The sequence below is a fragment of the Chloroflexus sp. genome, assembly GCF_056331925.1.
Genome location: NZ_JBWGQH010000004.1, coordinates 39099 through 142356, shown reverse-complemented (window position 1 = coordinate 142356; position 103258 = coordinate 39099). Strand labels below are relative to the sequence as shown.

The window sequence follows — 103258 nt, the reverse complement described above, 5'->3', positions numbered from 1 at the left end:
ACAATCGCTACGTCCTCGGCGCTCTTGGCGCCTTTGCGTTGAGTTCCCGCCAGGGCACACTGCCGGTGTGTTCTCACAATTGCTACGTCCTCGGCGCTCTTGGCGCCTTTGCGTTGAGTTCTCGCCAGGGCACACTGCCGGTGTGTTCTCACAATACTACACTCCCCCAACGTCACCCTATAACCTTCACAAACTCAATCCACGCCGGTTGCTTGACGAAGCCCAACGTCTCGTTAATGCTCAACATTGCCCGATTGGTAGTAGCGTTGTAAGTACGTACTTCGCGGTAGCCGGCAGCCTTCGCAAACGCCAGTGCATGCACCTTCAACGCCAGTGCCAGTCCACGTCGCCGGTAACGCCGGCGGGTAGCGGTAATGCCTGTCATCAACACGTCAGGTTCGGCATACTTCCAGAGCTGGCTCGTCGCTACAATCTCATCACCATCGAGTGCCAGAAAGTACCCCTCTGGGTAGAGATGCGGATTACCCAATACCGACTGTTCCCACGTCGCAAAATCAACCGGTGTGAACGGTTCAGGTTGAGGCACATCAGTGCGCATCTCTGTCATTGCTTCATAGAGCCGCTGCCGAGCATCGGGCAAGCGGTGAAGCCACTCGCGCAAAGTACAGATAGTGAAGCCTTGTTCTCTGACTCGCGCCAATGCATCAACATACGGGGTTGGGTCAAACGTGCGCAAATCGAGCCGCGATTCCCACGTCCGCATCTCTTCACGAAAACCCCGATCGGCGAGAAATCGCACACTGCGAGTTTGATCTTCGCGGCAGTTCGCCCGTACTTCCGACGGCTGATACTGCACCGTAAGGTCGCGCATCAGTTTATCATAACAATAGCTACCAATTCCTTGCCCCTGCCATACCGGCAACACTGCCACATTGACGAAAAATTTGCGCGGGTGGTACATCCACGCGGGTTGAAAATACTCAGCCGCCGCTACAATCGTACCATCCACTTCGGCCAACCACCGTCTCTGAACGCAATGAGCAGGACGAGTTGTATCCCAATGCCGTATCTCGTCGACCGTTTCGTGATTATCGGGGAACACTGCGTTGGCGATCGCCACGAGTGCAGCATAATCGGAGTCATCGTGCTCAAACGGTCGCACCCGTACTATTTCAACAAACTTACTCATGATCGTCGCTCCTCTGGGAACAGATCTCGCTCAGTTGATCATATCTTCTCGCCACCTCTTTGCCATCAGACTAGAGATGCAATTGCCAGTTTCTGGCGAAGATGGCTATGAACGTAGAGAGACCCTAGAGGATAGTCAATGTCTCATTCACCATTGTGGTCTGGTCAGTGCGCTAATCCTACAAACACTATCATTATGTAAGGCTATGGTATGATAACGGTGAGACAATTTTCCGTAAACGTCACCCGTTACGGAACCAACGAAGAGAGACAATGGCTTATCGCATTAGGGCAAAGAGTGGCGTTCGTAGGTGAGCGACCTACGCCAACCCGTTCACTTTGCCCCACCATCTGCGAAGGAACCAACGCATGCCCATCCGTGCCCTCATCTTCGATTTCGACGGCCTGATGGTCGATACCGAAACCCCAGCTCTGCACAGTTGGCAAGAGATCTATGCCGAGTACGGCGTCACACTTAGCGTCTATGACTGGGCAACTACCCTTGGCGCCAATGCCGGCTTCGATGCCCACGCCCATCTGGTTGCTTTGGTGCAGGAACGTGATCCTTTTCTAGCCGAACAACTTATTGCCGAGCGTGACCTTATTTTAGCCCGTCGGCAAGCCCGTAAAGACGCTCTCAGCGCCGATCAACCACTCCTACCCGGTGTAGCCGGACTATTAGCCGAAGCACATACCGCCGGTCTGCCGTGCGCCGTTGCCAGTAGCAGTAGTCGGCGTTGGGTCGAAGGCTGGCTCCGCCGCCTCGACGTATACCACGCCTTTACCGCAATCGTAACGGCTGATGATGTCGCAGCGACCAAACCGGCACCCGATCTTTTCTTGACGGCAGCAACCCGGCTCGGCGTGCCACCCAGTGCCTGTCTCGTACTAGAAGATTCGCCCAACGGTATCCTTGCCGCCCGCGCAGCCGGCTGCCCCGTCGTAGCTGTACCCGGCGCAGTATCGCGGCAGATTCCCCTCCCGCCAGCCGACCTTATCCTACCCAGCCTTGCCCAGACCAGTCTTGCCGCGTTGTTAACAATATTTGGGTAAAGGTGACAACAAAAAGGGCAGGCGTTAAGCCTGCTCCTCTCGATTAGGCGATGTATCGTCAGAACTTACGGTAACGGCCCCGGCTGTGGCGGCCAACCACGAGCAATATAATCCCCCATGGTAATAAGGAAGAGGATCAATAGCCAGACAAACGCACCTGCTGCATAAATCTGTGTGATCCGGCTACTCACTTTCACATGCATAAAATAGATCACGATCAAGACCGTCTTGGCAATAGCAATCGACATCGCAATCGTGACGGCCAACCAACCCGGCATCGTGATCAGATTCTTCTCAACCCACCACGCTACGACAGTCAACACCATGAGCACCATCAGCGCTACAAAGACGCGATAGTAAGTACCGCGCGAAATATGGGCATGTCCAGCGCCGTGGTAATGCGTGTGCGAATGTGCATGATGCTCGGCCATCCCGACCTCCTAAACCAGATAGAAAAGTGGGAAGAGAAAAACCCAAATAATATCGATCAGGTGCCAATACAAACCACCGATCTCAACCGGTGTGTAGTAGGTTGGCGAGAACTTGTTACGCAAAGCCATAGCTGTAATGGTACCCATCACACCCAAGCCAATGAACATATGGATCGCGTGTAAGCCGGTTGCGCAGAAGTACAACAAGAAGAAAAGTTGGTGACCGGACTGCATCAGACCGGTTGCAGTCGCGCCATGGCCGCCACTCGACGCACCATGCTCGGCAGGAAACATGAACCCGCGACCCGGCACCAAACATTCATGGCTCTCGTGTAAGTCACTACCGGTAATCCAACTGATCGGATCTTTCGCGCCGGCGCAGTGAGCAAACTTCTCACTGTACTCATACCCCTTGATTACAAGGAAGGTTACGCCGAGCAACATCGTCAACACCAGCATTGTCAACAGTCGCCGCTTATTACCTTCCTCGGCAGCATTGACAGCCAGTGCCACCGTCAACGAACTGACTAGGAGAACGACCGTATTGACGGCAGCTAACGGAGTATTGAGCAGCGCTGCCGCCTCTTCCCATGCTTCAGGGAAAGCCCAACGGTAGACGATGTAGGCCATGAAGATACCACCGAAGAGCATTATTTCGGTGACGAGAAAGGCCCACATGCCTAACGTAGCAGCCTCTTTCTGCTGCTCCGGCGTCTCGAACTGATGTTGCAGTTCGGGGCCGTGGCTGTGTGTGTGTACATGCGCCTCTTCGTGTGTGATCGTTGCCAACGCTCTCTCCTCTGCGTCCAATTGCCAACGTAGCGAAATCGGTAACGGTGCGTTCACACCGTATGCACCATATTTGCTTACCAAACGCACAAACCGTTATGTACGAGCACGCTATACGGGGTGCAGCGCGCTAAGCCATTCTGCTCAGCAGTCCGCCTGCACTACAGCGGCGAACCAGGGCGCCACGACGCCGCATCACGCTCGGCAGCATCTGGTGGATACGAATAGGCTTCTTCGGTAACGATTGGCGTCTTATCGAAATTGAATGTAGGCGGTGGCGACGATGTCTTCCACTCCAAGCCGGTTGCTCCCCACGGATTATCCCCGGCAATCCGTCCCTTCCGCAACGATATGCCGAGATAAATCAGCGGTATGATAAAGCCAATCGCCAGAATACTCGCCCCTGCCGTACTCATCACGTGCAGGATCTGGAACTCCGGTGGGTACACGTGGTAGCGACGCGGCATCCCCAGATAACCGAGGATAAACTGCGGGAAGAAGGTCATGTTGAAGCCAACGAAGATGATCAACGCGGCAATACTACCCCACGTTTCATTATACATGCGACCGGTCATCTTCGGCCACCAGAAGTGGATACCACCCAAGTAGGCCATAATCGTCCCACCCACCATCACGTAGTGGAAGTGGGCCACCACGAAGTAGGTATCGGTCACGTGGAGATCAACCGCCGTTACACCGAGGAAAATTCCGGTTAGGCCACCGATCACGAATAAACCGATAAACCCGAGCGCGTAGAGCATCGGCGTTCGGTAGCTAATCGAACCCTTATAGAGGGTTGCTGTCCAGTTAAAGACCTTAATCGCTGACGGGATCGCCACCAGCATCGTGATGAAAGAGAAGATCAGTCCAGCGTACACCGACTGGCTGCTCACAAACATGTGGTGACCCCAGACAAGGAAGCCAAGGATCGCGATGGCAATGCTCGAGAAGGCAATGAATTCGTAACCGAAAATGCGCTTACGCGAGAAAGTGCTAATCAGCTCGCTGATAACACCCATCGCCGGCAAGATCATAATGTAGACCGCCGGGTGCGAATAGAACCAGAACAGGTGCTGGAAGAGTAATGGATCGCCACCGAGCGCCGGGTCAAAAACACCAACTCCCCACACCCGTTCGACCACAACCAGCAACAGTGCAATACCCAACACTGGCGTAGCCAGAATCTGAATGATACTGGTTGCGTAGTTGGCCCAAATAAAGAGCGGTAGACGGAACCACGTCAGACCGGGCGCGCGCATCTTATGGATGGTAACAATGAAATTCAAACCGGTCAGGATGGACGAAAAGCCCATAATGAACGCACCGGTGATCGTCATCACCACGTTGGAGTTAGAGTAGGTCGAGCTAAATGGCGTATAGAACGTCCAGCCGGTATCAACACCGCCAAAGACGGCCGCAATCAGGGCAAAGATGCCACCGATCATGTACAAGTACCAACTGAGTAAGTTGAGGCGCGGGAAGGCCAGATCGCGAGCGCCAATCATCAACGGCACCAAGAAGTTACCCAGCACTGCCGGAATCGACGGGATGAGGAAGAAGAAGACCATAATCACGCCGTGCAGCGTAAAGGCGCGATTATAGACATCCGACGACATCAGATCACCTTGCGGCGTAATCAACTCCACCCGCACTAATGTCGCCGCCAACCCGCCAAGGAGGAAAAAGAAGTTGATCGACAACAGGTACAGGATGGCGATCCGCTTGTGGTCAACCGTCAACAACCACGACTTCAACCAATCGGTGAAAGTCCGTGAGGTATCGCGGATGTAGCTGGTCTGTGGAAGTGAAACAGTGCTCATACTCAATTCCCCGTATTGGCGAGTGACTTAATATACTCGATCAGTTGGTTAAGCTGATCTTCACTAATCTGCCCTTGGTACGACGGCATCACAGCAGCATAGCCGGCAACGATCTTCGCATTCGGGTTGAGGATCGACTCACGCAAGTAGTTCTCATCAGCCACAACTGTCGAACCATCGGCCAATTTCTCGGTCGCGCCGTAGAGACCTTGCAAGCTCGGTCCCACACCACCACCGGCCATCACATGACATCCGGCGCAGCCAAGACTGGTGAAGAGTTGACCACCCGCCGCTGCCATCGGATTGCCAGGTGTTACCGCAACCACCGGTTGACCGGTATCAATCGTACCATCAGGCAGTACCACCGGGCCAGGTGTTGCCAGCCAACGCTCGTAATCGGCCAGTGGTAAAGCTACCACCCGTCCGATCATGAGCGAGTGCTCTGTGCCACAATACTCGGCGCAGAACAGATGGTATTCACCGGGCTTGGTCGCCTCAAACCACATAACTGTGTAGCGTCCGGGCAGAACATCTTGTTTCACACGGAATGCCGGGATGTAGAAGCTGTGAATGACATCTTGTGAGGTCATAATCAGCTTCACCGGCTGACCAACCGGAACGTGCAACTCATTGTTCTCACGCTTACCGTTCGGATGCTGTACATGCCACATCCACTGCTTGCCAATCACGTAGACATCGAGGGTGCGGTCTGGTAAGGTACGCATCTGCACGTATAAAAACGCACCCCAAAAGAAAACCAGCATCACCAGCGCCAGTGGGATCAAGGTCCAGGTCAATTCCAGTTTCAGATTCGAGTGGACCGGATTACTGCGATCGACTTTCTGACTGCGATGATAGCGAACAATCAGGTAGAGAATGACAAACGGCAGCACACCGGCAAACAGTAGACTCAGGGCCACCAGAAAGAAGTAGAGCTGGTCAACCTGTGTTGCAAAGGTTGACGCCTGATCGGGAAATAACGGAAAATCGCGCATACTTCGTCCTATCTGGGGGCGCAGCGGCCCCGACGCTACTACTGCTAGGCTGGCACCGACTCACGCGGCGGCGGTAGATTACCACCGGGAGTCGAGCGACTCAACGTTACGATCAGGATAATGATTCCAATCACAGTGAGCACACCGACAATACGGAGTATCGTCATGATCGCCGGTGTATATTTACCGGTGATCGGATTGTACTGATAACAGAGCAACAAGAACTGATCAAGTGGCGTACCAACCTTACCGGATGAAGCTTCTACTATGCCTAATCGCACATCAGATACGTTAAACTCAATCCCAAAAAAGTAGCGAGACGTCTTTCCTTCCGGTGTCAGTACGACAAACCCGGCCGCATGCGCATACTGGTCAATCGTCTCGTCGTAAACGTACTTAAAACCAATCGCATCGGCTACACGCCGGATCTGCTCTTCGCTCCCGGTCAGAAAATGCCAACCATCTTCCGCCCCGGCCCGTCCATAACGCTGCAAGGTTAGCGTCTTGACCCCGCTGGCCATCATTGGTGTCTCAAGCGGGTCGATACTAATATTGACCACCTGAAAATCTCGCCCGGCTGTTAACGATACCTGTTGCAACGCCGATAACACGCCTTCGCGTACAAACGAGCAGAGCATCGGGCATTCATAGTAGCTCATGACGAGGACAACCGGCAGCCCAGAGCGGAAAAACTGACCGAGCCGCACTTCATACCCTTGCTCGTCAATAAAGATGGCGTCAAGAGGTACTTGCTCACCCATACGTTGCTCAAACGCTACCCCATCAGCCGGATTTGATTTGCTTCCTTGCGCCAGTACAGTGACGGGTGCTAGGAACAACATACTCAGCCATCCGAGCAGCGCTAGCGAGATCCAGCGTCTCATAACACCAACTCACAATCTAGCCTAAAAGCGGGTTACTTTCCGGCACCGAGACCGTGCTCGAGCAAGAGTTCCATTGCCCGCTCGATAGGAATATGTGCCCGACCAGCTCGCTCATTCACCCAACCGTAACTTTCAAGCCGTTCCTTCGCTTCGGTGATAATCCGGTCACCATCAACTCGTGGATTCTGCTCGAGCCGGGGCGCCGGTGGTAACTGCAACTGCGTCACTTCGTCGTTCCTCAGGGTATTACTCGCATCGGTAATCGAGCCGGACGTCAGAGCCAGCACTAGACCCATCAGAACAAAGGCGAGCAGCAACGTACCAAACACGATGCCAAGACCCCAAATGACCGGTGTCGAGCGCGCATCGCTCACTTCATGATTGAGCGCCAGACTCTCGGCTGACGGGCCTTCACTATGGGCATGAGCGTGACTCATAATCACCTCTCTTCTAGCGGTGGCAGACAAAACAGTTAGTCAAACGGCCATCGGTTGGGATCTGGTATTCGATCACCAGTTGTTGCCGCTGAGCCAACGACAACGAATTCACGTCCCACTCCATATTGAAAACTTCTTCGCGAGGGCGAATAAAGTTTTCGGGAGCGCGGTGACAACCGAGACACCAGCCCATGTAGAGAGGCTGTGCTTTAGCCGCCAACTGCTGCTGATCGATCCGACCGTGGCACGAACTACAACCGATACCTTTGGCGATATGCACCGAATGGTTGAAATAGACGAAGTCGGGCAGATCGTAGATGCGGTTCCACACGACCGGCTCACCAGTCTGATAACTGGTACGCACGACTTCAAGCAACGGGCTAGTCGTCCACACTTGTGAGTGGCACGACATACACGTCTCGGTAGCCGGGAAACCGGCGTGAGCTGCCTTCTCAACCGTCGCATGACAATAGCGACAGTCGATCTTCAACTCACTGACGTGATGCTTGTGGCTAAACGGAACCGGCTGGGCTTTCGCAACACCAACATCAGTATACCATGGTGAGAGGTAAAAACCGACCATGGCGGCAATAACACCGATCACCAGCATCACAAGGCCAAAGAGGCTGGCCAGAAAGATTGCATTTGCATTACGCGGAAAGATTTGGGCAGACATACGTCGCGTCTCTCGCTCTCTAGCCTAGCGGCCGGCTTTGACTTGCTGTAGCTCAGCCTCACTTAACAAGGCGACATCGGCATTCTGGCTCAATTGCAACGCCCGCACATACGCGGCAATCGCCCAGCGATCCTCAGGTGGGATGCGCGCCGCATAGCTGTACATTTTGCCGATACCGTTCGTGATCACGTCAAAGAAATAACCGATCTGTACATTACGCAACCGGTCGTTATGAAAACTCGGTACGGTGATCGGACCGCGGTAGGCGATGACTCCTTGACCATCACCGACTAACCCATGGCACGGGGCACAGAAGGCGTTGTAACGCGATTGACCATGGGCAAGCAACGCAGCATCGAGTTTTAGTTCGGGTGGCAACTGATCGGCCAACTGACCATCGATCCGCCCGGTCATGAGCGGTGAATCCGGGTTGTAGCTGTTGAGTGGTACGGTATTGGCCGGTGGTGGCTGCATAGCACGGCCATCAGGAAAAAAGCTACTTACCGCGTTCGGCTTATACTTAGGCTGATCGTACATATCAACGTGACAGGCGACCAGCAACAGGCAGAGCGGCAGCCACGCCAGCCGCACCACGCGGGTCACGATCGATTTGCGAACAGATTGCACCATACGCTTCTCGTTTCTAGCACTAGCCGGTCATCTGCCGACCGGCCTGCTGCTACCCTGCACTGTGACCACCATCGAGTGATTCTTCGGGGTTACGCACCCGCGCCAGATAGCTTGTGCGCGGCTTGAGATTCAATTCGTCGAATACGGTGTAGTTGTGCGGCTGCTGCTTGAGCTGTGCTACCCGACTATTGGGATCGTTGATGTTGCCGAATATGATAGCCTCGGTCGGGCAAACCTGCTGACAAGCGGTTACGACTTCACCATCACGGATGGGGCGGTTGCCCTCAACCTTCGCCTTGATCCGAGCTGCACTGATCCGCTGTACACAGTAGCTGCACTTCTCCATCACACCACGGTTGCGTACCGTCACTTGTGGGTTGCGCATAAGCTTGAGACTCTCGGTGGTCAGGTCGCTGTACTGCAAGAAGTTGAACCGGCGAACCTTGAACGGACAGTTGTTCGAGCAGTACTTCGTACCGACACAGCGGTTGTACACCATATTGTTAATGCCCTCGGCATCGTGGACGGTAGCCGCCACCGGGCAGACCAACTCGCAGGGTGCCTGTTCACAGTGAGCACAGGTCATCGGCATTAAGTACGCTTCTGGGTTGTCGAGATCTTCACCGGCGTAATAGCGATCAATCCGGATCCAGTGCATCTCGCGCCCGCGAGCCACTTCGTTTTTACCGACAATCGGAATGTTGTTTTCAGCCTGGCAGGCAACTACACACGCATTGCAACCGATACACGCCGAGAGGTCGATGACCATCCCCCACTGATTGCCGGTGCTGTAGTCGAAACCGGGGAGCAGTGATTGATATTGCGGCTTCCGTTCCGGTGACCCGTACTTCTCAGCATAGACCTCTTTGGCGATATACTTCGGGTCTTCCTTGAAGCGGGCAAACTCGCCGGCGCGCACCACATCACGCCCTTCGAGTGTCCAGTGATCTTGGGTGCTGACCAGCAGATAACGCTCGTTCACAGCGGTTGCGCTCACACCGGCCACTAGCCACGGATTGGCGCTCTGGCGCAGGCGATAGACATTGAACCCAGCGCCTTCGGCCACTCGCCCGCCATGGGTACGGCCATAGCCCAGCGTCACCGTAATCGTATCGTCGGCGTGACCGGGGACAATCCAGATGGGCATGCGCAACGTCCCCGCCGGCGTCGTGATATCGATCATGCGACCGTTCTCACCGGTAAGGCGTTCGAGTGCCTGATCGCGTGCTCGACCGGGTGCAGCCAAACTGGCCGGGTCAAACGGTAGGTTGAGCAACCGGATGGCTGTGCGCGGACTCACCAATGCCGCGTTGTCCCACGTCAATTTTGTCATTGGACGCGGCAATTCCTGGAGCCAGCCGTTGTTGGCAAAACGCCCATCCCAGATCGCCGGATCGGGTCGGAACAACAATTCCAAGCTAGTCGTAGGTGGTGGTGCCTGTAACTGCACCCCGTCGACCAACGACACATCGACCGGCTCTAAGCGTGTTCCCTCGATCACACCAGTGCTTAATGCACGCTTGAAGAAATCATCAAAAGCAGCATCGTCAAGGCCGGTTTGCTGCTGCCAGTACGTGCGGACACTGTCGTAATCTGTCGTTCCGATGGCGCCGTTCAGGACAGCCAGCAATTCGTGAGCGGTACGTGAGCTATAGAGGGGGCGAATGAGCGGCTGAATAATGCTCACGGTACCATCGTATGCACGGGCATCTGACCACGACTCGAGGGGATGGGACAATGGGATAAACCACGTGGCCTGAGCTGCCGTCTCGTCTTCGTAAGGGTTCAGCACCACACTTTGCTTTGCCTGCTTCATCGCCTCGGCAAAGTTAAGATCAGCCGGTGCCGTAAAGACAGGGTTGCTATCAATAATAACCAACAGCTCAACACGACCGGCCCGTAACTCTTCAGTTAGGGTCACCAAATCCTGCGGATCGGCGGGTTGGGCAACCGGTTCGGTCAACTCAACCGTTGTCCCCACAGCACCGAGCTGCACATTGATCGCATGGGCAATGGCATGCACAACCGGCGGCTGTGCCTCGCCCACCACGACAACTGCCCGTGAGCCGGCACGACGTAGATCGGCAGCGACGGTCGCCACCCACTTCTGCTGAACCTCGTTCAGGCCGGTCGCCGGTGCTACCGCTGTCACCCCTAACTCATTGGCGATAGCAGCAGCCAACTGACCGACCAGACCGGCCCGGATCGCCAAGCGGTGATCGGCAATGGCACCGGTCGGTGAGAAGACCGGTTCGGCGACGTACAACCGACTCATCGTGGTTGTTTCGGCGCGCACTCGGCGGCGTTGCATCAGATCGCGCGCATAGCGTACCCGACCAGGGCCTTCGCTCACGAAATCGGCATCGAGCGCCAAAACAACCTCAGCCTCGGCGAAGTTATAACGTGGCTCATACGGAGCCCCGAACGCCAATGCTGCACCGGCGTAGGTATTGCTGCGACCTACCGGATCGTACTGAATCCAGCGTGCTGCCGGGAAGTTGGTCAATAGTTCGGCTATCTGGGCCCGTAAGGTGGGCGAGGTAATGGTTGGCGTCAACAACCGCAACCCTTGGCCCTGCAATGTCCGTTGCACCTGCAAGGTTTCGTTAATTGCAGTAACAAACGCCTCCCACGTACTCAGCAAACCGAACCGACGTACCGTTTCGGGTCGATCGGGATCGTAAAGTGCCAACAACTCAGCTTGTGCGAAGGCATCAGTCGCACCGAGGCTTGCCGGATGGGCCGGATTCCCCTCGATCTTCGTTGGGCGTCCTTCGTTACTCTTGACCGTAACCCCGAGAGCGAACCCATCAAGCATGACAGCAGTGGCGTAATAGTTCGGAATGCCCGGAATCTGATCGCGCGGTGCGCGGGCAAAGGGAGCCACCTTTTCTTGCGGCTGTTTGAACGCAACGGTACAGCCGGAGAGACCGGCCAGCGCTAGCGACGCTCCCATCAGCTTGAGAAAGGTTCGGCGCGATACCGGATCGGCCAGCTCGCTCGCGCCCTGCGGGAACTCGCGGGCAATCAACTCGCGAAAGGCCGGCGTATCGACCAACTGATCGAGCGAACGCCAGAACTGTTTGCCTCGCGCCTGTTGTAATTGGGCGCGCACGGCCTCGATTTCGGGCGCGGCAGGGTGAAGGTTGATCTCACTCATTGGCGTGGCCAGACTAGATATAGGGCGGATCCAATAACCCGCTCACAAACTTGTGATTTTAGGCACATTTTTCTGCGTCCGATTATACTCGATGACAACCGGGGCAATGCAGCCGATTCCATACTTTTTGCATCTAGGTTTGGTAGCGAGTAGGAATAGCCAACCTTGCTTTCTCCCATAACGGAATAGGTTTACGACTACACGTACACGCTTGTCATCGCGACAAACCGGCTGCCAGGATTGGCACAACCGAATTGATAAGCCGTTCTGGACGGTAGATACACCGGTACGGCAGCAAATATCTCCTCATCGAGCGCGTAGTGGTTTAGCTGCAATCCTAGCGAAACGGTATCGGCGCATTCTTTGTGCCGCTTGGTGCAATTATAGTAGCATACCTTGAGACAGACAAGCAACATGAACAAGCCCTGTGCAGGACCGGTGATGGCTGCACAGGGCTGTTAGAAATGACTTATCGAGATTGTCAGGCAACTACCGATCTTCGATACGACTCATCGAGCAATTCGATAATATAGCGCACTTGGACCTCTTTGCCGCGCCGGCGCAGCTCACCGGCCAACTGCAACGCGCAGCCAGGATTGGCCGTCGCGATAATTTCGGCGCCGGTGGTGAGGGCATTATCAATTTTACGGGCGCCGAGACTCATCGCCATGTCAGGCTGGGTGATGTTATAAATCCCCGCGCTGCCGCAGCACAACGACGACTCGGGCATCTCTTTTAACTTCAGGCCGGGGATGGCGGTCAGCAGTGTGCGAGGTTGCGCGCTAATACGCTGGGCATGCACCAGGTGACACGGTTCTTGATAGGTGACGGTGAGATCGAGACGACCCAGGGCCGCGCGGTTGAAGTCAATCCCGGCAAGAAATTCATGCACATCTTTGACTTTGGCACTGAAGCGTTCAGCGCGCACACGCCACTCCGGATCATCGTGCAACAGATGGCCGTACTCTTTCATCGTACTGCCACAACCGGCGGCATTTACGATGATCGCATCTACCCCCAAACCTTCAAATGCGGCAATATTACGCCGTGCCAACTCACGTCCACCATCAAGATCGCCACCATGTGTATGCAGCGCCCCACAACAGCCTTGGTCTGGCGGGATGATCACCTCACAACCATTCTTGCGCAGGACGCGAATCGTCGCTTCGTGGACGTGCGCAAATGCCGTACTCATAATGCAGCCGGTAAGCAGTGCAACACTGTAGCGCCGTTCACCCTCCGCAGGCAAGATTTGCCCGTTCGGTACGATATAGTGGTCGCTGATCGGTGGTAACATCGCTTCTGTGTCGGCCAACCGCAATAGTTTGAGGATGCCACTCTTGCGGGCCGCCCACTGTACGCCACTCCGCTGGTACAGGCGCATCATCGTTGAGAAGAGACGAAACACTTCCATCCGCTTGAACAACACCCCAAACACAGCACTACGCAACGCGCGCTGCCAGAGTGGTCGCGATGGCAACTTCGGCTCCGGCGCACCCGGTACCGCTGCGGGTCCGGCTTTACCGGCACGGGCCTGCTCGATCTGCGCACGGCTCGCTTCAAGGATCGCACCGTACTGTACCCCTGAAGGACATACCGCCTCACAGGCTCGACAATTGAGACAGAGGCTCATCTGCTCTTGAAAAACCGGGCTGGCAAGGCTAATCCGCCCTTCGTCAACCGCTTTCATCAGGTAAATGCGTCCACGCGGCGACGCCATTTCCAAACCCGTCTCGCGGTAGGTCGGACACGACGAAAGGCACAACCCGCAGTGAACACAGGTGTTAATAATGTCAGAGCTTGGCTTATCTTTGACGCTAAAGCCGATCAGGGGAATAACCGGCTGCGCTGACGCTGGTGATGAGTGAGTCACGGTCACAGGTATTTCTCCTCTAGGTACGATTGGCAAACCAAACGGCAGTTGGATTCAGCGTGTTATGCGGATCAATTGCTACTTTTAGCGCACGGATACGGTTGAGCGTGGTTGGCGATAGAGGCCATACCGGCACCTGCGGCACGAAGTGCGGTGGTGTAACAAGGAGACGGGTATGGGGAATTGTACGGTACAACTCAGCATGATATGCAGCTATCGCCGCCGGCTCGCCGGTCACCCGCAGATAGATGATCCCACTGAGCGCGTGTGCCGTAAGCGCAACCTCTACGTGTTGGTGGCACGCGGCTTGTTCGATTGTCTGGAGGGTAGCAGCGAAACGGGATGGCCAAACGCTAAGCCGCAACAACGCCTGATCGGTCACCACCCCATAGCGGGCAACCGTCTGCTGCCAGAAGCTTGTTTCATCAGCGCCGGCCACCACCGTCCATACCCCATTATGCCGGTGGGCGAGTTCTGTCACCTCTTGCATATGACGCTCAACGGCAGCGGGATGACCCTCAGCACGCACGGCGACCACGATAGCACCCGCATCGGCAAGGTATTCAACAGCCGTAGGCAACAAACGAGTTGCGGCCAGATCATCGATCAGTGTACACGCAGCAACGCTTGTCGGCATCTTCATAATGGCCGTCGCACCGGCAGGCGGTTGTGGAAAGACCTTCAAGGCCACTGCCGTCATCAGACCGAGGGTGCCATAGCTGCCGGTATAGAGCTTAACCAGATCGTAGCCGGTCACATTCTTGACTACCTGGGCACCGAGGCGCACCGGCTCACCATCTGGTTCGAGTACATCGAGTGCTAACACCCAATCGCGAAGCGCGCCATAGCCCAGTCGGCGCGGACCATCGGCAGCGGTGGCAACTAAGCTACCGATGCTCCGGTGTAGATCGGCCACATCGAGAGGCAACATCTGATTATGCGGCGCGAGCAAGGCTTGCAACTCGGCCAACGTCGTACCGGCAGCCACCTTAATAGTGAGATCATCCGGTTCGTACACGAGAGGGCCGTGCCACTCCTTCGTTGAGATCGTCACAGCCTGGGGCGAACGCGCCGTGGTTCCACCGGTTGGGATTACCGACAAGCCGGCGTGATAGCAAGCCTTCATCAGCACTGCGGCAGCGGCCGGCGTTTCCGGTGCAACGAATGCCCCGGGTTCAGGTGCAGCAGCGCCGTGTGCCGGATCACACCGTTGCAACCGCTCGGCACGCGCGGCGGCCAACGCTGCTGGTGTGGTATCGGCGGGAAAGATCTTGGCCGGGTTGAAACAGCCGGTTGGATTGAACACCTGATGAATTGTCGCGTGCAATTGCAACTCGGCGGGTGAGAAAAAGCGTGGCATGTATTCGCACTTCTCCAGGCCAATACCGTGCTCACCGCTGACTACGCCCCCATTGGCAATACTAAGTTCGAGCACACCGGCAGCAATATCGTGCGCACGCCGACGCTGATCCGGATCACGCGGATCGTAGAGCACGAGCGGGTGGAGATTCCCATCACCGGCGTGAAAAACGTTACACACCTCCATACCATACTCGGCCCGCAACCGCTCGACATGCTCCATCATCAACGGTAGCTTTGTGCGCGGTACCACCGTATCAACGAGATAGTACGCCGGCGCAAGGCGACCAATGGCACCCGCCACCGACTTGCGTGCGGTCCATACCCGCGCCTGCGTCGCCGGATCCCGGGCCGGACGCAAATCAAACGCGCCGTGGTCACGACAAATCGCGATAATCTGATCGAGCTGATCGTCTAATCCATCTTCGACACCATCTACCTCGATAATGAGGGCCGTCGTGCCGGTCGTTTCCGGCAAGCCCAAACTATAGGCACTATTGACGGCGCGGATCGCATTGTGATCCATCACTTCCAGCGACGTCGGCAACGAACCGGCGGCAATCACGGCACTGACTGCCGCAGCCGCAGCCACGACCGATGGAAAGAGGGCCAATACCACGCGCACCGCTTCAGGCAGCGGTGTCAGGCGCACAATAGCAGCCGTCACAATCCCCAACGTTCCTTCACTGCCGGTCATGAGGCCGGTTAGATCGTAACCGGACTGATCGAGCACACCATCACCAGTCCAGTAACGAGAACCAGCGTGATCGACCACTTCGACTGCCAACACGTAATTACTCGTCACCCCGTACTTCAGACAGTGCGGACCACCGGCATTCGTTGCGATATTACCACCGATGGTACTGGCCCGTTGCGAAGAGGGATCGGGGGCAAATTGGTAGCCAAGTGGCGCGAGATAGGCATTGAGATCGGCATTGACAACGCCGGGCTGAACGACGGCCAATCGCGAACGAGTATCAACGGCAAGGATTTTATCCATGCGCGCCGTACTGATCATCAACCCACCACGCAGCGGCACGGCGCCACCGGCAATCCCGGTACCGGCGCCACGCGCTACGATTGCCAAGCCGGCACGATTAGCCAACCGCACCGCTTCTGCAACCTGTTCGGCAGTGGTCGGTAACACGACAATATCCGGTGGATGGGAAACGATCATACTGCCATCGGAGTCGTAGGTCAGCAACGACTCCGGCGTCGTCAGCACTGCTTCTGCGCCGAGCACGGCGCGTAGCTCTTCAACCAATGCAGTTGGAGCAGCAGTTGTCGTCACTGCGGCGAACTCCTTTTGTACAGACCGGCCCGTTACCGGAAAGAACTAGACCACAAATCGCCCCGGATTCAGCAGATGCGTCGGATCAAACTCTTGTTTAATCCGTTGCATCAATTCGCGATTGGGCACATGCGAACCGAACGCCGGTAATTCAGCGACCAACGACAGCGGTGCAGCCAGCAGTGTCATCTGAGGGGCAGCGTTGAGCAACGCAGTGTACCATTCTCGCAAAGCAGGATGTGGACCACGCACCCGCAGATAGGCTACGCCGTTCAGCGACCGAGCCGTGCTTTGGAAAGGGAGATCGGCGTGTTGCGCCGCAGTGCGTGCTTCCGTCAGGATCGTACTCAGATTGGCGGGGAGGCAGGTAACACGGACAACCAGCTCATCGGCGGCGACGAGTGCCGTTTGCGGCACATCATTAAGCGCAGCCCACAGTTGCTCGTGTTCGGCATCGCGCATTGGCTCAGCGCTCACACCGAATTGGGTGGCAAAGGCCCTCACATCACGCACATGACGCTCGACCGCTGCCGGCAACCCCTCAGTACGCACCGCTAAAGCATACGATGCACCGGTTACCGCTACTCCTTCGACATACTCAACGGCTACCGGTGTCAGTTGGCTTACAGCAATGGCATTGGCTACTTTCCACAACGGCGCCGGAGTTGCAGCTCGACATAGAATACTTGCCGCGGCACGTGGTTGCGGAATTAACTTAAAGTTGGCCGATGCGATAATTGCCAGCGTACCAAAACTCCCCAAATACAGCTTCATCATATCGAAGCCGCTCACATTCTTAACCACCATACCGCCGGCTTTCGACACTCGACCGGTCGCTTCGACAACCTTGATCCCGATCAGTAGATCGCGGGCCGAGCCATAGCCGAGCCGACGCGGGCCATCCATCGCTGTTGCCAACAAACCACCGATGGTTGCTCGATCAGGCAATGGCGCATCGAGCGGCAACATCTGCCGATTCTCGGCCAACGCTGCACTCAACGCACCTAAGGTCAGACCGGCCTCAACCGAAATGGTCAAATCATCCGGCGTATAATCAAGAATGCGGTGCAGACGATGGGTTTCAATCACCACAAATGGACGATTAGGCGGACGCCCCCATGATTGCTGGGTACCACCACCCCATGGCACCATCGCCAATGGTTCCGCAGCGAGGCGGGCTACCGTCTGGGACAACTCATCAATGGAGCCGGGGGCAACTGCCAAGAGCGGCGTTTGACCATAAATCTGGCGATCGGCGGGTTGTTCACAGATATAATCTTCACCGCAGATCGCGGCCAAATCGGTTTGCAACGATGCGAGCTTCATGCGATTAACTCGTTTTCAACGTACTCCAGGCAATACCCGCACGCCGGAGAGCGGCCAATTCACCACAACCACGACCCTTCGGGAAGACCTTACCGGGATTAAACAGATCGTGAGGATCAAAACTCTGGTGAAGACCAGCCATCGCAGCCAAATCCTCGGTTGTAAAGAGCAACGTCATATAATCTTGCTTCTCGACCCCAATCCCATGTTCACCACTTATCACGCCACCGAAATCGATACTCACTTTCATAACACTGGTCGCCGCCTCGAGCGCGCGCTGATTCTGCGAACGATCGCGACGGTCGAAGAGGATAATCGGATGCAGGTTACCATCGCCGGCGTGAAAGACATTAGCAATCGGTAAGCGGAACTCGCGTGAAATCCGGCCCACTTCATCCATCGTTTGCGGTAGCTTTGTACGCGGTACAACAGTATCAACCAGATAATAAGTTGGCGCGAGACGACCCATCGCCCCGAAAGCATTCTTACGTGCGGCCCACACCTGATTTTGTTCAGCCGATGTGCGCGCAGGTCGTACATCTATCGCCCCATTGCGCCAGCAGATGGCGGTAATATCATGCAGCAGCTCATCAAGACCATCTTCAACCCCATCGACCTCGATGAGCAAGGCAGCTCCGGCAGCTTCAGGCAAACCCAACTTATACATATCGTTGACCGCCTTAATCGCCAGTCGATCCATAATCTCCAGTGCAGCAGGCAGCAAGCCACTGGCGATCACCTGTGAGACGGTATTGGAGGCACCGGCAATATCGGGGAAGAGGGCCAACACCACCCGCACCGCTTCCGGCAGACGAGTCAAGCGCAGCCATGCTGCGGTGACAAAGCCGATGGTTCCTTCCGAACCGGTGATCACGCCGGTTAAATCGTAGCCGGGTGTATGGACACTACCATCCCCCGTCCACACAATCGCACCATCGGGTAAGACAACTTGCACGGCGAGCACGTGGCTGGCAGTTATACCATACTTCAGACAGTGCGGACCGCCGGAATTGTTAGCGATATTCCCACCAATTGTGCATGCTTTTTGGGAAGAAGGATCGGGGGCGAACTGATATCCAAACGGCTTGAGATATTGTGACAATTCCCAATTAATAACTCCGGGCTGGCAGAGCACGCGCCCATTGGCCGTATCAACCTGTAAAATCTTATCCATGCGGGCCGTGGAGATGACAATCCCCCCCTGCATCGGCGTCGCCCCACCGGCCAACCCAGTACCGGCGCCACGCGGTACAATCGGCATACCGGCACGGCCAGCCAGCCGGACAATCGCCGCCACTTGCTCGGCGCTGGTCGGGAGAGTGACGACGTGCGGCTCGTGGGTATCCATCACGCACCCGTCGGCATCATACGTCAGCAGGGCATCGGGGTTGGTTACCACACCGCGCGGACCGAGGATGCGCTCAAGCTCTGCAATTAGTTCAGCACGGTTCATTCCGCACTCCTGCGGCTACCAAGCCGCTCTTGAGGTGTTTCGATAGGAAGTTCTTTTAGAAGTGGATAATATACTTGTAGTATACCATAATTTGAAATAGCGAGTTATTGTTGCACGTACCGGTACAATAGCAAGGTTGAGCAAAGCAGTAGCGAGAAAAAGTACCTATGCAATTGCCACCAATCCTCCAACGATCACTCGAGCGAATGGTAGCCGGCCAACCGGCGACAGCACTGGAGCAAACAGCTATCGCACTCTCGACGCGCTACCGTGAGTTAAGCACCGGCCAAGCTCCACCGATCACCACACCGCTCGAAGCGGTTGCGTATGCGGCATGGCGTATGCCGGCTACCTACGCGGCCGTGCGTGCCGTTTTTCGCCGTTTGGCCGAAGCGCAACCGACGTTTGCGCCAACGAAGATGCTGGACGTTGGAGCAGGCAGTGGTGCAGCAATTTGGGCTGCCGCCGAACAGTGGCCGTCACTGCAACGTGTGATTGCGATTGAACGTCAGTTGGCGATGGCGCGAATCGGCGAACAACTGATGGCCGGGGCCGGTTTACCGACGGTGACATGGCAGCGTAGTGATGTGCTCACCATCGAACGGTTACCGGAGAGCGACTTGGTTGTAGCGAGTTATGTGTATGGTGAAATTGAGCCGTCAATGCGCCTGACCTTGCTTAGTCGGCTTTGGAAAGCCACGAAAGGTGCTTTGATCTTTATCGAGCCGGGCACACCGACCGGTCATACGACCATTCTGAGTATTCGGGATGAGTTGATAAAGCGTGATATTCCGATCGTAGCGCCGTGCCCTCATACCGCAGCCTGCCCGTTGGCCGAACAGCACGACTGGTGCCACTTCGCCCAACGCATTGCACGGCCGGCCTTTCAACGTCGTTTGAAAGGTGCAACGGCGCCGTTTGAGGATGAAAAGTTTTCGTACCTGATCGCCGCCCGGCAGGGTACACCATCAACTCGTGGGCGGATCGTCCGTCACCCGCTTATTCATAGTGGGCACATCGAACTGCAAGTCTGTACGGTACAGGGGGTACAACACATTACCGTTACGCGCCGGCACGGTGCAGTCTGGCGACAGGCACGCGCGAGCGAGTGGGGTGATGGATGGGACGTCGATCACGCCTTTACATTGGCAACTAGCAGTGACAAAACGAACGGTTAAGTTAGCGTCTCTATACGCAGAAACGGTAGCAATTATCATTGTGAGTGATATACTAGTAGATACCCGGTGCGATTTGTCGCTTCGGTTACCAATAGGAATAGGACCATGACCGGCAATCGCACCCACCTTCTCCTCTATGCCGTTGATGATTTGCGGCAACCTCTCATTCAACAACTACTCGCTTACCCGCAGATCAACTACTCGTTTGCCAACACACCGAGTGATCTGCTCGTCCAGATTGCTCAGCAACCGCCGCTGCTCATTCTCTGCCGAACGGCCCAGTGCTTCAGTGTACCGACCGGCATACCGCTGATCATCCTCTCCCCAACACATGAATATCACCCTGCGCAGTTTATCCACGAACCGGCCATCGTCGATATTGTTGCCGAAACCGACCTCATGCGGTTGCCGTTCATTGTGCTGCGTGAACTCCGCAAAGAACACGCGATGGTACGTGAAACCTATCGCCTACGCATGCTGGTCGAGCATACTCCGTCTGGCGTGATTGAGGTTGAAATCGGTAGTCGGCAGGTACGCTGGTCGAACCAAGCGATGCATCGTCTCTTCGGCTACTCTGCCGGCGAAATGCAGAACCTGTATATCGAAGATTTGCATCCGAACGATATACATACGATCATCATCGATGCGTTTCAGCGGATGAGCAGCGGAGACGAAACACCACTCCTTCATATTACCTGTCTGCGCCAAGATCGCTCAACATTTTATTGTAATATTGCACCGGGCGGAACTTACGGGAACGGGCAAACGTTTATTTTCATCTTTTTTACCGATGTTACTAGTGAATACGAAAGTCTTCGCACCCTGCAAATCAATGCCCACTGGCTCGAACTCGCCTTGCGAGCGGCTAATCAAGGATTGTACGATCTCGATCTCCGCAGTGGTCGGACAGTTGTGACGGCTGAATATGCGACCATGTTGGGTTACGATCCGGCTACCTTCAGCGAGACCAACCAACAGTGGCGTGAGCGATTGCATCCATATGACGCAGATACCGTATACCAAACCTTCCTCGATTACCTGGCCGGCAAGATTTCAGAGTATCGGGTTGAATACCGCTCGCGGATGCAGAACGGAGGTTGGAGGTGGATCCTATCAGTCGGCTCGATTGTTGAACGTGACGAACATGGGACTCCGACCAGGCTCCTCGGCACGCACACCGATATAAGCGCGTTAAAGCGCCTCGAGTTTCACGAGCGGTTACGGGTTCAACTCTTCACCAGCTTACTGGGAGGTGAAAACTTGCAAACCCTTATGAACATTCTGATACAGGCGTTTGAAGAAGAGCAACCCGATACCTACGGTGCGATTATCCTCTTCGATCCAAAACACCTTGCGATAAGCAGTGTGATCGGAGCCAGCGTGCCACCGCCGCTCCGCGCTTTTCTCGAAACAGACGAATTGTTAGCGTCGACCAACCGCTGGCAGCCACTATTCAACCGCCAACGGATCATTATTCCGATACTCGCCAACCATCCGGCCTGGCATGATGTTGCGAACACTGTGCAGGCGAACGGTATTCAAACGCTGTGGGCCGAACCGATACTCAGTACTGGTGGCCTTGTCATCGGCACCTTCACGGTGTGGTCGAAACGAGCTGCGTCACCGGCGAGTGAAGACCTCATCCTCACCCAGTTTATCAGCCACTTAGCCGGACCGATCATTGAGCAGCACATCATTTCGGAACGGTTACGACTAAGTGAAGAGCGCTACACGTTGGCCGAACGAGCAGTGCAAGATGGGGTATGGGATTGGGATATTAGCAATGGGATCACCTATCTTTCATCACAATGGAAAGCCTTGTTCGGTTTTGACAAGGATGAATTACCAAACACGATCACTACCTTCTTCGAGCGGATTCATCCCGAGGATTGGCCGGCAGTGACGAAAGCGCTTGATCGCCATTTTGCCGGTCTTGAACCGTTTCATATGGAATTCCGCATGCGTCATCGCAACAACCGGTATCGCTGGATACTGGCGCGGGGTGAAGCGTTGCGCGATGCAAACGGCAACGTGACACGTATGATCGGGGCACTGAGCGATGTTACCGAGCGCAAACAACTTGATGAACGCCTGCACGAAACGCAGAAGCTTGAGGCCTTGGTGTTGCTCACCGGTGGGCTTGCTCATGATTTTAATAACCTGCTTGGGATTATTATCGGTAATCTCGATATGGTATTAGCCGATTGGCAATACGATCCCGATATACAGCAGATGATCCAGGCATCGCTCCATGCGGCATTGCGTGGCGCCGAACTAACCAAAAGTTTGCTGGCGGTAGCCCGCCGCCAACCGCTCGCACCAACTACAATTGAACTGCATCAGGTGTTGCGGGAGTTCTTGCCGCTCATCCAAGTCTCGCTCGGCTCAAACGTGAAAGTTGAGTTGCTCGAACAAACCACTCTCCCGGCACGAGCCGACCGCGCCGGGCTTGAGGCCGCGTTGCTGAATCTGGTGATCAACAGTCGTGATGCGATGCCGCAGGGCGGAATACTGACGATCAAGGTTCGTGAGCAGTGGGTTTCTGTGGAAGATGTCATGTTGACGGCGATGTTGGCGCCCGGCTGCTATATCGTGATTGACGTTATCGATACCGGTAACGGAATGTCACCAGAAGTAGCCAAACGTGCCTTTGAACCGTTCTTTACCACTAAAGAACGCGGACGCGGTACGGGTCTTGGCCTGGCGATGGTCTATGGCTTTGCTCGTCAATCGGGAGGGACAGCCCAAATCTATTCTACCTCCAACCTCGGCACGACCGTCCGGCTGTACTTACCGTGTGCCCAACAAACGACACCGGTTGAATCGCCGGTGGTTATACCCACAGCCCGTCGCCAAGCACGTATTTTAGTGGTTGATGACGATCCCGATCTGTTGCGAATGACGGTCAATACCCTGATCCATCTTGGTTATACCGTGTTGCATGCAAACAATGGGCCTGAGGCACTTACGTTATTACAGAGCGAACCGGTCGACCTGTTGCTAACCGATGTCGTTATGCCGGAGATGAGCGGCCAAGAGCTAGCAAAGCTGGCACAACAGGCTTTGCCCACCCTTAAGGTATTGTTGATGAGCGGATTTGCAGCGCTGCAAGGGGTGCATATCGGCGACATACCCCTGATTGAGAAGCCATTTCGTGCCAGCTCGTTAGAGGTAGCGGTACAGCAGGCGTTAGAGGGATGATCGGCGTGGGACGTAACCGGTTGAGCCCCCGGAGAGCCATCTATCGCTTTACCGACACGGTGGTGGGAACGAATTATATAACGCAAAGACGCAAAGACGCAAAGACGCAAAGACGCAAAGACGCAAAGGTTGCTAGTTTGCTGTGCATGTTTGCAGGATAGTCAGTGCTGCGGCTGCCAGTTGCCGGCGATCAAATTGTTGCTCGGCCAGATACCGAGCCTGTTGACCGGCATGCTGGGTGAAGTCCGGATGGTCACACAAATAAGTGATCTGGGCTGCTAGATCGGCGGGATCGCCGGCACGTGCATAGCGCCCACATTGATGCGTTTCGACCAACTGTTGCAACCAACCTGGTGTGTTGACGATAACCGCTTTACCGGCGGCCAGTGCGTCGAAGAGTTTGTTCGGTGAGCACGTTGCCAGCACCGGTATGGCTTTGAAGATGGTCAGACAGACATCGGCGGCAGCGACCAGATCGGCGACCTCGGTTTTGGGTAACGGATCAAGAAAACACACATTGCGCAGTTGGTAGTCACGGGTTTTGTCCTCAAGCTGTGGACGTTGCCGGCCTTGCCCCACCAGCACGATCAGGATGTCGTCACGGCCTTGTGTCTGCAATATTCGTGCAGCCTCGATCACCTGCTGTAGATCGTTAGCCTCACCCATCGTGCCAAAGTAGAGCGCCAGAAATGAGGGATGACCTAGTCGTTCACGCCAACACCGGCCATCACGTAACGGATGGAAGAGATCAAGATCGGCGGCATTGGGAATCACGCTAACCTTTTCCGGTGGTACGCCGGTATCTAAGATGCCCTGCCGCATACCGGGCGAGAGTGCGATAATATGGCGCGAGTGGCGGTAGATAGTGCGTTCGAGCCAGCGTGCAGCCAGTATCAGGGCCGGATGACGCAATGCGCCCATCTGTAACGGCGCTTCCGGCCACAGATCGCGCACCTCGAATACCAGTGGGACGCGATGCCAACGGCTAGCGATCATACCGGGAATGCCGATGGTAAGCGGTGTGCTGGTCGCGAAGACGACATCGGGTCGTTCGACGCGCAGTACGGCGATGACGCTAGCAAGGGCGAAGAGGAGAAACGCGACCATCCGCTGACCGTAGCCAAGGGCCGTCTTTCGACGATAATCGGTATCACCGGCCCGTACCTCGACTACGTTCATTCCGTCTACCACACGTTGCCGCCACCATCCGCCCGTCCACGGTGTCTGCGGATCGGCAGCCGTCACGATGGTCACCCGATGACCGTGGTGAACAAAATAGCGGGCAAACTCATACGAGCGGGTTCCGCCACTCCCAGCGCGGGTAGTAAAGTATTGATGCAGATAGAGAATGTGCATCGGTCTCGCTCGCGTCCATTTCTATAAGTCGGGAACTTCACGCACGACGTGACGCAACTTTCCGGCGCGTGTCCGGGGTAAGCGTTCCACCAATTCCCACTCAACCCGCATCGTTGGGCCAAGATAACGTTGGGCCGCTGCAAGCACCGCTTGCATTGAGGCGGGTACAAAATCAGGGGCCGGCACCACACGGATGATAATCCGATCACGAGCCACTTGCGCAATCTGACTCTCTTTGATTCCGATGCCGGGTTTCGTTACGTGGCTCAGACGGCCAACCCAACGTCCATCAGGAGTCTTGATCCGGTCATCGATCCGGCCCTCAATCGCCAACCACGACGGACTATGCCGACCACACGGACAATCATCAGCGGCCAGCGTTGCCAGATCACCGGTTTGATACCGGATAAACGGCGTCCCTGAGCTGGCAAATGAGGTCACGACTATTTGACCGGTCTCGTCGGGAGCGACCGGTTGGCCGTTCTCATCAACGACTTCGACAATGGCAGCGCGACTGAGCACGTGGTAGCGGCGATGCTCACACTGCCACGCGATTTGCCCCACCTCGCCGGTGCCGTAGGTTTGTACGACGGGGCAGCCAAACGCTTGTTCGACCACAGCTTGCTGTTCGAGCGAGATGCCCTCGCTATCGGTAACGATGACCCGCAAACGGGGCGGTTGATCGCCGTGTTCGCGGACGTACATCGCCAAGAGATGCCACGCCGTCGGGTAGCCGGTTCCATAAACCACCCGATGCTCGCGCAGGGCACGGAGATAATGCGGGTAAAACTCGGGTGCGAGATGGTAGGCCGAGCATTGTAACTGATGGTAGAGGTCGATCCAGATCCAGAATGGCGGTTGAATGCGGGTATACGGCACGACATACGCGCCCGAAAAGCGAGCACGCGGTTCACCAAACCGGCACCCAAACGCGGCCAGCATCGCATCGGCCGGAGCCTGATGGTTACGGGTTGCTTCGCGGTCAAGGTAGAAGGTCAGTGGCGTCCCGGTAGAGCCACTCGTCTTGCGTGGCCAGAGGGTACGTCGGTCGAGATCGGTAGCGACCAGCGCAAACGGATCACGCCGAACCTGCTCTCTGCTGAGCATCGGCAACGTGGAGAGTTCGTCAAGCCCGGTGAGTGGACGGTCGGGCAAGACATGCCGGTAGAAAGGCACCCGCCGACGAACTTCGGCCAACAGGCGATTGAGTTGGGCAAGCTGCCACGATTCCTGCTCGGCACGCGAGCGATAGTACCACGCGGGATCGTGTTCGCGTACCAACTGCTGATACGCACCATGACGCCGAAACCACTCGCGACGTACCGCTTCGGCATTGACCAACACCCGCTGTAACCAACGCGGGGCGGTATCGTAGATCTGCTGTTGCGAAGGCAAACGCAGGTTCATCGCAACACCTCAAAGCCGGTTGTCTGGACACCGGCAGCAGCTAAGCGATTGACGAGCATCGGATCGCGAAAGACTTCATACTCGCGCAGACGTGAATCGGTCAACGACCCAAAAAGTTCGGGGATCAGCCGGGTGGCCGGGTGAATGACCAACTCGGCAGGCGCGTGGCGCGGCCACGTCATCTGGCGCACGATCTGTTCAACCGCTGCCTTCCCCGGCCCAAATCCCGGTGTGCTCACGACGCCGGCAGGCATACGCAGCCCATATCGAGCGGCTGCCGCAGCCCAGCGGGCAATGATTTGGCCCTTCAACCAATACACCGGATGGGAGAGATGGTAGGTCAGGGCCGTGCCACGACGTGGGACGGTAATCCGACGGTGAGAGCGCATCGCCGGGATACCCAGTTCATGCGCAAGGGTAACGACCACCATAAAGAGACCGGGTACCACATGTACATTCTGGTGCGTATTCCAAAAATCGGGCTGGCCGGCAACGGCGACGAACCGCGTATACTGAGCGTGCAATTCATGGCGCACCTGCTCCGGTGAAATACGGCGGGCGAGCCAGCGGCGCCGGAATTCCGCTGCCGGCCAAAACTGACCGTTTGGCGCCAGCAGATCGGGTACCTGTTCAGGGGCTGCGGCCGGCTTCCCAAGCGTGAGGGTCCAGTGAATGCCGATTGAGGCTTGGGGAAAGGCTCGGCGGAGTTGTGCGGCATCGGTATCATACGACATGTTCGCCATCACACACGTCGCTCGTAATGCACCGGCAGCCAGACACTCCTCAATGGCCCGATTCACTTCTGGACACATCCCGTAATCATCGGCAGTAATAATGAGATGGTGCATAAGCAGTCGTAATCTATGAACCTAACAACTCGGCATACAACGCTAACAGGTATTGTGCCTCGCGCTGCCAATTAAACTCCTTGATCACCCGCCTGCGACCCTCAGCACCCAGTGCGTGCCGCAATGCCGCATCGGAGAGCAAACGGATGATCGCATCAGCATACGCTTCGCTATCATCGGGCGGTACCATAATGGCACACTGACCATCACCAACAAATGGCCGGCTAGGCGGTAAATTGCTAAGCACGGTCGGCATACCCAACGCCATAAACTCAAACAGCTTGGTCGGGATATTGTGCTGGAACTTAGGCAGATTGGGCAGCGGAATAAACCCGATCTTCGCCTGTCGCACGCGAGTCGCCACCTGTTCGTGCGGCACCTGATTCGCATCAAGCACGATTTCGTCTTGTAAGCCACGCCGTTCGATCTCGGCCTGCGCCCATGCCGCCTCCGGGCACTTCCCGAAAAAGAGCCAGCGCGCCCGCCGACCACGCCGACGCAATGCCTCGGCAACAGCAAAGGTCACCTCAAGGTGATAGCGCGGGATGGTGCCGTGATACACCAAATCGAACGGTGCGTCGTCGGCGGGTGGTGGCTGTTGCAAAAACAGATCAAGATGCGGAAAATTGTGGATCGTCACCACCCGGCGCGCACGAAACCGGCGTAGATACAGATCGGCCACCCCCCGATCGGCGGTGATAATCGCATCAAATGTACGAGCCGCCAGCCATTCCAACGTCGCCATCCCCCATGACAAACCGCTGCGCATCACCGGATGCATGTGATATTTCTGGTGCAGATACGCCGTATTATTTTCGTGACAATCGAAGATCACTCGTGCCGATGTGGTAGCCTTGAGCCAGAGACCGAGCGGGATCAGCTCGGGATCGTGCAGATGGTACAGAGCGGCATCTAACTGCCGAGCAAGGAGCGCCGCTTGCCGCATCCGCCGCCATCGCCGCTTGAGCGCCAAGACCAGCCGTTGGTCGGCCAGCACCCCAACACTGTGCAAATACACCCCTTGCCGTTCGAGGGCGGTGACCGGTAACGGCACTAACAGATGCGTTTCATATCCGGCAGCCGCCAGACTCGCACATTCGCGGTGAAAAATGCGCTGATCGAACGGCTGATGCACCGTAGAAATATGGACAATCCGGTGTGTTCCGGTCAGAGACCGCTCAGCCGAGCGCGCAACCGTTCGGGTAGCAACGGTATGACCGGGTAGATGAGTGTGCGGTTGAGCCATCGCATTCCCCCAAAGACGGTTTCGTACAGCCACCGTTCCCACAGCGTATAGACGGAAGCCAACGCACGGGCCCGCTCGGCATCACGGCGCGGCGACGATCGCGTACTTGTCCCGCCACCGTCGAAAATGGCGAGTTCGTGGGTGATATGGGCGTAGCGTACCCGGCGGTGCAATACCATATCGAGCAGATAGGCGTAATCGGCTAAAATCCGGTAATCGGTCGCAAACGGTTGCGCCGCATAGATCTCACGCCGCACAAACCAGACTTGGTGACAAATCATTTTGCGGTATAACCAAAACCGACTCAGCCGGTCAGGGTAACGGATCAAGCGTCCGCTACCGTTAGTACCGGTACCGAGAAACGGATGGTCGACCAACGAGCGTACATCACCGTAGAGAAAATCTGGTTCACCATAACGGGCTAGTGCATCGGCCACAATGTGTAACACGTGAGGGCTACTAAACACATCGCCCGCATTGAGGAAGCAGACGTAACGCCCACGGGCATAGATGAGACCTTGGTTCATCGCATCGAAGATACCGCTATCGGGCGACACAATCACCCGTACCCCCAACGCCCGCAACCGTTCTGGTGTTCCATCGGTCGAGCAACCATCTTTGACCAAATACTCAACCTCGGGAAACGTCTGAGCCAACACACTACGCGCCGTTCGTTCGGCATCGGCGGCGCAATTGAGGGTGATCGTAATAATGCTGAAGAGTGGTTCGGTCACGTTGCGTCTCCTGAACGGATTGAACGCTGATAGCGCAGAAGTTGCTCTTGATGTTTCTACCAAAACATCGTGCATTTATCAACAGATAAGATTGAACGCTGATAGCGCAGAAGTTGCTCTTGATACCGCCGTCGATACTCGGGAATAAACTTGCGTCGGAGCGCGGGCGGCAAGCGCTGCACCAATGCCGACGGTGTCTGCTCTTGGATGAATTGCACCAGATTCGACCGCGGACGCCACCACAGTAGATAGATGAGATAATTACGCCATGCTTTCAGCCATTCCTGCCGAGCAGCGACACGCACCATCTGGAGATAGCGTGGATCGGCTAACAAGTGCTCAATGTCATCGGTCCGGCGTTGTTCAATCTGCACATGCCCGGCAGCAATATCAGCACGTAACGCTTCGATCTGCGGCGGATGTTGCCCCTGAAAGCGAGTCAGCCAGTTGCACGTCCCGTATTGATCCATAATGTGTAAGCCGTTGGTCAGATTCACCTCGCCGAGCAGATCGAGATTCTTTTGCAAACGGCCACGTTCGCGTTCCCACGGCTGATTTTGGTAGTAGGCCCCCTTACGCGAAAATTGATGAGGAAAAACCATGTAGTAGTGGTACATCCACACCCCGAATGAATCGGCGACATACATTCGCCGCCGGGTGATATTACGCCCCCGTTCATCGACAATAGTCGGCGGACGGTGTGAATCGTAGCGATAACCCGGTCGCCAGCGCAACACGCGCCGATAGCGTCCCCACGGTTCCCCCTGATATTGACGATGCCAGAAGAGACCACCCTCGGCGCAATAATCGAACCCACCCCAGAAATGGTAGGCCCGAAAACTCAGGCAGGTCGTTTCGGGATGTTGTTGCAAAAATGCGATCACACGCGCGATGTCAGACGGATGGTAAAACTCGTCAACATCGATCTGCCACAACCAATCACCGGTAGCCCGGTCGGCGTAGGCACGACTTTGTTCGTCCTTCTCACCCGGCCAAAACCCGTTGGGATGACCACACATCTCAGCGGTCACGATGATCAGCTTATCGTCTGGGTCTTCTTCGGCTTTGAAGCGGTAGAGTGCTGCCAACGTACCATCGAGCGAATGACCATCAGGCGTAGCCGCATGCGCTGCACGTGGGCTAGCCCCCTCGGCCACGATAATCTGGTGCGCAAACGGGTAAATAGATCGCAGGTTGTAGCGCAAAAATGGCTCGCCGTTGAGCACGATCATACCAAAGGTGATACGTGGTTCGTGGCTCATGCTCGCACCTCCGCCGGTAACGTGCGTGGCCGTACCCGCGCCGGTAGCGGCAACGGGGCATGGGCTGGTACCGTGACAACGCCCGTACTCAACGCCCACACCGCCCACAACGACCAGTGTAGATGGGCCGTCACCATCGTATTCCCCGACGCTTGACCATGCACCAAGGCGAAGACAAAGATGGCAAAAAAGGTAATACGCCAAACTCCGCGATCATCGGTGGGGATCTGTACCCAAATCGCTGGCAAGCGTCGCAACGCCCAGATCAGATAGCCGATGAGAAACGTCATCCCCACCAATCCTTGATCGGCCAGCGTACCGATGAAAATATTGTGCGACCAGAGCTTGTATTCAAATCCCCAACCCCATACCGGTGACGCAAAGAAGTAGTTCAGACCGATCTGCCACAATCCACCGCGGTCCTCGAAGATGTTGAACGATTCTTCAAGACCACTCTCCCCTTCTCGCACCACCAGATGAGGCGCTACCTGATAAATCATTATAACCACGAGCACAATAATCGCAATGGAAAATGGCACACGCCACGATTTCTTACCGGTACGGGTCAGCGACCAACCAAAGATGAGCGCTGCTGCCACACCTGAGCCACTCAACGACTGGCGGGCACCGGTCAGAAATACGCCATAAATGCACCATAGTGCCAGTGCTAAAGTGGGTATGAGCGACCACCACCGACGCGCTTGCAAGAAGAGGGCGAGACCTAGAATGAAGGCAATACTCAGATGATGTGAAAAGTAATTGTACTCGCGGATCCCAAGATTACGATACGGCAGCGACGACAAACCGGGATCGCCGAGCAGATAATCGAGCGGTACATTGATAAACCGCAATGCCGCATACAAACCGTAGGCACTTGTCAACAGATAGGTAATGGCAAACCGTCGCGCTGCGGCCGCATCACGGATCGCGATCAGTGCTACCACTGCGCCCACAATGATATAAAGCAACACCGGGCGCACAATCGACATTTTGTCCGGCAGTTTAAACTGAAACAGTACCAAGAGCGCCCATCCCCACCAAAACACCATCCACGGTACGATCCAGCGATCAACTGCCGGAAAGATTTGGGCGGTCGTCGCATCTAGCCGCTGTGGCAGCAACGACCATGGCCGCACGACGTGCAAATAGCGAATCAGGGCCACCACTATCGTTGCCAACAACGGCCACGTTGCCGCACTCGGCCCCACAAAGATCGTGCGCGTCCACAGCGAAAACGAAAGATAGATCGCCAACGGAATCTCCGGTCGTCCGCGCCAAACCGCGTACAAACATACGAGACCGAGTAACGCAAGCTCAAGTGGATTAAGAATGATGGACCCGGTCACAATCATCGTTAGCCGTCTTCCTAGCATTCAAAGCCAAAATGCCGATACAGACGCTGTCGCAGGCTCGCGTGCTTTTGCCAGAGCCACCAGAGGATGCGTAGGCGGGCATAATCGTGTGGAGCAAGGGATTGACCATAACGTCGCCGCAACAGTGCATGCTCACGCTGCCAAACCGCCTGGAGAGTGGCGGTCTTTGCTTCCTCGTGGAGGCGAAAATCGCCCAGAGGTGGCCCCGGTATGCGGCGGCTCGGTCCGGCAATGCTCAGTCGGATGAAGAGATCGCGATCCATACAGAAGCGTAGACTGCGGTCCACCCCACCTACGTGTTCATACACGCTACGTCGCCAAAAACATCCCTGCTGCGGCCAGCGATGCACACCGAGTTGCGCAGTGAGCTTCCCGTTAGGTGGCAAGGCAAAGATCCGTGCCGTCACCCGCCCATCGGCATCGATGAAATTGACATCGCCGCTGGCGAAAGCCAGCCCCGGACGTTTGGCAAAAAAACGTCCTACCCGTTGCAACGCTCCCGGCTGCAGACGGTCATCGGAATTGATCCACGCCAGAATCTCGCCGGTAGCGCGGGCAAACCCATCGGCAAGTGCCGCCGACTGCCCACCATCGCGCTGCGATTGCCAGTAACTCAACCACGGTGCGTAGCGTTCAATGATCGCGACACTCCCGTCACGACTCCCGCCGTCCATCACGATGTATTCAAGGTTTGGGTAGCCCTGCAACAACACCGACCGGATCGCCTCTTCGAGGTACTGGGCTTGCTGGTACGAGGGCGTTACAATGGTAATCCGGGGCCACGGGCGGCCATCGTCCAACAAGGCTGGCGCCGGTGGCGTTGCGATTGTCCACGGCCAACCTTGTCGGTCAGGTGGTGGTGGCGGCAAATCGGTAATTGTCGGTATTGTCCAGGTTACAGTTAGCATAGGTTTAGAGTACCTCACCAACGGCACGCATCGCAACCATTGCCTCGCGATGCGTCCGGTACCAATCAATCGTTGCCCGCAATCCTTCGGTAAAGGGTGTCGTGGATCGGAAGCCAAACCGTTCCCATGCCCGTGACACATCGAGCTTGCGACGCGGTTGACCGTTGGGCTTAGTCGTATCCCAGACAATCTGGCCGCGAAAACCGGTTAATTCAGCGATCAGGGTGACCAAATCACGAATACTGATCTCATCACTACTCCCGATGTTGACCGGATCGGGATCGTTGTACCGTTCCGTCGCCAACAAAATGCCTTCCGCGGCATCAGCGGCGTAGATAAACTCGCGCGTCGGTGAACCATCGCCCCAAACCACGATGTGATCATCACCACGCTCTGCTGCCTCGATACACTTCCGAATCAGAGCCGGAATGACGTGCGATGTTTCGAGATCAAAGTTATCGCGCGGCCCGTAAAGGTTGACCGGCAGCAAGAAGATGGAATTAAAGCCGTACTGTTGCCGATACGCCTCTCCCTGCACGAGCAGCATTTTTTTGGCCAAGCCATACGGTGCATTTGTCTCTTCGGGGTAGCCGTTCCAGAGATCATCTTCCTTAAACGGCACCGGTGTATACTTCGGATAGGCGCACACCGTACCGATCGTCACAAACTTACCGACCCCAAACTTCCAGCTCTCGTGGAGTAACTGCACACCCATCATGAGATTGTCGTAGAAAAACTCCGCCGGGTGATCGCGATTGGCGCCGATCCCGCCCACGCGGGCCGCCATATGGATCACAATATCGGGACGGGAATCGGCCAACAATTGGCGAATCGCATCAACGTGCCGCAAATCGTAGTCGCGTGACCGGGGTACAAAGACATCACGCGCACCACGTGCGTTCAACTTCTCGACCACATACGAGCCGAGAAAACCGGCACCACCGGTGACAACGACGCGCTTATCGTGCCAAAATTGATGACTATCGGGCCAGCGCTGTGTGTTGAGCTGCATACGATCCTCGCTGGATAAACTCATATTTTGTTGGAATGCGTGAATGATGAGGAATGTTTCTCCATAAGGGAGCGTCACTACTGGACGATAAACTGCGCATTGCGATACTGGCTATCGAGTGCATCTTTAATCACACCATTGGTGAGGACACCCGCTACTTCGCGGATCCCCTCTTCAACGCTGATCTGTGGGACAAAACCGAGCCGCTCACGGATTTTGGCAAACGATACGCGAATATCGCGCATATCACCGCCAAACGTCAGATCTTTGTACTCGATAACTGTCCCCGGCACATGCCGTTGCACCAATGCTACGATCTCGTCTTTGGTATAGTTACCTGTATCACCACCCACATTAAAGATTTCGCGATTTACCGTTGACAACGGCGCGTTCAAGCCCAACAGAATCGCATTACAGACATCACGCACATGCACGAATGAACGGGCATACCCGCGCTGATAGATAATCAGTTTGCGTTTGGTCATCGCCTCAAGTACAAATTGATTGACGATGAGATCGAAGCGAGTGCGAGGTGAAATACCGAACAAGGTAGCAAATCGGAATAGGATCGGGGTTGTCGTGGCGCCACCGGTATCGTTACGCAGATACTGCTCGGCAGCGATCTTGGTTTCGGCGTATAGTGACTGCGGATTAAGCGGCGAATCCTCAGTCACCGGTTCACCGTTAGGTGACAGGCCATAGTTACTGTACGTTGACGCAAAGACAAACCGTTCCACTTGCGCATCATCGGCCACAGCGAATACCCGCTTAGTCCCCTCGAAGTTGTAGCGCCACGCCACTTGTGGTCCCACCATCTGACACGCCGGAAAACCAACGATAGCGGCGAGATGAATAACGGCATCGAAACGCGCCGGCGGTAAATCCCCTACCGCGATTCCATCGGCGCCGGCTCGTAACGTTGCCGGATCGCAAATATCACCCTTGGCGAAGCGAAAACGAGGATGATACCAATAGCCGAGTAATGATGAACCGCCAAACAAGAGATCGTCGACCACGGTCACCGACCACCCGTGCTGCAACAACACGCCGGTCAGCAGCGATCCGATATAGCCGGCTCCTCCGGTAATGAGCACATGGGGCGTAGGTGTAGTTGTCATTCTTCCAACCTCCTCTAGTGGTGTGCTAACTACGCATTGATACCTGACGCACCCAAACTACGGTCTTGCGGCAAAGGTCACTTGCGCATTCATATTCCACCGCAGACGCGGATCCCAGCTATCGGGAACAATGTGGACGGTATACGTCGTACCGATTCCGGTCTCTTGACCAACCGGTTCGATATAACTAACCCTTCCACTCAACCGAACATCAGGCAGTGCGATAAAGCTAATGGTCACCGGATCGTTCTCTTGGACCAGACTGATGTGTAGCTCACTCAGATTGGCCACGACAATCTGCCACCGATCGAGGGTTGCCAACGTAATCACACGCTGGCTAGCATCAACCGTCTGACCCGGTTGGGCGTAGACCCCCACCACGGTTCCGTCGATTGGAGCACGAATTTGGTAACGTTCACGGTTGAGTTCTGCTTTGCGCAGCTCAATTTCGGCCCGCTCAATCCGTGCTTGCGCGATGGCAATTTGCGCACTGGTGGGGTTAGCAGTCAGACGAGCCAAATCAGCCTCGGCCTTGCGTAGCTCAGCCTCATACACAGCTACCTCGTTGGGATGGTTGATCGTAAACTGAGCCAGTTTCGCCTCGGCTTGCAAGATGCGCTTTTCCGCCGCCGCGATCTGATCGGGCGTTACCGGACGCAACGCCTCGGCCAAGAGCGCTTCCGATTGCTGCACTTCAGCCTGATACGCAGCGATTTCGCTGAACTCATTCTGGCGCACGGTTTCCAGTGCTACGCGAGCCTCTTGCAACCGATGCTCAGCATTTTCCACGGCCCGCAACAGTCGAGTCTCGTTGTCGATCTGGGCCTGCGTTAACTGACCACCGCTGGCGATGATCTGTTCGTTCGCCCACTTCGTGCGCGAGTAGTCATCTTGGGCGTTACGCAACTCATTTGCCAAGCGCTCGATCTGCGATTCAAGTTGCGTCTTTTCACCGGCGAGTGTATTGATCCGAGTTTGCAACCGCGCACGCGCCTCGGCCACAGCAGCTTCGAGGCGAGCCTTATCTTCCGGTGTAATACCCTTTTTGAGCCGTTCGAGCACTGCTTTCGCTTCACGCAGCTCGGCCTGTACTGCGGCAATATCGCTCTGGGTCACATTCGTGCGACTATCGGCCAAACGTGCGCGCGCTCGATCAATCTCCGCCTTGGCCTGCTCGATTTGTTCGGGCGTTGCCCCACTAATCAACTGCTCGTAATTGGCCTGCGCCTCAGCTAACATCACTCGTGCCTCAGCTATCGTCAAGTCGAGTGTGCGCACATCGAGACTCGCCATCACATCACCGGCCCGTACCCGATCACCGAGTTGCACAACCACCTCTGCCACCGAACCCGGGTTTACGAAGCTGAGATCAAGCACCGTCATCGGCTGAACCCGACCGGAAGCCATCAGCGTCCCGTTTACAATCACCGGTGCAGCAGTGGGTGTCGGTGCTACCGCTGCTTCAGCAGGAACAGATGTTGCAGACGACTCAGGCTCAGAGATCACCGGCTGACTGCAACTGGTCAGTATGGCAGTACCTAGTGCAATCACGAGAAACCAAATTCGCGACATAGATCAATCTCCTGTGTCGCCCGCTATTTCGCTGCGGTTCGCAATGGTCGCCGATTTGATCAATGGCGAAGAGCTGAAGCCGGTAAACTGCAACCGTCGGCGACGTTTGACAACACCATTCAGCACCACGCCAAGACACGCGATTTCGGTCTGGCGCAGGAGATCAAGCATATGGCGTAGCTCTTCTTCAGTCGTCTGCTTGACTCGCACTACTGCCAGCGTGGTATCGACGGCACGCAACAGAAGGGCGGTATCGGCAAATGTGAGTAGAGGCGCACTATCGATCAACACCACATCGGCGTGTTGCCGTAGGGCTGCCAGCACCTTTTCTAACTGTGGCCCGCCCAGCAACTGAGCCGGCAAACCACTGGCATTCCCTACCGTCAATACATACAAATTTGGTTGCTCGGTCACGCGCAAGAATGGCTCGATTGCCTGCACCGGTGTGCTCAGGAGGTTGGATAATCCACCTTGATGTGGGACGTTGAAGATGGTATGCAGGATGGGATGGCGCAAATGCGCATCAACCAGCACCACCCGTCGCCCGGTTTGCGCTAGTGCGACGGCCAGATTAGCCGCGGTCACGCTCCGTCCTTCACCAGGTGACGGGCTGATCACGGCAATCACCTGGGGGCGTTCGTCGCCAGGGATTGCATCAAGGTGCAGTCGCATCATACGATACGCCTCGGCATCGAGCGAGGCTGGATCGCGGAGCGTGACGAGTTGTGCCGCCGGCGTAGCGCCGTTCAGCTTACCAACAACGACTAACGGACGGCCACCACCCCGGCGCGTAAAATCACCTTCATCGCGGATACGGGTATTGAAGTAGTCGTATAAAAATCCGATCCCAATTGCCAGCACAACCGCAATAAAGATACTAAGCACAATATTGCGAGTATAATCAGGACTCACCGGATTACGCTTGGCATGAGCCGGGTCAACGATAATCAAGCTCGAGGCTTGGGCATACGGGTTATCGAGCAAATCGCGTTCGAGGGCTTGAAACGAAGCCACGATGGCATCGGCCAATCGCACGGCCCGTTGACGGTCGGTATCTTGCACCGTTAGTAAAAATAGCTCGGTCTTACCAACATCAGACGTACTCGTGCGGGCAGCGAGTTGAGCTACCGTCACGCCATCAACCATCGAAGCAGCTCGTTCGAGTACCGGTCGGACGAGTAACAGTTCGCGTACCGTTAGCGCGTAGCGCTCACGAGCACGCAGATCATCGAACGTGGGCGACGGACGGGCAAAAATACCCTGATCCTGATTGACCATCAGCATGGTCGAAGCAGCATAGAGACGTGGTTGAGTTTGCGAGTAGGCGTAGCCAATGCCACCGCCGATTACCGCGAACAATGCAATCAACCACACCCAACGCCAAACAAACAGGAGATACAATCGTAGTTCCAAGGGACCCTCCACACAAAATGGGTCATCGAGCCATGCCAGCTACCGAAAACGAGCAGTCTGGCAATGTGAACGGAGTGATGAAGATATGAAACCCGACCGCTTTGGTGTTGACACACTGTACTATGTTAGTTGTAACGGGTTCATCTGACAGTGTAATGTCATTGAACAACATCAGCAATGACAAAACGTTCAACTATGCGATTGCTGAAGGGGAGCCAGATCATCCCGCCCGTACTGTAGCATTGGCGGTAGTCGTAATTTGTTGATAGAGGTCGAGATAGCGTTGCGCCTGTATTTCTTGCCGATACTCAGCAAGGGCAATTTCTCGACAGCGACGTCCCAACCATAAGCGCTCATCATCGTTGTGGAGCGCACGCCGAATGGCCTCACGCAACCCGTCGACATCACCGACCGGCGCCAACCAACCGGTTTGATCGGGGCGCACCAATTCGCTAATCCCACCGGTATCAAAACCGACGACCGGCGTGCCACAGGCCAGTGCTTCGAGCACCGTGCTCGGCATATTGTCTTGCAACGACGGAATAACAAAAAGATCAGCAGCGCTATAAGCTAAGGCGAGCCGGGTATCTTCATCAACCGTACCGAGAGGATGATGCGCGATGGGTATATTCAAGGTAGGCGGATGTTTGCCGATCGAGACCAGCAATAAGTCGGGTTCATCATACAGACCGGCCAATGCCGCTGCTAATTGGGCAAATCCTTTCCGACGATTATTGACCGAAACTGCGACAAACAGGACGATCTTTGCTTGCTGGGGTAAGCCAAGTACTGCCCGCGCATAGGCCCGATCATACGGTGCAAAGACGGTGGTATCAAGACCGTTGGGAATGACATGTACCGGTAAATGCCCGAACAGCGAGCTACGGTGTACTTCGGCAGCCATCCAACGGTTGAGTGCAACGATGTGGAGATGACCGGGTGGTACGGCAGCGAGGGCAGCCCGTTTGCGTAACCAAATCCGGTGGGAAAGATCGTGATCATCGCGCGAACCGAGCTGCGGACATGCCCCACAGGTTGCCGTGTAGCGTCCACAGCCTTCATCGTAATGGCAACCGCCGGTAAAGGGCTGCTGGTCGGAAAGCCGCCACACGACCGGCACTCGTTGCGGTACGGTCCGAAAGAAGCTGCCGTAATCGAGCAAACCGGCAACCCAATGTAAAGTGACCACATCGCAAGCCGGCAATGCTCTTGGTAATTCGTACCCATACCGACTGCGATCATCGCTGAACGGTTCGAGGCCGGGCGGGCGGGTTGTGAGGTACGGTTGCATATCGCGTCGGATCCGCCAACCACGCCAACGTCGTTGCCACGTACCGATGAAACCGGGTTTCGACACCAACGCCTGCACCGTCGGATCATCACTCCACCGATGGGCAACCACCATTCGTGAAGCACACCCCAACTGCAATAAGCCCTGATGGAGCCGATACGCTGCCCGTGCCGCACCACCGCTGATGTCGTTCGTACTAACGTGAACTACACGCATACGTTCACCGTGTTTCGAGCCGACGCTGGGCAAATTGCCCAATTGTCGGCAGCGAGTAGATAATCTCAGGAATCACTCGTCGGTAGTAAGCAGGAATGAACGGCAAGGCAAAACCGGCTTTTAACCAATCGAGATATGCCTCACGGTCACGGTAGAGATGACGCCACCGCCCATAGTAGGTTGTCCAGATCACGCGAATAATAGCATTCCGGCAGCGACGCCACTCCTGCGGATGTTGACGGGCATACGCGCGCAGCGCCGGATGCTGATCGAGGAAGGCGAGGAATTGGCGCGATGCACGGGCCAAGCTTGCGATACTGACCGATTTACCAAAGCTGGTATCGTAGATACGATGGCGAAAAATAGCCTCGTGACAATAGACGATACTACGCTCGATGCTCAAAGCAACGAGCAATGCGTTATCAATGCCATTCCCGCCATCGAAATCGGGATAACCACCAACCATCCGTATCTCGGACGTGCGGGCTACATTGGTGGTGAAACTAACAAACTTATGCTCGTTGCGCCCCCACCGCTCAATCCAATCCGGGCCACTCATCAACGGCGGCGGCAACGGACGGTCGGCGGTCGATCCGATCACCTGATTGTGCTCATCGATAACCTCCACCCGCGAGATGGCTACGGCTGCGGAGGGATTCGCTACCAATGCTGCAACCATCGTCGAGACATAACCCGGCGCCAACTCATCATCATCACTCAACAAGATGAAATACTCACCGCTTGCGGCTGCTATCAATTGGTTGAAATGCATTACAATCGGTACCGGAGCTGGGTTTTGGCGAAAAATAAAGGGACGCGGATAGTTGGCCTGGACTATTTCCCATACGGCATTGCCGTTACAACCGTTGTCGGAGACAATGAGTTCAATCGCCGGATAGTCTTGTGCAGCCACCGAGCGGATCGCCTGCGCCACATACGTGAGTCGTTTGTAGACCGGAATCGCAACTGTTACCGTCGCTACCATATGTCACCTCATTGTGATAGGGTTAATATCGAGTGCTGTACGTTCACGCACAATCCGCGCCGGTGCTCCTACGGCAATCACCCCGGCAGGTAAACTTTTTGTTACAACACTCCCGGCCCCTACTACCGTCCCGGAACCGATTGTCACACCGGATAACACCACCACACCGTACCCTAGCCAGACATCATCTTCTAGTACAATCGGCCCTTTGCTCGTCAGCGGTTGCATACCGATCGACTGACCGGGCGCCGTGCCGTGATCGTAGGGATAGAAGGCACATTGTGGTGCAATCTGGCATCCACGTCCGATTACAATGGGTTCAACATAGGCCGACAATTGGCAACGTGGTTGAAGACCCGTGCGCTCACCGATCACCACACTCCCGCCGCGTCCGCATTCGATGATCGTATCGCGATGCAGCTCGACGTAATCGGCCAGTTCAATCGGTCCACCGTCTTGCCGCTGATAAATCAACACTTCATCGCCGATAAACACATGGCGACCGCGCCGGATTCTGCGCCCATTCAGTTGTGCCGACGGTGCGATGTAACCTTGCGGATAACGATGGGCCAGTCCCACGCGCGCTTTGTAGGGCGCATACGGTAAGGCAGCCAACCATGTCGCCACTTTACCCAACCGGTGTGGACCGGCATAGCGCATCCATAGTGATGTCCACAAACGAACCACGTGCTGGCGCATAAAACGGTACTCCTTAGCCTAGGTTGTGGGGTAACCGGCGGCAACCATGCCGGCACGATGGTATTGCCAGAACAGTTCTTCATCGTCTGGCGAAAACAAATTACGCCAATCGCCTGAACCGCCTTTGCGCACAAAAAACGGCGTATCAGCTCCCTGAGCTGCCTGCTCTTTAGCGCGCATCCGATCAAACGACGCGGCCGCAACCGCAGCCGCAATCTGTTCATCGCTCGCCTGCATGTGGCAAAACTCAAGGATCCGCCGTACTTGGGTGACAATGTCGGCATAGAGGTCTTCATATTTGACCAACAACAGCTCGCAATCACTGTTCAGCCACCCTAAGACATGATCTGACCAACGACCCCAGTAGAAATCGCCGGTGATGACCTCACGTAGGGTGATCGGTTTACCGGAGCGTTTGTTCCGCCAATGGTAGAACGATGTCATTGCATCACGCCCATCACGCACAATGTAGATAGCCCGTCGAAAGATCGGGCGATATTGAAGGTGCGTCTTCACAAAGCGCGGTCGCATCTGATTAAACGGTGTGGTCGGATCGGCCATATAGACCAGATCACCTTTGATATGGCTATCGGGTACATAACGACCAAACCCCTGAAGGCCCAATTCTTCGCCGGCCAACAAATTCGCCAGCAAAAAGCGCACCCATGTGTTCCCCGACTTCGGAAACGAGGCGAGATAGTAGAAATCGGGATGCGGAGTAAAACCGAGATCGGCATATGGGCCTCTGATCCACTGACGCAGAGTACGACGCGCACGACGGAAGACGTTTACCATACTAACCCTCCAGAAAACCCTTCTCTTCGAGATAGCGAATGATCCTGCGTGCATTCTCTTCGGGCGTCACATCGGTTGTCGTCAACACCAACTCAGGATTAACCGGCGGCTCATACGGGTCATCGATGCCGGTAAATCCTCGCAGCTCACCACGCCGGGCTTTGGCGTAGAGACCTTTCACATCACGTTGCTCACATACTTCAAGTGGTGTATCGACAAATACTTCAATAAACTGGTCACTCCCGATCATGGCCCGGCACTCGTTCCGCGCGGCGCGGTAGGGGCTGACGGCTGCGCAGATAACGGCCCCGCCCGCTTTGACCACTGCACTGGCAACAAAGCCGATCCGGAGGATGTTGGTATCACGATCCTCACGCGAAAACCCTAAACCCTTCGAGAGATGTGTCCGTACCACATCACCATCGAGTATTGTTGGCGTGCGACCGCGCTCGAGTAACAGAATATTGAGAATGGCAGCAATCGTGGACTTCCCCGCACCGCTCAGACCGGTGAACCAAACACAAAACCCTTGGCGGTGACGCGGTGGATACATCTGACGTAGAATCTCGGCAGTCTCAGGGCGGGTAAACCATTCGGGTAAGAGACGGCCTTTCGCCAGATACTCATCACGCACCTGCGTTCCAGAAATGGTGGCAACTTCAGCCCCCGGCGGCATCTCATCGATCGGCACATACCGACCTTCGCGCTTGAGATAGACCAACTCGGTAAAGGGGATCATCTTCACGCCGATTTCCCCGGCATAGCGTGCTAGCAACGCTTGCGCATCATACGGACCGTAAAACGGTCTACCCATACTATCGTTACCAGGGCCGGCATGGTCACGGCCAACAATAAAGTGGTTCGCTCCGTAATTACGACGGATGATGGCATGCCACACCGCTTCACGCGGGCCGGCCATTCGCATCGCCAAGGGTAAGAGACTGAGCAGGGTACGCGACGGGTCGTAGTATTTTTCAACTAACAATCGGTAACTGCGAACACGGGTAAAGTGATCGATATCGCCGGGTTTGGTCATCCCAACCACCGGATGGATGAGCAGGCTCCCATCAATCTGCGCCGCTGCCCGTTTGGTCAGCTCTTCGTGGATGCGGTGCATCGGGTTGCGCGTTTGAAACGCCACCACATTCGACCGCCCCATCGCCGTCAGTAATCGGCGTACCTCAGCCGGCGTCCGCCGCAGATCGACAAAATCGTAGTAGCGCGGCAGATTAAAGACGTGCAACCGCCCGGCAGCGTAAAACTTCCCCCAGCGCGCCATCTCGGCTACCAATGGATGGCGGGGATCGTTCGTGCCGAGGACGGCCAGCGCCTCACGCTCGGCGTCCCACGAAAAAATCTCGCTCACTTCCATAATGGCGAGCGGATTGTTATGCACATCGCGCAGCACGATTCGGTCGCTGCCAAACGAACTCTGTTCGACCGGCAGCGTCACCGGGATAGGCCACAGCGTACCGTCGGCCAGCCGCATCTCTTCCAGCACACGTTCGTAATCGGCCTGCCCCATAAACCCGGTCAGCGGTGAAAAACCACCGGTTGCCAGCAGTTCTAAATCACACAGACTACGCATCGAAATCTGGATCGATGGCAAGCGTGAGACCATCGCTAACCATGCGGGCCGCTCTTCAGCCGGCACCACCAAATTGACCAGACGACCGCCATACGGCGGGATCAGGAGTGTATCTTCAGCCATCGTGGTATTCCTAAATCCTTACAACGCCGGACGGAACCATGGCCCTCGCACGGGGCGTCCGGCACGGATGAGTTCGGGGACAGTCACAAAACGGTACGTCTTACCCCATTGAGCGAGGAACGTTGCCAGCGCTTCGATCAATGGTGTCCGATCGGCTGCCGCCGGATCACGCGGCTGCGCCAGCCGGTCGTGGAGCAGGATAATGCTGCCCGGACGAAGCTGTCGGTTTAGTCGCTCGACCAACTGAACCGGCGATTGCGTCACCCAATCTTCGATGTGGAATGTCCAACCGACAACTTCATACCCTAGCAGCAACGCATCGAGTCGCGAGCCATACGATTGACCACCGTAAGGCGGGCGAAAAAGGCGGGTTCCATATGGTGCAATTGCCCGCTGTGCAGACCACAATTCTCGCCAACGTTGGTAGCGCGGCGTCTGTGGCATACGCACGTGATGAAAGGTGTGGTTACCAATTACGTGACCGGCAGCAGCAATCTGCGCTACCAGATCACGCTGCTCAGCCGCGTGCCGACCCAACACAAAGAAGGTAGCACGCGCGTGATAGTGGGCCAACACGTCGAGAATCTGTGGTGTGTAACGGGGATGTGGCCCATCATCAAAGGTCAATGCCACTAGGGGAGTAGGCGTCTCTATCCGGATAAGTGTGCCAAGCCACCGCCGGCCCAATGGCGCCAACCAACGCCCAAGAAGTGAGGAACGAGCACGACCACCTTGCTGCGATGAAATCATCTGTCCCGATCCTAGATTGCTAAGGGTGGGTAACGGTATTGCAGACTACCTTGCAGTAATCCGATCAACCACGCATTCACCCGCAACCATTCCGCCAACTGTTCGCGCTGGCGAATCCGTATCGCTCGGCCTAAATGGCGGAACCAGCGCCTGGTATATGCCAACCAGAGTTGGAACGACCGCCGTTGCGCGAGTTGTTCACCGCTATAGCGACGAGCTAACGCCACATTGGCAATCGCCCGCTCGCGCGTTTGGCGCAACATTCCGCGTAAAGTGTCGCGGTACCGAACGTAGACTAGCGCCTCAGGAACGAAGGTCAATGGAACGTTACCCTGCAACTGAATCCGGAAACAATAATCGGTATCCATCAAACGGAGCAGCGTCTCATCAAAACCACCAACCAGTTCGTGCAGCGACCGCTCGACGGCTAAGCCACACCCGCCGGCATGCGGCAAATACGGCGGATAATTCACCCGCTGTAACCCGTCGGCTTGCGGATTACGCCGCGTCCGGCTCAGCCAGGAATGGCGATTGAGCCGCTCGATATCAAAGCGCGAGGCGACAAACGGGTGGCGGTCGAGAGCATTGCCGATTGCCGCCACCCAACTCGGCGCCACCACATCATCAGCATCAACGAAGGCTAAGGCAGTACCACGCGCGTGGCGGGCGCCTTCATTCCGGGCAAAGGCACCACCACGTCGTGCGCTTGCATCAATAATGCGTAGGTGCGGCAACCGGTTGAGAAAGGCGGCGGCAACCCGTCGCGAATCATCGCGCGAACCGTTGTCGGCCACAATCACTTCCCATGGCCGATCCCACGTCTGATCGGCCAACGCGGTGAGCTGTTCACCCAGGGTTGCCGCAGCGTTGTAACATGGGATAACGATACTGAGTCGCACCTCACGTTGCACAGCTTATGCTCCTTACTGCTCGCCTCTTACGCACTTACGTTATGCCAAAGCCGGGTGAATGGCTGATGATTGCAGGTGTTACTAACAGGCTACAATACTGTAATCTTCTCGCGCAGTGGGCCTTGCAGATGACGAGTTGCGTTGCGAGTGTCAACGATTGCCGGAGCTAATGTCGCAATCCGTTCGTAGTCGAATGCACTATGGTTGGTAATAATCACGGCGCAATCGCACGAACGCAGCAGGTCATCCGTAAGCGAAACGGTCTGCATCCGGCGACCGTCGTGCAGTTCAAACTCAGTAATGTGGGGATCACAGGGGATTACCGTCGCGCCATCGGCAGTTAACAGATCGTACACCTTAAACGCGGGTGATTCGCGATAATCATCAACATCGGGCTTGTAGGCAATACCTAGCAAGATAATAGTGCTGCCGTTCAGCGGCTTACGCGCCCGATTAAGGGTGCGTACCACCAAATCATGGACGTGGCGCGGCATTTGGGTGTTGATTTCACCGGCCAACTCGATAAACCGAGTGGTTAAATCAAAGGACCGTGCCTTCCACGTGAGATAGAACGGATCGATAGGGATACAATGCCCACCAAGACCAGGGCCGGGTGTAAACTTCATAAAGCCGTAAGGCTTCGTAGCTGCCGCCTCGATCACTTCCCAGACGTTGATCCCCATCCGGTCACAGAGAAGAGCCAACTCGTTGACTAAGGCAATATTGACTGCCCGAAAGATGTTCTCGAACAACTTAGTCAACTCGGCCACATCTGGCGAGCTGACCGGCACCACTCGGTTGGTGATATAGCCGTAGAAGGCCCCGGCTAGTTCGGTACATTGGGGGGTAATCCCACCTACAACTTTAGGAGTGTTTTCAACACTATACCCTTTGCTACTCGTCTGCCCGGGATCGATCCGTTCGGGAGAAAAGGCCAGAAAGACCTGTTCACCGACACGCAACCCATTCCGCTCGATCCGAGGCTTGATCAGTTCACGGGTCGTACCGGGGTAGGTCGTACTCTCGAGAATCACCAACTGACCGGGGCGAATACTGGCGGCGACATCATCGCTTGCCGCTTTCACGTAGCGCATGTCGGGTTCGCGGGTCGCATTGAGTGGCGTCGGTACACAGATCACGAGAATATCACACACACTCATGCGTCGCATATCCGTGGTTGCCTCGATCCGTCCTGCCTCGCGCAGTGCGGCCAACGCCACGCTCGACACATCACCGATATAGCTCTCACCGCGATTAACCTGCTCCACTCGCGTCGGGCTTACATCGAATCCAAGTACCCGAAAGCCAACCCGACCGGCACGCTCGGCCAGCGGCAAGCCCACGTAACCCAAACCAATGACACCAACACAGACCGACCGATCGTGGATGCGGTTCATCAATGTGTGAAACATAGTTTGTCAGCTCCGAATTGAGTAAGTTCTCTCAATAGCAGGTATTATAGGCGAGAGTATCGTCGCCGCCAAAGCCACATTCCACTCCCGACAACGACCATGCCGACCACCAAACCGGCGCCAAACGCCAGCCATGCCAACCGTGACCGCAACACCGTCGTGAGCCGTGTCATCCAGTTAGTCTGAGTAGGACGGGCCAGCAGGTAATCGGCCACAATCGCCGCTTCGGATGGAGGTACGCCAAGGTTTGGCATTTGCGAGCCACGGTTATCCCACCGCGGTTCCACGATTTGGTTAATAATCCACTGACGGACTGCTGCTTCACCGGACAGTTCACGAACTGCGGCCCGTGCTGCACGCGTGGAAAGCCATGGCTCTTCATTAAGTTGATCGAGTTCGTCTAACAGTTGTCGGTATTGCGGATTACTCAACCGGGCCTGAATGTTGGCGATGAGTAATTCACGACTTAGCGGCGGTCCAGCTGATCCACCAAATCCGCCTTCCCCGTTGATCTGATGGCAACCTAAACAACCACGTTCGAAGATGATCTGACGAGGATCATCTACTTGCGTGGGTCGGTATGGGTAGCTATTGGTGGAATCGGGCACGATCTTGTAAATCGAGGTCTGACCGGCTTGGTTAGCGTAGATCGGAGCAAAATAGAGACCATCAGGCCCGATAGCGACAGCTACGACCATTTGCTCTTGCTGACCACGGTATCGTAAGAAGTAGTCGGGCACAGCCATCACCCGACGTTTATCCATATCGTACCAAATACGTACAATACCCGGCATTTTGCCGCGTCGTACCGATCCGGCCATACCAAGGAAGAACTTGCCGGCATTCTCCTCGCCCAACAAGTGGTTATCGGGGGGTAGATACTGTAACGTTGTCGGCGCCAAACTCGGCACCCATACATATGCCGTTCGCAGATGGATACTACTCTCTTGGCCGTTCCAGCCATAATCTTCACCACGTTGCACCTCAACAAAGCGATCAGTACCAACTCCGTTATCACCGACAAATACACGGTCATTCACCACCCTCAGCGCATACGGGTTGCGAAAACCGCTCGCCCATACATAATTGCGGGCCTTGGTAATATCATCATCGATGTAAAAGGGATTTTCAGGCAACGGCTTACCGTCGAGGCTCATGCGGTAAATCTTGCCGACCATCTGATCAGGATCACGAGCCAAATACGGTTGCCACCCATCCCCAATCCCGACAAAGAGCTGATTACCAACGACTTGACAGGTACCAATCTGATGAGCTAAACCCGATTCGTAGTTGGCAAACGCATCGGTAAAGGCAATAAAACCATCCGGCGTCAGGCCAAAGGTACCGGGTTTAGTCTGGTAGCGTATAATGTTGTTGCGCATCCGCCCATTGGCATCGTTATACAGAAACGTAACGAACACATAGCCATGCACAGGATCGAGACATAATCCCCCCATACCACCTTGGCCCTGTCCGGAAGGCAATTCTTCAGTTGGTTGAAAATGGAAGACGTTCTCGGCGAAGGTATACACACTGCGATCATTGGTCACGACTTTGACTGTTCCACGCAGTTCTGTCACAAAATAGAGCGGATCTTTCGGATCGGGACCAGGTTGCGGAACAAAAGCAATCGCACTAGGGAACGCATAGCCAGTCGTATCTTCAACAATCGTAAATCCTTCTGCCACCGCCCAATCGCTACGCCAGTCAAATGTTGGCGCTTGAGCCAGAACCAATCCACTCAATGAGCTACCGATGATGATTAAGCAGACGAGTAGAACAACACGCCACCCAAATGCCATAAGATACCCTCTAGAGGTATAAGCTACAGAACCAACGGATTACGGTACTGCTCACCAACACCGTGATACCACTCCAGCAAACCATCACGATACTCAAGGGTTGGGCTACTGCCAGCCACAGTACACCACCGATGATCAGTGGCCCGACAATGGCCGGTAGCCACACCCACCAACGACGATAACGCCATGGCAAACCGGCCAACGCCAATGGCACACTCAAAACGGCAGCTAAGGCAATGCTCCAACCACCGATCTGGTGCGACTGCACCGGTAATAGACGGTTCACCAGTACTTCTCCCGGCCCGAAGGCATACCACTGACGGTGGGGTTGCCCATCGACAAACAAACGCGCGATGACGCCGTCGTAACTAAATACCACGACCTGTGGTTGCGTATCGTGAAACACATCGGCAAACCGTAACGGTGGTCGATCATCGACCGGACGGGTAAATGGTAAGCGCATCCGAACCAGTAGATCAGGCCCTGACTGGATCAGACTGATGTTATGGGAATCAATTTGCCAACCATAATTAATCATCAATCCTTCGGCAGGACGTGCCGGGTCTCGTGGGGCGAGCCGGGCTACTACGGTGAACGCACGAGATCGGGCGACTGCCGCTGCCACACCGGTCAGCGGTTCGTCACTCATGAGCCAACATTGGTAGCCCACACCCACTCCCTCTGTGGTAAAGGTCAGTTTGCCTTTCGCAACAAGAGGACGCACCAAAGGCCCAACCTGTGCTGGCGGATAGTGGGTAAAATCGTAAGCAAGGAGCGGGGCACGGGCAAAAGCGTTGTCCGGCGTCAGCGTCGCTTGGGCATCGGCATGATCAAAGGCGCGGTCGTACAAGGCGACAAACCTGACATACCCCGGCCAAAAGCGACGGCCATCGCTCGCCGCCCCGATCTGAAACGTGTAGCGCTCTGACCAATTGACCGGTAACGTCGCCCGTTGCCAATGGATCTGTACCCAGCCGGCACTGACCAGCCAGACCACCATTCCACCGACCACAACCCCCGCTGGCACACGTTGAACGATCGATAATCCGGCCCGAATGATCCGATCAACCACCGGTATCACCAAGGGAGCTAGTACCCATCCACCCAACGCCGCGCCGCTGGCATTCGCCAACACATCAAGCAGCGCAGCAGTACGACCGGGAATGAGTAATTGCGCGCACTCAATACCGAATGCCACCACAGCGGCTACAATAAACACCCCACCAATCTGACCGCGTCGCCCCATCCCGAATCCGGCCAATAACCAAGACAACGCCACCCCTAGTGGCACAAACAGGATGACGTTTTGCAGCATATCCACACCATGGCTTAACCCAAACACCAAAACATGCCAGGGCTGGATCGGCCATGGATCAGAAAAATCGAAGGGATATAATGTCAGGCTGAGGATTCCGACCAGCACGAGTAGCAACAGCGCTACCCCGTACCGCACCAAGCGAGGATCACGAGCATCACACCAATGGCTCATAGGTTGTCGTCCACGGAAGGATGGGCCGCACGACACCCGACAAACTACCGGCCCAGTCTCCTCTAGCCGTATCACCATCGAGGCTGTCGATCACCTGAAACGCGACGGCATCACGTTCGGCAAACTGCTTGATCGGCGGTTCAAGCGTCGTTAGTGCAGCCTCCACATAAAACGAACCTTCGGCCAGAAAATTACCGGGAATGATCACCTGTGCGCGATACCGACCAGAAGGACGGGGCCGTCGTCGCCATGTCGGATCAAGGTCAAGACTGGTAAATACCGCCACGTTATCATCGTTGTAGAGACGGATGTGTGGCATCAGGATATATCCATCGCACACAACTACAAACTCAAGCTCAATCGTCACCGGAGTACGAATATCGATGGTATCGGCAACATCACCATCGCTATCGCGCACCCGCACTGCTTGCAAATACGCGACCTCACCACCTGGTGCCGTCTTCCGATCTGACCAGACTCGCTCGGCTATTGAATGAGCACCTTTCCCAAGGTATACACTGACCACCTGCTGAGCCGACCCATCGGCAATCACCTTCCCCTGATTGAGCAAGATAGCACGCTGGCACATGCGCAAAATTGACTGCATGCTATGCGAAACGAAGAGCACGGTACGACCTTGCTGACCAACATCTTGCATCTTGTTGAGACACTTCTTTTGGAAGCGGGCATCACCGACGGCCAACACCTCATCGACGATCAGGATTTCGGGTTCCAGGTGAGCAGCGACGGCAAACGCCAAACGCACATACATCCCGGATGAATAAAACTTCACCGGCGTATCGATAAACTTCTCGACTTCGGCGAAGTGGACAATCGCATCGAAGTTGCGATCGATCTCGCGCTTGCGCATACCGAGAATGGCCCCATTGAGATAAATATTTTCACGCCCGGTCAATTCGGGATGAAAACCGGTCCCCACCTCGAGCAACGAGGCCACGCGCCCGTACAACTCAGCCCGCCCGCGCGTCGGCTCGGTGATCCGCGAGAGGACCTTGAGCAACGTACTCTTACCGGCGCCATTCCGCCCAATAATCCCAACCACTTCGCCTTGGTGAATATCGAATGACACCCCATCGAGCGCCCACAGCTCGGTAGTAGCAGAGGCCCCACCTCGCCCGCGCAATCGCTCAACAATGGCATCACGGAGCGTGATATAGCCTGCACTGCGTTGTTTGATCGCACCGATCCGGTACTGTTTTGCTAAATCACGGGCACGGATTGCGTATTGCATAGGCTAGATAATATCGGCAAACTTGCGTTCAACAGCCTGAAAATAGATCAAACCGGAAAAGAAGATCATGACCGCCATCGTAACCGAGACCAGCATTAACAAACTCGGCGGTTGCGTACCGATCAACGCCCAACGGAACCCTTCCACTACCCCAACCATTGGGTTAAGTGCGTAGACTACTTGCCAATACCCTTCGATGAGGTTGCTTGGATAGACCACCGGCGTAGCAAAAAGCCAAAGCTGAATGAGAAACGGCGTAGCATGGCGCACATCTCGATAGCGAGCATTAATTGCTGAAAGCCAAAACCCCACGCCAAGCGCCGTGATCATCGCCAAGACGAGGAAGAGTGGCAAGAGGAACGCAGCCGGTGTTGGTAGCCACCGATACCAGATCATCAACGCGAGTAAGATCAGGAACGACAAACCAAAATCCACAACGCCGGCCAAGACACTGGCAGTTGGAATGGCCAGTCGCGGGAAATAGACCTTCCGCACGATACTGGCACTGCCAACAAGACTGTTTGCCGCTTGACCAACGGTATTTGCAAAAAACTGCCACGGCAATAGCCCGGCCAGATTGAACAGTGGGTAGGGAATGCCGTTTGTATTCACACCGGCCAACCGTCCAAAGATAATCGTAAACACGACAAGTTGGAGCACCGGTTGAATAATTGCCCAACTTGCCCCTAAGAGAGTCTGTTTGTAGCGGACTTTGACATCGCGCCACACCAGAAAGAAGAGTAACTCGCGATATGCCCACAGATCACGCCAATTGAGTTGCCACCAACCCTTGCGTGGTTCAATAATCGTTGGCACGTGAGTATATTCAGTTGATAATGATGTGTGATTGGTCAATGATGTTGTGGTAGGCGGTTCTAATGTTGCCATATGAAGCTTGTTTCCTCACTGTGCGTGCCAGAATACAGAGCTTAACGATGCGAGTAGGCAACCATAGAGCAGATATCGATCACATCGATCAGCAGAATCCACGAGAGGAGATGTCGTACCTCTTACTGTAGCATAGTCGGTTTTTACCCTTGCTGCAATTACAAATTCGTCAATTAGGTAAACATGGTACAGCTTACTCCCTGCCATACACTGGGTTGTAAATCTGGTATCATACCCATAGCACCACAGGGGTTGATTGCTAACAAAACAGAAAGGTGACACTCGCTATGGCTTATGCAGCCCTGATTGGCGCAGAAGTGAAACGCCGTGAAGATCCGCGTCTCATCCGGGGTCAGGGCACGTATGTGAGCGATTTGCGTCTACCGGGGATGTTATACGTTGCCATTGCCCGTAGTCCGTATGCCCACGCCCGGATTGTCGCCATCGACAAAGCTGCCGTGCTGGCAATGCCTGATGTCGTAGCTGTCTATACCGGTACCGACCTGCTCGATTGTTGCCAGCCATTGCCGTTGGCCAGCTCAGGCGAAGGCGGCGGCGGGCCGCAGCGCTACACGGGCCGCACTCGCTATGTGCTCGCCGTCGAGCGGGTGCGTCACGCCGGTGAAGCGGTCGCCGCAGTGATCGCCCGGACGCCAGAAGCCGCGCTCGATGCAGCGCTCGCCCTGCCCATCGAATGGGAGCCACTACCGGCAGTGGTCGATCCGCTCGCCGCAATTGCACCTGACGCCCCGATCATCTTCGATGGTCTGCCCGACAATATCGACCACCGTCGTCGCCGGCAAAAGGGTGATGTCGAGACCGCCTTCGCCACTGCTCATCGGGTTATCCGCCAACGAATGGTCAATCAACGCCTGCTCGGCTTCCCGATGGAAGGACGCGCAGTGGTTGCTGCACCCGATCCCGCTAACGATGGTGTGACGGTATGGACGAGTACGCAGACCCCGCACCAGGTGCGTGGTGAGATCGCCAAAGTGGTCGGCCTTGACGAGAATCGAGTGCGTGTGATTGCGCCTGATGTCGGCGGTGGCTTCGGGGTTAAGATCGGTATCTACCCCGAAGAGGCACTCCTTGCCGCGCTTGCCCGTCAGCTCAACGTACCATTGCGTTGGGTCGAACACCGCCTCGAACACGTACAGGCGACGACTCATGGGCGCGGGCAGGTGTGTGATGTCGAGGCTGCCGTTACCGCCGATGGCGAAGTGACTGCACTGCGTATGCAGATCGTAGCCGATCTCGGCGCTTATCCTCTCGCCCCCGGTCTACCCGATCTGACCACTGCTATGGCTATTGGCGTCTACAAAATCCCTACCGTCGATCTGGAAGCAATTTGTGTTTATACCAACACCACACCGGTCGCTGCCTACCGTGGTGCGGGTCGGCCCGAAGCCGCTTATTACATCGAACGGCTCATGGATCTGGTCGCCGCCGAACTCGGTTTAGACCCGGCAGAAGTGCGCCGGCGCAATTTTATTCCGCCCGACGCCTTCCCCTACAAGACGCCGACCGGCCTGACGTATGATAGCGGCGAGTATGATCGCGCCTTGACTAAAGCCTTGACACTATCGCGATACGAACAGTTACGCGCCGAACAAGCTGCCCGCCGTGCTACCGGTGATCGAATGTTGCTTGGTATCGGGATCGCGTGCTACGTCGAAATGTGTGGGTTTGGCCCCTACGAAAGCGCCCAGATCAGAGTTGAACCAAGCGGTACGGTGACGGTGACAACCGGCATTTCGCCGCATGGTCAAGGGACGGCCACAACATTCGCTCAGATTGTTGCCGACCAGATCGGGGCTGACTTTGAGCGGATTGTGATTAAGCACAGCGATACCGCGATCACACCGATGGGTATCGGGACGATGGGTTCACGTTCGCTAGCCGTCGGTGGTGCAGCACTCGTGCGGGCAGCGACAAAGGTGCGTGAGAAAGCGCGCCAGATTGCGGCAGCGATGCTCGAAGCTAGTGTGGCCGATATTGAACTGCACGAGGGTCGCTATCGGGTACGCGGCGTGCCCGACCGTGCCCTGACCTTAACCGAGATTGCCCGTCGCGCCTACAGTAACAAACTCCCGCCAGATCTCGATCCCGGTCTGGAAGCAGTCGATTATTTCCGGCCACCCGACTTGATCTATCCCTTTGGCGCCCACGTTGCAGTAGTTGAGGTTGATCGCGAGACCGGCCACGTTCGTATTCGCGAGTACTATTCGGTCGATGATTGTGGACCTCGCATTAGCCCGTTGATCGTCACCGGTCAGGTGCATGGTGGGTTAGCACAAGGTATTGCTCAAGCACTCCTCGAAGAGGTCGTGTACGACGCAAACGGCCAATTACTCAGTGGTACGCTGATGGATTACGCCTTACCGCGCGCCGACTTCTTCCCGCCCTTCACGGTTGACAAGACCGAGACGCCGACTCCGCTCAACCCGCTTGGCGTCAAGGGTATCGGTGAAGCGGCGACCATTGGTTCAACACCGGCCATTGCAAACGCGGTGATCGACGCACTCGCACCGTTTGGCGTGCGCCATCTTGACATTCCGCTCCGCTCAGAAAAGATCTGGCGAGCAATCCACGGCCGCTAACACTATGCCGATACCTGCACATCAGCGAAACCTCGCACTGATGTGTAGGCTATCACTACATGGCCGAGTTACCATCGAATGTACCGGTGAGTCAACGTGTCGCGCATAACCAAAGGAGAAAGCCAATGTCTGTGCTCATTCGTGAGTCACCATACCCGATGGTTAGCATCGCTGATGCTACGGCGATGATTATGGAACGCGCCCAACCGCTTGGTAGTGAAGAGATCGATGCTCTCAGCGCGCTAGGCCGAGTATTGGCAAATGATATTACCGCACCAGAAGACATTCCCGATGTGCCAAAATCGGCAATGGACGGCTATGCCCTCCGTGCCGGCGATGGCCTGGCCCCACGCCACGTCGTGGGTGAATTGACCGCCGGTGGACTGTCAACTGTAACACTTGGTCCCGGTGAAGCAACCCGGATTATGACCGGCGCACCGATGCCACCCGGTGCCGATGCTATGATTCCGGTGGAAATGACCGAAGAACGTGATGGCATGCTCTACATTCAGCACGAACTAAAACCCGGCGATTACGTGCATATGGTTGGACAAGATGTTGCACGTGGTCAGACGGTGCTTACCGCCGGCACAACTATCGGCGCGCCCGAAATTGGCATCCTCGCCACCCTCGGTATCACTCGCATCACCGCTTATCGTCGCCCGCGCGTTGCCGTCCTCGCCACCGGTGATGAGGTAGTCGAACCGAGTAAGTCGCGTCCCGGTGGTGCCGTGCGTGATAGCAACCGGTATGCACTCATGGCTGCGGTGCGTGAAGCCGGTTGTGAACCGATTTCACTCGGCATTGCCCGCGATGATGTCGAGGTGCAACGGCAGGCGATCTTACGTGGCCTCGCTCAGGCCGATGTCCTAATTACCAGCGGCGGCGTGAGTATGGGAACCCGCGACTTGATCAAACCCCTGCTCGCCGAACTCGGTACCGTTCACTTTGGCCGCATCGCCTTCAAGCCGGGTAAACCAACGACGTTTGCGACCGTCGAAGGTAAACTGGTCTTTGGCCTGCCCGGATTTCCGGTCTCATCGTTAGTATCGTTTGAAGTGTTCGTGCGACCGGCTCTGCGTGCGTTGCAAGGTGATGCACGACCGTTCCGCCCACAGGTTACCGTCACCCTGGGCCAACCGGTACGACCTTCACCTGACCGACCCGAATACCAGCGCATCGTTGTTTCGTACCAAGAAGGAAAGCTGGTCGCCGTCACAACCGGAAGCCAAAACAGTTCGCGTCTACTCTCACTGCGCGGCGCTAACGGTCTACTCCTTGTCCCGGCGGGAGACACCATCTATCCGGCAGGGAGCACCTTGCCCGCCCTGCTGACCGGCCCGTTGATCGGAGAAGGAACTGCATCGTGACGTTGCCATCCGCTACCTTACTTGACATCGTGCAACAAACACCCGAACCATGGCCCGGCCCGTTGACGTATATCGGTCTGGCGCTGCTCCTCGTTGCAGCGCTCATGACCATCTACAACCGGCGCCATAAGTGATTACACTGCTGAAAGACAGTCCAATTGTTATGACAACTACGCTCACCGTCACTACCAGCACGACCCAGTACCCGGTGATTGTCGGCGCCGGCGTACTGGCGACCCTTGGCGACCGGCTCACCGAGCTAGGACTACGCGGTACGCTCTGGCTCGTCGCCGATGAACATCTGACTGCCGTCGCCGAGCAGACCACAACAATGCTACAGGCCGCCGGTTACCGCGCCCACACCATTACTGTTCCTTCTGGTGAAACGAGCAAATCGTTCACCGAACTGCACCGACTCTACAATTGGATGATCGAGCATGGTATCGAGCGACGCGACGCCGTGCTCGCGCTTGGTGGTGGTGTGATCGGCGATCTAGCCGGCTTTGCTGCGGCTACTATCTTGCGCGGGGTGGCTCTCGTACAATTACCGAGCACCCTTTTGGCGATGGTCGATGCTGCGGTCGGTGGCAAAACCGGAATTAATCACCCACTAGGTAAAAACTTGATCGGTGCGTTTCATCAACCCCGGCTGGTGCTAGCCGACACCAACCTGCTGGCAACACTGCCGCCCCGTGAGTTACGCGCCGGTTGGGCAGAGGTGATCAAACATGGGGTCATTCGCGACGCCGGCCTGTTTACCGCCCTCGAAGATCTTGCCGCCACCCGCGGATGGAACGCCGCGCATCCCGCCGCATGGAACGCCACCGATGCAGAACTCACCACTTATCTGACCGAGATCATTGCTCGTGCCGTCGCGGTGAAAGTTGCGGTAGTCTCAAACGATGAGTTCGAGCGCGGTGAACGGATCACGCTCAACTATGGGCATACCATCGGCCACGCTATTGAACAACTGCTCGGCTACCGCCTACTGCACGGCGAATGCGTCGCGATTGGGATGGATGCAGCAGCACGGATTGCCGTCGCCCTCGGTCTGTGTCCACCTGCATTGGTAGAACGACAGCGCGCCCTGCTCGCAGCCTATGGCCTCACCGTTGCGATACCGGACGAGCTTGACCACACCGCGATTCTGCGTCTCATCACGCGCGACAAGAAGGTACAGGCCGGGAAAGTACGGTGGGTCTTGCCGACGACCATCGGGCAGGTGGTTGTGCGCAACGACGTACCGATTGAGGTGATTGAAAAGGTGCTATCATCATCAGCGGGATAGTAGATGTAAACCGGCGAACCGTGCCACCCCCCGCCGTGTTCGCACCGTTTTAGGAAGGAACACGGACGTACACGGGACCTCACGGATAGCACGGATCGCGCCAATTTGCCTTATCAACTTCACTCGAATCCGTGCCCATCCGTTCCATCCGTGTGCTCCCCTTCCTCCCTCCGTGCCCCTCCGTCTCATCCGTGTGCCCTCCCCTCCCCCTCCGTGCCCATCCTTCCTATCCGTCCCATCCGTGTGCCCTCCCCTCACCCCATCTCCAACTCACGCCGACCCAACGCACTCATACGCCCCCACGCCACCGCCAACGCCGCAACCATAAACGGCGTAATCTCCACCGTTGACATCAAGGCCAAATCCTCAGCAAGTGTTGTCTCCTCATCGAGGAAGCGAAGTACGCGCTGGATCGGGTTATGACGGAACAGATTGGCGAAGAAACGATGCCCCGGCGTGCGTCCGGCATCGAGCACGTTAAGCAGCACGCTATCCATCAGTGCATGTCGGTTGAAGCGTGGCCGCTTGTAGAACGGGTGCCCATTCCGTAGCAGACTCTCGACAATTTGGCGCACCTGCCACTGAATACGCTGGAAGGTGTAACCGGTCGAAGGCTTACTCATCCCCCCTGCGGTACCGATATTGAGCACATGAGGGCTAGGGCGCAGTGGCAACGGCACATCACTCATCGGGATGACACCATACTCGACGTGCGTAATCTCATAGCGGTCAATACCGAGTTGATCGGCAATATACCGCTGCAGACCGGCTTCGTATTCGGCCTGGCTGACAAGTTGGGGTGAGAAGATAGTATATTCGACGAGCGCAGTATAGGTATCGAACGGTAAGACGTAGCCAAACCGGACATCACCAACCTGTGGAATGCGGAAGTCCATGAAAGTAGCGGCTTCGGCATCAAACACCGGACGGGACGTGGTGATAAACCACCCTTTAAAATGTTGCAGCCACGAGTGATAACCGGGTGGCGTAGGAGTCGGGCGATACACGCTATTAAAACCAAACCGCGCGGTGTACGTCCTACCACCAACAACGACGGCTACACCATCGGGCAACTCGATAAACCGATCAACAGTCCCCTGTAAGCGGGTGATCTGCGGTCGTTGCGCGATCCAATCGTCAACGTAGCGGTAAAAATCAATTCCCTGGATCAACTTATACTGATACGGGACAATCGCCAACCGCGCCGACCAACTCTCATCGTACAGCCAGAGATAATCCCAACGCCGGGATACCACGGCCTCAAACGGGCCGGTACCCACCTCCCAAAAACACCATGTGCGATCATTGCGTCGGACAGCATTGGGGTCTACTAAAAGGATTGAATGACCGGCTAACGGACTCTGACCAAGATGATAAGCTAAACTCAAACCGGCAGCACCTGCGCCGGCAATGATGTAGTCGTAATCCATACGCTCGATTCTCCCATGGCCATTTGGCCTGCCCTGTTTGCATTATAACCCGGAGTAGTATACTAACAATGAGATTTCTCAGTATTTGTACTGCTTTGTTCACGCCGTTTATGCAACAAGAGGGCTACATATGGGATCAGTCATCAATGCTAGCGTCCGCTTACGCGAAGGTCTGCACTTTACCGCCGTTGCCGACTCAGGCCGCCCGATCGAACTCGATAGCCCGCACGAAGGGAAGCGCGATCTCGCCGGACCTTCACCGATGGAAACTGTCTTGATGGCGCTGTCCGGTTGTACCGCAATGGACGTCATTAGCATTTTGCGCAAGAAGCGTCAGCCGGTTACCGGCCTTGAAGTGCGGGCACAAGGTACACGAGGCGATGAGTATCCGAAACCCTACACCGAAATCGAACTGGTATACCGCTGCTCTGGCGATGTCGAGCCGGCGGCACTCGAACGCGCCATCGAGCTGTCACGCGAACGTTACTGCCCAGTTTGGCGCATGCTCGGTGCGACTGTCACCATTCGCTATCGTTACGAGATTGTACCATCGCTGGATGAAGCGAATTAAGCTGAACTACTCCCATTCTCCTATTACCGCAGCGTAGAGACGACCTGCCAGGCCGTCTCTACTACTCTACTCCCCACTTAGCTTGCCCGCTAATGTTCACGCTTCTGTCTACGCGCTTGTCTACGCACGCCTGTTATGCTCCTTTACGTGAGCATAATCGATTAAAGGAGCAACAACGTATGACATGGACAATTGACGCTTCACATTCGACGATTACCTTCTCAGTTCGCCACATGATGATTTCAAAGGTGCGTGGCCGCTTTAGCCGGTTTGAAGGTACCGTCAATTTTGATGAACAGAATCCGGCCAACTCGTCGGTGCAGGTAACCATTGATGCCACAAGCATTGACACGCGCGACGAGCGACGCGACGGTCATCTGATGTCACCCGATTTTCTCGACGTTGCCAACTACCCATCGATCACCTTCGCCAGTAAGCGCATTGAGCTGATCGATGAGACGCATGGTCGCATCATTGGTGATCTGACGATCCGCGGCGTCACGCGCGAAGTCGTCCTCGATGTCGAATACAACGGCCAGTCAAAGTCACCGTGGGGCACGACGAGCGCCGGCTTCAGTGCTAGCACCAAGATCAATCGCAAAGACTGGGGGTTGACGTGGAATGTTGCCCTTGAAACCGGCGGAGTATTGGTCGGCGAAGAGGTGTCAATCGAGATTGAGCTGGAGATCATGAAGCAGGTGCCGCAAGAAAATCCGATCACCGCCTAGCGGCCACCAAATTCGCTATCAAACGGGTATGTCAAGCGATTAGGGGAAGGGATGCGCTAGCTAGTATCAGTTCCCTTTTCACAAGGATTCTGCTATTATTCTTGCAAAAACTGGTATACTATGAAGCTGCATTGAGCGGCTTTGACATTGTTCACCAATCTACATCTATATGAGGAGACTATGTCAGTGCAACCCATTATCGTCTACGGTACCAACTGGTGTCCTGACTGCCGCCGCGCCCAACGCGTCCTCGATCAGCATGGAACGCCCTATACCTACATCAATATCGAACACGATCCAGCTGCGGCCGAATTCGTGGTTAAGCTCAACAACGGCAACCGCAGTGTGCCGACCATCGTCTTCCCTGACGGCTCGATCCTTGTTGAGCCATCGAACCGGGCGCTGCAAGAGAAGCTGAGCCAATTCGCATAACGAACCGCACCAGAACGACGGCGAAGGGCACAGCGCTGTTGTGCCCTTCTTCACATTGCACCGGATTACACCTCAGCCGTTCGTTTCACCGTCTGCGTACTATAGGTACTCTCAAAAATCTTGTCGGCGTTGCCGGCTTCAAACCCCTCACGACGATGTTCGCGCCGCAGCTCATGGGGTGGCAGATGGGCAAACTCGTCGAGTGGACGCCGTTCGGCAAACTCGACATACGATCCAGCAATGAGATGCCGCTCGCCACCGGCAAACTCGGCCCAGATCATCTCGGCCACCGTACTCGACTGGAGAAGTTTGCCATCGGGACTAACTTTAATCTTGCCGCCGGAATCGTTGAGTTTGAAGCCATGCCGCTCAAGGAAGGCGTTAAAATCGGCAATCGTATTGTAGCCGGCCGGCAGATTATGCACTGTAATCGTAAAATGATTCAGGTAGTAGCGGTTGTAGATCACCCACGCCGCATACTCACTCTCGGCGGCTAACCGTTGATAGTCAGACCACGTAGGCAAACGCCAGAGTGGCCGGTGTAAGAACTCATCAACCTGGGCCGCATCGTTCAAATCGAGTTCATCAACCGGATCGGATGGCACCTCATCAGTATAGCTGCGAATAATTACAGCCGCCTCCGGCGATAGATCATTAACCCGCAATTCAGAAATGAAGATCCGCGGCAGATCGGGACGCGGTGGGTGATACCAAAAGGCATCGAGTTTCTTAGCCGGGAAGTGATAGCGATCGCGCCGCGCGTAACCGTAGTACAGAAAAATCTTTTCGAGCGAGCGAATACCAAGTTGCGGCACGCCCATCGTGCGAAACGCAATATGATCATTCTCGATCTGGTCGGGCGCAGCAATGATCCCCTCAGCAACCATCGCTTGGGCAATAGCGGTCACATCGGGCACACGTTCGCGGTAGCGGTGCATTAATCCTTGGAGTACTTGTTCAAAGATGTGGATACGGTCGGTGGTTGTCGTTGTCATAACTCCTCACCATTGATCACACCACGTCTTCGTGGTGTCGGCTCATAATCGTATCTTACCCGACAACTACTGTGCGATGGAATCCGCCGAAAGTCGCACTTAAACCACCGTGACCGTCGAATAGATCAACGGCAACCACACGCGCACCTCAGTACCATCACCGGGTCGCGAGATGATCGTTACCTGCCCATCGAGTGCTGCCGCCCGTTCCCGCATCTGACGCAACCCAAAATGACCTGACGGTGGCTCAACTCCTGGATTAAACCCCACGCCGTCATCACGGACGTGAATGATCAACCCCTGATCGCGCACACCGAGTTTAACCCATACCCGTTGCGCCTGCGCATGTTTTGCGACATTATTGAGCGCCTCTTGGACAAAGCGAAACGCAGCCAATTCAAGCACCGGCGGCAGATCGGGCGGTACATCGGTGAGATCGATCTCAACATCCCAATCTTGCTGATCGGCAAACTCGGTGATAAAGCGACGGAGTGCACCGGCGAATCCCAGTTGACCGATCTCAATTGGGCGCAGCGCAAAAATGGCGCGCCGTAATTCTTCGATTTGGCGACGGAGATTTGCTTTGAAGGTTACAAACTCTTCCCGTAATCGTTCCGGTTCTTGTTGCAGCCAATCTTCCCACAAATCTATCCGCATCCGCATAAACGCAAGTGATTGGGCCACCCCATCGTGCAGATCACGGGCAATGCGAGTGCGTTCAGCACTAATTGCCCGTTCTACCGCCGCCACGCTCGCGACGACGCGGTCGCGCCGCCGACTATTGATCACTGCCTCGGCCAGTTCACTAGCAACGGTAGCCAGCAACGGTTGGCGAATCTCTCGCCGAGCCGATTCACCCTCTTTGAGGAACGCCTCAATCCAACCGATGGGTTGCGTACCACGTTCGATCAGCGGCACAATCAAACAGGCGCTCCATCCACACGGATGCTGCGGATACAACATAACCGGATTGAGCTGTGGTTTCGCCGTAGACCACAACCCAAAGGCCGCCCTTGCCCGTTCAAGTGCCGTTGCATCAAGCCCAACCACCCGTGCCGTATACGGCTGACCCTGCTCATCGGTCAGCACAATGGTAGCAGCAACGGCATCGACCAACCGAGCCGGTAAGGTGATGGCGTAATTGAGCACCTCATCGAGCGTCGCACTTGACGCGACCCGCTGATTGATCTCATACAGGAGTTCGAGCCGTTCGTTACTCTCGCGTAATGCTTCGAGCATGCGTGCCTCAGTCGAGAGCCGCTCTCGCTCTTGCCGGATCGCCCAACTTAAGACGATCCAGATTGCCGCAAACGCCAACACGCCCCACACAATCGGATCAACGGCTCGTCCGGTTGGTGTCTCCATTGCCGAATCGAAGAAAAACCCTTCGACTAGTCGAGTGAGGGCAAACAGCAGTCCAACAACTGCCGCAAACGGCCAGCGCAGACGTACCAGTAATTCGATAGTATTACGAGGAGGTGATTTCATTACTGCCCTGCTATCACCCGCTCAAACGCCCGATAATGCAACGGTAACGCCTGTTCCAGATGCCGATCGGCAACAGCCCACGTATGGGCTCCATCGGGCAGAGCGGCAACCGGCGCTGCATTAGTGATACCCAACGTCGCCAATACGCGCAACAGATACTCACCGCGATAGAAATTTGACCCCCACGGCTCAATATGCTCTGGACCGTACTGGATCATCCACGTGATGCGACGAAGAGCAGTACGATCCGCGCGCAACAACAAGCAGATTGGATTATGATCGGACAAGCGTTCCAAATTACGTGGACGCCCTAACGCCGGATCGAACATCTCCGCAAACAAAAGCGGATCATACCGTCTCGCTCTGCGCCCGCCGTCGCTCGCATAAGGAAATGAGCCATCGTAGGCGCTAACACTGACAAACAGATCAGGCCGCAACGCCACCGCCTTGACCGCCATATACCCACCGAGTGAAAAACCGGTGATCGCTCGTGCTACAGGGTGAGCGCCAAACTCCCGCTCCATCAACGGCAATACCTCGGTAAAGAAGAAGGTTGCAAATCGACCGGTACCAATACCGGGGGCATCGGTCAAGTGCGGTGCGATAAAATCGGTCAACAGGCCGGGAATACGATTATCAGCGCTGGCCAAACCTGGCATCGCCAACAATAACGGCCCAATCTCGCCACGCAACCGTACCCGCTCATACACATCAATGGCCGTCCCGATCCGGCTATCGTCTTCACTGCGATTCACCCACTCGCGCTCGTGACCGCGTAGCAAATAGACAACCGGAAGCGGTGGGCCATCGGGTCGGTATTCCGGTGGAGTATACACACACATCCGACCATCAACGCCCAACACCGTGCTCGGCCATTCGATAAGCCGTGCCCGTGGATCGATCTCCATCCTTCCTCTCCAAGCCTAATAACGCAAAGGCGCAAAGTATTGCTGTTACCACAACCTCATCCTTTGCGCCCTTTGCGCCCTTTGCGCCCTTTGCGTCTTTGCGTCTTTGCGTCTTTGCGTCTTTGCGTCTTTGCGTCTTTGCGTTTCAAACATCGGCAATAGCCTGTCGAGATTTAGCCTGTTCTCGCAGGATATACTTCTGAATCTTACCGGTCGAGGTTTTAGGCAATGGCCCAAAGGTAAACTTCTTCGGAATCTTATAACCGGCCAAATACTGTCGGCAATGCTGCTGCAACTCCTCCTCAGTGACCGTCATCCCATCACGCAACTCGATAAAGGCGTGTGGCACCTCACCCCACTTCGGATCGGGAGCCGCCACAACTGCGGCCAATAACACCGCCGGATGTTTATAAAGCGCATCTTCAACCTCAATCGACGAAATATTTTCGCCACCTGAAATGATAATATCCTTCGCACGGTCGGTAATCTTGATATAGCCGTCAGGATGTACGACAGCCAAATCACCGGAATGGAACCATCCATCGCGAAAAGCAGCTTCGGTTGCCGTTGGGTTTTTCAGATACCCCTTCATCACAATATTGCCACGGAACATCACCTCACCCATCGTTTGCCCATCCCACGGCACCGGTTGCATCGTTACCGGATCAAGCACACTGACTGCCTCTTCAGCGTGATAATTCACCCCTTGCCGGCCATTTAAGCGTGCCTGTTCTTCGATCGGCAAGCGATGCCAATCGGGCTGTTTCGCACACACCGCTGCCGGACCATATGTCTCGGTCAAGCCATAGACGTGGGTAATCTCAAACCCGATCTCAGCCATTGCCTGCAAGACGGCTACCGGTGGCGGAGCGGCTGCAATCAAGCCACTGACTTTATGTGTCCCCTGTCCAGCCCGCCAGTGTGCCGGTGCGTTATTGGCGATCAGCGAATGCACAATCGGCGCACCGCAATAGTGGGTCAACCGATGTTCCTCAATCGCTTGCCAGATCAAACCGGCATCCACCTTACGCAAACAGACATTGGTTCCGGCGTTGGCCGCCATCGTCCACGGGAAGCACCAACCGTTGCAATGAAACATCGGCAGTGTCCACAGATACACCGCATGATGCGGCATTCCCCACGAGACAATATTTGAGAGTGCATTGAGGTACGTACCGCGATGATGATACACGACCCCCTTTGGGTTTGCCGTAGTGCCCGAGGTATAATTCAACGTAATCGCCTCCCACTCATCAGCAGGATAGATCAACTCAAACGCCGGATCACCACTGGCAATAAACTGCTCATACTCAACCGTACCAAGTCGGTCACCGGGACCGGTATACTCTGGATCATCGACATCGATCACCAACAACGAACGTTCAATCCGGTCAAGCGCAGCCTTCACCACCGGCGCAAACTCACGGTCGGTGATCAACACCTTAGCCTCGCCGTGCTCAAGGATAAAAGCAATGGTCGCCGCATCGAGACGAACATTGATCGTATTGAGCACAGCGCCGGCCCCCGGTACCCCAAAATGGCACTCATACATCTCCGGTGTATTACTCAGCACAGCAGCAACCGTATCGTGTTGGCCCACACCGGCAGCCCGCAACGCCGATGCCAACCGACGTACTCGCTCATAGACCTGGGCCCACGTATAACGACGCTGACCATGGATAACTGCCGGTAACTGTGGATACACCATTGCTGTACGCTTGAGAAACGATAATGGTGTCAGCGGCACATAGTTGGCTGCTGTCTTGGCCAAACCCACTTCGTACAACCCGGTCATTGACTTCTCCTCCACTCACCTTGTCCTAAGGACGTCGCCTTCTCACCGTCATTCACGCTTTGCGCACCATCTCGGCACCTTGGACTTATTTCAGAATCATTGCGACATGTATAGTATCTCGCATCGTGCATTTCCGTGCAAGCGAGCAGAAAGCGGGCATGTTAACACATCTCTATCGTAAGACCGATTGACATACCGATCAAAGTTGCTATACTACATTGGTGGACTAGGGGGATGCTCCGGTTTCGACAGGGAGTGAACACCGTAGACTGCAGGTCGTGCTGCCCAGTCACGTAAAAGGGGCAAGGCAACAACTGCCAACAACAACGCTCGGGTTCAGCCTCGGCTGGCCCTCGCTGCCTAAGATTGGCAGCGCGCTCACCGCAGCTTTCCCGATAGTTGCGGATCGAGCGTCGCATATCGGGTGCTCCGGTAGTGCTTGCCTGAGCACTATCGGCTAAGACAACAGGCTGGCCCGCCGGTCGCTCTGCCACTCGCGCGACTACGGGCGAGATAAAGCGAGGGGCTAAACCTGTAGATGTCTGCGGTCTAGCTTTCTGGACGGGGGTTCGACTCCCCCCATCTCCACCACTAGACATTACAACACGCAGGGTTGTCGCTTGGCAGCCCTGCGTGTTGGTTTTAGTGTTGCGATAGCCCTCACCCCCGCCCCGCTCCCACGTTGCGGACAGCTCCGGTTGGGTAAAGCTGCACCACTTGGCGCCGTTCGATAGCCCTCGCCCCACTTCCACGTTGCGGGAGAGGGGGTCCTGCTTGCGCTTCGCCAACCTGCCACCGTCCTCAATCACCATACTTCACTTCTCCCTGAGCTGCCGGCATTCGTCTCTCTCCCACTCCCTCGGTGAAGCGAGGAAGCCGAGAAGTAAGGACCATCAAAATGTGACTGTACATGTCACAACCCTCTGTTATCTTGTGCGTAGCAGCCTTACACAACAACCGAACACAGATAGCGCGTCCTGCCTATCAACTGATCTTGGATTGATAAGCGCTTGTTTCAGAGGGAGGAAAAGACATGACCGCACGTCCGTACAAGACGATTAGCCAACAGCGCCTCACCCATAACAGCCTTAGTGCAGATGTTCTCAAGGTAGGAAAGGACAAGGTCACACGTCCGCGCATTCGCCCGCATCGCCTCGCCACTCACCAACTGGGTCGGATATTGCTCCAAATGCCAGAATTACCGGTAATACTCGTTGGTGGTCTGTGGATGATGCAGACTGGCTTGAACGTTATCAATAGTTTCATCTGCCTTACCGCCATTGTGTGGTTCCTGAGTCGGACCTTCCTTCTACAGCATGCAGAAAAGTTACTGGGGAAAAGTCGGTATCACGATGCAGCGAAATATATTCACGTCGCCCTCAAGCTCAACCCAAATAATGCTAAAGCATGGCTACTTCTCGCCTGTAGTGCCTCACAGCGTAACCAATTTGATTGGACAATACGCTATCTCGAACGTACTTGCTATCTTGAACCGAACAATATCGTTGCACAGTCAATGCTCAACGCAATATCGCAGTTGGTCAGAAAAGAGGCTGAGCCGCATTGCGGCTTTCGGTTTGCGGTGGTTGAGTATAAAGTTATCTGACGTAGGCTATCTTCCGATGAGCCTGTCGCTCTTGGAGAGTGGATCACCACAGAGAACCCAGCAACCGCAAGCGGGGCGCGCCGCGATACCCGGTGCATTCGCCGGAGGACGATCGCCCCACCTCAGACACAGATGTCGGTATGTTCGCTGAACAGGCAAACCGCAAGTGGGGCGCGCCGCGATACCCAGTGCATTCGCCGGAGGACGATCGCCCCACCTCAGACGCAGATGTCGGTATGTTCGCTGGGACGGCGGGTCATCATCGAGGGCTTAGAAACTACAGTGCATCAATTGCCACTCCAACTTCTGGCATACCGGTCACCCCGCAGCGCACACACTACTCGGAGCACTTTTTTCATTCGTGATCGCTGGGGCACCTCCCATCACAGACACAAGGCAGGCAAAAAAACTTACTGCGCAAACACACCATAATCAAGGGGATTTTGATTTATCCACTGGCTATCACGCCAAACCCAAACCTGATAATCCAAATGTGGCCCACTTGACATACCGGTCGAGCCGATATAGCCGATCAGATCGCCGGGATTGACCCACTGACCATCACTCACCGCAAACCCACTAAGATGCGAGTAACCGGTGCGGTAGAGTTCGTTCGTCACCCAGATATGATTTCCTGCCGGCCAGCTATCGTAGGTTAAGGTGACGTGCCCGGCGTGCGTTGCATACACCGGTTGGTTCTGCGTCCCGGCGGGATCGGCTTTACCATCGCCATCTCCATCGAGCGCGAGATCGACGGCTCCCCAAACCTGTGCCGGGGCATGCGTACCCACACCATAGCCCTGCGTCATGACAGTATTAGCTGCCCGCAATGGATTACCACTCGGAATCATAGCAGCATCAAAGCCACGACCCTGCGGCTGTGCCACGCCGACTAACGCTTCCTGCGCTGCGGCATTGATACTGTTGACCTTCAGTGCCTGATCAACCGAACCACGCCAATTGCTTAGCACAGGTTGGGAAGGGGTGAACAAGCGCGGTAGAGCGCTGAAGATGAAGACAAGAACTAGAAGTGTGATAATAATCATAATTGGTCGCATGGAGCTTAAAACCTAATAACACCACTGAACATTGGTATTCGTGATTGAAATATCTTGAACTATCGGGCAATTGTTCATCGCCAACGTTCTTCAGTACGATGTTTTCAACGACATGTCTTGCCCACAAAAGATCGCGGCCCACAGCACAAGCACTCATTGACTCATCACCGACCGCGAGAGGGACAGTAATTCTGAAAGAGCGAAGCCGAACGTCTCGGTATACATTCACCGCCATCAACAGCAGCGCACTGAGGCTGCACCAATCGCCGTATGACTAGCGCTAGGGAATTTGACCACTCCGCCACCGATCGACAAGACCGGTCACAACCTGTATGTAGCCCTGCACGTCATTTTCAAACGACGGCGCATAAATCGGAATAATGTCAGCCACGGTTTGCAAACCACGCCAACGAATATACTCGACATCGATAAGCCGATACCAATCGGCAATCCCGGTCTCCCAGTCGGGGTAATCACGAAACCGGCCATAGCACGTCGGATAACCAGCACAAATAATGTTACCGACATTGTGCGTTGTACTACCATCGGGCTTCATACCGGCCCAATTCGGGTTCGTCCCGGCACCACTCTCATGAATAAAGAAAGCTATCGCATAGGCTGGATCGATGTTGTACTCCAACCCAAGGCGGTACCAGATCTCACCGGTACCGGTTGCCGGCGAGCCATAGCTGCGCAGAATCTCATCGATCTGCGCCGGCGTCAGACTTGGCGCCGAACGCAGTCGGTGATCACCTAGTGCCGGGATATTGGTGAGACTGGCAGCATTCACCTGCACCGCTCGGCTAATATCCACCGCGTACTGAAAGCTCAAGATAGGTGAACGCGATAAGGTCGCTAACCAAACAACGATAATCACGAGGCTTACCAAGCCAATCCCTACCATCACCGGCCACTGATTGGCTCGAGCAGCCCACAACCATGGAGTAGAACGCTGCCCTACCGGCAGGGGCAGGTCGGTTGCTTCGGGCAGAGGTGTGAAACCCACAGATGTCGAATCGGCTAATCGGTTGTTGCGTAGTCTCCGATCAACACCTACTGCAACAGCGTCTCGGGCTAATGTTACCAGCGTTCGTTCTGGCCCGGCCACCAACTGTGCGGTTGACGATGAATCATTGCTCCTCGCATAAGCGCCAACAGTATGCCTTGCTGACGGAATTGGCGGCGCTGTGTTGCCACGCGGCGGCGCCGAGAGCGCAGTGTGATCGGTGACGGACCGTTCCGGCGTTGCGGGCCGGGCGTGTTTGGCAGTTTCCTGATGTGTTTGTGGGCGATGATAAGCATCCGTCCGGCTCCGCTGCGCCCGTCGGTACGCCGATCTCACATCTTCGGGCACACGCAACCCGATAGGCTCTTCAGAACGAGACGGCTGAACATGCTGTTCGAGCAAGGCATCGAGATCGGACGTCAATTCAGCAAGCGGTTGCCTTGGGAGACGCTGAACAGACTCCGTCTCTTCAATTGAAAAGAGCGGTTGGCCCAAGCGCCGATTCCGGTTGCGGCGAGAGAAGGCACTCACTTGCTTCGCTCCTGTGCCAGCCGGTGCCACTCTTCGGGGTTAGGCAGGCGAAATGTACCGTCACGGTTGAGATACACCACTTGCTCGTTGTGGATGGTGACGACGAGATCGGCCAAACCATCACCATCAGCGTCTGCCAAAGATAATACCACAGGGGTGAGATCTTCATGTAACCCAAATAGGTATGGGCCTTGCCACGTCTGCACGTAGGTCGGGTCACCACCGGGTAACACGACGATCACGGTTTGTCGATCGAGATTCATAGCAATAAAGTGAGACGGATGCCCTGTCCGCTCGGCAGCTAAACCAGCATAGCCGGTGAGATGGGTGGTTCGTGGTCGCCCATAACGCCAGTCATCGAGCACGATGCGACCAAAGTCAATCACGACGCTCACGATGATGGCGATTGCTACGATGACCGTCGCCGTCACGAGCCACCGAACAATGGTATACACTCCAACTGAACGTCGTGTCGGTGATAATACGCGACTGGTGGTTGCCATACCTGCCCTCCTTCCTCATCGATGACGGCACCACTTGCTCCGCTCTGTTATCAAGTAGTACAGGATTGTAGATTGTCAACCGTCGATGACGGCACCGCTTGCCCCGCGCTTGCGTGAGCGCTATCGTACCCATCATTGTGTGCAGAATGATCGAACATTTGTTCTGATTATAGTTTAGAACACTTGTTCTTGTCAAGTCGGTTTTTAGGCATTATCATGAGCTAGATCGCTCACGATTCGTCACAATTGGTAGTACGATGGTTCGCTAATTGGGTTACAATAATAGAAGTACGAACCTTACCTCGGCACCATTGATGCCTCCGTTCCCACGCTTGTGACGGGTTATTCCCATTTCACACCTACTACCGACAAAGGGAGCCTTATGCGTTATTTACTCGATCAACGCTCATACGAAGAGATGTTGGCGCGTAAAAGCCATCCACGCGATTGTTATGTGCGCAACCAGGAGTACTGCCACCACATCTACATCGATGGCGTGAAGTACACGGTTGCGCGAGCCGTCTATGCCTGTCTAAAAGAGGCGCAGGCGAAAAACGATGTTGATGCGCTCTTGCATCTGCAAATGCACATCACCGATCTCGAACGCTTGATCGGCGAAGCACGCGCTCGGGGCGAAAATATTGCCTCGCTGCACCTCCTTGGCGACCCCCCACCGTCGGACGAAGAGGCCCGTCCGACAATGAACAACTCTTTCTTACCGGCGCAACCGGTCACTATCGAAGAAACCGGCCTCAACCGTACCTTCCTGACCGAACAATTCCTTCGCATTCTCTACAACAAGGGTCGAGCGACCGGTATGGAATTGGCCAATGCAATGGGGCTGTTTTACCGCGTGATCGAACCCATTATTATTGACCTGCGGAATGTGGAGCAAATCGACATCGTCGGTCAACGTGGTTTTGGCGATATTAACTACGAATACATTTTGACACCGCGTGGTCAAACGGCTGCGCAAGCGGCGATGGAGAAGGTACAGTACACCGGTGTGTGCCCGGTGCCCCTCGATGCGTGGATCGAGTCGGTGAAAGCGCAGACGGTGAAGAAGGTCAAAGTTACTCGTCGTAATATCCGTGATGCGTTTGAAGGACTCGTGATAGACGAGTCGATCCTGAATATGGTTGGTCCCGCCGTCAATTCCGGCTCATCGGTGATGCTCTTCGGATACCCCGGCAATGGGAAGACGACTATCGCCGAGCGGATCACCTATCTGATGGGTGATGATATCTTCATTCCCTACGCTATCTACGCCGACGGTGCGATTATCAAGATGTACGATTCGGTGATTCATGAGCCGCCACGACGACCACTTCCTGAAGAGACTGAGTACGACAAGCGCTGGATTCGGATTAGCCGTCCGGTCGTGATTGTTGGTGGTGAATTGACGCTCGAGCAACTGAACCTTGTCTACAACCCGACCTCAAAAGTCTATGAAGCACCATTCCAGATGAAAGCCAACTGTGGCATCTTTCTGATCGATGACTTCGGCCGCCAACAGGTGCGCGTCTTTGATTTGCTGAATCGCTGGATCGTACCGCTGGAAAAGCGCTACGACTTTCTCAATACGGTCTCTGGGCAGAAGATTCAGATTCCGTTTGATCAACTGATTATGTTCAGCACCAATCTTGATCCCAAGGACCTTGGTGATGATGCCCTGCTGCGCCGGATCAAGTTTAAGATCGAAATCATCGATCCGACCGAAGACCAATGGCGCGAGATCTGGAAGATTATGTGTAAGGTGCGGAAAGTGCCTTACGATGACCGTAGTATCGATTATCTGATCGCAAAGTGGTTTCGTCCTGATAATCGGCCGTTCCGTATGTGTCAGCCGCGTGATATTCTCGACCAGTTGATCGCGATCGCGCGTTACAATATGGAAACGCCTACCCTCAGCCCCGATCTGCTCGATGCAGCGTGCCTTTCGTACTTCCCCAGCAAGGAGAAGAAAAATTTCGGGGCCAAGGTGCGGTTGGATTTATAACGACCACCATAAGCACGCGATCAACAAGCGACACAGATCGCTGTGTCGCTTTGTTATCATGCCCAACACCTCTAGCCAACCGATTCTTGATTGCGTCATATTTACGACCTATTACAGACTTTTTTGCTATTGATTCAAGATCAGCAAGTTCTTTGCTCGTCTCGTCACTGCTATGCCAATCGCGTTTGATCGCATTGTGAAGCCTCGCGTGTTTCTTCACAAAGTATAGTGCTATCGTTGTAGTTGGTAGACAATTGATCGGAATTCCGTTATAATTCAGTAGCAGTGTAATATTTTGTAGATCAAGTCACGAACAATGTACTACTGCCGGCACAAGCCGGCAGTTGACTGTCATTCTCTTGATTTTATAGGGAGATGGTGGTCTTCGGTAAGGGAAGGATGGAACGATGACAGGAGTGCTCACCCTCACCCGCACGTCGGTCGGCAAGAAGGTAATAATGGCCGTAACCGGCTTCATTCTCGTCGGTTTTGTAGTGTTTCACATGTACGGCAATCTGAAAATGTATCAGGGTCCCGAAGTCTATAATGCGTATGCCGCCGGCCTGCGATCACTCGGTTATCCCGTTTTCGGACACGAACACCTCCTGTGGATTGCGCGCGTGATCCTGTTGGCCTCGGTCTTTTTGCATATCTGGGCCGCAACCAGCCTGACATTACAGAGTCAACGCAGCCTACGGGGCAGCAGCATTTCGGCTATCCGTCGCTACGGTCAACACAAGCGCCAATCGAGCTACGCCGACTACACGATGCGGTTCGGCGGGGTGTTGATCTTCTTCTTCATCGTATATCACATTCTCCACTTGACTTTTGGCGTTGTTGGCTACGAGCCGGGTCAGTTCATCCATCCGCACGGCGATGTGTATGAGACCTACAACAACGTCGTGTATGGGTTTCAGAATCCGCTGATCGTCGGTTTCTATCTGCTAACGATGGTTTTTCTTGGGCTACACCTGTACCACGGCGTTTGGAGTATGTTCCAAACCCTTGGTTGGAACAATCGCACCTACGATCGGCTGTTACGCGGGCTAGCAATCCTGGTAGCGGCAGCCGTCTTTATCGGTAATGTCTCCTTCCCGTTGGCGGTCTTGTTCGGTTTTGTCGCGTAAACCTTCCGCCCAACGCTAGAAGAGTGAGGAACTCCGCATGAGCGAGACGAAGAATGAAACGGCGGTTCGCACCGGTACCCGGCAGGTCGAGTTTGTGAGTGTCCTTGACTCGAAGGTACCGAGCGGACCTATTGAGCAACGTTGGGATAAGCACCGCTTCGAGATGAAGCTGGTCAACCCGGCCAACCGTCGCAAGTACACGATTATCGTGGTCGGTTCTGGGCTGGCCGGAGCATCAGCCGCAGCTACCCTGGGCGAGGCGGGCTACAATGTGCTCTGCTTTTGCTATCAGGATAGTCCACGCCGCGCGCACAGCATCGCTGCACAAGGTGGGATTAACGCCGCGAAAAATTATCGCAACGACGGCGACAGTATCTACCGCCTCTTCTACGATACGATTAAGGGTGGCGACTTCCGTGCTCGCGAGAGTAACGTCTATCGGCTGGCTCAAGTCTCGGTAAATATTATCGACCAGTGCGTTGCCCAAGGTGTGCCGTTCGCCCGCGAGTATGGCGGTCTGCTCGATAACCGCTCGTTCGGTGGCGCCCAAGTGGCCCGTACCTTCTATGCTCGTGGTCAAACGGGGCAGCAATTGTTGCTCGGTGCGTACCAGGCGCTGAGCCGTCAGATCGCAGCCGGTACGGTGAAGATGTTCCCACGCACCGAGATGCTCGATCTGGTGGTCGTCGATGGCCGGGCGCGCGGTATCATTACTCGTGATCTCGTGACCGGCAAGATTACGCGCCATGCTGCCGATGCAGTGGTACTGGCGACCGGTGGTTATGGGAATGTCTTCTACCTCAGCACTAATGCCAAAGGCTGCAACGCGACGGCCATTTGGCGGGCACACCGTCGCGGTGCTTTCTTCGGTAACCCATGCTTTACCCAGATTCACCCGACCTGTATTCCTATCAGCGGCGAATATCAGAGTAAATTGACACTCATGTCGGAGTCGCTGCGGAACGATGGCCGGATTTGGGTGCCGAAGAAGAAAGGTGATACTCGCCGACCACAGGATATTCCTGAGTCCGAGCGCGATTACTACCTTGAGGAGCGCTACCCTAGCTTCGGTAATCTGGTGCCACGCGATATTGCCTCACGGGCCGCTAAGCAGGTCTGTGACGAAGGCCGCGGTGTTGGTCCCGGTGGTCTCGGCGTATACCTCGACTTTTCTGATGCAATTAAGCGGCTTGGTCGCCAGAAGATTGCCGAACGCTACGGGAATCTGTTTGACATGTACAAGCAGATTACCGGTGAAGACCCCTACGAAACGCCTATGCGCATCTATCCCGCCGTACACTATACGATGGGCGGATTGTGGGTCGACTACAATTTGCAGAGTACGATACCCGGCCTCTTTGTGATCGGTGAGGCAAACTTCTCCGATCACGGCGCCAATCGACTCGGTGCGTCGGCGCTGATGCAGGGTTTGGCGGACGGCTACTTCATCCTGCCCTATACCATCGCCAACTTCCTTGCTCAAGTCAAACCCGGTGGGATAAGCGTCGACCGGCCTGAATTCGCCGAAGCGGAAGCTGAAGTCCAACAGCGGATTAATCGGCTGCTCAGCATTCGCGGGAAGCGCACTGTCGATTCCTTCCACCGCGAATTGGGCAAGCTCATGTGGGATAAATGCGGCATGGCACGCAACGCCCAAGGCTTGCGTGAGGCGTTGGCCCGCATCCCCGAAATCCGTGCCGAGTTCTGGGAGAACGTGAATGTACCCGGTGAGGCCGGTGATCTGAATCAGGCTCTTGAGAAGGCTGGCCGTGTCGCCGATTTTCTCGAATTGGCCGAACTGATGTGTATCGATGCCCTCCATCGCGAGGAGTCGTGTGGAGGTCATTTCCGCGAAGAGTATCAGACCCCTGATGGCGAAGCGCTGCGCAACGATGAGCAGTTCTCGTATGTAGCAGCGTGGGAGTTTACCGGCGATACCGCCAAGCCCCGTCTGCACAAGGAACCACTTGTGTTTGAATACGTCAAGCCGACTCAGCGCAGCTATAAGTAGACGACGGTTGGTAGCGCACTCGTTGACTTCGATCAGCCTTACTGCCACCGGTTGGCAAGCCAACCGGTGGCCGGAGATAGCCTATGAAGATCACCCTCAAGATCTGGCGGCAAAAGAACCGTTCAACACCCGGCGAGTTTAAGACGTATGTCATGGATAATGTCAATCCCGACATGTCTTTCCTCGAAATGCTCGATGTGCTAAACGAGGAATTGATCATGAAAGGTGAAGAGCCGGTTGCGTTTGATCACGACTGTCGGGAAGGTATCTGCGGCATGTGCTCACTGATGATTAACGGTGTAGCCCATGGACCCAAAAACGCAATTACTACCTGCCAGTTACATATGCGCAGCTTCAATGACGGTGACACAATTACCGTCGAGCCGTGGCGCGCCTCTGCCTTCCCGATTATCAAAGACTTGGTTGTCGACCGCAGCGCGTTCGACCGGATTATCCAGGCCGGCGGCTATATCAGCGTGAGCACCGGCTCAGCACCCGATGCTAATACCATCCCCGTCCCGAAGACCGCAGCCGACCGCGCAATGGATGCCGCTGCCTGCATCGGTTGTGGTGCTTGTGTCGCGGCGTGCCCCAACGGCTCGGCAATGCTCTTCACCGCTGCCAAGGTTACGCACCTCGCCCTATTGCCACAGGGTCAACCTGAACGGTATCAGCGCGTGGTGAATATGGTTGCTCAAGCTGACTTTGAGGGGTTTGGGAATTGTACTAATATCGGTGAATGCGCCGCAGTCTGCCCCAAGGAGATTAGCCTCGAGACGATTGCCCAACTCAACCGCGATTTAGTGGTGGCAGCGTTGCGCGGGATCGAACCCAATACACCAATTGGTGCAGCAACCAGACGGTGATTGTACGCGCGACCCCCCATGTACGGGCGACCTAGCGGGTCGCCCCTACGTCCCCCGATGTACGCGCGATCCGGTGGATCGCCCCCTACGTCCCGATGTACGCGCGATCCGGTGGGTCGCCCCTTAGCCCACCTCTTTGCGGTGCTGCTTGCACTCGATCACCAACGCTTGTGCCACCTGTTCAAGCACGGTGAGCGTCGTCGCTGCAGTACGCTGGTACGAAAAACTAGCCGCCTGCACCATACCACGCTGACTGAGTTCGGCACGGAGTGCCTCATCGTCGAGCAGACGGGTGATCGCCGTCGCCCATCCGGCCACATCATCAGGTGCAATCCTGATTGCCGCCGCGCCAACCACCTCCGGCAGCGATGTTGCATCGCTGACAATAACCGGTGCAGCACAAGCCATTGCCTCAAGTGGCGGTAGCCCAAACCCCTCGTAGCGGGACGGATAGGTAAAGATCGTACAGGCTTGGTAGAGCAATGGACCATCCTCAACGGGTACATCGATCCGGCGTACAGCCGAGCCGAGACCGAGATCGGCGATCATCTGATTGATGTCGGGAAAGAGTCGCCGATCGCGCCCCAGTGCGCGCCCGGCAATAACTAACGTAACATGCCGATAACGATTCCGCACTAGCGCAAAGGCGCGGAGTAATGTGTACACATTTTTACGCTCATCCAACCCACCAACGTAGTAGATAAACGGCGGTTGTACCTCATAACGGGCTGCAACCAACTGCTGAACGGCAATCTTGTCAATCGGCGGGCAAAACTGCTCACCGGCTGCTAAGTACGTCACCGTTACACGGTCGGGTGACAAGCCAAGATAGTTCAAGATCGTCGTCCGACTGAACGATGAAAACGTGAGCACGTGAGCACTGCGCAACGCGGCCCGTCGTACCAATGCCATGTAGACGCGCACCGCCCAACTACCGCGGTAGGCCGGTAACAACAGTGGGATGAGATCGCCAATTGTCGTCACTACCGGTAATTTTGAGCGTAACGGGGGAGCAAAATAAGGTACGAACAGCACTGTGGGTTCACCGTTGCGCGCCAAGCGTGCAGCAATGACCGGCACGGCGACCTGTTCAAAGATCACCTTAGCAACCTGACGCGAACCACCGATCTTGACCGGTAGCGCCTCGATCCCGTCGGGTAGTGCAGGGATCGTGGTACCCGCCGGTAACAAGATCACATAACGATGCTGTGGTGCCAGCCGGTACATCCATGGCAACAGGTTGTGTACGTATTGACCGATACCTACGGTTGGCTGGGACCAAAAACTGCCATTAATCACAATTTGCACACCGACCTCCTCAATAGGTAACGAGGATGAGGTGATGATCCCGACATCACAACCCACAGATGCGAACACAAGAAGGGCGAAGTTAGCGCACACGTTCAGTTTCGCAACCCAAAACCCAGCAATGTGATACCATCACTAGCCCCTCTTGACTGCACCTTCGTATCACACCTGTTGCACAGCTTGGCGTTACCTTATAGCGGCTGACAATGTTATTTGATTGTCATTATAGCTGATTTTGATACAGATATATCCATGCCCAGGATAATTGACAGTTCACCCTCGCAATGCAATAATCACCGTCGCAGCATACGACTCCTGTAACCACATTGGTTACCCGTCCTTCCGCACCTCGTATCACATAGAACGAAAAGGCAGGTATATTATGGAGCAGCACCCCTCCGGCCTGAAACTCGCATCGTGGCTGGTAGCCGCCGGACGTACCGTCGATCCCGGCGCACCGCTAAACGTACCACCGATCCCGGCCTCCAACTTTATTCTTGGTCAGGGACGTTCGTATGCACGCGGTGACTCCACACCAACGTGGGAAGCACTGGAAGAGGTGATCGGTGGGCTAGAAGCCGGCAAAGCGGTAGCCTTTGCTTCCGGGATGGCGGCAGTCGCTGCCATTTTCGATCAACTTCCGTCTGGCGCACGAGTAGTCTTGCCCGACGACTGCTACCAGGGCGTTGTCGGTTTGGCTATGGCCGGCGCCGCTCGCGGACGCTGGTCGGTGCAACGCATTGCCCTGACCGATACCGCCGCCTGGCAACAAGCTTGTACCGAAGCCGATCTGATCTGGCTTGAGTCACCGTCTAATCCGCTGCTAACCGTCGCCGATCTCGACGTGATTTGTGCTGCACCGCGCAAACCCGGCGCTATTGTGGCAGTTGATAATACCTTCGCTACTCCGCTAAACCAGCAACCACTCGAACTAGGAGCAACGGTATCCGTCCAATCGGCAACGAAGTTTATCGGCGGCCATTCCGATTTATTGGCGGGGGTCATCACTACTCGCGACGAAGCACTTTGGCAGCACATCCACCAAACCCGTACCCTCGCCGGCGCCATTCCCGGCACACTCGAAGCATTTCTGGCCGTGCGTGGCGCACGGACTCTCGCATTGAGGCTCGAACGGGCACAATACAACGCTATGATCCTCGCCCAACGGCTGGCCGAACATCCTCTGGTCACGTGTGTCCGTTATCCGGGATTGCCATCCCATCCGACGCACGCCACCGCCAAGCGGCTGTTAAAAGGATTTGGAACGATCATTTCGTTTGATGTCGCCGGTGGAGCGGCTGCCGCCGATGCTGTTTGTCGGCATGTGCGACTGATCCGCCACGCAACCAGCTTAGGGGCAGTTGAGTCGACGATGGAACGGCGCGCAGCAGTTGCCGGCCAAGAGCATTTACCACCATCGCTACTACGACTCAGTGTGGGGATCGAAGACGTTCATGATCTGTGGAACGATCTCGATGCGGCTATTCGCGCTGCAAGTACATGATACGGTGAGCGTACCCAACACGATTACACATCTGGATCGGGCTGTCACTGTAGTTTGGTGCGCTCGGCTCGGAGATGGGCAGCCAACGCTTCAACCGGCGGAAACTCGGCTGCCCAGTCGTCATTAGGTGGCCAAAATTCGTCAAGCCCACGCACACCTGTTCGCTCGTAGGCTAGGGCCTGCGCCATCAATTCGAGTCGATCGACAGCCTTCACCAGACGAGCTTCGCGGGATGTCCCGGCCGTGTATTCCTCCCATAACGCCAGATATTCATCTGCCCGTGGTAAATGGCCGATCAGGCTCACCAAACCATCTCGCTCAGCCTGACGCTTCGTCGCTTTACCCAACAACCGTGTTGCTGTAGCCGGCAAATCACCGAGCAGCGACTCGGCTAAATCGTGCAATAGCGCAATTGCCAGCAAGCGCCCCCGATCAATACCCTCGATTTGATCACCGATGAGCAAGCAGAGTACGGCAACACTATACGAATGCTCAGCAATGCTCTCGACATCACGCACACCGCGCTGAAGCCAACCGGTGCGTGGCAACAGCTTCAACGACAACAAACGGGGGAGAAATGCACTCAGATTGGGCTGATCCATCCTTTGCTTCCGTCGGTAGATGATCGGTTAACAGGGTTGGTTTGGATACCTTTTGCTCTGATGATAATGGGGCGCATCGACGCCCCGTCACTACCAAATATGTGCTCGAAATACGCTACGTATGCCTGACTTCCGTAGCCTGTTCACCTCCACTCTCACGTAAGGCAAAAAGGCGCAGTGATCGGATCGTTGTCACGTGCTGAGCAACCGTCTCGGTTATACGCACAATCCGATCCAGGCTGCTCAATAACGATTCATCGGTTACTTCTTCTCGCACTAATTGCGCTTCTCCCATGATCGCCGTCAACGCTTGACTAATAGAATGCACAACCTTCCGTACCGTGATCGATGCCTCTTCTACCTCGGCTTTAAGTCGCTCATAATCACGCACCTGCTGACGGAGCTGGTCATAACTTACTGCGCGACGCAGTGTGTACCGTAACATCTCGTGATTAATCGGCTTCGTAAGACAATCAAATGCACCGAGCGATAGCGCCTCCAACGCTGTCTTCGGCGAGTCGTTAGCCGTAGTCACGATGATCAATGGTCGATCTGGCTCCGTCGCCCACGCTTTGAGAATATCAATACCGCTACCATCAGGTAAACCGAGATCGAGCAACACAATTCTTGGCCGACGGGACACAAGCGCGAGCCGAGCTTCAGACACGTTACGCGCTATATCAACAGCATACCCCTCGCGACGAAGGATGGTAGCTAGCGAAAATTGTAAAATATAATCATCTTCAACCAGCAGAATCGGCTCTTGCACGTAATTACCCTCTCACACAGAACGTTTGTTACTACAATCTCCTCGTATCGTGCTTGTATTGTACACAGGTATATTCACTACTGCACCAACCCTTGACACGATGGGCAGAAAAAGGTACTCCGTTGCGCTATTACGATCCGTTCGATTGCAGTTTGACAACGAGGACACGGTTTTCCTACCCGATCATAGACGTTGAAATGCTCTTGATAGTTGCCACGACGACCATACCCATCACGATAATTGCGCAGCGAGCTACCCTGATTGGCAATAGCTTCGGCTAACACGAGCCGAATAGCGTGGTATAAAGCAGCAATCTGATCTAGCGTCAGTGCACCTCCCGGCGTCAGGGGATGAATCCCCGCCAACCAGAGCGCTTCATTGGCGTAGATATTGCCAAGCCCGGCGATCAACCGCTGATCGAGTAAGAGGGCCTTAATCGGCGCCTGCCGATTGCGCAAGCGCTCGGCCAGTATCGCCGGCGTAAAATCGTCTGCCAACGGTTCGGGACCATGGGCCGCGTCAAGCGCCAGCAAACCGGTACTATCGAGTAAATGGACTCGGCCAAACTTCCGCTGATCGTCGAAAATGAGGCGTCGACCATTATCGAGATCGAGCGCAAAATGGACATGCGGAGCATCGACAGCCGCCGGTTCGGCAACGAGCAAATGACCCGACATCCGCAAATGAATTGCCAGCGTCCACCCGGCATCGAGAGTCAGTAGCAACCACTTTGCACGCCGGCCAACCGCTTCGATCCGACGTCCGGCCACCAACGTTGCAAATTCGGACAGCGGTGGGGTCAACATTCGGGGCCAATCGAGTTTTGCCAACCCAACAATCGTGCGGCCCAACAGTTGTGGTGCTAACGAACGAGCGACGGTCTCAACTTCGGGCAATTCTGGCATCGCATCCTCACCTATTCACGCCACTCAGCTGAACCGTCGGCCCAATGTTCTTGTTTCCAGATCGGAGCAATCTCTTTGATCCGATCCATAATATAGGCTGCGGCAGCAAAGGCTGCATCACGATGCGGAGCAGCGACAACGACGAGCACTGCTGTTTCACCAATTTCCAGCCGTCCCACCCGGTGATGAACACAAACACGCCCAATTGGCCATCGTGCCCGCGCTTCATCGGCAATTTGACGCAGCACCGGTACGGCCATCTCGGTGTAGGCCTCGTAGACCAAAAATGCCGTCGGCCGACCATCAAAATGGTTCCGCACCACACCGCTAAACGTCACGACTGCACCATCATCGGGTGTCTGTACCGCAGCGACCAACGGTGCCGGATCGAGCGGTTCAGTTGTGATCACAAATGGTTCAACCATACCCCATCCTCAACGAATCTACCCTGATCGCACTCGCAGAACGTTGTTATCCACCACTGACCGGCGGAATAAATGCGACTTCATCACCATCAGCGAGCACCGTCGCCGGCTGACCAAACTGCTGATTGACGGCAAACAGCAACCGGCCGGTATACCCGGCCAAGCGCGGGTAGTCGGCAACCAACTGCTCCCACAACTGACCAACAGTCGTACCTTTGGCCACGGTATACTGGGCTGTTGCCCGTCCCACAATATCGCGATGACTGGCAAAAAACCGTACTATCACCGTAATCATCGCCGACCTCCTCGTTATTCGATGCTTACAATCGTGCTTCCCAGCCGCCATCGGCAGTAATGACCGCACCGGTCAGGTACCCAGCCGTCGGGCTGAGCAAGCAGAGGATCACCGCTGCAACCTCTTCCGGGGTCCCCAAGCGACCAAGCGGTACCCGACGGGCAAACGTTCGCAACGCCTCATCGGGGCGCTGGGTGTTGACGAGCGCCGCATTTGCCCGTAGGAGAGATGTATCGATCAAGCCGGGACAAACACAATTCACGCGAATACCGTCAGGAGCGCCATCGAGCGCCATTGCTCGGGTTAAGGCAATCACCCCGCCTTTTGAGGCAGCATACGCTGCCCACCCTGCTTCGGCCCGCAACCCATAGACCGAGGCCACGTTGACAATGGCTCCTCCGCCGCGCCGTCGCAACTCAGGCATCACAAAGCGTGAAACTAAAAAGACACCGGTCAGGTTAACATTGATAATCTCTTGCCAAAGTTGTAAAGTTGTACTTTCAATGGTACCCGGCTGTTGAATACCGGCATTATTGACCAACAGATCGATCCCACCGAACTCCAAGACTGCCTCGTTGGCAATGCGGGCAGCATCGCCCTCGTCGCTGACATCGGCGATAACGGCAAGCGCGCGACCTCCCCATGCATTGATCCCCTCGACCAACGCCGTTGTCGCCGCAGCATCGCGGTCAGCGATGACAACCGCAGCCCCTTCGCGCGCCAATGCGAGCGCAGTAGCCCGCCCAATGCCTTGGGCGCCGCCAGTGACAATTGCGACTTTGCCTTGAAACTCCATTATTCCACCTCGTGCTCGTCAGGCAACACCGGACCCAGCCCGGTCGGATGTAATGCCTCGGCTGCTACCCAACGCCAAAAGGCGCTAAATCGGCGTGGCGGTTCACCATGCCACGAGACGAAGGGTGGCAGCGGATGCACCACAACCGTCAAGCCGACAGCCTGCAACTCGGCCACATACTGGCGAAAACGTGGTGCAACGCTCGCCGTGACATGCACCGCCGTCACCCCGTATTCTGCCGCAAAGGCACGTACCTCTTCAACAACGACGCCGCGCCGAATACTTCCGCTCCGACCGGCAATGGCCTCTAGCGCACACTCGTACAGAAAGAACAGCCGCTTGAAACTGAGCTGCATGGTGCGCAACAGTGGCTCATCAAAGACAAAGATTACCGGCGCAGCAGGGTTCGCCAGTAGCGCTGGATCGGTAGGACTAAGACTATCGCCGTGCAACCAAACAATACTGTTACTCATACCACAGTCACCGGTGGTTGACACTATGGTACCATTGTCAAACCGTAATCGCCCAAGCGTTGGATGTAACGCGGCAAAACCAATCGTTCATCGTTGCCCATCCAGTTCGGCTAAGGTTACCCCAAACAGACGACGGGCGAGTTGTTCATAGCTCTCATCAAACGGACAACCACCGTTAGCAAGTGGGCAGCGGTTACAGAACGTACCACCACTAAACCTTTCAACGTTTTGGCGGTTAAAGATGTACGGCTTGTGACTGAAGGTACTACCCACCCATTGCCACGACAGACTATTCGAGGCCGGATCACCGTCGAGGAGGTGACGGTAAAAGAGATCCGCCCCCTCGCGCCAATCCACACCGAGCCAGTGTTGCAGATAAGCGGCGACCCACATACGTGCGTGGTTGTGCATATAGCCAGTTGTGTACAACTCCTGCAACGACTCGTCAATACACACAAGACCGGTCGTCGCAGTGAGCACTTCGGGTGGGAGCAAACGACGCGCTACACGGGAGCGATGCTTTGCCGGCTCAAGATCGTGATGAATCCGCTCACCGAGATGGGCATAGACGATTTGCCAGAATGCACGCCATACTAATTCGTTGACAAACTTTTCAGTATCGGGTGTATGACCGAATCGACTCAGAATCGAATCACGCACTTCAGCAAGTGTGAGAACGCCGTGACGAAGGTATGGCGAGAGTTGTGAGACGGTACGCCGCGCTACATCGTTACGGGTCCGCGCATAGTTGCGCACATCAAAGGCGCGCAACCGCCGTAACGCGGCCCGCCGCCCACCACGGATCGGTGACGGGGTGGCCGGTCCCTGGTACAAGCCGGCAAGCGCATCGGCGAGATAGGCTGCTTGTTCGGTGCGTGTCGTCAGATCGGTACGGAGTTGCATTGCTTTGCCTATCCCCATTGCTAACGAGTATACCACGAGTTAGGTGACGATTGGCCGGTAAATTACCTGACCAGCCAAATATTCAGTCTAGAAATAACGTCTCGATCCGCTGCTTCCATAACAAGCAGAGAGCGACCGGAATGCCCATGATTTATCAGACGCACAGCCGAATGGCGCTGAAAAACCAAGTGTTTCAAGATCAACTGATACCTTCCTCGCAGGAAGATGAGTACAAACCACATACGCATGGCATTGCATTAGGTGGGTAATGACCTAATATATCTAGCGTCAATAATCTTCCTCTTTTCCTGAACCTATCTATGCTCTACCATCATATCTCTGAATATACACTTGTTGCATTAATGCCGATGACCACTCTTTTTCTCTTTTGCACTCAGCATACATGCAGGTGAGTTCTGACAACTCGCTGAAAATACACACTTGTTCGTTCTATTTTATCCCAAACAGTGCTGCCTGCGCGGACAGATCGACGCGATAGATCGGCTGCAATGAGCTAATCAACGCGCGCAGTTCATCACGACTAAAACCGAACACATCAAGAGCGAGACGTCCTCCACCAACACCGCGACGCTGTCGCGTATTGCTCTCTATTGCCACCCGATACCGCTGACCGCGCATTGGTTCAATCCGCACACGCCACGGTCCAATGATTTCAACCGAGATCGACGTATCAACGCCGGGTAACCGATCAAACGCGATCACCAATCGCTTCCCAGGGCCACTGTAGATCGCGCCATTCAAAGTCGGCCCCTGCAACCGCAGCAGCATTGCCTGCTCAATGCCTAGTGGTGGCTTGGCCGGGATGATTTGCGAATCACTCAGAATATTACCAAACGACCCGTTCTGGTCATCACTCGGCGATGGATAGCCACCGTCAGATACAATCGGTAACACCACATATCCGGCACGCACTAACGGCCACGCAGGATCAAACAGGTCTTGTACCGATCCACTCGTCGCTTCGGCCCGCCCGTTCCACGCCCGTATAAAGGTAAACGCATCGCGGATCTGTTCACCGCTCACCAGCCAATTAAATTCGACGAGTCGCCAAACAACCCGACTCGTTTGTGTACTACCGGGTGGGCCGATCAATTCGGTCACGCTGAGCACGTGACCATCTTGCTCACCGATAGCCATCAGAACGGTAACCGGTTCCGCTTCATCAGCCGGTAGATCAACCGGACTAATACCACGAAAACTAACGATGTAGGCCAATCGCTCACCGATGCGCTGCCGTCCCAATAAGCGCAGATCGGGTGCAGCAGCGGCTTGGTGCAGATAGTTCGGCACGATTGACCATGGGCCGGTTGTTCGGCGGGCGTGAAAAGCAACCTGCTGCTCAGTCGGATCAAGCTCGGCGACAACTAACTCTGGCTCGTTGGGTAAGGCGCGTATTGGGAGATCGCCGTAGAGAGAAGGAGCATACGCCCCATCAATGGCATAATACAGACGGCGCAAACCATCACCCAACTGAAACTCATACGGCGCACCACCTTCGATGTGACGTAATTGCAAGCGATGACGCGCCGGATTAGCACGATCGTGCCAGATTTCGGCATAGAGCGGAGCAACCGTGCGATTGTTGAAATACCAGATGGTCTGGTAACGGGCATGCCATATCGGTGGTCCTTCGGGTTCGGGAATGCCCCCGTGCATCAGCGCTCGTGCTACCAATTCAGCAGCACTCACGGTTGGTTCGGCAGCACCGGTCGCGATCACGGTAAACGGATTCCTGAACAAGCCGGGCAGCACGATGACGGTCATCAACCCGACGAAGGTAAGCAGTCCGACCAGCGGAGCCAATTGTCCTAGCCGCGTTCGAGGCGCTATTGTTGCTTGCAGCAACCGTTTGCACTCGGCTGCCGGTAGCGGTGTCGCCTGAACCAACCGACGCAGCGCCGGTCGCAACGAGCGCATCGTTTCTTGCCATTCACGCTCGAAGATGCGGCAGTGGGGACACGTTTGAAGATGCTGCCGAACCTTCTCAAACATCATCAGATAGTTCGGCGGATCGAGGAAGGCACGGTGGATGATTTGGCACTCAGAACTGCTAACATCAACAGAAAGGGCATGACCGGTGACAGGAGCTAACTGTCGTACTGCTTGTTCAAGGAGTGAGAGCGCTTCATCGGCTTCGAGGCCAACGATCCGTGCTAGACGTGTATGTTCAGCGCCTAACACGCTATACGCCAGCACGACCATCCGTTGCGGGAGTGGCAAAGCGCGGAGTGGGCCAAGGAGTGGTATTGCCGGCGGTGCCGGACGGCGCTGCACCGGCTGCGTGAACATCACCGTCGCCACCTGATAGAGCCGCGTCAACAGCTCATCATCGTTCCACGTAGTAGGTGGATGAGAACGCAAAGCAACCGCCCATTGCCGCAACAACCTGCGTGCCGCTCGTTCATCAGGTGCCAAGGCCAATGCAAAGCCGTAGAGTTCGTCACCCGCTTGAGTCAACCACTGCGACAGTCGATTCGTGATCATAAGTATTCGCCGTCTGCATCATTGCAGCATCGGTGAGCAACTGCTGTTGGAGACGCCACATTGTTTTGATCCGGGCCCGCTGCCATACAGCACTCTTCGGGCCGGTCTCACGCAACAATACAATCCGTTGCAAAGCGAGCCGCAAAACCTCTTGGCGACGAACACCTGCCTCGTTCTGTGTATCAGCCATCGTTGCACCTATGGTAACCCTGCTCAACCGGCAATCACCCGCTCAAAACGACGACCGGCCCGCGCTCCCGGCACCGGTACCGATGTGAGCACTTCTTCAATCACTGCCTGGGCGGTTACATTACGCACCCGCGCCGCCGGGCTGACAATCAGGCGATGGGCGAGCACCGGTATAGCCAACGTTTTGATGTCGTCGGGGGTGACGTAATCACGCCCGTTGAGCGCAGCCCAGGCTTGGGCCGCACGATAGAGCGCTAACGCACCTCGGGTGCTAGCCCCTAGATACACATCAGGATGATTGCGCGTCGCCGTCGTCAGCGCCACAATATACTCAACGATGAGATCATCAACATGAACTTGCTTAATCGCCTCTTGGAGGGTCAACAGTTCGTCAATTTCAACGACCTTAGACAACGTCTCTAGTGGATGACCCTCTCTTTGTCGCTTGAGAATAGCAATCTCATCGAGACGGTCGGCATAACCGAGATGGACACGCACGAGAAATCGGTCGAGTTGCGCTTCCGGCAACGGAAACGTTCCTTCGTATTCGATGGGGTTTTGCGTCGCCAACACGACAAACGGTTGCGGCAACGGATACGTAATGCCGTCCACAGTAATTTGCCGCTCCTCCATCGCCTCGAGCAAAGCCGATTGCGTCTTCGGCGTAGCCCGATTAATCTCATCGGCTAACACAATCTGGGCCATAATCGGGCCAGGCCGGAATTCAAACTCACGTGTCTGCTGATTGAAAATCGATACGCCGGTGACATCACTCGGCAGCAGATCGGGAGTACACTGAATGCGCTTAAAGCTCGACCCAATTGAGCGGGCAATGCTCTTCGCTAGCATCGTTTTACCGGTACCGGGAACATCTTCGATTAACACATGACCGCGACAGAGTAACGCGACCAACACTAATTCGACGATCTGACGCTTGCCGATAATTACCTGTTCGACATTCGTCACGATACGCGCAGCAAGTTGCTGAACATGTTCCAACATACACCTCAGATAGCGCGGTTATTTTGCGGAATGCACAAGCAGTATACCACGATCACTATTGGCAAGTCAGGTTGTTCTCGCTACCGACTCGTTTCTATGGTATCCTGATGCAAACAACGTGAACGGAGGTTTCGTAATGTTAGAGCGCGTGGCGGTCTTGTACAATCCGCTCAGTGACGCCTCGATTAAAGTATCGCGCGAATTAACCGATTGGTTAACTGCACGTGGTATCAAAACCACGCGGGGTGTGTCACAAGAGTTTCGCGATCAACCACAATTGGTTGCCGATTGTGATCTCATGATTGCCTTGGGAGGCGATGGGACCGTTTTGCGTGCCGCCCGTCTCTGTTTCCCACATAACATCCCCGTCTTGCCAGTTGCCCTTGGGCATCTGAGTTTTATGGCCGAAATCGGACCGGAAGAGGTCTACAGTGGCTGCGAACAAATCATGAACGGTGGCGGCTGGTTTGATGAGCGTACCCTGGTACGAGCACAGCTCTGGCGTAACGGTCAAAAGCTCGGTCAGCATACGGCACTCAATGAGGTGGTCATTTCACGGAGCGATATTAGCCGGATTGTCAACGTTCACGTCACTATTGACGATAGTCCGCTAACGACATATCACGCCGACGGCGTTATTGTTGCTACCGCCACCGGCTCGACGGCGTATGCACTAGCTGCCGGTGGGCCAATTGTCGATCCGCGCTCACAGGCGTTGGTGCTAGTGCCGATTGCAGCCCATCTCACCAATATTCCGTCGATGGTGTTACACGAGGATGCAGTAGTGACGATGCAGTTACGCTCCCGTCACCATGCTCTGCTCGCGGTCGATGGTCGTGAGAACATTGATTTGATAGAAGGAGATGAGGTGATCGTTCGCCGCAGCCCACAAGTATGTACGTTCGTGCGTTTGCGTCCGAGTAATCAATTCTATACCCAATTGGTGGCACGTCTGCGCCGTTCGTGAGTCGGTACAACTGACCTACGGTACACTATCCTGTAGATCAGTACGCCCTATCGCCTATCGGTTTCGTTACCCCATTCAGGAGTTATGTAAGGAGATACGAAAGAGTATGATTCGGTATACTGGCGCCTCCGTGAGCGGTCGCATCAATGCACCGGTCGAATCTATTTGGGAATTGGTGAGTGATGTTGAGCGCCATCCGCAGATTGCCGGCAGCGGTGAAGTGCAAGCTGTTACTATTCGAGACAATCAACCGCTGCACGTGGGCAGTGTGTTTGAGTCACAACAGTTGATGCGTGGCATTCACTATGTCACTGCCAATCGCGTTGTGATTTGGGATCCACCCTACCGCTTTGCCTGGCGGGTTGGCTTACCCAACGCTCCCGGTATTGCCCAAGCATGGATATTTGCGTTACAACCCGAAGCCAACGGGACCCGTGTGACCAATGGTGTGGCGCTCATTTATGTATTACCTACGTTCTTCCCATTCTCGTTACTGCGTAAGCGGATCGCCCAAGGCTATGCGAATTCGATCATTCCAACCCTCGATAATTTGGCCCGCCTCGTCAATGCACCACCGCCAGAAGATGTGCGGGTTGTGACCGAGCCACCGACCGAATTAACCGCTCTGTTCCCACCATTGATCATCCCCGGCACCACGATGGTAGCCGCCGCGATTGCCGGCGTTGCCGGCGTACTAGCGCTCCGGCGGCGCTTGCGAAAATCGTGATGGCAAAGCGCAGAGCTGTAAAGCGGATGCTCGCACTACAGCTTTGCGCTGGGCACCTCACCACTATGCTGCCTACGGTAATGGAATACCAAGGGCCGTACTACCACCACGTACACCACCACCGGGAAAGAGCGAACGTTCGGCAACAATCGGCTGGTTGCTTCGCACGATCACTGTCACTGCCGATTTGTTAGGAAATGCTTCGTGCAAGGCTAGCGTATAGCGCGCACCGGCAGGGATACGCACACCGAGTTCAGTTTTCGTCCCATCGCCGAAAACTGCCTCGACGTTCACCATCGCCGAGAGCGGGCTGAGATTACTCAGAGACAGATAATACGTCGCATCAATTGTCCGACCGTCAATGAACGCCCAGCGGTAGGCCGGTTCGCGCGCACCGGCGCTAATCGTGCCTACATTACCACCGGCAAACCACATCGCACGTTCAACGGCTACCGGTCGGTCAGCCTTCACCTCAGTGGCAAAACCGAGATTCGGCACCACTTCGTTCACGTCAATCGCCAATTGAGTGCGGGGCGGGATCGCATAACGGCGCGTTGCCGCCACCCCCTGCGGACCGCGAAAGATCGTTTCGACATTGGCCGGTTGGCTATTCGGATTCAATACCAACAACTGAGTACGAAACTCGCCTTCGGTCGTACCTTCAGCGAAGAACCAGTGCCGACCGAGCTGATCGATCCCGCGACCGGTGTGCAAACCACTCCCACCAGGACCAAACCGCATTGTCCGCTCAACTGCTACCGGCAAGGTAGCGATCACCCGCATCCCGAAGTTGGTATTGGCCAACGGCCGTGTGCCGTCAGGTAAGGTGATGTCGTGTACCGCAACCACCAACCGATTACGCGCACCGATCTGCACATCCTGCGTAAAGACCGTCCCATCGCGTCGCATGTAGGTAATTTGCGCACTCGCGTCATTCGGCTGCGGGTTGAAGATGATCAGATAAGTCTGGGTCTGTGCGGTGGTGCTCCCGTCGGCAAAGTACCACACCCGCGATAGCCGATCGACACCGGGACCGCTATCGATGTCACTCGTCAAGGCCATCGATCGCTCGGCGAGGATCGCTTCATTCGCCTCTACCATTGCCGGTAGTGCATTCGCACCGGGCACAAGCTCGTTCACATTTAGATCGGCGCGTCCACCACCGGGGACTTGCAATTCACGCACAACCGGCTGCCCCCCCTCGGGGAAGAGTGTAATTCGTGCGGTTGCCGGACGGCCGGCCGGATTATAGAAGCTTAGCCGTTGACTATAACCGGCGGTATTCCCTTCAGCGAAATACCAGCGTGCGCGCACCGTTGCCGCATCGACTTGCGTGCGCAAGGTTGGTAAACGATCACGGAACGCGGGATACGGATCGAGTGCTGTTGGGTTGACCTCATAATGACCGGCAATCGTTGGTCGTAGCCCATCACCACCGGCTGACGGCCGCTGACCGGTCGGTGGAATGTTGTAAATCTGCGTTAGCCATGCGAGCAGCGCCGTCAGGCGAGCTTGTGCCGCCAGGGTCGGCGGCTGATCGACCGGGGTCAACAGCGCAATCTGCACATCGGCGACACTACCCTCAACCAACCGTACCGGCGATGTCGGCCCACCAAGACGACCTTCAAACAGATTACCCTCGCTATCGATGATGTAGTGATACATCAGATCATCCCAATCAAGAATGCTCGTCTGATAGACCAGCAACGCGCGCAGATAAGCCAACGTTGCCGACGGTGGCACATCAACCGGAATCTGATGGATCACAACCCCACGTGGATCGCGCCGCTCGAGACGAGCGGCGGCCGGTTCAGCCCAATCGGCACGAGCAATTTGTAATGGGCGTTCGGTAAGCACCGGCTGACCGAACAAGATCGGACGCTGCGGCAAACCGGCAGCGAAGATCGGCGGTGAGACTTGGGTGGCGAGATACGAGACGGTCACTTCATTAAGAATGGCAGAGGCACGTGGTATCTGGCTGGTGAACGTTGCCCGCAATTGCAGATAGCGCGTATCGTCGGGCAATGCCAACGGCACGGCTGTCGTCAACGCATCGGGGTCAGCAGCCGGCGGTTTATCGGCCACGACCAGTGGTGTCCACGGCCCCCATCCCTCGTCGTTCTCACCCGGCGGAGTTGCACGCGCCCGTAACTCAAGGCGCACATCAGTCCCGTCAATGACCTCGGCGCGCCACACCGCACCGGCTGCATTCACGGCAAACGCCGTCTCAAACGGCGCCGAGACAAAGGTACCTGTACTCGCCTCAGCAGCCAACCGTAACTCGCCGCCGGCATTATTCACCACCAACAGATCGGAGATCGAGCCGGCCTCCCAATCACGCACACTGCTCAATCGCCAACTCGAAACTTGTGCGGCTAGTGCGCTTGGCCGCGCTGCAACCGGTAATGTTGCCGCGAGGATTCCGGCGAACACGAGAAGGAGACCAATCCGCAGCGCTTTGTGTTGGATCATAACCCATGCCTCGCCGCCAGAGCGACTATTGCCACTCGGCCCAGATTAGGCTGCAATATCCATGACCATTGAACGTTGTCATACCGATGATTATACCGGTACCTACGAGTATCATCCATCGGACAGACAGCGACGATGATCTGGAAACGCGCTGTTATAACAATGCCCTATGGCGCCGGACGCACTGCACCGTTGAATGCACCCTTATAGATATTTGCCGAGTCGTACAAAATCCAACCACTCGCCGCCTCTGGCTGCTCTTCGGTGGCATCGATCTGGGCACGCACTTCCACCGGGCCGTACTCAACCACGACCGGTCCCCACGGATCGGTATGATCTTGCAGCCATGGCCGTTGCTTAGCATAGCTTGCCATCATCTGCCGGCCACCGTTGCGAACGGCAATTTTAATCGTCTCGTAGGGGAATTTCACCGGCACCGCAATGTTCTCCAGTCCACCCCACCACAACGACGGGTAAGGCATTGGGCAGATATAATCGGTAAATTCACCCATGCGGGTCATATCTTGGGCAATCGTCAGTGAAGGGCCATTGACCACCCGCCCAAAGACATCAATCGACATAAACGCACCGGCAGCGTTGACCGCAGAGTGGGCACGCTGCATAAACTCAAGGATCACATCGTACATTCGACCGGGGTTCGTCACCGGATCGATCGGCTCACTAAAGAGCAGCTTCTCGCTGAATTCACTGTACTTCCCAAACCAATCGGGAAAGCGGATATAGTCGAAATTGATCTCATCGAAACCCATTTGCGCCGCCTCGACCGCCAACGCAATGTTGTAATCCCACACATTTTGGTTGGTCGGGTCGAGGTATGCATATCGAATCCCCGGCCCCGGATAATCAGCATACACCTCACCGGTCGAACGTAGACGGATCGACCACTCAGGGCGAGCATCAGAGAGAGCATTATCGTGTGAAAAGAGTTGGACGCGGGCAATAGTATAGATGCCACGCTCTTTAGCCTTCGCCAAGATGGAAGCAAAATCGACCCGCGGTGTACTCAGACCTAATTCGCGGACTAACGGTACCTGTGAATCGTAATAAACAACGCCCAGATCATCGCGTAAATCGCTCTTGATATCGATTACCAGCGTGTTCAACTCGGTACGCTCGATCAGGTCGAGAAATTTGTCAACGAGACTCGGCACCGACGCCACTGCCGCCGTGATATAGATACCACGCACGTAGAACGGCTCAAGCTCAATCCGATCGGGCATCTTCCCCGGTTCAATCGGGATCACGCGCTTAGCGTACCCCGGTGCCAAGACCTGCACAAAGCCACGTTCAGGCAGATTCGGTAGACGAAAACGACCTTCAACACTGTCGTTAATTCGCACAAAAGCAACGGCTGTCGAGGTGAGCGTCTCTGTGGCGATGATTGCTGCGTTGGGTACCGGCTTACCGGTGGTAGCGTCGATCAGTTGACCAACCAGGGTATCAGGCCGAATGGCGACATCGAGCGTCGTCGTGCGCGTAAACGGCTGTGTCACAGAAGCAAACCCATCGGCGGTCACGGTGATTTTGCCGCTTTCCGCCGGCACGTCACGCAACAGATAACGGCCGGTGTCATCCGTCGTCGCACTAATTGCACCAAGCGTGACCGTCGCTCCGGCCACCGCCTCACCGGTGTAACTATTGGTAACAGTACCGCTCAGCGTGTTCGGACGCAGACTCATATCGAACACCGTAACTCGCGCCACTTGCTCGGTAACAGGCGCATACTGAGGAGCGCTGACCGTCACCGTAAACGCTTCGGGTACATTCGTCAGCGTATACCGACCGCTCTCATCGGTGACGGCACTCATCCCGTCATTACCGGCGATCCGCACCTCAGCCCCACCCACCGGTTGACCGGTATACATATCGGTGATCGTACCGCTCAATACATTCGGACGCAGAGCGGTTGTGACTGTTACCGTCAGCACCCTGCTTTCACCTACTCCAGGCTGATCGACCAATGACATTTCGAGCGGCTCATAAGCCGGTGCTTTGAACGATAAGGTATCCTCTGGACGCCAGCGTTCTGTCTGAAACCGACCTTGATCATCGGTGGTAAGCGTCAGCTCACCGATTGTGACCGTCGCCCCAACAACCGGTTGACCGGTATAGGCATCAGTAACGACACCGGTTAGAATAACCGGTTGTGTCGTACAGCTCACCAATACTCCTGCAATCAGACAACAGAACAGCCAAAAGCGAGCGATTCGCCGCACAGACAACCCCATGGTTACGTTACTCCTCTAGCATGAAGTAAGCCGGGAAATAATCTTACCGGTTGCGCGTATCTTAAAGGGTTGACAACAACCTGTCAAGAGAAGCTTCTGTATGACGTTTTTCAACAAGTAGTGTCAGATTAATTCGCAAAAAGCGAACGAGTTCTTCATCCAACCAGAAACATCAACGGGCCAGCGAGGTACGCACCATCTGATCAAGCACCACCTCGTAAATCATATGTTCTTCCTGTTTCCCCTTCAAGCGTGTCACGCCCAGTAACCGCAGCGGGTAAGGCGATTGTTCACCGAGCACACTCGCCAACTGTGATGAGACAATTATCTGACCGGCCTGCGCAATGCCACACAAACGTGAGGCTGTATTGACCACATCGCCGATCAGCGTATAATCTTGGCGCTGCGCCGAACCGACATTACCAACAACGGCCGTGCCATAACTGATCCCAATTCCCATCCCGATTCGTAGATTCAGCTCCTCCTGCCACTGTTTAGCCAGCCGGGCAAAGGCTCGCTGCATCGTCACTGCCGCTCGAATCACTCGTTGTGGATCATCAGGATGGGCAATAGGTGAACCAAACACACCGATCAGCCCATCGCCGAGAAACTTGTCAATCGTGCCATCGTAAGCGTAAAGCGCTTCGGTCATAGCGGTGAAATAGCGATTGAGAATCCGCTCGACCAACACCCGCGCACCGATTTGCTCGGTCAGAGTGGTAAAACCGCGCATATCGGCGAACAGCACCGCCACAGTACGCTCGGTTGGTGCGCCAAAATCACTTCCGGCGCTCAACAACCGTTCGGCGACTTGTGGTGAAACGTAGCGACGGAAGACACTGCGCACCCGTTCACGCTCTTGCCGTTCGAGTTGTTTAATCGCACTGATGTCGCGAAAGACGACAACGCGGCCAATCTCTTTGTTATCCACACCTCGCACTGGCGCAATGCTGACGCTAAAATTGACGTTCGGCTTCGGCTCGATCTCAACCGTCGTCGGACTGTCTCGATTAAGAAACGGCAACACAGCACGCAACGCTGGGAATTGATCAACCGGTTGATCACGGTGAACGACCGGATCGATCTGCAAGCGCTCATGGGCGGCCGGATTCGCCAAGAGCAACCGCGCATCAGTATCTATCAGTAAAATGGGGTCGGTTGCGCTCCGCAAGACTGCATCGAGGGTTGAACGCTCGTCATTCACAACTCGGTATAGCCGAGCATTTTCCAAAATCTGGACAATCAGGCTGGCGACGGTCGAGGCCATCTCTAATTCCGTCTTCTCCAGCGCCCCCCGTCGAGTAATATCCAACACCAGAATGCCCTGAGCTTGACCGGTGACAACGAGTGGAACGATCACGATTGATCGAATCCCACGGGCGGCAAAGAACGCTCGCAGCGGAGCTCCTATATCGTGCGCATCTAAATCTGTATATTGTTGTGGCTGCTCCAATTTGGCGACATAGGTAGCCAGCAAGGAATGATTGCTGACAAAATTGATGAGATCGTTATCGTGTAGTGATGCCGGCCCACTCATTACGACAACCGTCTCACTGGGCTGAATACCAAACAACACCATTGCTGCCTGGTCTACCTGAAAGATCTGGGAAACCGCTTCGACCGTGCGTTGGAGATTATCAGGTGCCGTGAACTGTGCGGTCAGGGCCAGCGACAATCGGTTGATCTCGCTAAGTTGGGCAATCCGCCGTTGCTCATTCGCAAATAAGCGGGCATTGTAGATCGCAATCGCCAACTGATTGGCAATCGCCGATACAATGGCCTCATCGTTCGGACTAAACGCAGCAAGCTGCGGACTACGCAGCTCAATGGTGCCTACTACCCCTTCGCGCGGCAACAGCACCGGCACGCTCAACGCCGACCGCATCCGCGCTTCATCGGGCAAGAAAGGGATAAAGCGGGCATCTTGGGTCACATCGTCGATCCGCAACGGCTCACGGTTACGACACACCCACCCACTGATACCACGCTCGGCGCCGATCACCATCTTTCCCGTCTCAAACTGCTGGGTGCCGGCAGCGGACTGCACCACAAGTTGTTCGGCTTGACGCAGCACCAGTGCCACCAATGGGTATCCGAATTGGTGGTGGAGCATCTGCACCAACAAGCGCCCCAGTTGATCGATCTGCATTAACTCCGACAAGAGTCGATTGATCTCGTTGATCTGACGTAATTCTTCGGCCCGTCGCGCGAGCAGCTCTTTCTGTTGCTCACTCAACCGATACAGACGCGCACTCTCTAGGGCCACCGCGCTTTGGGCTGCCACCGAAGCTAACAATTCTAAATGTTCTGCGGTAAAATAGCCCGGTGTATGGTGAACGAGTGTGATCACTCCCCATACCCGATTGTCACGGATGATCGGCATCGCCACGACCGACCGTACATCGTTATGGACCGGCGAGGTGACCAACCAGCGCTGATCGAGCCGCGTATCGGCAATCAAAATCGGGCCGCGTTCACGCAAGGCCAAACCGGCCACTCCGTAACGCACAATATCTTGCAACTCGGCGACTGCCGGATGGCGACTACTTGAGTAGAGCAAGATTTTATCTTCGACAAAACCGGTCAGGATAATGCTCGCCCGTACTGCGCCAACAGCATCGGCCAAATGGTTGAGAAAACCGGTGAGTAATACATCGAGATCGATGCTCGATCCTAGATCGCGAGAGAGGTGGAGCAATAATTCCGTTTTGCGCTGCTCTTGCTGCAAACTACGTTGTGCCCGTTGCAGACGCAGCAAAGCGCGTACCCGTGCCAGCAAGAGGTTGAAATCAACCGGCTTGACCAGTACATCATCGGCGCCGGCATCGAGATTACTGACGCTTGTATCGAGATCGGCGTGGGCCGAAACGATAATCACCGGAATGAAAGGCTTCGAATGATCCGACTTTATTCGCTTGGTTACTTCATCCCCACCAATACCGGGCAAAGCTAAATCAAGTAAGATTAAATCCGGCGTAATCAGTTGCAGAAAACTTAACGCCTCTTCGCCTGAATTGACAATTGAGACGCGAAAGCCGTCACGGGAGAGTACCGCTTGAAAGATTCGCCGAATATCGGGGTCGTCTTCAACGACCAAAATATGTGCCGGTTCGGTCATAAGCGCTCCCTGATGTGCCTGACTTGTGTTTAGTATAGCACGTCTGAAAGCGCTTATCTAAAGCAAGCCTTTTTGCCAAACGTATACTTTGTACCTTATGTTGTAACGTCTATCTATGTTACCTTCCCGACCATCAAGATCGTACCGGTTGGACCTGGACTACCTGGTGCCGGTTCGGCAGTCACCGCCAGCGTTGTACCACTCATCGCGCTCGTCGTTGGCAAGCGCAGCAGACCGTACCCGCTGACATCCACGGTAAAGACACCACCACTCACCGGTGCAGTCTCACCTTCGATGAGCCAGAGTTGGTATACTTGATCGGCAGGCAACGGCGGCAAGGCGGCCACCACGACGATCTGACCCGTCGTATCACGGAAGACTACGCCCTGCCCACCGTCACCGGTAAGTGTCGCTATCGGTTCGGATGACGTGAAGAGAGTTGCTAATTGCCGGGCAGAGGCCTGCACGGTTGCTGCCAGCGCTTGTGCCCGATCACGCTCTTGAATGGCAAGCGATAGCTCTTGGCGCAAACTGTTCAGATAAACCATCGCTATGACCAATCCGATGAAGAGGACGGTCGTTACACTGCTCCAAGCCACCCTCAATAGACGCCATCGACGGGATAAAACGACGGGAGGCCCTTGCTCGTTCCGCCGGCGCCGACCAACCGCATAATCAATCGTGCGCTGCCGTAGTTCGGGTGGCAATACCGGACGATCAAGGCTGTGCGGCAATAGATCGGCAACTGCGCGTAGTTCGGTGAGCATCTGCTGCAATTCGGGCCGTTCGGTCAACAATCGCTGTACGCGCGTCCGTTCTGATGGGTCAAGCGCATCGAGCGCATATGCAGTCAACAGCTCCGTTATTTCTTCTTCCGACGGTTGTTCCATACGATTTACTCCACCAGCGAACGTAGTACATCGCGTAATTTCAACAAACCAAGCCGTAATCGTGTTTTGATCGTACCCAATGGCTCGCCAAGCTGTTCAGCAATTTCGCGTTGCGTCAAACCACCATAATATGCCATTTCGATGGCCTGTCGTTGAGCTGGTGGGAGATCGGCCAGAGCTGCTCGTACTGTCTCACGTAATATGCGTTGTTCGAGAACGCTTTCGACACCGGCAGGCAACAATGTTCCAACATCGACTCCTGTCACCTCGCGACGCCGCGCCTGTTCTCGTTTGCTACGCAAGGCATCAATTGCGCGATGCCGACTTATTCCGATCAACCAATGCACAACCAAACCGGCCTGCCGACGGAATCCACCTGCCGTTTGCCAAATGTTGTGAAACACGTCTTGCATCACTTCTTCGGCGGTCTGTCGGTCACCGGTGATCCGAAGGGCAATGGCATACACCAAAGCAGCGTAGCGATCGTACAGTTCACCCAACGCTGCTTCCTCCCGCTGCACAATCAAATCGATCAGAAACTCATCACTCAGATCGCGTAAACCACTCTCTGCAGGCTGTTCTGGAGGCATCGAATGCAAGACCTTTTCTTCAACCGGACAATCGAGATACTGTATTATAGCCGAACAAGCCTTGAACAGAGGCTCGGTTCACTCATTGAAGCACCTTTTCAATGCTTTGGCAGCGGCACTAAACAGACAAGGGAGCGCCGGACGGTCAATACGCAAGGCGCTGAACCGTCCGGCGCATCTTCTCTCCACGAGAGTTTAGAACACTTGCGTGTAGGGCTTCGTTGGGTCAGATTTGACTCCACCAAGGACCGCCATAATCTGTGCCGCCGTCGGTGCCATTACCGGACCGATAAACCCTTGCCCGCCTTGCAAGAACGGCGCCAGGGTTGGCACCGCATCTGAAACGTTGTAATAAATCGGTAACGGCAGCGCCAGATTATTGGGCACAAAGCCACCGATCTCGCGAATCAATGCCAGATGTTGCGCTTCACTGCACGCATGCTGGGCCGTCGTACCGGCAATCCGATCTACCCCCAACTCGGCAAAACGGCGCGTGGCCGCTAAATACGCCCCGACAAACGCTGTCTCAGCATCAGCCCCTACTTGCACAAAGAGTGCTGGATCACTGAGCAAGTTCGCCGGGACATAAAACTGGTTGGTCAGCGCCCGACCACCGTTGGCTACCAGAAAATCGAGATGGTACTTCTCGGCGTCTAATGCAAATTTGAGGTAAAGAACATCTTCCTCAGCAAGTTTGAACTTTGCCGAAGTTAATGCCGCGTAGTAGAAGGTTGTCGCCAACGTCTCAGCAGTAGCAGCCAAATTCAAGATCAATTGCGGATCGTCCTTGTGATCATGGCCGGCTGATGCCGTTTGAATCCCAAACAGACTGGCAAAGCTCGCGACCATCAACCCTCCCCCCAAACTTGCCGCTCCTTTGATCAGACTTCGCCGAGAGAAGACGCTTTGCTTGGTGTTTTCGGTTGTCACTGTGGTTCCTCCGCTATTAGATATGTCACCGGTACTGCCCTTGCATGTACCCTTCACCACATCTATGCGAAGGTTTTGTGATAACGGATCTATTGAAGTTCAGGATTCTACGATGTAGCTACAAGTATCCCAACGCCGCAGCGGCCACCGTATGGGCATGAATATCGACCGTATCATTGATCTGGCGCGCATACCCGCCGGCCATTGTTACCGCCACCGGCACACCCGCCGACCGACAATAGCCAAAAACGAGTCGATCACGTTCGGCTAAACCGGCCTTGGTCAAACTCAATCGACCCAAACGATCATCGTAGTAAGGGTCAGCACCGGCTAAATAGATCACCAGATCGGGTTTGGCCGCAGCAAAGGTCTGCCGTAGTCCCCACTCGAGCGCATCGAGGTAGGCAGCATCGCCGGTTGCATCGGGTAACGCAATATCAAGATCGCTTTGCTGTTTGCGAAAGGGAAAATTATGGGCACCGTGGATTGAGAATGTGAAAACGGTCGGATCGTTGGCAAAAATTGCTGCCGTACCATCACCTTGATGCACATCGCAATCGATAATCGCAATCCGACAGGCACGACCTTCCGCCTGCATCGCTCGCGCTGCTACCGCTGCGTCATTAAAGACACAATAGCCAGCCCCAGCATCGGCAAACGCATGGTGCGTGCCACCGGCCAAATTCACGCCCACCCCTTCTTGCAGGGCCACCCGGCACGCAGCAATCGTCGCTCCCGCCGACCGACGTGAGCGCTCAACCATCTGTGGCGACCACGGAAAACCGATCCGACGTATCTCGGCGCCTGTTAACCGACCGGTCATCACCCGTTCGATGTATGCCGGTGTATGAACCCGGACCAATTCATCAACGCTGGCCGGTTCGGGTACGTGGAGCCGGTCGAACGGCACAATGTTATCGGCTATGACCCGCTCACGCAGCAACGCATATTTTTCCATTGGAAAGCGGTGCCCTGGCGGTAACGGCAGGACAAAGGTGTCAGAATAAAAGACTCGCATCTACTCAGCTACACCTGTCATTTGACGCAGTCGACGCTCTTCGCCCAGCCAGCGTAATGCACGCACCACCAACAACACAACTGTCAGCGGTACCAGCACTAAGCCGACGACCGCATTATAAAGCGGCAATTCCTCACTATTGCTAGCACTGAGAATTAAGTAGAGTGTATAACTGAGATAATATACCAATAATAAGCTACCCTCACGCTGCGAGACTATGCGGCGGGTAAAGAAGATAGGGAGACACACAAGGGCTGACCCAATCATCACCGGTAGATCGAGCTGAACCGTCTCGACAGGCACGGCAATCGGCTGTGGCGACAAAACAATCGTCAGCGCCAGTACGAGTAACAGATTAAGAATATTACTGCCGATCACATTCCCCACTGCAATATCACGTTCACCTCGCAACCCGGCAATCACCGAAGTGGCAATTTCAGGCAATGACGTACCAACGGCGACTATCGTTAACCCGATTATCAGTTCGCTCACACCAAACCACGACGCAAAGGCAACTGCACCACCGACCAGCCAGTTCGCCCCAAGGATGAGTAGGGCAAGACCACCGACCACCATCGCCAGTTGTAACACTACGCTCCGCCAATGTTGTCGATGATGATGCGAAACCGATGCCTGTTTGGTCTCATCACGTGGCCAGATCGCCCACATGTACCCGAGTAGACCCAGCAGCATAACACCTCCATCGACTCGTGATAGTTCGCGGTCAAGGGCAAGCAGCAACGTCAACACCGACGCACTGATCATCATCGGCAAATCACGCCGGAAAATCTGCCGATCTACCGGCAGCGGGCCAAACATTGCGGCCACACCCAAGATCAGCATCACATTAGCAATATTACTCCCCACGATATTTCCGAGCGTAATAGCACCTTGTCCTTGAAAGGCAGCCTGCAAACTCACCGCAATCTCCGGCGAACTCGTCCCAACGGCCACGACCGTCAACCCGATAATCAACGACGAGACGCCCATACTAGCGGCCAAACTTGCAGCACCACGGACTAACAGATCGGCACCGAACACTAATAGCACAACACCAACAAGGAAGAGAATGACTGTCATACTCGCATCCTAGACACAATTTACCCCCTGTCGATAACAGGGGGGTAAAGCAATTCCGCACGCGAGCCAGTTGAGGCGCGACCGGCTCGATGGGAAGCGTTAATAACGCCGACCGCCGAAGCCGCCGCGATCTCCGCGGTCACTGCCGGAACGAGGGCCACGCGAGCCCTTATCCTCTGCCTCGTTGACCCGAATCTCACGCCCGTTGATCGGTTGACCGTTGGTTTGGCTAATGACCTTCGCAACGTCAGTAACGTCCATCTCAACAAAGCCAAAGCCACGCGATCGACCGGTCTCACGATCGTTAATTACCCGCGCGCTACGTACATCACCGTAAGCTTGGAAGAACTGCTCGAGGGTTGCATCATCGACACTCCAAGCCAAATTGCCGACAAAGAGCTTCACATACATCCGGTCCAACTCCCTCCGCGTTGCTTAGCCAACGCAGTCACTCACGGGGCTACTGCCCACAAACCACGCCTCCGAACCTACGACACCACACGCTTCGCCTCAGAGCGGGCGGCGGCCCACAGCGCCGCGTGCTGTTCCTCAGGCGTGGAGGTCTTGCGGACAGGGGAGTCGATCGGGCCTCAAACGGACGAACAGACTCTCGCGGCAACGTGACGCTGTGTAACGGCTATAGTGTAACACATTCGCCACACGATGAAAAGACGGTTGGCTCAAGTTCAGATATGAGTTGGGAGGGAGAAGCACCGGCGCTATGAAGGCTGGCAAGGCAGTGCCGGTGGTCGCTACCATACATGAGACGAACAAGACCATAGTTATGTCATTTGCACAACTATATCCGCAGAGCGCCTCCCGTGCGTTCCCGTCGTGCACCGGGCCTTCCATTCAAAAACACACGCGACAAGCGGCAGCGCACGGCTTCCCGATGATATTACACACCTATCCCAAACAACTGTGCGCTGGCAGCGACCGCTGCACTCGCAATGACAGAGGGAACTATACTCGCCCCGACCCCCCTACTGTCATTGCGAGGGCGCACCAGCGCCCGAGAAATCCTAGCGTGCGGAAGATTGCTCGCTCCGCTCACAATGACAGAGAAAACTACGC

The 103258-nt window shown here is 55.4% G+C and carries 85 protein-coding genes and 1 other RNA gene; 19 read left to right on the top strand and 67 right to left on the bottom strand.

The genetic code is table 11. The features are described 5' to 3' along the window. Positions 1 to 172: 172 nt before the first annotated feature. Positions 173 to 1150 carry a GNAT family N-acetyltransferase gene (locus AC01ZF_RS03705; protein ID WP_424675735.1) on the bottom strand — a complete coding sequence of 326 codons (978 nt, stop codon included), beginning with the start codon at positions 1148 to 1150 and terminating at the stop codon, positions 173 to 175. A 368-nt stretch (positions 1151 to 1518) separates the two neighbouring features. Here AC01ZF_RS03705 and AC01ZF_RS03700 point away from each other — a divergent pair, with 368 nt between their 5' ends. Then, on the top strand, positions 1519 to 2202 hold the full coding sequence (locus AC01ZF_RS03700; RefSeq protein ID WP_424675734.1) for an HAD family hydrolase: 684 nt from the start codon (positions 1519 to 1521) through the stop codon (positions 2200 to 2202). A 65-nt stretch (positions 2203 to 2267) separates the two neighbouring features. On the opposite strand, the gene AC01ZF_RS03695 is transcribed toward AC01ZF_RS03700, so the two are convergent. From AC01ZF_RS03695 to AC01ZF_RS03635, 13 genes are all read right to left on the bottom strand, one after another. Further along, entirely contained in the window at positions 2268 to 2633 is a 366-nt protein-coding gene (locus tag AC01ZF_RS03695; RefSeq protein WP_424675733.1) for a cytochrome C oxidase subunit IV family protein, read from the bottom strand. Positions 2634 to 2642: 9 nt separating this feature from the next. Next, positions 2643 to 3422 (bottom strand): cytochrome c oxidase subunit 3, encoded by a 780-nt coding sequence (locus AC01ZF_RS03690; RefSeq protein WP_424675732.1) that lies wholly within the window; start codon positions 3420 to 3422, stop codon positions 2643 to 2645. A 161-nt stretch (positions 3423 to 3583) separates the two neighbouring features. Further along, positions 3584 to 5242 carry a cytochrome c oxidase subunit I gene (gene ctaD, locus AC01ZF_RS03685; RefSeq protein ID WP_424675731.1) on the bottom strand — a complete coding sequence of 553 codons (1659 nt, stop codon included), beginning with the start codon at positions 5240 to 5242 and terminating at the stop codon, positions 3584 to 3586. Between the two features lie 2 nt (positions 5243 to 5244). Further along, positions 5245 to 6237, bottom strand: a complete 993-nt coding sequence (gene coxB, locus AC01ZF_RS03680) for a cytochrome c oxidase subunit II (RefSeq protein WP_424675730.1) — start codon at positions 6235 to 6237, stop codon at positions 5245 to 5247. A 44-nt stretch (positions 6238 to 6281) separates the two neighbouring features. Further along, entirely contained in the window at positions 6282 to 7121 is an 840-nt protein-coding gene (locus AC01ZF_RS03675) for an SCO family protein (RefSeq protein ID WP_424675729.1), read from the bottom strand. Positions 7122 to 7153: 32 nt separating this feature from the next. Further along, on the bottom strand, positions 7154 to 7558 hold the full coding sequence (locus AC01ZF_RS03670; RefSeq protein ID WP_424675728.1) for a hypothetical protein: 405 nt from the start codon (positions 7556 to 7558) through the stop codon (positions 7154 to 7156). Positions 7559 to 7571: 13 nt separating this feature from the next. Next, entirely contained in the window at positions 7572 to 8234 is a 663-nt protein-coding gene (locus tag AC01ZF_RS03665) for a cytochrome c3 family protein (protein ID WP_424675727.1), read from the bottom strand. Positions 8235 to 8258: 24 nt separating this feature from the next. Next, entirely contained in the window at positions 8259 to 8864 is a 606-nt protein-coding gene (locus AC01ZF_RS03660; RefSeq protein ID WP_424675726.1) for a c-type cytochrome, read from the bottom strand. Positions 8865 to 8913: 49 nt separating this feature from the next. After that, positions 8914 to 12024: a TAT-variant-translocated molybdopterin oxidoreductase gene (locus tag AC01ZF_RS03655; RefSeq protein WP_424675725.1), complete on the bottom strand. Its 3111-nt coding sequence runs from the start codon at positions 12022 to 12024 to the stop codon at positions 8914 to 8916. A 481-nt stretch (positions 12025 to 12505) separates the two neighbouring features. Then, a complete protein-coding gene (locus AC01ZF_RS03650; RefSeq protein WP_428131916.1) occupies positions 12506 to 13903 on the bottom strand; it encodes a (Fe-S)-binding protein in 1398 nt (465 codons plus the stop codon). Between the two features lie 13 nt (positions 13904 to 13916). Continuing rightward, positions 13917 to 16547: an FAD-binding oxidoreductase gene (locus AC01ZF_RS03645; RefSeq protein ID WP_424675723.1), complete on the bottom strand. Its 2631-nt coding sequence runs from the start codon at positions 16545 to 16547 to the stop codon at positions 13917 to 13919. Positions 16548 to 16592: 45 nt separating this feature from the next. Continuing rightward, on the bottom strand, positions 16593 to 17873 hold the full coding sequence (locus AC01ZF_RS03640) for an FAD-binding oxidoreductase (RefSeq protein ID WP_424675722.1): 1281 nt from the start codon (positions 17871 to 17873) through the stop codon (positions 16593 to 16595). Positions 17874 to 17877: 4 nt separating this feature from the next. Then, positions 17878 to 19326 (bottom strand): FAD-binding oxidoreductase, encoded by a 1449-nt coding sequence (locus tag AC01ZF_RS03635; protein ID WP_424675721.1) that lies wholly within the window; start codon positions 19324 to 19326, stop codon positions 17878 to 17880. A 167-nt stretch (positions 19327 to 19493) separates the two neighbouring features. Here AC01ZF_RS03635 and AC01ZF_RS03630 point away from each other — a divergent pair, with 167 nt between their 5' ends. Both AC01ZF_RS03630 and AC01ZF_RS03625 read left to right on the top strand, forming a co-directional pair. Next, positions 19494 to 20504, top strand: coding sequence for a small ribosomal subunit Rsm22 family protein (locus AC01ZF_RS03630; RefSeq protein ID WP_428112598.1), 1011 nt, complete (start codon positions 19494 to 19496; stop codon positions 20502 to 20504). Positions 20505 to 20609: 105 nt separating this feature from the next. After that, on the top strand, positions 20610 to 23705 hold the full coding sequence (locus AC01ZF_RS03625) for a PAS domain-containing protein (protein WP_428112599.1): 3096 nt from the start codon (positions 20610 to 20612) through the stop codon (positions 23703 to 23705). A gap of 132 nt (positions 23706 to 23837) precedes the next feature. On the opposite strand, the gene AC01ZF_RS03620 is transcribed toward AC01ZF_RS03625, so the two are convergent. The 24 genes from AC01ZF_RS03620 to AC01ZF_RS03505 form a co-directional block, all read right to left on the bottom strand. Beyond that, complete coding sequence (locus AC01ZF_RS03620) at positions 23838 to 25061, bottom strand: glycosyltransferase family 4 protein (RefSeq protein WP_424675718.1); 1224 nt, start codon at positions 25059 to 25061, stop codon at positions 23838 to 23840. Positions 25062 to 25082: 21 nt separating this feature from the next. Then, positions 25083 to 26468, bottom strand: coding sequence for a phenylacetate--CoA ligase family protein (locus tag AC01ZF_RS03615; RefSeq protein WP_476575122.1), 1386 nt, complete (start codon positions 26466 to 26468; stop codon positions 25083 to 25085). Continuing rightward, a complete protein-coding gene (locus AC01ZF_RS03610; protein WP_424675716.1) occupies positions 26465 to 27316 on the bottom strand; it encodes a carbohydrate deacetylase in 852 nt (283 codons plus the stop codon). Before AC01ZF_RS03610 ends, AC01ZF_RS03615 begins: the two co-directional genes overlap by 4 nt. Positions 27317 to 27329: 13 nt before the next feature. Next, positions 27330 to 28562 carry a glycosyltransferase family 4 protein gene (locus tag AC01ZF_RS03605; RefSeq protein WP_476575121.1) on the bottom strand — a complete coding sequence of 411 codons (1233 nt, stop codon included), beginning with the start codon at positions 28560 to 28562 and terminating at the stop codon, positions 27330 to 27332. Then, positions 28484 to 29296 carry a glycosyltransferase family 2 protein gene (locus AC01ZF_RS03600; RefSeq protein WP_428112602.1) on the bottom strand — a complete coding sequence of 271 codons (813 nt, stop codon included), beginning with the start codon at positions 29294 to 29296 and terminating at the stop codon, positions 28484 to 28486. The genes AC01ZF_RS03605 and AC01ZF_RS03600 overlap by 79 nt, the downstream gene beginning before the upstream one ends. Positions 29297 to 29352: 56 nt before the next feature. Next, positions 29353 to 30558, bottom strand: a complete 1206-nt coding sequence (locus AC01ZF_RS03595) for a glycosyltransferase (protein WP_476575120.1) — start codon at positions 30556 to 30558, stop codon at positions 29353 to 29355. Beyond that, complete coding sequence (locus AC01ZF_RS03590) at positions 30555 to 31910, bottom strand: O-antigen ligase family protein (protein WP_476575119.1); 1356 nt, start codon at positions 31908 to 31910, stop codon at positions 30555 to 30557. Before AC01ZF_RS03590 ends, AC01ZF_RS03595 begins: the two co-directional genes overlap by 4 nt. A 14-nt stretch (positions 31911 to 31924) precedes the next feature. Beyond that, positions 31925 to 32839: a glycosyltransferase family 2 protein gene (locus AC01ZF_RS03585; protein ID WP_428112607.1), complete on the bottom strand. Its 915-nt coding sequence runs from the start codon at positions 32837 to 32839 to the stop codon at positions 31925 to 31927. Between the two features lie 4 nt (positions 32840 to 32843). Beyond that, complete coding sequence (locus AC01ZF_RS03580) at positions 32844 to 33851, bottom strand: GDP-L-fucose synthase family protein (RefSeq protein ID WP_428131902.1); 1008 nt, start codon at positions 33849 to 33851, stop codon at positions 32844 to 32846. A gap of 77 nt (positions 33852 to 33928) precedes the next feature. Then, positions 33929 to 34969: an NAD-dependent epimerase/dehydratase family protein gene (locus tag AC01ZF_RS03575; RefSeq protein ID WP_428112611.1), complete on the bottom strand. Its 1041-nt coding sequence runs from the start codon at positions 34967 to 34969 to the stop codon at positions 33929 to 33931. A gap of 57 nt (positions 34970 to 35026) precedes the next feature. Next, positions 35027 to 36541: a putative HlyD family type I secretion protein gene (locus tag AC01ZF_RS03570; RefSeq protein ID WP_428112613.1), complete on the bottom strand. Its 1515-nt coding sequence runs from the start codon at positions 36539 to 36541 to the stop codon at positions 35027 to 35029. 3 nt (positions 36542 to 36544) lie between these two features. Further along, the gene (locus AC01ZF_RS03565) at positions 36545 to 37954 is read right to left on the bottom strand and encodes a tyrosine-protein kinase domain-containing protein (protein ID WP_424676871.1); all 1410 of its coding nucleotides are present in this window, start codon (positions 37952 to 37954) and stop codon (positions 36545 to 36547) included. A gap of 220 nt (positions 37955 to 38174) precedes the next feature. Continuing rightward, positions 38175 to 39461, bottom strand: coding sequence for a glycosyltransferase family 4 protein (locus tag AC01ZF_RS03560; RefSeq protein ID WP_424676872.1), 1287 nt, complete (start codon positions 39459 to 39461; stop codon positions 38175 to 38177). Positions 39462 to 39465: 4 nt separating this feature from the next. Next, positions 39466 to 40446 (bottom strand): glycosyltransferase family 2 protein, encoded by a 981-nt coding sequence (locus tag AC01ZF_RS03555; RefSeq protein WP_424676873.1) that lies wholly within the window; start codon positions 40444 to 40446, stop codon positions 39466 to 39468. Positions 40447 to 40449: 3 nt separating this feature from the next. Continuing rightward, on the bottom strand, positions 40450 to 41145 hold the full coding sequence (locus tag AC01ZF_RS03550) for an acyltransferase (RefSeq protein ID WP_428112617.1): 696 nt from the start codon (positions 41143 to 41145) through the stop codon (positions 40450 to 40452). Positions 41146 to 41163: 18 nt separating this feature from the next. Then, positions 41164 to 41940 carry a sulfotransferase domain-containing protein gene (locus AC01ZF_RS03545; protein ID WP_424676875.1) on the bottom strand — a complete coding sequence of 259 codons (777 nt, stop codon included), beginning with the start codon at positions 41938 to 41940 and terminating at the stop codon, positions 41164 to 41166. A 1-nt stretch (position 41941) separates the two neighbouring features. Continuing rightward, positions 41942 to 43651, bottom strand: coding sequence for a bifunctional sulfate adenylyltransferase/adenylylsulfate kinase (locus tag AC01ZF_RS03540; RefSeq protein ID WP_424676876.1), 1710 nt, complete (start codon positions 43649 to 43651; stop codon positions 41942 to 41944). Positions 43652 to 43669: 18 nt separating this feature from the next. Beyond that, complete coding sequence (locus AC01ZF_RS03535) at positions 43670 to 44401, bottom strand: polysaccharide deacetylase family protein (RefSeq protein ID WP_424676877.1); 732 nt, start codon at positions 44399 to 44401, stop codon at positions 43670 to 43672. 11 nt (positions 44402 to 44412) lie between these two features. After that, the gene (locus tag AC01ZF_RS03530) at positions 44413 to 45312 is read right to left on the bottom strand and encodes a glycosyltransferase family 2 protein (protein WP_428112620.1); all 900 of its coding nucleotides are present in this window, start codon (positions 45310 to 45312) and stop codon (positions 44413 to 44415) included. An 89-nt stretch (positions 45313 to 45401) separates the two neighbouring features. Beyond that, on the bottom strand, positions 45402 to 46724 hold the full coding sequence (locus AC01ZF_RS03525) for a nucleotide sugar dehydrogenase (protein WP_424676879.1): 1323 nt from the start codon (positions 46722 to 46724) through the stop codon (positions 45402 to 45404). A gap of 44 nt (positions 46725 to 46768) precedes the next feature. Beyond that, positions 46769 to 48526: a PQQ-dependent sugar dehydrogenase gene (locus AC01ZF_RS03520; protein WP_476575118.1), complete on the bottom strand. Its 1758-nt coding sequence runs from the start codon at positions 48524 to 48526 to the stop codon at positions 46769 to 46771. Between the two features lie 10 nt (positions 48527 to 48536). Next, positions 48537 to 50015, bottom strand: coding sequence for a VanZ family protein (locus AC01ZF_RS03515; protein ID WP_424676881.1), 1479 nt, complete (start codon positions 50013 to 50015; stop codon positions 48537 to 48539). Next, entirely contained in the window at positions 49999 to 51267 is a 1269-nt protein-coding gene (locus tag AC01ZF_RS03510; protein ID WP_424676882.1) for an ABC transporter ATP-binding protein, read from the bottom strand. Before AC01ZF_RS03510 ends, AC01ZF_RS03515 begins: the two co-directional genes overlap by 17 nt. A 3-nt stretch (positions 51268 to 51270) precedes the next feature. Further along, the gene (locus AC01ZF_RS03505; RefSeq protein WP_424676883.1) at positions 51271 to 52155 is read right to left on the bottom strand and encodes an ABC transporter permease; all 885 of its coding nucleotides are present in this window, start codon (positions 52153 to 52155) and stop codon (positions 51271 to 51273) included. A gap of 287 nt (positions 52156 to 52442) precedes the next feature. Between AC01ZF_RS03505 and AC01ZF_RS03500 the strand changes: the two genes are divergently transcribed. From AC01ZF_RS03500 to aroB, 4 genes are all read left to right on the top strand, one after another. Then, a complete protein-coding gene (locus AC01ZF_RS03500) occupies positions 52443 to 54755 on the top strand; it encodes a xanthine dehydrogenase family protein molybdopterin-binding subunit (RefSeq protein ID WP_424676884.1) in 2313 nt (770 codons plus the stop codon). A 125-nt stretch (positions 54756 to 54880) separates the two neighbouring features. Further along, the gene (locus AC01ZF_RS03495; RefSeq protein WP_424676885.1) at positions 54881 to 56125 is read left to right on the top strand and encodes a molybdopterin molybdotransferase MoeA; all 1245 of its coding nucleotides are present in this window, start codon (positions 54881 to 54883) and stop codon (positions 56123 to 56125) included. After that, entirely contained in the window at positions 56122 to 56259 is a 138-nt protein-coding gene (locus AC01ZF_RS03490; RefSeq protein ID WP_424676886.1) for a hypothetical protein, read from the top strand. Before AC01ZF_RS03495 ends, AC01ZF_RS03490 begins: the two co-directional genes overlap by 4 nt. Before the next feature lie 29 nt (positions 56260 to 56288). After that, complete coding sequence (aroB, locus tag AC01ZF_RS03485; RefSeq protein WP_424676887.1) at positions 56289 to 57413, top strand: 3-dehydroquinate synthase; 1125 nt, start codon at positions 56289 to 56291, stop codon at positions 57411 to 57413. Between the two features lie 254 nt (positions 57414 to 57667). Here aroB and AC01ZF_RS03480 read toward each other — a convergent pair whose 3' ends face one another. Then, positions 57668 to 58843, bottom strand: coding sequence for a lycopene cyclase family protein (locus tag AC01ZF_RS03480; RefSeq protein ID WP_424675859.1), 1176 nt, complete (start codon positions 58841 to 58843; stop codon positions 57668 to 57670). Between the two features lie 130 nt (positions 58844 to 58973). Between AC01ZF_RS03480 and AC01ZF_RS03475 the strand changes: the two genes are divergently transcribed. The 3 genes from AC01ZF_RS03475 (at position 58974) to AC01ZF_RS03465 (ending at position 60574) form a co-directional block, all read left to right on the top strand. Continuing rightward, positions 58974 to 59414, top strand: a complete 441-nt coding sequence (locus AC01ZF_RS03475; protein ID WP_424675858.1) for an OsmC family protein — start codon at positions 58974 to 58976, stop codon at positions 59412 to 59414. A 179-nt stretch (positions 59415 to 59593) separates the two neighbouring features. Continuing rightward, entirely contained in the window at positions 59594 to 60142 is a 549-nt protein-coding gene (locus AC01ZF_RS03470) for a YceI family protein (RefSeq protein ID WP_424675857.1), read from the top strand. Positions 60143 to 60322: 180 nt separating this feature from the next. Further along, on the top strand, positions 60323 to 60574 hold the full coding sequence (locus AC01ZF_RS03465; protein WP_424675856.1) for a mycoredoxin: 252 nt from the start codon (positions 60323 to 60325) through the stop codon (positions 60572 to 60574). 65 nt (positions 60575 to 60639) lie between these two features. Here AC01ZF_RS03465 and AC01ZF_RS03460 read toward each other — a convergent pair whose 3' ends face one another. From AC01ZF_RS03460 to AC01ZF_RS03445, 4 genes are all read right to left on the bottom strand, one after another. After that, positions 60640 to 61569 carry a DUF1338 domain-containing protein gene (locus AC01ZF_RS03460; protein ID WP_424675855.1) on the bottom strand — a complete coding sequence of 310 codons (930 nt, stop codon included), beginning with the start codon at positions 61567 to 61569 and terminating at the stop codon, positions 60640 to 60642. 99 nt (positions 61570 to 61668) lie between these two features. After that, positions 61669 to 63057, bottom strand: coding sequence for a GAF domain-containing sensor histidine kinase (locus tag AC01ZF_RS03455; RefSeq protein ID WP_424675854.1), 1389 nt, complete (start codon positions 63055 to 63057; stop codon positions 61669 to 61671). Next, on the bottom strand, positions 63057 to 63965 hold the full coding sequence (locus AC01ZF_RS03450; RefSeq protein WP_424675853.1) for an alpha/beta hydrolase: 909 nt from the start codon (positions 63963 to 63965) through the stop codon (positions 63057 to 63059). Before AC01ZF_RS03450 ends, AC01ZF_RS03455 begins: the two co-directional genes overlap by 1 nt. A 145-nt stretch (positions 63966 to 64110) precedes the next feature. Further along, a complete protein-coding gene (locus AC01ZF_RS03445) occupies positions 64111 to 65760 on the bottom strand; it encodes an acyl-CoA synthetase (protein ID WP_476575117.1) in 1650 nt (549 codons plus the stop codon). Positions 65761 to 65990: 230 nt separating this feature from the next. Between AC01ZF_RS03445 and ssrA the strand changes: the two genes are divergently transcribed. Together ssrA and AC01ZF_RS03435 are read left to right on the top strand one after the other, a co-directional pair. Then, positions 65991 to 66351: a transfer-messenger RNA gene (gene ssrA / locus AC01ZF_RS03440) on the top strand. A gap of 442 nt (positions 66352 to 66793) precedes the next feature. Further along, the gene (locus tag AC01ZF_RS03435) at positions 66794 to 67366 is read left to right on the top strand and encodes a hypothetical protein (protein ID WP_424675852.1); all 573 of its coding nucleotides are present in this window, start codon (positions 66794 to 66796) and stop codon (positions 67364 to 67366) included. A 410-nt stretch (positions 67367 to 67776) separates the two neighbouring features. Here the strand turns inward: AC01ZF_RS03435 and AC01ZF_RS03430 are convergent, their stop codons facing one another. The 3 genes from AC01ZF_RS03430 to AC01ZF_RS03420 form a co-directional block, all read right to left on the bottom strand. After that, the gene (locus AC01ZF_RS03430; protein WP_476575116.1) at positions 67777 to 68424 is read right to left on the bottom strand and encodes a M23 family metallopeptidase; all 648 of its coding nucleotides are present in this window, start codon (positions 68422 to 68424) and stop codon (positions 67777 to 67779) included. A 280-nt stretch (positions 68425 to 68704) separates the two neighbouring features. After that, on the bottom strand, positions 68705 to 69961 hold the full coding sequence (locus AC01ZF_RS03425) for a glucosaminidase domain-containing protein (RefSeq protein ID WP_424675850.1): 1257 nt from the start codon (positions 69959 to 69961) through the stop codon (positions 68705 to 68707). Further along, positions 69958 to 70464: a hypothetical protein gene (locus AC01ZF_RS03420; RefSeq protein WP_428112731.1), complete on the bottom strand. Its 507-nt coding sequence runs from the start codon at positions 70462 to 70464 to the stop codon at positions 69958 to 69960. The genes AC01ZF_RS03425 and AC01ZF_RS03420 overlap by 4 nt, the downstream gene beginning before the upstream one ends. Before the next feature lie 382 nt (positions 70465 to 70846). Here AC01ZF_RS03420 and AC01ZF_RS03415 point away from each other — a divergent pair, with 382 nt between their 5' ends. The 4 genes from AC01ZF_RS03415 to AC01ZF_RS03400 all read left to right on the top strand — a co-directional run bounded on the left by AC01ZF_RS03415 (position 70847) and on the right by AC01ZF_RS03400 (position 76467). After that, complete coding sequence (locus tag AC01ZF_RS03415; RefSeq protein ID WP_424675848.1) at positions 70847 to 72463, top strand: ATP-binding protein; 1617 nt, start codon at positions 70847 to 70849, stop codon at positions 72461 to 72463. Between the two features lie 407 nt (positions 72464 to 72870). Beyond that, on the top strand, positions 72871 to 73590 hold the full coding sequence (locus tag AC01ZF_RS03410) for a succinate dehydrogenase cytochrome b subunit (RefSeq protein ID WP_424675847.1): 720 nt from the start codon (positions 72871 to 72873) through the stop codon (positions 73588 to 73590). 37 nt (positions 73591 to 73627) lie between these two features. Beyond that, positions 73628 to 75601, top strand: coding sequence for a fumarate reductase/succinate dehydrogenase flavoprotein subunit (locus AC01ZF_RS03405; protein WP_424675846.1), 1974 nt, complete (start codon positions 73628 to 73630; stop codon positions 75599 to 75601). A gap of 83 nt (positions 75602 to 75684) precedes the next feature. After that, positions 75685 to 76467: a succinate dehydrogenase/fumarate reductase iron-sulfur subunit gene (locus AC01ZF_RS03400; protein ID WP_424675845.1), complete on the top strand. Its 783-nt coding sequence runs from the start codon at positions 75685 to 75687 to the stop codon at positions 76465 to 76467. A 123-nt stretch (positions 76468 to 76590) separates the two neighbouring features. Here the strand turns inward: AC01ZF_RS03400 and AC01ZF_RS03395 are convergent, their stop codons facing one another. Further along, positions 76591 to 77775, bottom strand: a complete 1185-nt coding sequence (locus AC01ZF_RS03395) for a glycosyltransferase family 4 protein (RefSeq protein ID WP_424675844.1) — start codon at positions 77773 to 77775, stop codon at positions 76591 to 76593. Positions 77776 to 78157: 382 nt separating this feature from the next. Here AC01ZF_RS03395 and AC01ZF_RS03390 point away from each other — a divergent pair, with 382 nt between their 5' ends. Continuing rightward, entirely contained in the window at positions 78158 to 79279 is a 1122-nt protein-coding gene (locus AC01ZF_RS03390; RefSeq protein ID WP_428112733.1) for a trans-sulfuration enzyme family protein, read from the top strand. 44 nt (positions 79280 to 79323) lie between these two features. Here the strand turns inward: AC01ZF_RS03390 and AC01ZF_RS03385 are convergent, their stop codons facing one another. The 11 genes from AC01ZF_RS03385 to AC01ZF_RS03335 all read right to left on the bottom strand — a co-directional run bounded on the left by AC01ZF_RS03385 (position 79324) and on the right by AC01ZF_RS03335 (position 88143). Then, entirely contained in the window at positions 79324 to 79881 is a 558-nt protein-coding gene (locus AC01ZF_RS03385; protein WP_424675842.1) for an HD domain-containing protein, read from the bottom strand. 115 nt (positions 79882 to 79996) lie between these two features. Then, positions 79997 to 80650, bottom strand: coding sequence for a response regulator (locus tag AC01ZF_RS03380; protein WP_424675841.1), 654 nt, complete (start codon positions 80648 to 80650; stop codon positions 79997 to 79999). Positions 80651 to 80727: 77 nt separating this feature from the next. Beyond that, entirely contained in the window at positions 80728 to 81555 is an 828-nt protein-coding gene (gene mutM / locus AC01ZF_RS03375; protein ID WP_424675840.1) for a bifunctional DNA-formamidopyrimidine glycosylase/DNA-(apurinic or apyrimidinic site) lyase, read from the bottom strand. Between the two features lie 11 nt (positions 81556 to 81566). Further along, complete coding sequence (locus tag AC01ZF_RS03370; protein ID WP_424675839.1) at positions 81567 to 81980, bottom strand: molybdenum cofactor biosynthesis protein MoaE; 414 nt, start codon at positions 81978 to 81980, stop codon at positions 81567 to 81569. Between the two features lie 46 nt (positions 81981 to 82026). Continuing rightward, positions 82027 to 82275 (bottom strand): molybdopterin converting factor subunit 1, encoded by a 249-nt coding sequence (gene moaD / locus AC01ZF_RS03365; RefSeq protein ID WP_424675838.1) that lies wholly within the window; start codon positions 82273 to 82275, stop codon positions 82027 to 82029. 25 nt (positions 82276 to 82300) lie between these two features. Continuing rightward, positions 82301 to 83071 carry an SDR family NAD(P)-dependent oxidoreductase gene (locus AC01ZF_RS03360; protein WP_428131885.1) on the bottom strand — a complete coding sequence of 257 codons (771 nt, stop codon included), beginning with the start codon at positions 83069 to 83071 and terminating at the stop codon, positions 82301 to 82303. Further along, positions 83071 to 83544, bottom strand: coding sequence for a cryptochrome/DNA photolyase family protein (locus AC01ZF_RS03355; RefSeq protein WP_424675836.1), 474 nt, complete (start codon positions 83542 to 83544; stop codon positions 83071 to 83073). Before AC01ZF_RS03355 ends, AC01ZF_RS03360 begins: the two co-directional genes overlap by 1 nt. Before the next feature lie 87 nt (positions 83545 to 83631). After that, a complete protein-coding gene (locus AC01ZF_RS03350; RefSeq protein WP_428112736.1) occupies positions 83632 to 84447 on the bottom strand; it encodes an FAD-binding domain-containing protein in 816 nt (271 codons plus the stop codon). A gap of 450 nt (positions 84448 to 84897) precedes the next feature. Then, a complete protein-coding gene (locus AC01ZF_RS03345; protein ID WP_424675834.1) occupies positions 84898 to 86952 on the bottom strand; it encodes an anti-sigma factor in 2055 nt (684 codons plus the stop codon). Beyond that, the gene (locus tag AC01ZF_RS03340) at positions 86909 to 87142 is read right to left on the bottom strand and encodes a hypothetical protein (protein WP_424675833.1); all 234 of its coding nucleotides are present in this window, start codon (positions 87140 to 87142) and stop codon (positions 86909 to 86911) included. The genes AC01ZF_RS03345 and AC01ZF_RS03340 overlap by 44 nt, the downstream gene beginning before the upstream one ends. A 23-nt stretch (positions 87143 to 87165) precedes the next feature. Beyond that, complete coding sequence (locus tag AC01ZF_RS03335; protein ID WP_424675832.1) at positions 87166 to 88143, bottom strand: AAA family ATPase; 978 nt, start codon at positions 88141 to 88143, stop codon at positions 87166 to 87168. A gap of 136 nt (positions 88144 to 88279) precedes the next feature. On the opposite strand from AC01ZF_RS03335, the gene AC01ZF_RS03330 reads away from it, so the two are divergent. Next, complete coding sequence (locus AC01ZF_RS03330; RefSeq protein ID WP_424675831.1) at positions 88280 to 89110, top strand: NAD(+)/NADH kinase; 831 nt, start codon at positions 88280 to 88282, stop codon at positions 89108 to 89110. Positions 89111 to 89216: 106 nt separating this feature from the next. Then, positions 89217 to 89837 carry an SRPBCC family protein gene (locus AC01ZF_RS03325; RefSeq protein WP_424675830.1) on the top strand — a complete coding sequence of 207 codons (621 nt, stop codon included), beginning with the start codon at positions 89217 to 89219 and terminating at the stop codon, positions 89835 to 89837. A 72-nt stretch (positions 89838 to 89909) separates the two neighbouring features. Here the strand turns inward: AC01ZF_RS03325 and AC01ZF_RS03320 are convergent, their stop codons facing one another. The 9 genes from AC01ZF_RS03320 to AC01ZF_RS03280 form a co-directional block, all read right to left on the bottom strand. Beyond that, complete coding sequence (locus AC01ZF_RS03320; RefSeq protein WP_428131882.1) at positions 89910 to 92309, bottom strand: DUF5719 family protein; 2400 nt, start codon at positions 92307 to 92309, stop codon at positions 89910 to 89912. A 167-nt stretch (positions 92310 to 92476) separates the two neighbouring features. Then, entirely contained in the window at positions 92477 to 94558 is a 2082-nt protein-coding gene (locus tag AC01ZF_RS03315) for a putative glycoside hydrolase (RefSeq protein WP_424675828.1), read from the bottom strand. A gap of 172 nt (positions 94559 to 94730) precedes the next feature. After that, positions 94731 to 97676 (bottom strand): GAF domain-containing protein, encoded by a 2946-nt coding sequence (locus tag AC01ZF_RS03310; RefSeq protein WP_428112741.1) that lies wholly within the window; start codon positions 97674 to 97676, stop codon positions 94731 to 94733. A gap of 113 nt (positions 97677 to 97789) precedes the next feature. Continuing rightward, positions 97790 to 98566 (bottom strand): anti-sigma factor, encoded by a 777-nt coding sequence (locus tag AC01ZF_RS03305; RefSeq protein WP_424675826.1) that lies wholly within the window; start codon positions 98564 to 98566, stop codon positions 97790 to 97792. A 5-nt stretch (positions 98567 to 98571) separates the two neighbouring features. Next, positions 98572 to 99156: a sigma-70 family RNA polymerase sigma factor gene (locus AC01ZF_RS03300; RefSeq protein WP_428112743.1), complete on the bottom strand. Its 585-nt coding sequence runs from the start codon at positions 99154 to 99156 to the stop codon at positions 98572 to 98574. A gap of 195 nt (positions 99157 to 99351) precedes the next feature. After that, positions 99352 to 100086, bottom strand: a complete 735-nt coding sequence (locus AC01ZF_RS03295; protein WP_428112744.1) for a hypothetical protein — start codon at positions 100084 to 100086, stop codon at positions 99352 to 99354. A gap of 118 nt (positions 100087 to 100204) precedes the next feature. After that, positions 100205 to 101104 (bottom strand): histone deacetylase family protein, encoded by a 900-nt coding sequence (locus tag AC01ZF_RS03290; RefSeq protein ID WP_476575115.1) that lies wholly within the window; start codon positions 101102 to 101104, stop codon positions 100205 to 100207. Continuing rightward, on the bottom strand, positions 101105 to 102184 hold the full coding sequence (locus AC01ZF_RS03285; protein WP_476575114.1) for a calcium/sodium antiporter: 1080 nt from the start codon (positions 102182 to 102184) through the stop codon (positions 101105 to 101107). It lies immediately after the preceding gene. A gap of 99 nt (positions 102185 to 102283) precedes the next feature. Beyond that, positions 102284 to 102595, bottom strand: a complete 312-nt coding sequence (locus AC01ZF_RS03280) for an RNA recognition motif domain-containing protein (protein WP_424677030.1) — start codon at positions 102593 to 102595, stop codon at positions 102284 to 102286. Between the last annotated feature and the right edge of the window lie 663 nt (positions 102596 to 103258).

Coding starts and splice junctions, on each gene's coding strand:
- AC01ZF_RS03610 (WP_424675716.1), bottom strand. CDS start 27,316: ATGCACCATCTCATTATTACTGCCGATGATTACGGGATGTGTCCAGAA.
- AC01ZF_RS03590 (WP_476575119.1), bottom strand. CDS start 31,910: ATGATTGTGACCGGGTCCATCATTCTTAATCCACTTGAGCTTGCGTTA.
- AC01ZF_RS03675 (WP_424675729.1), bottom strand. CDS start 7,121: ATGAGACGCTGGATCTCGCTAGCGCTGCTCGGATGGCTGAGTATGTTG.
- AC01ZF_RS03335 (WP_424675832.1), bottom strand. CDS start 88,143: ATGTTGGAACATGTTCAGCAACTTGCTGCGCGTATCGTGACGAATGTC.
- AC01ZF_RS03420 (WP_428112731.1), bottom strand. CDS start 70,464: ATGGCAACCACCAGTCGCGTATTATCACCGACACGACGTTCAGTTGGA.
- mutM (WP_424675840.1), bottom strand. CDS start 81,555: ATGCCAGAATTGCCCGAAGTTGAGACCGTCGCTCGTTCGTTAGCACCA.
- AC01ZF_RS03340 (WP_424675833.1), bottom strand. CDS start 87,142: ATGGCTGATACACAGAACGAGGCAGGTGTTCGTCGCCAAGAGGTTTTG.
- AC01ZF_RS03410 (WP_424675847.1), top strand. CDS start 72,871: ATGACAGGAGTGCTCACCCTCACCCGCACGTCGGTCGGCAAGAAGGTA.
- AC01ZF_RS03580 (WP_428131902.1), bottom strand. CDS start 33,851: ATGCAGCTCAACACACAGCGCTGGCCCGATAGTCATCAATTTTGGCAC.
- AC01ZF_RS03465 (WP_424675856.1), top strand. CDS start 60,323: ATGTCAGTGCAACCCATTATCGTCTACGGTACCAACTGGTGTCCTGAC.
- ctaD (WP_424675731.1), bottom strand. CDS start 5,242: ATGAGCACTGTTTCACTTCCACAGACCAGCTACATCCGCGATACCTCA.
- AC01ZF_RS03640 (WP_424675722.1), bottom strand. CDS start 17,873: ATGAAGCTCGCATCGTTGCAAACCGATTTGGCCGCGATCTGCGGTGAA.
- moaD (WP_424675838.1), bottom strand. CDS start 82,275: ATGATTACGGTGATAGTACGGTTTTTTGCCAGTCATCGCGATATTGTG.
- AC01ZF_RS03455 (WP_424675854.1), bottom strand. CDS start 63,057: ATGAAATCACCTCCTCGTAATACTATCGAATTACTGGTACGTCTGCGC.
- AC01ZF_RS03435 (WP_424675852.1), top strand. CDS start 66,794: ATGACCGCACGTCCGTACAAGACGATTAGCCAACAGCGCCTCACCCAT.
- AC01ZF_RS03510 (WP_424676882.1), bottom strand. CDS start 51,267: ATGCAATACGCAATCCGTGCCCGTGATTTAGCAAAACAGTACCGGATC.
- AC01ZF_RS03315 (WP_424675828.1), bottom strand. CDS start 94,558: ATGGGGTTGTCTGTGCGGCGAATCGCTCGCTTTTGGCTGTTCTGTTGT.
- AC01ZF_RS03520 (WP_476575118.1), bottom strand. CDS start 48,526: ATGGCATTTGGGTGGCGTGTTGTTCTACTCGTCTGCTTAATCATCATC.
- AC01ZF_RS03570 (WP_428112613.1), bottom strand. CDS start 36,541: ATGTCGCGAATTTGGTTTCTCGTGATTGCACTAGGTACTGCCATACTG.
- AC01ZF_RS03705 (WP_424675735.1), bottom strand. CDS start 1,150: ATGAGTAAGTTTGTTGAAATAGTACGGGTGCGACCGTTTGAGCACGAT.
- AC01ZF_RS03390 (WP_428112733.1), top strand. CDS start 78,158: ATGGAGCAGCACCCCTCCGGCCTGAAACTCGCATCGTGGCTGGTAGCC.
- AC01ZF_RS03655 (WP_424675725.1), bottom strand. CDS start 12,024: ATGAGTGAGATCAACCTTCACCCTGCCGCGCCCGAAATCGAGGCCGTG.
- AC01ZF_RS03515 (WP_424676881.1), bottom strand. CDS start 50,015: ATGAGCCATTGGTGTGATGCTCGTGATCCTCGCTTGGTGCGGTACGGG.
- AC01ZF_RS03330 (WP_424675831.1), top strand. CDS start 88,280: ATGTTAGAGCGCGTGGCGGTCTTGTACAATCCGCTCAGTGACGCCTCG.
- AC01ZF_RS03475 (WP_424675858.1), top strand. CDS start 58,974: ATGGGATCAGTCATCAATGCTAGCGTCCGCTTACGCGAAGGTCTGCAC.
- AC01ZF_RS03615 (WP_476575122.1), bottom strand. CDS start 26,468: ATGAACCTGCGTTTGCCTTCGCAACAGCAGATCTACGATACCGCCCCG.
- AC01ZF_RS03495 (WP_424676885.1), top strand. CDS start 54,881: ATGTCTGTGCTCATTCGTGAGTCACCATACCCGATGGTTAGCATCGCT.
- coxB (WP_424675730.1), bottom strand. CDS start 6,237: ATGCGCGATTTTCCGTTATTTCCCGATCAGGCGTCAACCTTTGCAACA.
- AC01ZF_RS03355 (WP_424675836.1), bottom strand. CDS start 83,544: ATGAGTAACAGTATTGTTTGGTTGCACGGCGATAGTCTTAGTCCTACC.
- AC01ZF_RS03300 (WP_428112743.1), bottom strand. CDS start 99,156: ATGCCTCCAGAACAGCCTGCAGAGAGTGGTTTACGCGATCTGAGTGAT.
- AC01ZF_RS03505 (WP_424676883.1), bottom strand. CDS start 52,155: ATGGCAACATTAGAACCGCCTACCACAACATCATTGACCAATCACACA.
- AC01ZF_RS03695 (WP_424675733.1), bottom strand. CDS start 2,633: ATGGCCGAGCATCATGCACATTCGCACACGCATTACCACGGCGCTGGA.
- AC01ZF_RS03585 (WP_428112607.1), bottom strand. CDS start 32,839: ATGCTAACTGTAACCTGGACAATACCGACAATTACCGATTTGCCGCCA.
- AC01ZF_RS03550 (WP_428112617.1), bottom strand. CDS start 41,145: ATGCGCCAGCACGTGGTTCGTTTGTGGACATCACTATGGATGCGCTAT.
- AC01ZF_RS03670 (WP_424675728.1), bottom strand. CDS start 7,558: ATGAGTCACGCTCATGCCCATAGTGAAGGCCCGTCAGCCGAGAGTCTG.
- AC01ZF_RS03605 (WP_476575121.1), bottom strand. CDS start 28,562: ATGGCTCAACCGCACACTCATCTACCCGGTCATACCGTTGCTACCCGA.
- AC01ZF_RS03385 (WP_424675842.1), bottom strand. CDS start 79,881: ATGGATCAGCCCAATCTGAGTGCATTTCTCCCCCGTTTGTTGTCGTTG.
- AC01ZF_RS03525 (WP_424676879.1), bottom strand. CDS start 46,724: ATGTTTCACACATTGATGAACCGCATCCACGATCGGTCGGTCTGTGTT.
- AC01ZF_RS03445 (WP_476575117.1), bottom strand. CDS start 65,760: ATGACCGGGTTGTACGAAGTGGGTTTGGCCAAGACAGCAGCCAACTAT.
- AC01ZF_RS03350 (WP_428112736.1), bottom strand. CDS start 84,447: ATGCAACTCCGTACCGATCTGACGACACGCACCGAACAAGCAGCCTAT.
- AC01ZF_RS03320 (WP_428131882.1), bottom strand. CDS start 92,309: ATGATCCAACACAAAGCGCTGCGGATTGGTCTCCTTCTCGTGTTCGCC.
- AC01ZF_RS03700 (WP_424675734.1), top strand. CDS start 1,519: ATGCCCATCCGTGCCCTCATCTTCGATTTCGACGGCCTGATGGTCGAT.
- AC01ZF_RS03535 (WP_424676877.1), bottom strand. CDS start 44,401: ATGATTTCATCGCAGCAAGGTGGTCGTGCTCGTTCCTCACTTCTTGGG.
- AC01ZF_RS03285 (WP_476575114.1), bottom strand. CDS start 102,184: ATGACAGTCATTCTCTTCCTTGTTGGTGTTGTGCTATTAGTGTTCGGT.
- AC01ZF_RS03400 (WP_424675845.1), top strand. CDS start 75,685: ATGAAGATCACCCTCAAGATCTGGCGGCAAAAGAACCGTTCAACACCC.
- AC01ZF_RS03635 (WP_424675721.1), bottom strand. CDS start 19,326: ATGAACCGTGCTGAACTAATTGCAGAGCTTGAGCGCATCCTCGGTCCG.
- AC01ZF_RS03450 (WP_424675853.1), bottom strand. CDS start 63,965: ATGGAGATCGATCCACGGGCACGGCTTATCGAATGGCCGAGCACGGTG.
- AC01ZF_RS03575 (WP_428112611.1), bottom strand. CDS start 34,969: ATGACAACTACACCTACGCCCCATGTGCTCATTACCGGAGGAGCCGGC.
- AC01ZF_RS03540 (WP_424676876.1), bottom strand. CDS start 43,651: ATGGCTGAAGATACACTCCTGATCCCGCCGTATGGCGGTCGTCTGGTC.
- AC01ZF_RS03280 (WP_424677030.1), bottom strand. CDS start 102,595: ATGTATGTGAAGCTCTTTGTCGGCAATTTGGCTTGGAGTGTCGATGAT.
- AC01ZF_RS03470 (WP_424675857.1), top strand. CDS start 59,594: ATGACATGGACAATTGACGCTTCACATTCGACGATTACCTTCTCAGTT.
- AC01ZF_RS03660 (WP_424675726.1), bottom strand. CDS start 8,864: ATGGTGCAATCTGTTCGCAAATCGATCGTGACCCGCGTGGTGCGGCTG.
- AC01ZF_RS03430 (WP_476575116.1), bottom strand. CDS start 68,424: ATGCGACCAATTATGATTATTATCACACTTCTAGTTCTTGTCTTCATC.
- AC01ZF_RS03360 (WP_428131885.1), bottom strand. CDS start 83,071: ATGGAGTTTCAAGGCAAAGTCGCAATTGTCACTGGCGGCGCCCAAGGC.
- AC01ZF_RS03325 (WP_424675830.1), top strand. CDS start 89,217: ATGATTCGGTATACTGGCGCCTCCGTGAGCGGTCGCATCAATGCACCG.
- AC01ZF_RS03345 (WP_424675834.1), bottom strand. CDS start 86,952: ATGATCACGAATCGACTGTCGCAGTGGTTGACTCAAGCGGGTGACGAA.
- AC01ZF_RS03460 (WP_424675855.1), bottom strand. CDS start 61,569: ATGACAACGACAACCACCGACCGTATCCACATCTTTGAACAAGTACTC.
- AC01ZF_RS03545 (WP_424676875.1), bottom strand. CDS start 41,940: ATGGTAAACGTCTTCCGTCGTGCGCGTCGTACTCTGCGTCAGTGGATC.
- AC01ZF_RS03630 (WP_428112598.1), top strand. CDS start 19,494: ATGCAATTGCCACCAATCCTCCAACGATCACTCGAGCGAATGGTAGCC.
- AC01ZF_RS03370 (WP_424675839.1), bottom strand. CDS start 81,980: ATGGTTGAACCATTTGTGATCACAACTGAACCGCTCGATCCGGCACCG.
- AC01ZF_RS03620 (WP_424675718.1), bottom strand. CDS start 25,061: ATGCACATTCTCTATCTGCATCAATACTTTACTACCCGCGCTGGGAGT.
- AC01ZF_RS03290 (WP_476575115.1), bottom strand. CDS start 101,104: ATGCGAGTCTTTTATTCTGACACCTTTGTCCTGCCGTTACCGCCAGGG.
- AC01ZF_RS03560 (WP_424676872.1), bottom strand. CDS start 39,461: ATGCGTGTAGTTCACGTTAGTACGAACGACATCAGCGGTGGTGCGGCA.
- AC01ZF_RS03480 (WP_424675859.1), bottom strand. CDS start 58,843: ATGGATTACGACTACATCATTGCCGGCGCAGGTGCTGCCGGTTTGAGT.
- AC01ZF_RS03415 (WP_424675848.1), top strand. CDS start 70,847: ATGCGTTATTTACTCGATCAACGCTCATACGAAGAGATGTTGGCGCGT.
- AC01ZF_RS03500 (WP_424676884.1), top strand. CDS start 52,443: ATGGCTTATGCAGCCCTGATTGGCGCAGAAGTGAAACGCCGTGAAGAT.
- aroB (WP_424676887.1), top strand. CDS start 56,289: ATGACAACTACGCTCACCGTCACTACCAGCACGACCCAGTACCCGGTG.
- AC01ZF_RS03625 (WP_428112599.1), top strand. CDS start 20,610: ATGACCGGCAATCGCACCCACCTTCTCCTCTATGCCGTTGATGATTTG.
- AC01ZF_RS03405 (WP_424675846.1), top strand. CDS start 73,628: ATGAGCGAGACGAAGAATGAAACGGCGGTTCGCACCGGTACCCGGCAG.
- AC01ZF_RS03310 (WP_428112741.1), bottom strand. CDS start 97,676: ATGACCGAACCGGCACATATTTTGGTCGTTGAAGACGACCCCGATATT.
- AC01ZF_RS03555 (WP_424676873.1), bottom strand. CDS start 40,446: ATGGTAGCGACGGTAACAGTTGCGATTCCGGTCTACAAACGACTCACG.
- AC01ZF_RS03595 (WP_476575120.1), bottom strand. CDS start 30,558: ATGAGCCACGAACCACGTATCACCTTTGGTATGATCGTGCTCAACGGC.
- AC01ZF_RS03665 (WP_424675727.1), bottom strand. CDS start 8,234: ATGTCTGCCCAAATCTTTCCGCGTAATGCAAATGCAATCTTTCTGGCC.
- AC01ZF_RS03305 (WP_424675826.1), bottom strand. CDS start 98,566: ATGGAACAACCGTCGGAAGAAGAAATAACGGAGCTGTTGACTGCATAT.